We start from the raw sequence: 115,343 nt of genomic DNA on the forward strand, positions 1-115,343 counted from the left end.
AAAGATGCAGTGAAGTGCCGAGCATTCTGTTCGGATAATATGCATTATTTACCCGTAGAGGCTGTATTGGATGATGCATTTTGGGACGCATTGTGGTTACATCAACAGTTAAAAGGTTATTGCTGATTATGTTTGCTTGGATTCGCTGTTTTTTATTATTAATCATGTTCCCCATAAGTACAGGGCTGTTTGCATTTGAAATAGAACCAGTGCCGCAAATGATACAAGCTCTTGATCCTACGGTAGGAAGCTGGACATTTTCAGGTATGGTAAAAAATGAGAGCGGCGATCATTATGGCTATTTCTTTGAAATGCAGCGCCAAGGCTCAGATTTCCATACTAAAGCGGCATTAATTGATGGGCAAACAAATCAATTGGTCTTTTTTTATGAAGGCCAGGAGAAAATAGAACAATCTACATCGCTTGATTGGCATATTGGCTATTCCTTTATTCGTCACAACCCCATCAATGACAGCTGGGTTTTTGGTGTTAAAGCAGCAGATAAGAAAGGCTTTAATTTCAAGGTGGATATGTTAAAGCAAGCAAATAATGCCAATGAATCGATATTGCGTCCTGGGGTTAAACTTCAAGTGTTACAGACCAGTCAGCTCAACGGACATGTCCGTATTGATGAAAAAGAGCAATTTGTTACCGGGAATAAAGCCTGGTTTGGTAAATTAGTATTAAACGATGTGCAGAAAGACACCCATGATATCAGCACAACTTTTTGCCGCTTAAACGATGATAACGGATTTTACTCGGCAAACCTTAAAGAAAAGGATGCAACCAGTGCTGCTGTTGCAGGTTGGCTTGATCCATTAGGTAATAAAGTAAAAATGTCCCAATTTGTTGCTTTAAAGCCTTTAAAAGATGATCAGTGCATGCTTAGTATTGGTCTACCTAAATTGCACCTCACTCTAATTAATACCCTAAAGATGAACGATCCAGCACAACATACAGTTGCAGGGTTCTCTAAAGAAGGTCGAGAGGGTTTTTGTTTTGTAACACAACAATCATTTTTAAAAAACCAACCGAATGAAGTCAGTGTGAATCAAGATAAGATTACGGCGTGAGCTATTTACTCTGTAACCTGGGTGCTTTTAGCGTATTCTTGGTATGAAGAACTTCAAATCCCGGGATTCCGTCGCGCAACAACCAGGTTACATTCTGGGTATTGAAGGCTCTTGTCTTTGTAAAGTCCGTTCTTTGTCTTTATCCCATTGAGCTGGCAGCTTTTTCAATCGTTCTTTTACGTTAGGAGCCAGTTCAGGGAGAACTCTTTTTGGAAGCGGTTTTTTATCTACTTCGGGAGCATTTAATGCACCCAGCATCATTCCAGATGAGTCACGTTTTGCCAGATGAGGGTCTGATTGTTCTTCTAATTCGCGGGCATATTTAGGATCTACAATCCACATAGCATCCGATAGTGCGGGGATACACATATTCGGCTTATCATTAACCCACCAACCTAAATCACTCATGGCTGCACGTACATAATCTGCATCATCGTTTTCTTCATCAAGTGCATAGCTTAGTATCGTCATGAGTGCTTTTCCTGGATTCTTATACTCAATTGGAAGTTTCGCATTTGAATTTAAGAAACTAAACCAACCAGGGTTTAATTTTTCATGGTACTTTTGTGCAAATTGTTTACATAATAGTTCGGCACTTTGTTCTGGAGGTGCTGAGAGGTTATATTTACCCAAACCTTCCGGACTTTTGTAGTATTCAGACATCAATAAAGCATGCATCGTAGCAGTTGGATGTACGTCATCCCAAAACATGTGTCCTTCGCCTGGGGAAACACCGCCAGGTTTTATGGTAATATTGTGTGATTTTGCATATTCCAGGTAAGGTTCTCTAAGTTTATCTTGTTCGAAGTATTCAGAATATTCGGAATCTTTACCATTCGCACGAACATCTTCATAAACTTTAGTAAAGACAGTATTAATATCAAAAAGATCCATTGAACATTTAGGATTCTCTTGTTTTAATTGTTCAAATTTTTTATTTAGTTTCTTATTAAAATATTCTGAAATTCTGTGAGCTTCAGCTTCTTTATCCGTACCTTTGAAACGTGGGGTGAGGGATAAATCGGGCAAGTTACATAAAACAAAATTGGTATAGCCATTTGCCATTAATTTTTTAATGTTCTCTATAGTACTTTGAACAGCAAGATCAGCGGCTCTGTCTGTCATGTCCGAATTAGCCGTAATTAAATCATTTGCTCCAGAAAACAAGGTGACTAGTGTTTTTTTCTTTTGCTCAGTAGTAACTTCCTGTTTTTCATTATCTACCAAAAATTCTTTTATCTCCTTTGATAAGCTGGAGATAAGGAGGCGGGTAAAAAAAAGTTTTAGCGCGGTGAGCGGGGAAAATATTGAAAGTAGGGTAAATTCCCAGCTGTAATCATGGGAAGTGGCACCACCTTGACTGTAATTTGCAAAGAAACTCCGGCCGTTAAATTGAGCTGTGCGGCCATTATCGAGTGAATAATAGTCTTGAACATATTGCCTATAACTAGAATCCGATATTAATTTATCTGATATATCATCTGAAGATTCTTGTAATGAAGCCTTGGTGAGCAGCTTTTCTTTCCGCTGTTTTAGTACATCTTTTTTGTATCGATTCGCGAGGGCAGCATCAGCCAAATCTGCATTATCAAGTGCATATCGGGGTTTTTTTTCGGTTTCTGAGATATTTTCTCGCTTTGCCCTGAATAAATGGGCTATTTCTCTATCCTTTGCTTGTTTTTTCCTTTTCACTTCATTGGATTCAGCGGTTACTGCGTCCAAAGTGTATTTCTTTCGTTGGAAATGTGATTGAGAAAGAATATCATCACTGATATCTGCATTATCCAGGTTATATTTTCCAAACCGATGTTCAGAATCTTTCTTTATTTTGTCGTCATTAATAAATTTACTAATGAGCGTTGCTCGCAGCACATCGGCCCAAGTATAACCATTGGTAAAACGTTCTTTAGGAGACTGGTCTAATTTTAATATTTTGCGCCACAGTTCACTTACTACGGAACCGAGTGAAGAGAACTTTTCACCCATATTTTTACCATCAGAAAGGCTGTCGCCAAATACGACAAAGTAACTTATTTCTTTTGGAGCAGACTCAAGGGATTTAATAAATTCTTTAGAAGTCGCCATATAAAATATCAACATACTGGGCAATATTTGTTATTTTATAGATAAATTATTAAGGTTTTATTAATCAAGCAAGAATTACTGAATAGAGCGGGTTTCTAAAAATAAAAAGGAGAAAAATGAAATTATTTTGCCGCTTAAATCTCTTTTTCGGGAAGAAGTTGTGACAGTGCGCTGGCAATTATTAATGCAGCAGGAATAATTAATAGAGTCAGTTGATAATCGGCTAGGGTATGAAGATTTGTGTCGCCTTTAGAGAAATCCAGCAAATAGCCTACCAAAGGTTGCAAAAGAGGGGCTGAAGCCATTGCTAAGGTGTTGGTAAACCCTGTACAAGCAGAGAGCGACTCTGGTGGGGATAGTTCATTCGCAATAGTAAATGCAAGCATATACGCGCCGCAACAAAGCCCAATTGCAAACAAAAGTACTCCAATAAGGAAAATGGAGTGTGTGGGGATGAAAAGAACAAAAATAAATAAAATGGCAGTAGATAAACATGAAATGTGAATTAGGGGTTTGCGTTTAGGTAGATGAATGGAAAGCCAGCCGTAAATAGGACAACTTAAACCGGCTCCTAATAAAATCATGGATGTAAGTATACTGGCAGTTTCCAGAGAGCAGTTTAATTTTAATTGCAGGAAAGGTACGGCCCACATTGCAGCAAAAACAGTGATAACAGAAAACTCCAGACCCACAAATAATCCGTTAATCCATACTAATTTATTTTTTAACATAAGGAGCAAATGGTTTTTATACTGTTTAGAATTAGTAATAACGGGTTTATTACTTGGAATGAAAATTGAGCATAAAAAAGCAATTAAAAGGCCGATGATACCACTTCCTGCAAGAAAATAATGCCAGCTAATCCGAGATATCTGTGAACCCATTCCAATCATGCAGACTACCGTAACAGTAAATCCTAGAGTTTCTGTAAGCCCAATCATAAATGCATATAGCCTTAGAGGGTAATGTTGGCGCAGTACACGAGTCATACCTACAAAAGCAAAAGCAGAGCCGCCACCGATAATGAGCCGTCCAAGAAAGAGTACAAATAAGTTATATCCTGTAGAAAATAACAAACAACCTACGGCACATAATAAGGCGTTTAAGGACAATAAAGTTCGCGTATTGTATCGATCAAAAAGCAGGCCTACGGGAATTTGCATTGTGGTATACACATAATAAAAAGCGCTACTTAATAGTCCAGCAGTGAATGCAGTGAGTTGTTTTTCCTGCATTATAGCGCCAATAATAATTCCTGAAGATAATTGCAAGAAAAATTGAAATAAGAGAAAAAATACACTGACCAACCATATAGTGGTTCTTTTTGAGCTGTTTGTAGGTGTTGAGGCCAATGAATTCATTAATTCTGTTTAAGAAAAAAGGCGAAATATATAGCATCATGGAGAAAGTGTAAATTTATTTTAAAAAATGAGAGCACTTTTATGGGTGTAATTAAACTTTAGTCTGGATGCAGTGCAGTTAGCTTCGTATTTAAGTTAAAAATTAATTCCCCCGCAATGGGATAACCCACCCTATTAATACAACCAGGTTTTGATCGTATCTAAGGAAAATGAATGGTAGGTGCACCAACGCGCAATAATATTTTTATCTAATGTGGAAGATATTCCATGGACCTCATGAGTTAATTGTTTTGTAAGAAGTCCTATTGCAGCAAGGTTATGAAGGTAAAATTCGGGATCAATATATTTCATCGGTGTGGGTTCATTAAGTACAAAATTAATTGGCATTTTATGATTTAAAACCTCATCGTCACTAAAGTGAGGACCAAATTCATCATAGATTCCTAAGTTGGCGAGAATTTTTCCGCTAAACCAGGAGTGGGGATAATTGCTCATCACTGCTTTTTCTCCAGTTGCGGTCACAACCACATTTGCTTCCATTAATGCACGCTCTAACACACTGAAATCATCAGGAGCAATTGCTTTCATACCTAAGTTTTGGGCTGAATTTCGCTGGTTTTCATTCGGATCAACCACTACAACTGGAACTTTATTCTGAGTGCAGAAAAAGGCAAGCCCACGACCAATTTTTCCGAATCCAAAAATAACCCAGGAGGTTTCAGCGGGATTAATTCCTGTCAGTTGTGCCAGAGCCATATGACTGCTTTCAGCACATCCAAAAACTGTCTCGAGCTGTTTTGTCTTCGTACGATCCACACTAATCACAGGAAAATTAAGTGAAAGTTGTCGGTAAAATTGATCTCCAGAAGCAGTCAATTCAATCGCACCTATTTTAGGTTTTCCCAGGAATTGATAAAGCTGCGCACCACAATCGAAATATAGATCAAATGTTTCTCCAACAAGTTCCCCTGGATCTTCTATATATCGGATTGTGGCTTCATTCAAAGAGGATACCGCTTGGGGATGAGCACGACAGAAGTTCGTAGGATTGGTTACTGTCACATCAGCACCTGCTGCGAGTAAGCAGGTTATTTTTAATAAGGTATTTGTTACTACCGGAACATGATGAGCTACTCTTAATCCAGCCAAAGGCCGTGTAGTACTCCATTCTGCAAGTTGTTCATGCATAAAAGGAGCTTCTGTGAGGGGATATTTTTGAAAGATCTTTTTTAGTGCGTCATGCATCATCATATTTCGAGAAATAGTAAAGAAGGCTCCATCCTAGCATAATTGATCGATGTAGAATATTTTCCAAAATAAAAAATAGTTTGAGTAAGTGGCGCTTAATTCAGGTTTTTTAAGTAGGGGTAGATGCGCTACCCCGAACTTTTGCGCTTTGAACCGGACTCATAGCGCAATGAGATTTTCATTTTCCTGAGGATAATTTATGTTCATTACTGGGGTTTATGGTGCCACTAAGCCAACTTACAACCCATTGTAAAAATCCTACAAGTGGATGCTGGGTATTAAAGAAAGAATAACTCTTCATGGGTCCTTGAGATCGAGGCTTACCTAAGTGTTTTAAATAATCCAATTCCTCTTGAAACAAGATCGAAGTGGCTTGATCATCACTTCCATTGGCTTTTTGGTTGATTGACTCAATTAGAGCATCTATATGAGGTAACTCATCCTTACCAAAAGAGTTTCTAATCATCACCTTGAGGTTTTTTTTGGCTGCATTCCCATCTTGAAGTTTAAGTTTAAACATCAAATCATTTTTCAGATGAGTAGTATCATCATTAACTAAAATCGCATATTTAAGGATATCTAATTGTTGTTCGGTTTGAGCTGATTTAATTAATTCAAGATAATGCTTTGCGCGAATTTGCCCGCAATAATAATCAAAAAAATAAGAGAAATAACTTAAAGTTTGATCGCGATGTTTTAGATAATAATCCATAGCCTCAGTACATTCTCTTTTTAATTGATCTAAGTTCGACTTTTTCAAATGGGATTTCTTCACAACCGTTTTAGAAGGTAAAGATACTTCCTCCTTTTCATGCCCCCCTGAAACAGATACTGTAACTCTCATTTCTAATTCTGGTGATGCTGGTTTTGAGGGTACAGAGGGGTTATCTTTCATTTCGGGTTCGGGTAATACAGGGTTTGAGTGTAATGAAACCACGTTGGTTTGAGACGGAAAAAAATGTTGAATTGCAGGCAAAACAAAATGTTCGGGTAAGTTTGCTTGAACTAAACGTTCGCGAAGTAATTTAATTGTTTCATGGAATTCTTTAGAAACTTTTTCATTTTGTTCCAACAGCGGTTTTTGAAATTGTCGGAGAAGGCAGTGAAGTTTAAATTCCAATCGACAAACCTCTTTAAATCGAGAGTTTTCCAGCAATTGTTCTAATAGCTGATAATGGCTTTCACTTAAGTAATCCGGAGAGACATCTTTTCCAGCCATAACGATTTTTATTTGTGCTAGATGATTTACTATTTCCGGATTTTCAATGGGTTGATCCAAATCAATCTTCTGTTCGCTAATGATTTTCTGACATTCTTCAAATATTTTAGCAAGTTCTTCAAGGGCTTGATCTAATGAGATATAGTCAAAAGTATAACGATAAATGTGATTATTTAGATCGAGCTGTTTTTCCAACATCTTAAGCTCAATACGCTGTAAAGCTTCATAAATTTTTGCTTGATATGGGAATGCCAGTTCCTTGAGTAAATAAGGATTATCTCTATTAAGGAGTTGGAAAAGGCGAGGGCGGACATCAAGTTTGTCATAATAGGCCTCAAGATTTTGCAAATGAGCTAGGACGATATCTTGAGCATGATCCTGTATAACTTTTTGAAGCTCTAAGTCAACATCGGTCAATTTTTTATGTTCAATAAGATTTGCTACTGTTTCCCAGGCTTCTTGGTGCAAAGCTTCAACTAAGAGTTTACTCAGTGTGTATTTTCTTTCAAATAAGGGAAAAACTTTTTCAAAAAGGATCGGGTCTTTCAACGCATCTAAAATAACTTTATCTGGAGCATTGGGAAAGTTGCTTTGAGCATATAAAGTGTTAAATTTGTCTTCGTTTTTTTCCGCCACCGCTCTTTTTAAAATTTTTAAACACACTGTATTTTTTTGGATGGAAGGGTCTTCCAATGGACTTTTAAGAGAACTCAGTAACTGGGCCCTGGGATTATGGACGTTTGATTTTAGTACGAGTTGATAAAGTCTTCCGTAGCCTTCTTTATAAAGAGTTTCAAATAAAACTGTAGGGTTTTTATCTTCAAATATGTTCTCACCAAATAATTGCTTAAGGGCATATTCTCTTTCAGACCGCATTAGATAAAATTGTTTAGAAAGGAGTTGATTGGCTATTCTTGTTTGCTTTTTCTCACAACTAAAAAGGAACAACTCTTTATAATCTAAACCGAAATCAAGATTAGATTCTATAAAGGGTGTTAAAACAGCGTCATGACCTTTTTCTATTGCCTCTTTAAGTAATTTTACTAGCGGTTGTTTTAAAGGAGTATGTGGGGTTATTATTTTTTGCTCCAGGAATTGGGCAACTAAGCGTTTATTGTTATTGGTTAATGCAGAGGTAAAAATTTCCTCTGCTAAGACTTGATTAATAATAAATATAAAGGGTTTTAAAACAAATTCTTGCCCTTCTTTTATGGCCTTTTTGAGTAATTCAATGAGTTCTTCAGGAGTTTGAGGAGTTACTTCTTCTGTAGGGGGTTGGGAGGGTAGTCCTTCTTTAGGAGTTTTATCAACTATAGCTTTTTGTTTAAAAAATTTGGCTAATAAGCTTTCCTCGTTTTTTGCTAAAACAGAAACTTGTTCCGTTATTTCTTCATTAATTATAATTGTTTCGTTCTGGAACAGAGATTCCAGAGGTATTAAAAAGTTACATTTTGCAAGTCGAGCAATCAAATTTTGTTCTTGTTTTAATTCAGGCTTGAGTAGCAATAGTAATTTAATCCCATTTTCATTTTTGTCCTGGATCAACTCTTCTAAGAATTCCTTCAGTTCGTCGGTTTCCCATTGGACGGTTCTAAATAGTGTTTTCGCGAGAGCGGGTAGCTTATTCTTGAACAAATCCTTAATTCGCTTTTTTTGTTCTTGTGGATTTGTATTCCATGAAAAAGGCACTCGGGGAATACTGGGGATCGCTCGTTGGAGCTTGGCCAAATTTCTCGTATTTGTAGCGTTAGTATTAAGGTAATCATTAAAAAGTTCGGGTGCTTTTTCTGCGCATATTTCTATAACTGGTGCAATATTCCAATTTAAGCTGGATTCTAATATGAGTTTCTTCATTTCGGGGCTTGCAGATGCAAGACAAGTTTTGATGACGGAATAATCGTCATAATCAGAACACAGTATGAAAAGAGCTCGTATGTCCTTCGTTTTATGCAATACATTGAAATTTAAATAAGTAAGTGTATCTAGAATTGATAAGTTTGATTCTTCCAATCCTTTTTCGTAGAGAAACTCCAAGGTATCGGGTTCAATATTTGCCTTTTGGGATTGCAATTTCTCTTGCAGAAACAGACTCATATCTTTATTCCCATTCAATATGGCAATTGTGAGAGCGCTTTTAATCATTTCTACAGAAATATTAGCGTTCCATGCTCTTTTCACATGCTCATTTTTTCGTAGGAAAATAAGGGCATTGAGTAGAGTTATTGACCCAAGTGGTTTCGTTAGATCAATTAAATCATATTCTCGTTTCTCAACATGTTCCCAAAGCGTAGAATTTGATTGGGTAAGCCATGCTTGGGCATATGTTTCAAAAATGGTTTTATCATTTCGTTGCATGCATTGCGTCAGCAAGTCAGGATCTTGAATATTTACCAGGAATCCATTTCTGAGAAGTTTTTCAAGAGTTGTCACATTGATCTCTTCAATAAGCTCTTGGTTAAAAATGGAAGGGTATGATTGTGGGGTGATTTTGGCTTTTCCTATATGTTGAAATAATAAATGCAAAACATGATGTTGATTAGCAATAGCCGCATATTGAACTTGTGTTACTATCTGTTCTGGTGTCAATTTGTTTAAAAAAAGCTCTATGGTCGGAGAGTCCACCTCTTTTTTAATAAATGTTAAAAGTTGCAAATGATTATAAATCGTTTGATTTTTGGGTCTTACTGTAAGATTCAATTGATCAAGTAATTTTAACACCCTAGTGTGATCGACTTCTCTTCTCATGAGCAGGTGAAGCTGTTTTATGGGTTCATCCAGTAGTAACTGTAACTCAATTTTTAATTCTTCTTGATCTTCAAGCACAGTATAGGTCTTGAGATAGTGCTCAATCAGTTTTTCGGCTTCGTGGAGGTTTCCAACATACAGATTACATCGAATCCCTCGCAAAACAGCTTTTTTAATAACGGGGGAGACAGGTTGTTTAATGAGAAGATTATTGAATTCAGGACGGAAATATTCTTTTGTCAACTGGTCAAAACTAATTTTATCTTGTTGAAATAAGTATTCGAGGGTGGCGGTGTCATTTGCAACAGCAGCAAAGAAACTTGACTTGGCGTCGACTTGATTCGCAAAAGCAATTTTATGCAATTCATTGTGCGAAGGGTACTGTTCGGGGGCTGCTGAGGGAGGAGCAAAACCACGAATAGCTAGACCAAAAGAATCGTCTTTGTAATCAAAGCAATCTTTAATTTCCTTGATTAAGTCATCAATGGTTTCAAACTGTTTTGTTTTTCTGGTGTAATTTGGATCGTAAACAACGTATTTTCCATTTTCGACAGATAAAGTGATAGCATGGTTGTTGCTAAAAATGGAATAAGATCGGTTATTGCGAGTAATCTGTTTGAACAGTTCTTTCCATTTTGCTTCAGTTGTTACAAGTCCTAAATTTAATTCGTTTCTTAATGGCTTATTTTCAATATCTAATATTTTTTCGACGTCGGTTTGCAAAACCTCATAATAACTATATTCATCGGCACGGAATGTTTTTTCAATTTTGATTATGAAGTTGTCAATTGTGGGATTATCACCAATACAATAAGTGCTGGGTAGGTTCGCCAATTGGGTGAGCAAATCAAAAAACGGTGCAGTTTTAGTCTCTAAACTTTCTTTGGTATTTTTTGTAGCATATTTAATATATAGAGCAGCGAGTCCAGCGCAAATTCCTTTTTTATTTAAAGTAAAGTCAATATTGCCTTTTTGTTTTAGACAAAAATTTACTACATTAATAATTTTGCCTTGATTTGCCACAGTGATCCCCCTTTTTTTACGTGTTGCGATTATAATTGACGTATTAATTTAATACAATTCATATTGAATTATATTTGGTCACTTTCGAGGGAGGATTGTACTAAAAAGTAGGCAAAGTTAAGGGTATTCTTCTAAAATAACCTCTGCTGCGGGAGGCCTTAAATTATAATGGGAGCTCATACAATATCCATATGCTCCGGCATTTGCAATTAAAATGATATCTTTTTCTCGAGTTCTCGGCAGTAAACGATCATATCCCAAAGTATCCCCGGATTCGCAAATTGGGCCTACCAGATGTGAAAAACCGGATTTTTTCGAGTGCAGTTGACTTAGATTGACAATTTCATGATAAGCACCATATAAAGAAGGTCTGATTAATGAATTCATTCCCGTTTCAATGCCTATAAATTGTATTGTTCCTTTTTCTTTACATTGAGTTACTTTTGCTAAGAGAACCCCACTTTCTGCGACGAAATAGCGCCCAGGCTCCAACCAGAATTTTAAATGGGGGTATTTTGCTTTTACTTTTAATAATCGTGAATCAAGTTTTTTCAGATCTAGGGGTTTTTGTTCTGGCCTTTCTACAATTCCCAAACCACCACCTAAATTAATGAATTGGGTTTTAGGAAATTTCTCGGTGAGTAAGGAGAGCATTAAAGCAGTTTGTTCCCAAAGTTCTGGCGTAAGAATTCCGCTCCCCGAATGTGAGTGCAGGCCAATAACTTCGGTATTATACTTCTGAGTTAAAATTCTAAGTTGTTCTATGTCATTTTGATCAATGCCAAACTTTGATTCATTACCGCCAGTAACTACATGTTTGTGATGACCAGCGCCTGCGCCTGGATCGAGACGAACGATAATCTCGCGATTTTTAAATAGTTCAGGCCAGTTTGCCAAAGGGTATAAATTATCTATGGTGACATAACAGCCTAAATCCATGGCAAATTTATATTCTATCTTGGGTGCAAAATTCGGCGTGAATAAAATTCTTGTTTTATTTATATGCGGGAACAAATCGATTACTCGCTTTAACTCCTGAATGGAAACACATTCAAATCCAATTCCCTCTTGTTCCAATGTTTTTAGGATAGAGGGATGGGGATTGGCTTTGATAGCATAAAATAGAGTATCAATTGATTGTAATTTAAGTAACTGTTTAGCCCGAGAAACTTGTGTTGGGGTGTGATATACATAGCAGGGGGTGTGTTGTGCTCCAATTGCAAGCAGACGATTACGCTCGATTTCCCACCATGGGGTAGGGCGTTTAATTCGTTTTTCAGTTTTTTGAGGATGAAAAACTTTTTCAAATTGAATAATAAAACTATCCAAAATTGGATTATCTCCAAGAAAATAATCATTGGATATCATGCATAATTGTTCGAATCCTTCAAAAAATTGATCGGTTTTATTTTCGAGGGAATAATGTAGATATAAATCAACTAATCCGGCATAGGCAGCTGATTTATTCAATTTAAAATCCTTGTCGGTCTTTTGTTTGATACATAGAGTGAGCGCATCAATAATTCGGCTATTTTGGGTCATTTATGAGCTCATGATTTGATTGCATCATATGAGAGTATAATTTACTAATTGGTCTAATTCAATTCACTTTGGGTGTGCTGTAATATTGGTCAATATGATGCATTCATTTATGCTTGCAATTTTATTGAGGCTCACTTAGTCTGTATTAAAAATAATTAATAAGGAATATTGATATGGCTCAAGATAAAATAAATATGGATGATGCAGGAAAGACGGGGACTTTAATTGCTCTGGGAAATACAATATTAGCACCTTTGTATTGGGTAGATGCGAAATTGGGGTTAACTACAGCCATTATTGGGACTGGTGTATTTTTATATGGGGCACATGAAATAGGCAAGAAAAGAAGACCGATTCAAAATGGGGTAAATAACTTAAATTCTTTTTTTGGTGGGAATACAGGGGACAAAAGTACTGAAGTTGAAAATGCTTTTGCAAATATCGTTGTTGGCGGTGCGGCTATTTTTGACGAAATTATGCCCAGTGATAAAAAAAGTCATCCATAATATTTTAGCATCTAAAATAATTACTCAAGGAAGTGTAGTATGCCCCGAGATCAAGTAAGTCCTGAAAAAGTTCTAAAAACTGGAGCATTAATCAGTTTCGGAAATTTATTTATGTCACCTTTTTATACGAGATTAGGTCCCTTTGCTTCACTAACTTTAACCGCAGCTGCGTTATTTGGACTGCATGAAGTAGGCAGGAACAAACAATCGGGAAATGGCTTTTGGAGTTTTTTTTCAAATAAAACCAATCCTAGAGATTCCGATTTAGATACTACCATCAAACAGGTTATGGAGGGTGGGGCCTCGGTGTTTGATCAGATTTTTCCTCCGGGGAAAAAATGAGTGAAATTGTTCTCCAGGACTCAAGAATATACTTGAAAGATTACAAATGAGCTGGTAGAGAATGTGAGTAATGGAACTCTGGGAATCTACAAAGAAACCCCTGGGTTCGTTAAATCCTGACTATAATTATTTAACCTACTTTATGAATTTTAACTAACATGCCAATCTGAGCATTGTCGAGATAATAAACTACATTATCTTTTAAGCGTTGCTTTTGTAAAACACTGAATGATGTTTGTGGGTTATTAGGTGGTGATACCTGAAGTTCGGCATCAAAAGAATAATAATTGCTTTGCTTTATGTTTAAAGTACCTTGCATTTGCCAACCGTTATGATCCGCGAAAGGTAGGGCAACAGAACTTTGATTATTCCCAGGTTGCTTCCATGAATAATATCCCAAGACTTGATAACGGGATTTTCGAGTCAGGAGATAGTATTCATCGCGTAGGCTTGAAGATGAAGGGGATAACAAGTGATAGGGTTTTCCCGATTTTTCTGAATCTAATTTCAAGGATATTGCATTGGGGTTCGTTGGGATAAGCGGCACATCAACAGAGAATGCTTTGTTTTGATTTGGCTGAGCAAATATAATTAAATCAATTTGATAAGAAGACTTTGCTAAAGTCAGGGCTGAATAAAGCAGGCTTAGAGTTATTATTATTAATCGTTCCATGGCTTATCTATTGTTATTATTAATTGGTTTTAACCTATCGCATCACAGTCACTCTGCTTCTAGTCTAAAAAATATATGTCTTTCTCAGCAATGTTTTATAATGCGATTATAGCTGCCTCTATGGAGTTCACTCAACAACAATTTTGGGAAACTTATCTGCATAATTAATTGGTTTTTTAGCTAACTCCACAGCACTCTTCAGGGCTGTTTTAATTAATGTATCCGTTAGCTCATTACGGTTTTGAGTAGCAGTAGGGTTTCCCTCATCACAGTTTTGTCTTATGCGTCCATCCAAAGGAAGTTGCCCTAGTAATGTGGTATGGTGTGCCGCACAAAGAGCTTCAGCACCACCTGCACCAAAAATGGCTTCTTGATGCCCACATTTAGTGCAAATATGGGTGGACATGTTTTCTATAATACCCAAGACATCAATGCTTGTTTTAGCAAACATGGTAATCGCTTTTTGTGCATCAAGAGTTGCTACGTTTTGTGGAGTGGTTACTACTATCGCTGCGGTTAAAGGGATTTTTTGGACTAAAGTCAACTGGATATCACCGGTTCCTGGTGGTAAATCAATGAATAAATAATCCAGATCATCCCAAAGGGTAATATCCAGCATTTGGATAAGCGACTTAGCAAGCATAGGACCTCTCCAGATGAGTGCCTGCTCACTGTTTGTCAAATAACCAATAGACATGGTTTGGATTCCATGGGCTTTTGCCGGAAGATAATGCTCGCCGCTGAGTGCTACTGGTTCGGTTTTTCCAAGCATTAAAGGCATGCTTGGCCCATAAATATCCGCATCCAGAATACCTACCCGCGCTCCTAACCGTGCTAATGCTGTTGCCAAGTTTACAGTTACAGTAGACTTTCCTACCCCTCCTTTCCCTGAGGCGACTGCAATCGTATTCTTAACGCCGCGCAATCCTTTCCCAGCAAGTTGTGTCCTGTGCGGTTTTATTCGTTGGGTGATGTGAATGACTATATCTTGATTGGGGAATGCAGATTGTAACTCTGCGCATAATAAAGGTTTATATTGTTCTTCTAAGGAGTTACAAGGAAATCCGGCAGTTAAGTTAAGGAGCAGTTCTTTGTCGGTCATTTCGAGGCTGCACTGCAAATTCATTTCCTTACCGGTCAGATCAAGAAACGGATCTTTTATAGTACTCAGCAAATGGATTACAGTCTGTTCAGTGGTCATTGGTTGGCCTTTTAACACAAAAGATAAATAATAGCGCAGAGCAGTTTTATTTCATAGGATTAGTTTTCCAGATTAAAAAGTGACTTCAGCCGACTCATATTCCCAACTAACCCAGTGATTAGTAGAGAGGTAATAAAGACCACAATAAATAGGAAGCGACGTATGAATGCTAAGATAGGAAGCATATTCGTCTAATTGTTGTCGATGCTTCATCATGGATGCTTCATCTTCTTTTCCTGTCTTGAAATCGATAATCCAGCGTTTGCTTTGGTCCTCAAAAGTGCGGTCAATGATGCGAGTAATGGGTCTATCTTGCTGTTTTACCAATAACTCATATTCATTTTGCTCCTGGTTATGTTGACTAATAATCCAGAGTCCTATTTGATCTTCAAACATTCGAGTAATTTGCTCTTGGATACTTGCCAGAGTCTCATGTTGCATATTTTCATCGAATCCTAATTTTCGTAACTCATAGTGTACAAGGTTCCAAGGAACATCAGCTATGCTTTCTGGATGATGATCACATATCCACTGCAATAGTTGATGCGTTACGATGCCTGCTAATCGAGGGATAGTTGTTGAGAAAGTAGATGGAGTAGTTTTGAGGCTAAGACGCACATCAAAAGATTCAGATTCTTTATTTTGGTAAAAATCAAGTGGTAAACGTCCGAGTTTGGGTAAAGACCCGTTGATTTCTTCAATTAGGGACATAGTATTGTCTTCAGAAAATTCTAAATCTTTAAGAAGATATCTGAATGAAGCTTTGGAAGTACGTTCAGAGTGATCCATTAAATACAGACGTGATTTTGCCCTTGTTACGGCTACATAGAGCAATCGTTGTGCTTCATAATGACTTTTAACACCATCTAAACGACTTAAATAATCATATAAAGCACAATGTTCTTGGTGTGCCCCTTGTATTGGAGACATGAGGAGCAAATTGCCATGTTTTTGAGTTGGTAAATTAAGCCAACGTAACATAGGATTATCGCCGCGATTGGGTTGCATACCCAAACCTGGTAAAAGTACCGCATCAAACTCAAGCCCTTTGGATTTATGAATAGTCATTATTTGTAAACGAGAGGGATTCGCTTGCTGTGAGTAAAGCTTGTTTAATTCTGATAGAAATTCCTTTAGATCAGGTATACGACCATCTTGTTCATAACGATCCAGTAAGCTCCAAAATTGCTCCAAATCGTTGAGTTGAGCAGTCTTGAGAATATTATCCATATGTAATTCTTTTAAAGTTTGGATCACCCAAACTGAAAGCTTGCTTTCATATCTTTGAGTTAAAGCTTTATGCATGACGCGTATAAAAAAATCGGCACGAACCCTACCTTCTTCACTTAGTCTGGGAATTTTATTTAAATTTAATAAGGCAAAGTAAATCGATTTTCTCTTATTAAACTCAGCTATGGCATGAATGTCACTTAAAGCCAAACCGCAATAGGGACTGTGAAGTGCCGCAAGCCAGGAAAGACGATTTGCTGGCGTCAACAAAGCCTGGGTCAAGGACCACGCATCCCGTATATGACCTAGATTGGCTAACAGAGTAATATCTGTGCCTTGATAGGGAATTTGATGTTGGCGCAAGAGCTGGATGATTTCACCAAGTTGCGTTCTTGAGCGTACCAGAATCGCAATCGTTTGATCAGGAAAAGTTTGTAATTCGTTTTGAACAATTTCGATGAGTTTTTTTGCTTCTTGTTCCCGATTTTTAAATTGTAAAGAGTGAATGGTACTGCCGTGTTCATCTTGAATGACATTGACACTGGAATGAAATGAAACGGCCCCAGACTCTATATCCACTTGTTTTGGAAAAATATTGGCAAATTGATGATTGACCCAATTAACAATAGTTTGGGTCGAGCGGAAGTTGCAGCTTAATTCCAGTGATTTCAATTTAACCGGTCCAATGCCTTCTTCTTTAGCACGAAAAAATAAACCTACTTCAGCTTGCCTGAATCGATAAATCGATTGCATGGGATCTCCGACTATAAATAGAGTTTTCCCATCCTGTTCTTGCCAACCCAGGACAAGTTTTGTTAATAATTCAAATTGAGTAATTGATGTATCCTGAAACTCATCGACTAGAATGTGATGAAGCGTATGATCCAGATATAAAGCTAAATCAGTAGGATTTTCTGCATCGCCCAATGCATTCAATGCTTGCTGTGATATAGCAGTAAAATCCACTTCATTTTGCCCGCTAAACAAAACGTGTAGATGGCTTACAAGAAGGGGAAGCAACAAAAAGAGCGCTTGTAAGACCTCCCATTGTTCCAAATCATATTCAGGTTTAGGTAAATTACTTACTTGGATTAACGCCTCAAGAAAATCAGGATATTCATTGAGTTCGTTGAGTAATTCTTTGCTGGCATTTTTAAGTCTCTTGTATTCATCGGGAGCGCAAGAGGTACTAAGCAAACCTACGTGATGATCAAAGCTTTTCCGGAATTGGGCATCCCCTGTAAGTAAGAGTTTACTTAGAGCGGTTGCTATCTCTTGAGTGGTTTGTTGGAAATCATACCAATTTTTGAGTAGATATCGTGGTGAATTGGAATTATTTTCTATAATGGCCAATTCCCGGGCGCATTGCGTTAATTCTTGAGCCAAATATGAGGGCAAACTTTGGGTAAAGCGTTTTAACTCATGCTGCTCTATAAGAAGTAATGCATGTTCAAATGCTGATTTTTTCTGAGTTCGGGCTTGAAATAAAGGAACTATCCATTGATCTCTTTTAGCCAGCAATCCAGTGAATAATTCAAGCAATCGATCCTGGCGATTATCCACATGCAACAACAGAGTTTTTATAGCATTCTGATATTCCGGGGATGTCAGAGCAAACTGAATACAGCATCGACTGGCGTTTAAATAATGATGTTCCGCTTTTTCAGTAATTTGTGAATAGGAAATTTGCTTTTCTAAAAGCGGAATTGACTGATTAATGCTTTGACATAAGGAATCTATTGTAATGATTCTTAGCCGGTTAGGCTGCTGTAACAAATTCCATTCATAGGAAGCATCACGTTGAAGTGCTGCATGGGCAAAATCAAGCGTCTTTTGCTGATGCGGGCTATTTGCTTTGTTATTGCGAGCAGCCTGTTGAAGCGCCAAAACGATACGCTCACGCATTTCACTCGCAGCTTTACGGGTAAAGGTTAAGGCGACTATCTGTTCTGGTGACGTTACGGTGCTTAACAATCGTAAATAACGCTGAGTCAGAATTTCAGTTTTACCCGATCCTGCAGGGGCTTGTACGATAAATGATAAGGAAGGATCAGTAGCTTGACTTCGTTGATCACTGTCGACTAGCATTATTTTTATATCCCTGTATAAACATGATTGAAAAAACTTAGGGGGAAGGAGATTAATTTAGTCTTATGAATGCCTCTCAACCCCTGGAGAACACCTTCTCCCCATAGGGAGAAGGGAGGTTAGTCAATAACAATTTCTTGTGCAGGTGGACGCAAATTGTAATGGGAACTCATACAACGACCATAAGCTCCGGCATTAGCAATTAATAATACATCGCCTTCTTCTGTTACGGGTAATAATCGGTCATAGCCCAAGGTATCTCCAGATTCACAAATCGGGCCTACGATATGAGAAAAACCCGCTTTTTCTTCATGTAATCGACTTAGGTTTACGATTTCATGATAAGCACCGTATAACGAGGGTCGGATTAATGAGTTCATACCGGTTTCTATACCCACAAATTTTACCTTTCCTTTTTCTTTGCATTGGGTAACTTTGGCTAGGATTACACCACTTTCCGCTACAAAAAAACGACCCGGTTCAAGCCAGATTTGAATTTGAGGATAACGTGATTTAACCGCCATTAGCGAAGCATCCATACTTGAAAAATCTAATGGTTGTTGGCCGGGCTTCTCTACTATACCCAGTCCACCACCAAGATTAATGGATTTGACTAGTGGGAATTGCTCTGTCAGCGAGGCGAGCATTAAAGCGGTTTGTTGCCATAATTCTGGGGTGAGAATGCCACTACCTGAGTGTGCATGCAAACCGACTACCTGGATTTTATATTTCTTGGTTAATGTGACAACTTGATCAATATCATTTTGCGTAATGCCAAATTTTGATTCATTTCCCCCAGTTGAAACATGTTTGTGATGCCCCGCACCAGTACCTGGATCAATACGAATAATAACTTCACGATTTTTAAATATATCGGGCCAATGTTCCAATGGATATAAACTATCTATAGTAACATAACAGCCTATATTTAGAGCATATTCATATTCTGCTCTAGGCGCAAAATTAGGAGTAAACAAAATTCGTTTTCGGTCTATATTAGGAAAGAGTTCCAGTACTCTGGTTAACTCTTGAATGGAGACACATTCAAGACCGATCCCTTCTTGTTCCATTGTTTTTAAAATCGATGGATGAGGATTGGCTTTGATTGCATAAAATAAGGTGTCTATGGACTTTAAGGCCAGTAGTTGCTTCGCTCGCTCCACTTGTGTTTGACTGTGATAAACATAACAAGGCGAATTAACTGAGGCTATAGTTAATAAATGATCGCGCTCTTTTTCCCACCATGGAATAGTGCGCGCCGAAGGTTTGCCAAACTCTTCATGCCAGCTTTTTGAGTAGTAAAAAATTTGAGGGTTATTTTCTATAAGTAAGTGGTGTAGTTTTTGGCATAGTTGATTTGCTTGTGACTCATCCACCACAAATGTGAGGTTTAAGTCATTGGATGCCAGTGACATTAAGTAGACTTGTTTCGCTTCAAATACTTCTAATGCTGGGCCAAGTTGTGGCAATACAGTTCTGATATGATGACCAACGAGACTCACTGCACTACAGGGTTCAATGAGTTTTGCTCGACCAAATTGATTTAGCTCTGCAAGTAAGGCATTAATTGCAGGACGATCATGTATTTTACTATTAATATCCAGGGATAAAGTAACATTAAACTCGGAGGAGGAGAGTAAGTCTACTGAGAAGCCATGATGTTTGAAGGCTGTAAATACATCAGATAAAAATCCTACTTGTTGCCACATGTGCAAGGTATCTATAGAGATCAATAAAATACTGTTTTTAATCTGTATGGATTTTATTAAAGGGGCCGTTTCATCAATATCCTTAGTAATCAATGTTCCTGAATGTTCCGGCATTTGAGTAAATTTGACTGACATTGGAATATTGGCGCGTCGGACCGGAGGAATACAGTTTGGGTGTAATACCTTCGCTCCCATGGTGGCAATTTCCTGAGCTTCATCATAATTTAATTTTTTCAATAAACGCGCTTGAGGCAGTTGATGAGGATTGGCCGTATAAATTCCAGGAACATCAGTCCAGATTTCACATGATGCAGCTTGAAGTTTGCCTGCAAGTAATGCAGCAGATGTATCTGAACCTCCGCGACCCAATAAAACCGTCTCCCCTTGAGGATTGGCAGCAAAAAATCCTTGAGTAATAATGGCTTGAGCACCACTGTTAAGAAATTTTTCAACTAACTCGGGAGCATATTCACTTTCACAGCGAGCAGAAAGGTAATTTGCTGAGCCACCTTCAGGAAAGGGTGTACTGATTAAGAGTTCACGAGCATCATACCAAGTACAATGAATTCCTTGTTTTTCGAGAAATGCATGTCCTAAGCGGGTCATCATTAATTCACCCATACTTAGAATTTCCGCATGCGTTTTTGCAGGAGCTTGCTTTAGTAAGGCAATTCCAGTAAGCCATTGCTCCAGTTGAAGTAATTCTTTTGCTATTAATTCAGGATCAACTTCCAGCTGTTCAGCAAGATTAAGATGCCCATTACGAATATCAGTAAGAATACTCTGATGTTCATTGATTAAAGCCGCTTCAATAGCCTTTTCGAGTTTGTTAGAAATTTGGGTTAGTGCGGAGCATACAATAACAGGCTGTACTCCAGAACTCATATGTTTTTTAGTAATGGAAACAATATTATTCCAATTGTTGCGAGTTGAAACGCTGGTACCACCAAATTTAGTTACTATTTGTTGCATGATTCATTTCCGCACAAAATTAATACACATTATCATGGACAGGAGTGGGTACACAAGTTCTTATAACTTGAATTACTGATCTAATGCCAGTTTTACTCATTAATTGCCCACGATGGATTTAATTAATTCACTCTGAATTAATTTTCATTACCTGTTGAATATAAATAAGAAAAAGGTATTTTTAATGATTTGAAAACAGGGTAAACTCGTTTTTTAGCGGACGTATTTTATTCAATTTTTGAAGTATGATATCTGAGGAGTAACAGGAGTGAAAAATATGCACAAACCTTTAAGAACACTGGTTAATGCGGCTGTTCTTAGTGTTCTGGCTAGTGGTGGAGTTCATGCAGCTGGATTTTCTTTATATGGAGAAGCTACCGGTTATACAGTGGGTAACTATGCGGCTGGTTCTGCCGCAGAAGCTGCTGATGCATCAACAGGTTGGTATAATCCCGCTGGTTTAGCTTTACTTCGTGAGCAACAAGTAGTTTTTAGCGGTGTTGGCATATTTCCTACTCTTAAGCTGGATGGTACAAGTACCTTTACTACTTCTACAGGTCTTCCTCCTCCGTTCCCCTCAGCAGTTCAATATGTACAAGAGTTTGAAGGAGTAGATGGCAGTTATAATGGTTTTGTTCCTTCATTCCATTATGCGCTTCCTTTAGGTGAGCGTACTACCTTCGGTTTTAGTATGACTGCTCCATTTGGTTTGTCTACAGATTGGGCTCCTGATTCTCCTGTACGTTATTCTGCGACCTACACTGAAATTTTAACTACTAATTTTTCGCCAGAATTAGGCACTCGCTTAACAGAAAATTTTGCATTGGGAGCTGGTCTTGATTTGCAATGGTCTCGTGCTAAATTCAATCAAATGATTGGTGCACCAACTTTATTTCAAATTCTTGGAGAAAATCCTGCTACCGTTGATTCTTTAAGTTACAACAAAGCGGCTTCTTGGGGTGTTGGATTTCATGTTGGGGTGATGGGAATATTTAATGACAATCACACACGCATAGGTCTTAACTATCAATCCAGAGTAAGACATGTGTTCTATGGGCATAGTCGTTTTTCTGGAATTTTAGCCAATAATAATTTTAATCTGGTTTTCCCTGTATTGCCTCCTTCAACATCTCGAACAAATAATGATTTATTCAGTGACCCACAAGAATTTCCAGATGTACTTACTCTAAGTGCTTATCAAGATATTAATGAGCGACTCGCTTTATTGGGATCTGTTGTTTATACCGGATGGGGTGTTTTTAAAGAAATCCAATTAAATAATGTGGCTGTACCCAATATCGGACACGCACCAATTTTTCCTGTGACTCAGGCAAATATTAATAGCAATGTACCCCAAAATTACCATGATTCTTGGCGTGTTGCGCTTGGTGCAAATTATCATGTAAATCCCAAGCTAATGCTTCGTGTAGGTGGCGGTTATGATGAAACTCCAACAAATGATATCGATCGAAATGTTCGTTTACCTGACGTAGATCGTTGGGCCGTGGCTGTAGGTGCTCATTACCAATGGCGTCCAAATGTAGGTGTTGATGTGGGCTACACCCATTTGTTTGCTGGGAACAAGCCAAACGTTCATTCTGAACAGCCTCTCTCACAAACTTCTGTATATAATGTGGATGTGGATGACGGTAATTTTGGTGCAGATTTGGTTGGTGCTCAATTGACATGGATTATTGATAAAGCCCCAGCAACACCTACCAAATAACTATTTATCATCTAAATAAAAAAGCCACTTTTAAGTGGCTTTTTATTTACTGGGTACTTTTGAGTTCAATTGGAGACAAGTTTTTGTTCCTTAACCTCATTAAAATAAATAAATTATTTTTTTGTTATGGTTGCTTCGCCGAGGCCATTTACCGTAAGTGTATATCCGTTTTTAGATAAAAATTTTGGAGTGATGTCTCCAGTATCAAGATCCATATGAACCTCGCCAACCTCTATAGGATTGGATGTATTAGTGGCCATTTTAATTACTGCAGAACATTGTCTACCTGTTGTGTGTCCGTAGCAGGCCAATTTTACTAGATTCCAATAAACTCGTTGAGTTGAATTGGCGGGAGTTGGGTATGCAGAAGGTACGCCTGCTATATAAGCGTTTGATTCTTCAGTAGTATTATTATGAGTGGTCAAATAAGTTGGACTTGCAAAAGCTGTTAAAGCACTAATGCTTAAAGCTACTGCTGAAAAACCTTTAAATATTAAATTCATTATATCTTTTTCTCCGTTTAATTATAATTGATTGGTGTTGTTATCGTGTCCACTATGGCTAGGGGACAGTCAAATATTCACACCAATCGGCTGTTCTACATCTAAAACCCATCAAGAGTATATCGGAAAATAACTAAGTGTCTATCACCATCAGCTTTCATAAACACTCTCTGTGTGGGTTTTTATTGTAAGAATAAATGTCGCATGGGAGCCTTAAAGTGTTGTTTTATTTTGACTTAACATACGCGCAATATCTTTCGCAAAATAAGAAATAATAAAATCGGCACCTGCACGTTTTATTGCAGTCAAGCTTTCTATAATACCGTGTTCTTCATTGATGAGTTTGTTTTGAGCAGCTATTTTAATCATTGAATATTCGCCACTTACCTGATAAGCACAAAGGGGGACTTCAGGAAAGTTTTGTTTAAGTTTTGCGATAACATCCAAATAAAATCCAGCAGGTTTTACCATAATCATGTCGGCACCTTCATCAAGATCAAGGGCGGTTTCTCTTATTGCTTCAGCTCCATTTGCAGGATCCATCTGATAGGCCTTGCGATCACCAAATTTTGGCGCTCCTTGGGCTGCTTCTCTAAAAGGACCATATAGGCAAGAACAATATTTAGCACTGTAACTTAAAATAGGAATATGTTGATATCCTTGGGTGTCTAAAGCTTCCCGAATTGCATACACCATTCCATCAGTCATTCCGCTCGGTGCAACCCAATCAGCACCGGCTTGCGCATGACTTATGGCTTGTTTTGCAAGGAATGCTAAGGTTTTTTCAGTATCAATGCATTCTCCATCAAGCACACCACAATGACCATGGTCTGTGTACTCACAAAAGCAAAGATCGGTAATAATGAGGATGTCTTTATTTATAGCACGAATTTCTTTTATCGCTTTTTGAATAATTCCTTCGTTACTAAATGATTCACTTCCATAAGCATCTTTATGTTTAGGAATGCCAAATAGAAGTACTGCAGGAATCCCTAGGGAACTCAGCAATTCAATTTCCTTAGGGATGCACCCAAGACTCAATTGAAACTGACCAGGCATTGCATTTATTTCTTGAGGTTCATTGAGTAGTTCACTGATAAATAGAGGAGCAATAAATTGCTGCGGATGTAAGCGTGTTTCTCTAACTAGAGCTCGAGACATTGCATTACTTCTTAAACGAGTTAATCTTAATGGCATCTGATAATTGGTCATGGAATTCATCCTAATCATATAGTTCACCTCTGTGGCTTAAAGATCATAGAGCCTCAAATGGTGGATATTTTAACACAACTCGTAGCGATCTGAGTGGAGGCGCGTAAATCCGTAAACGCTGGGGGTACTTTTACGAATTCTTAACCAGCTTATTTTTAGGTTTTCGTTGTTTTATTTTCTTATTGGAAGTATATAAAAAATCAATAGCGCTACTGGTATCACTGTTGCTTATTTGAATACTAAAAAATCGATTGAGTAAGTACCTCAGTGTCAACATATTCGTATCGGTTTGTGACAGCCCGATGTTATAACTTAAATAAAGCCGCTTTGAAATAGATTTACCTACTATAAAAGAAGTCGTGTCGCTTGAAGTATTGGTGAGTTGATTGTAATTGGTATTCGTTTGTACATTAAAATCAATACCCGCAGTCTGCTTGAGTTGCTCTAAAAGTTGAAGACCGTTCGTATTACTACCCAGATTCATTGAAGAAATCGCTGCTAAAAGTAGTTGTCCTCCAGCTTTGTCTGCTTGATTTGCTGGACGACCTAAAACAAGCCAGGAAAGAATTTCTGCTTGAGGAAGCGTTGCAGGATCAGAAAATAATTGTATTTTGGGGCGAGTTAATCGCCCTGTGGCTTCTACGCCTAAAATCATGGTTTCCCCATAATTCATATTTTGTAGATTGCTACTATTAAAGTCTAAAAGTTGACTTGAACTGGAGAAGGACGTTGAGGTGGTTGTAATTTTTTTCGCAGCTCGAAGGTTAATTCCCGGGTTACTAATGGGACCACCTGTGAAAATTAATTGTCCTTGTTGTATGGCTAAATCTTGCCCATAAGCTTTATAAGTACCCTGTCTTACTGATAACTCACCATAGGCATTGATTGAGCTTTGTTGCGATTGTTTTAAATGGAGTATTCCATCCAAATAACCCTTTAATCCTTTGATATTGACTGTAACTTCTTTTCCCATCTCCAGATCAATATCCATACTGTTAAACAGGCTAAAAGAAGGGGATGATTTTTCTTTACGTTTAAAAACCACATCATCGGGCAAGGATACACTGTTATGGAAGGAGCGGGGTTTTATTTCAGCATACGGAACCAAGATAGTACCTGAAATGGATTGTATCTTTGGCGTAAAATGTAGATTGAGTTTTGGTGAAATGTCAATTTTGTATTCGCTGGTTTGCACCAGTGGAAAATCATTGCCTTCTAGTACGATATCACCTGTATATCGGGAGGTAAGAGTCCCTTTCCCAGTCAGTGATAAGTGTTTACCTGAGGATTTGATAGAGCCGGCCATTTCCCAAGAGCGTTCTTTTCCGTGCACATTCATTTCCAAAGCATTTATATTAAGTCCTAATCTAGGTAATTCAAAACTGGTATTAATCAGTTTTATTTGACTTTCGATTTTGCGTTTATTCAAAGTACCACTTACTTTTAATGAAGCAATTAATTGCCCTTTGAGTTTGTTAATTTCAGGACTAATTTTTTGTAAAAAATCCATAGAATTTATTTCCAATACTACTTCACTGTTAATTAATTGTTCCTCCTTCAGACCAGTATCCAGTGCAAATTTAGGTAATTGAAACTTCAATTTTAAATCTTTATGTTCATCAATTGTCAAAAGACCAGTTCCTTTAAGAGATTGAGGTGAGAGGAGAATCTTTAAAGAACCCCCTTTGAATTGAAAAACCGGGAGAATGTCATTACTGGGTTCACGATAAAAACCAGGGGATATTGTAAGTGATAAAACCCCCCGATCCTTAGCAGTGATCTCACCTTGTGCTGATAAATTGGTATACAAACGAGCATTTTTTGGGGAGAGATTCTGAGGACTTAGGCTGGCATCAAAAGTCCATTGCCAAGGTAATCTTCCGTGAATTTTTGCTTTTATAAGCCAATGGTCCTCAGGGGCAGTGAGTATTTGGGAGCGTATAGCAATTTGTAGATTAGGTAAGACACCCGTTGCTGTAATCGTTCCGCTTTTGCTATCGATGATTTTATCTTTCGCAGTATTCCATTGCAAACCTTGCCACTGAGCCGTTATTAACTGACTTTCTCGTAGATAATGAGGATGCCATTCGACATTCAATTGTTCAATTTTTAGAGTAAGTGATTTATTTTGATATTCGATTCCGCTCACAGTGAAGTGATTTAATAAACTTCCCTCAATTTGTTGGACTTTTATACTTCCGGGAAGATATAAGCGGCTGAATTGAATTACAGTATGGAGTCCTGACTTGGTTCCTAATAAAAATAAAGCAATACCTCCCAATAGAATAAGGAATATCAAGCTAATATAAAGTACTTTGACAAACACTTGCAGCGTTCTTACCAGAATCCGGTTCATAAGTCTGGTCCCATGCTGATCACCAATCGTGGACTGCTGCTATTTCGCTGCCAACGTTTATTAATTTCTTGAGCCAATCCTACTTTAATTGGGCCTATTGGTGAAACCCACATTAATCCACCGCCTGCATCGTAATAACTAGCTAAAGGAGAAGGATTATACACAGCTCCTGCATCATAAAATGCAACGAGGTACCAATTTTTTTTCGTTTCTTTTTGAATTTCAAATCCAGCATAACTAATTACTCTGCCTGGACCTATTGAATTAAAACTAAATGCTTTTAAATTATCTGCTCCTCCTAAAAGTAATGCAAGTGACAAGGGTTGTTCATTGATGTTATTGATGGCAGTAGCCCCTTGAATTGCATGTCCGTAGAGCCGTAAACGGATGGGTTCTATTCGCATCGCTGCTTTCATATCTACTGAAGCTTGAGCAAAATTAATCGTGGACAACAGAGCTTGGTTTGCAGCAAGCGCATTTAGGGTGATGTTATATCCTGATGGTGAAAAAAGCAGATCTTGTGTTTTGCTAAACGTTAAACTTGCTTTAGGGTAGAGTAAAAATTGTTTTGTATTTTGCTGTAACGCATAATGAAATCCCTCATATAAGGTATTTACTGATAAAGTACGTTGATAATTAGTTACACGATGCTGTTGCGCCAATGAAATAAGAAAAGAATTACTATAGCCTGCACTGTAGCTTAAATTCGAGAAATTTCCGGTTAGAGTGTATTGATCATTTACAGGATTTTTTCCTGGAACTACATACTGGGCTTGCAAGGCATTTTGTACAAAAGAACCTTGAGCCATAAGATTGAATTTATGTCCTTCTCTATTGACAGGTATTACATGCAAAGCAGCTCGGCCACGAGGCCCTGTATCGGTTCCATAACCTGCACCAAGGGTATAGGAGTACTTGGATACGGGTTCAGTATAGATTTGCACAGGAGTTGTGGGGTTTTCTGTAATTTGTGGTTTAACTAGAACGGAACTAAAGTAGCCGCTGTTTGATAAATCATTATTTAATTTGAGTATCTTATCTCCGGAATAGACCTGTCCTGGATGAAAAGGAACAAAACGATGCAGTAATTTGGGATTAATGTAGGTAGGATTAAATTGTATTTGTCCAAAATAATAAAGAGGTCCAGTGTCAAGAATGATTGTGATTTCTGCTGTATAGTTATCTTCATCGATTAAAATTTCACTTTTCTGAAATCCTGCACGCATGTAACCCTGCGTTTCTGCGCTATCTAGAAGCTTTAATTTAGTCTGTTCATATTGTTCCGTGAAAAGGGGATTTCCTTTTTTTAGTGGTACATTTTTTATTGCATCACGTAAGATTGGATTATGTGATCCTTCGCCAATGACTTCCATTTTGAGCTTTGAAATTATTATTTGGGGACCAGGATGGATGGAAATAATCAACTGCTGCGTGTTAGGTCTTTGAAGTATTGCTTCTGCTTTAAAATAGCCAAAAGGTTGCACCGCTTGGATTACTTGTTCCTTTAATTCTTCCAAACTAAATTGAGAGAGGGGTTTTAATTTTTGTAATTCACTCAATCGTTTTTCAACGTTTGCTTCTACTTTCCCAGCGACTCCATGAATTGTAATGGATGCTAGGTTATTACTTTTAGCAAATAAGGTAAAACAGGCAATGAGAAGTATCATATAAATTAATTTTTTCATGATAGTCTCAGTACTCGTTTCACCAGAAATATCCTCTTGTTCAGCGTATAAAACGCTCTTACGAATATACACTTAATCGAAATACAGAGCTAGAATAAAACTTAGCCGCATTATAATGTAGCGCTAATGCAGCGCAGCGAAACTCACGATTTCTGAAATTAAATAAAATTCTGCTCCCGTGGTTTCGATGAGTTTATGCTTTTATTACACATCCGCGGTTTCCATCTCTTTAAGTTTATAAATCAAATCGAGAGCTTCTCTTGCCGTCAATTGATCGGGATCAATTTGCCTCAACTCACGTAAAATAGGTGATTTAGGATTTACCTGGACTATTGCTTGTTCTTGCACTATTGGAGGGGTCTGATTTTGTATTTGATTTAAGTGCGTATGAGCAATTTTTAAAACCTCAGCTGGTATCCCGGCCAGCTCAGCGACTTCAAGCCCATAGCTTCGACTTGCACTTCCCGGCTCCACTCGATATAAAAAGATGATGCGGCCAGTATCTAATGAGGCTTGTAGATGGACATTCCGAATACAAGACCATTGTTGGGGAAGCTTGGTTAATTCAAAGTAGTGAGTGGAAAATAAAGTATAGGCTTTGATGGTTGTTGCCAAATAAGTGCAGGCAGCATAAGCCAACGCCATTCCATCGTACGTACTGGTGCCACGACCGATTTCGTCTATTAAAACCAAACTTTCATGGGTGGCTTGTCTTAAAATTTGTGCTGTTTCAGTCATTTCTACCATGAAAGTTGAACGTCCCGAGGCCAAATCATCACTAGCACCAATACGTGTAAAAATTCTATCAATAGGTCCTAAAGTTACTGATTTAGCAGGTACAAAACTGCCTATATGAGCCAGAAGTACAATTAACGCAGTTTGGCGCATGTATGTGGATTTACCGCCCATATTTGGACCGGTGATAAGTAAGATATTTTGCGAGGGTTTCAGGTGGAGGTCATTGGCGATAAATCGTTCTTGTAGCAAATGTTCAATGACTGGATGGCGACCAGCCTCAATGATTATTTGGGGCTCCGTCACGAGATTTGGACAACACCAATGGAGACTTTGTGCACGTTCCGCTAGAGTGGTTATCACATCCAGTTGTGCTAGAGCTTGCGCTATCTGTGTTAATTCCCTTATATTTTTCTGGATTTCTACCAGTAAATTCTCATACAACCATTTTTCGCGTGCTAAGGCTTTTACTTGTGCCGATAATACCTTTTCCTCAAATTGCTTCAATTCTGGAGTGATATAACGTTCTACATTTTTTAAAGTTTGTTTTCTATGGTAATGAGGAGGGGCTTTTTCTGATTGCATTTTGGACAGTTCAATGAAATAGCCTTGTACGTTATTGAAGCCAAATTTAAGAGAGGAAAGTCCCGTTCTTTGTTTTTCTTCCAACTCCAGTTGCATCAGTTTATCGTTGGCACGTGTGCTGAGCATCCTTAGTTCATCAAGCTCTTCATCAAAACCCGGAGCGATAACGCCGCCATCACGAATTAATACGGGTGGGTTTTCGATGATTGCGCTTTGAAGCAATTCCTGGAGTACTGGTACTGGTTTAAGATGATTTTTTAAGTGTAACGTGAGCTCGCTTTTGTTGTGTACCAATACAGCATTCAATTGGGGAAGAAGGGCTAAAGTATGACTTAAAGCTACTAAATCACGTGGTCGAGCTGATTTTAGAGCAATGCGTGAAATAATTCGTTCCACATCACAGGTTTGTCTCAATAACTCATGGATGGATGCATCGTTTTGTAAATGCATTATTTCCATGACTGCATCCTGACGGGCTTTGATCTGGTCACGATGTTTAAGTGGTCTACCTAACCAGCGTTTGAGTAAACGACTCCCCATGGAGCAGGCGGTTTTATCCAAAAGAGATAACAAGCTGTTTTCATAATTACCACTTATATTATCAAATAATTCTAGATGTTTTTGGGTTGCAGCATCGAGTTGCAAGTAATCCTTCGTATTTTCGAGGGTTATAGTAGTTAAATGAGGCAGCGCTTGTTTTTGTGTGGTGTGTAAATAAGCCAATAAAGCACCGGCAGCGACCAACGCGGTGGTATATTCATTTTCCCCAAATGCAGTAAGATCATGTACTGAAAATTGTTCGCATAAAAGTTTTTTGGCATTGTCGAAGCAAAATTCCCAACCTGGTCTTTGTTTTATGGGAAAATTTTGGCAATATTCTTCTAGAAAGGAGGATTCTTTCAAGAGGAGTTCAGCCGGTTGTAACCTCGTAAGCTCTGCGCTCAGCTGGTTAACTTCTGCGAATTCCAGTAAATGAAAACGGCCACTACTTAATTCAACCCATGCAAGACCGATTTTTTGCTTTTGGTGGTGAACAGCTAAAAGTAAATTATCCTTTTTAGCTTCCAAAAGCGCTTCATCAGTCACAGTTCCCGGAGTAATAATACGGGTAACTTTTCGTTCTACAGGTCCCTTACTCGTTGCAGGATCTCCTATTTGTTCACAAATAGCTACTGATTCCCCTTTTTTAATCAATCGAGCCAAATAGTTTTCTACAGCATGATAAGGAACACCAGCCATGGGAATGGGTTTGTCAGCAGATTGGCCACGATGGGTTAAGGTAAGATCTAATAATTGTGATGCACGTTTGGCATCATCAAAGAATAATTCATAAAAGTCACCCATACGATAGAGCAGAAGCATATCAGGATATTCTGATTTTATGCGTAAATACTGTTGCATCAACGGGGTATGGGAAGTAGTCATGAATGGTTACACTCAAGTTGAAGTTTCGGGGATTTTAACAAAATCACATAAGGTAGAGTAGACTCAATTTGAAGTGACAGATGAGAAGATGCGTTAATACGAGTTGTAGAGATAAAATGGGTGCAATTTTTACATTTATGCCATCTTAAACATCAATAAATACTCCTGGATCCAAGAACAGAATCTGGATATTATCAAATAGACTAATTTAACGATTCATCATGAACAGGCAAAGGAAATGCTATGTTAAATCCAAAGGATGTAAAGACCGTTGAAGCAGCAAGAAAAATTGTTGAGGAGCGTAATCTAACCCACGTCAAAGTTGGTTTATTTGATATCGATGGGGTAATGCTTGGAAAGTACATGAGCCGTAAAAAGTTCTTCTCGGCTCTGGATAATGGTTTTTCTTTTTGTGATGTGATCTTGGGGTGGGACTCTAAAGATAAACTTTACGATAATGGAAAATATACCGGTTGGCACACGGGTTACCCTGATACTTTAGTGCGTATTCTTCCCGAAACGTGTCGCGATCTCGTTTTTGAAGAAAATCAGTTGTTATTTATGGCTGAATTTGCTGGAGAGGCTGAAACCATATGTCCTCGAGCGTTGCTGCGTCGGGTTGTTAATAAAGCGGATTCAATGGGGTTTGCCGTCTATGCAGCATTAGAATATGAATTCTTTATGTTTGATGAAACACCTGACAGTGTGCGTTCTAAAAGTTTCCGCAATTTAAAACCTATAACACCTGATTTCTTTGGTTATTCTATGATTCGCAATACCGTTCATGCGGATTTATATCATCAAATCCTTAATATGAGTGAGATTATGGATTTCCCTATTGAGGGTTTGCATGCGGAAACAGGGCCTGGGGTGATCGAAGCAGCGATTGCTGTAGATAAGGCCATTGAAGCCGGGGATAAGGCTGCCTTGTTTAAAACGTTTATGAAGATTTTAGCGCAGCGCAACAATATGATGGCAACTTTTATGGCTAAATGGTCGCCGCATTATCCTGGTCAAAGCGGGCATATTCATCTTTCTTTACGTCATAAAGAGGAGGGAGCTAGTGCATTTTATGAACCATCTATGCCTTATAATATGAGTGAAATTCAACGGCATTTTGTCGCAGGCCAACAGAGACTCATGCCCGAGTTCTTGGCAATGGTTTCACCCACTGTGAACAGTTTCTCTCGCTTGGTTCCAGGATTCTGGGCTCCAACTGATGCAACCTGGGGTGTAGAAAATCGTACCACGGCTCTACGAGTTATACCCGGAAGTGACACATCCCAACGAGTTGAATATCGTTTGGGTTCTGCAGATTCGAATCCATATTTAGCTCTGGCTGCTGCTTTGGGCTCTGGTTTGTATGGAATTGAGCAAAAACTAGAACCCTATCCTGAAATTAAAGGGAATTCTTATACACAACAACACGAAGTTGAGCTTGCTTTACCACGAACTCTTTGGGAAGCAGCGACTCGTCTTAGAGAGTCAAAGGCCGCTCGTTCTTTATTTGGCGATTCATTTGTTGAACATTTTGCCGGTTCTCGTGAATGGGAAGAGCGCGAATTTCGTCGTCATATTACAGATTGGGAATTGGATCGTTATTTTGAAATTATTTAACCAGGGTTTGCTCGATTATGAACGACACTTTGAAAACCTATTCGCCTATAGATAATTCTCTATATGTAGAGCGTGCATTTGCCAAAGACAATGAGATTCAATTTGCTTTGGATAGCGCATTAAGTGCAAAAAAACAATGGGCAGCCACTACCTTATCCGAACGCGAGAGTTACTGTATTGCAGCAGTAGAGGCTTTGGTAGCTAAAAAGGATGAGATAGCGAAAGAAATTTGTTGGCAAATGGGGAGACCAATTCGTTATGCTGCTGGGGAAATAAATGGTTTTGAGGAGCGAGCTCGTTATATGATCGCTGCTGCACGCGATGCACTTGGGCCTATCTCATTACCTGAAAAAACGGGCTTTATTCGTTACATCAAACGTGAACCATTAGGGCTTACATTTGTTATTGCTCCTTGGAACTATCCTTACCTCACTGCCGTCAATGCCATCATCCCAGCTATAATGGCTGGAAATGTGGTCTTACTCAAACATTCAGCGCAAACACCACTTGTAGCGGAGCGATTTGATCAAGCTTTTAGAGAAGCAAATCTTCCTCGAGGAGTGTTTCAGTATTTACATCTGACTCATTCAGATACTGAAAAAATTTTGCGTGATTCGTCAATAAACAATGTCGCTTTTACCGGTTCGGTTGCGGGTGGGACAATGATTGAACGAGTAACCGCCGGGCGTTTTTTGAGCATTGGCTTGGAACTTGGAGGGAAAGATCCCGCTTATGTTCGTTGTGATGCGGATATTGATAATGCCGTAGATATACTGATGGATGGGGCCTTCTTTAACTCCGGTCAATCCTGTTGCGGTATTGAACGTATTTACGTTCACAAGAGTATTTACGAACAATTTGTTAATAAGGCAGTAGCCTTGGTTAAACAATATAAACTTGGGCGCCCCGATGATCCGGAAACAACCTTGGGACCCCTTGTTCGTCCTTCTTCTGTCGCTTTTGTGCGGGCACAGATTCACGAAGCATTGGCGCAAGGGGCTATAGCACATATTGATAGTCGAGATTTTGTGATGGATCAACCTGGAACTGCTTATATGGCGCCCCAAATTTTAACGCAAGTAAACCACAACATGCGGATAATGACAGAAGAGACTTTTGGGCCAGGGGTCGGTATCATGGCTGTTGATAATGATGAAGAAGCGATTACATTGATGAATGACAGCCAGTATGGATTAACCGCTGCTGTTTTTACTCAAGATATACCCCAAGGAGTGGCTCTTGGTGAACAACTTCATACAGGAACATTTTTTATCAACCGTTGTGATTATTTAGATCCTGCCTTAGCTTGGACTGGAATTAAAAATTCTGGGCGTGGGTGTACGCTTTCTTCTATAGGATATGACGTATTGACTAGACCCAAATCGTATCATTTAAAAACGGTTAATTTAGAAAGGAATCTATCATAATGAGTACCTCACTGACGGCTAATTGGAATTATCCTACTTCGATAAAGGTAGGAGCAGGACGTATTCGTGAACTTGTCGAAGTATGTCATACCTTAGAAATGAATGCGCCTCTCCTAGTCACCGATAGTAATTTCGCAAAATTGCCGGTGGTTGAGTCCATCTTGGCACATTGCCAAGATGCGGGGTTATTTTGTTCTTTATTTGCCGATGTTAAAGCCAATCCATCGGGAGAACATGTTATGGCCGGTGTAGATGCTTATCAAAAGGGGGACCATGATGGGATTATTGCTTTGGGTGGAGGCTCTGCGCTTGATGCCGGTAAAGCCATTGCCTTGATGGTTGGACAAGATCGTCCACTGTGGGATTTTGAAGACGTAGGAGATAATTGGCGTCGGGTGAATGCTGCAGGCGTAGCGCCCATAATCGCTGTACCCACTACAGCAGGTACTGGTTCAGAGGTGGGACGTGCTTCGGTAATTACCGATACCCAAGAGCAACGCAAAAAGATTATTTTTCATCCAAAAATGATGCCAGTTATGGTTATTTTAGATCCGGGGTTGACCGTTGCTTTACCACCGAACATTACGGCAGCAACTGGCATGGATGCACTGTCTCACTGTTTGGAAGCTTATTGTGCTCCTAGTTATCATCCGCTTGCCGAAGGAATTGCTCTGGAAGGGATTCGTCTAATAAAAGAACATTTACCCCGAGTAATGCAAAATAGTACTGATATCAATTCGCGGACTCAAATGCTCGTAGCTTCTTCCATGGGGGCAACGGCTTTTCAACGTGGGTTAGGGGCTATGCATGCACTTGCTCATCCTTTGGGAGCAATTTATGACGCACATCACGGACGATTAAATGCCATTCTCATGCCGTATGTGCTACTCGCGAATCGATCTGAAATTGAATATAAGATAAGTAGGTTAGCAACCTATTTAGAAATAGAAAGTGGGTTTGATGGATTTCTTGAGTGGATAATTCAGTTGCGACGTGAGTTAGGTATCGAGCACTGTTTAATTGAAATTGGTATTGATGAACAACAAGTGAAACGTATTGCAAAAATGGCAACAGAAGATCCTTCTGCCCAGAGCAATCCAATTCTCTTCGATACAGAACAATATGAACGCATTCTGTTGGCAGCAATCCGCGGCAATTATCCCCATCCTTCACAGACAATAATGAAGCGATTGGCAGAAGCACCTTAAGGACTGCCATGAAAATTGGAATATTGCAATGTGACCAAGTAGACTCAAGGTTAATTGCTGTACATGGAACCTATCTTGAAATGTATATCCAGCTCCTACAAGTAGAAGAACCCAATTTAAAGTTCACTGTTTTTGATGTTCGTTTTGGTGAATTACCTAGCAATATGGATGTCGTGGATGCTTATATTATTACTGGAAGTCGCCATGGCGTTAATGAGGATTTATCTTGGATTAGAGCGCTTGAAGAATTTGTTCGATGCCTTCATGCGGCAAGGAAAAAAATCATAGGGATTTGTTTTGGTCATCAACTTATTGCAAAGGCATTAGGAGGAAAGGTTATAAAAGCTCATCAAGGGTGGGGTATTGGAGTGTCCGTAAATAAAATTACGCAACTCAAGCCATGGATGTCGCCATCTCTCGGAATTTTAAATCTAATCGTTAGCCATCAGGATCAAGTGGTACTCCTTCCGGAGGGAGCAGAGGTTTTGGCAGCGAGTGACTTTTGTCCATTTTACATGGTGCAGATTCGCGACAACCTACTTACTGTACAAGGTCACCCTGAATACAGCAAAAGTTATTCCCGGGCCTTAATTGAACTTCGCAAAAATAATTTAAGCCAAGAAGTAGCTGCGCAGGGATTAAAATCGCTGCAGCAACACTGTGATGACAGGGTATTTGCTAAGTGGGTTGTTAATTTTTTGAATATCTGAATAAGATATGGCATACTTTTTTACTGAAATATCAATAGGTCATGGTTGAAGTCAAATTTATTTGCTAGAATCTAAAGGGATTTAAAAAAAATATTAAACTTATAGGGAGAAATTAAATGAATCGTATCGCTTTAATTGCTGCAACTGGTTTTTTAGCGTTAACGCTAACTGCATGTGGTGAGTCAAGTAACAAACAACCTACTGCTACCACTACTACTGAAACTACTACAACACAACAACAACCAGCTCCAGCACAACAACCTGCTGGTGGAAATCAAACTCAAAACCAGTAAAATCTTTAACCTGGGTGAAGGCTTAGGCCGTAACCCAGGAAAATTTCGACCTGTCATGAGTTCTTTTGAGAAACTTATCAAACAAATATCAGCAATTCTTAAAAAAATGAATTGGCAATTAGTTACGGCTGAATCATGTACTGGCGGGCTTATTGCAAGTTATCTCACTGAAGTTCCTGGAAGTTCAGTCTGGTTTGAGCGTGGATTTGTTACGTACAGCAATCTCGCGAAAGAAGAGTTACTTTCAGTGCCTAAGCAATTAATTGAAGAATACGGTGCGGTCAGTGAACCTGTTGCCCTGGCGATGGCGACTGGTGCATTACAACATAGTGTAGGGCATGTAGCTGTATCGGTTACGGGTATTGCTGGACCTGATGGGGGCAGCTCTGAGAAACCTGTAGGAACGGTGTGTTTTGGTTGGGTAGCTAGGGACATGAAACCCAAAATATTAAGAAAGCAATTCACTGGAAGTCGGCACGATATACGTTTGGCTGCATGCGAAGAGGCGTTATCTGGTATTCTTTCTTATATCAAAAACCGATAAATATTACGACGATAAGGTAATCTAGACAGGAATATCTTAGCCCATAGTAATTCCGATCTATGTAAATTTGATATTTACTCTAGTTAAAACCTCTAGTGCATTTATTTATTTTCCTATGGTTATGGAGGTCAAATCTTCAGCTATTGGGAGTGCTTTTTGTTCAAATTGAACTTGCATACGATCTTTAAAGGGTACATTAGCTTCCTCGGGTATCGGAAAAAATATATGTTTGGCTGCATTAGAAATATTTATTGCTAGGCGTGCTGCATATAATGAATTCGCTGCTACCTTAGAACTCAGTTCCTCGCTTTTACTTTGCATGATCTCAACCTCAAAAAAATATGTTCTGAAATTTTACCAAATGATTAACATTTGTTCAATGTCTGTCGATTTTTCAGTGGCGCGTTGGTTTTTGGCCTGAATGCATTAGTTTATTTTTACTTCATTTGAGTTTGAGGCAAAAAACTCCTTAAATAGGGTGAATCAATTGCTGCTTATTCCTATCTGTGTGATAATTTTACCCTTGCATCTAACTATCTGGAACTATTATGGAAGAAAATAAACAAAAAGCATTATCCGCAGCCCTCTCGCAAATTGAACGTCAGTTTGGCAAGGGATCAGTGATGCGTATGGGTGACAGTACTGTCTCTCGAGATATAGAGGCCATTTCAACAGGGTCTTTAGGATTAGACATTGCATTGGGAATTGGCGGTTTGCCCAAAGGACGTATCGTTGAAATTTATGGCCCAGAGTCTTCTGGTAAAACCACTTTAACATTACAAGTTATTGCCGAATGTCAAAAAATAGGAGGCACTGCCGCATTTATTGACGCAGAACACGCTTTGGACCCAAGCTATGCGCAAAAACTGGGTGTAAATGTGGATGAGCTATTGGTCTCTCAACCTGATACCGGGGAGCAAGCTTTAGAAATTACCGATATGCTGGTACGTTCCGCTGCAGTTGATGTCATTATTGTGGACTCTGTTGCTGCCTTAACCCCGAAAGCAGAAATTGAAGGAGAAATGGGAGATTCACATGTGGGTTTACAAGCTCGACTCATGTCCCAAGCGTTACGGAAATTGACTGCTAATATTAAACGTTCCAATACGCTGGTCATTTTTATTAACCAGATTCGTATGAAAATTGGCGTAATGTTTGGTAGTCCCGAAACCACCACTGGAGGTAATGCATTAAAATTCTACGCTTCTGTTCGCCTGGATATTCGTCGTATTGGATCAATTAAAAAAGGCGAGGAAATCTTGGGTAGTGAAACACGAGTTAAAGTGGTTAAGAATAAAGTGGCTCCGCCATTTAAGATGACCGAATTTGATATACTGTATAACGAAGGTATTTCTCGTGAAAGTGAAATTATCAACTTAGGTGTCCAACTCAATCTGATTGAAAAATCTGGAGCTTGGTACAGCTATAAAGGTGAGAAAATTGGCCAGGGGAAAGATAATGTTCGCTTATACTTAAAAGAGAATCCTCAAATTGCAGCAACTCTTGAACATCAAATTCGTACGGAGCTTTTAGAGAAAAAACTCCCTATGCTTGCGTCAGCTAGTGCGGAAGAATTTGAGGCCGTTGATGACTAAAGCATTTGATTGTGCTGTGCGTCTGTTGTCCAGGCGCGAGCACAGTGCCTTAGAGCTTTGTGATAAATTAAAGCAAAAAGGATATAGTGCGATAGAAGCAAAAAAAGCATTGGATGAATGCCAACGCTTGGATATACAAAGTGATCGACGCTTTGTAGAACTATGTTGTCGCTTACGAATACGTCAAGGTTATGGACCTTTAAAAATAAGCCAGGAATTGAGTAGTAAAGGGATTGATAAGGAATTAATTCATCAATTCTTACAGCAGGAAGAAGATAATTGGCTGACTTATGCTTTAGATGTATGGCAGAAAAAAACTAAAGGTCAATGTGATTTATCGTTTGATGAACTTCAAAAACATCAGCGTTTTTTGCTTTACCGTGGATTTGGTATGGATACCATTGCTCAAGTGAAAAAAGAATTAAAAAAATAAAAATGAAATCGTAGCCTAGGTGCTTGTAGCCTGGGCGATGTGTAGTGATTGTGCTGCGCATTTGCCTAGTACGACCGAAATTAAAATTAACTCAAATTGGTGTTGATTCGAAATGAAAAGTTCTGAAATTAGAGAAGCATTTTTTGATTATTTCACACAACGTGGTCATCAACTCGTGGAATCCAGCTCCTTAATTCCTGCTAATGATCCGACTTTATTGTTTACTAATGCGGGGATGGTGCAATTTAAGGATTTATTTTTGGGACTTGAAACACGCTCGTATCAGCGAGCGGTTACGGCACAGCGCTGTGTTCGTGCAGGTGGTAAACATAATGATTTGGAAAATGTAGGATATACAGCAAGACACCATACATTTTTTGAAATGTTGGGTAATTTTAGTTTCGGTGATTATTTCAAGAGAGAAGCAATAAAATTTGCTTGGGAATTTTTAACTCAAGTGCTGCATTTGCCCGAAGAGCGGTTGTGGGTAACTGTTTATAAAGAAGATCAGGAAGCAGAAGATATTTGGTTAAAAGAAATGAATGTTTCGGCTGCACGTTTCTCTCGTTGTGGTGAAAAGGATAATTTTTGGTCTATGGGGGATACAGGTCCTTGTGGTCCATGCACTGAAATTTTTTATGATCATGGCCCTGAAATTCCAGGAGGTCCTCCAGGCAGCCCGGATGAGGATGGGGATCGATATATTGAAATCTGGAACCTGGTGTTCATGCAATTTAATAGGGATAAAGATGGAAATCTGCATCCATTACCCAAACCCTCTGTGGATACAGGAATGGGACTTGAACGCCTTGCTGCAGTTGTTCAAGGCGTACATAGTAATTATGAAACGGATATATTCCAGTATTTGATTCAAGCAACAGCGAAACTTGGATCTGTTACCGATCTAAATCACACTTCTTTGAAAGTAATTGCTGACCATATTCGTTCTTGTGCATTTTTAATTGCTGATGGAGTAATCCCTGGAAATGAGGGACGAGGCTATGTGCTAAGAAGAATAATAAGAAGGGCTATAAGGCACGGGAATAAGTTAGGTTTACCGACACCATTCTTTTCACAATTAGTAGATCCTTTAATTACGGTAATGGGTGATGCATACCCGGAATTGATAAAAGCTAAAGCGCATATAGAAAAAATTCTTAGCCAAGAAGAAAATCAGTTTGCCCGCACCCTTGATCAGGGGTTACGTCTGCTGCAAGACCAGATGCATTCTCTTGGAGGGCACGAAATATCAGGGGAAATCGCATTTAAACTATATGATACCTACGGATTTCCAGTGGATTTAACTGCGGATATAGCTCGAGAACAAGGCCTCTATGTAGATATGGATGGTTTCAATCAATTGATGCAACAGCAAAGAGAGCAATCTCAAGCAGCAAGTCAGTTCAGCGTGGATTATAGCAACAATGCCCAATTGGATTATCAATCCAATTTTCATGGGTATGAGCAAAAAGAGACCGAAGCAAAAATTATTGCATTGCTTCGTGATGGAAATGAAGTCGAAGTCTTAAGCAAAGGTGCAAAAGGAGCTATAGTTTTAGATCATACACCTTTTTATGCAGAAAGTGGTGGGCAAGTAGGGGATAAGGGAATATTAACAAGTACAGGTTTACGGTTTCGTGTGGATGATACACAAAAAAAAGGTTTAGCCATAGTGCATTATGGTGAAGTTGTGGAAGGTTCTGCAACTTTAGATCAATTGGTGAGAGCTGAAATAGATAACGAGCGTAGAGAAGCAATCCGTTTAAATCATACAGCAACTCATTTATTGCATGCTGCATTAAAAACAGTAGTCGGACCACAAGTCCAACAAAAGGGATCCTTGGTTGATGCTGAACGCGCCCGTTTTGACTTTTCCCATTTTGAATCATTGACTACAGAACAAATAAAAGAAATTGAAATATTAGTTAACAATCAAATTCGAGCCAATAACGAAGTAGTTACCCGGGTTATGGATATTGAATCTGCCAAAAAAAGTGGTGCAGTCGCTCTTTTTGGAGAAAAATATACCGATGAGGTGCGTGTATTATCTATGGGTGAGTTTTCTAAAGAACTTTGTGGCGGAACCCATGCACGACGAACAGGTGATATTGGGTTGTTTAAAATTGTTGCTGAATACGGAATTGCAAGTGGGGTACGACGTATCGAAATGGTAACAGGTCGTTATGCGTTAGGCTGGGTTAATGAACAACAATCACTTTTAAGTGAGTTGGCTTCATTATTAAAAACCACCCCGAATAACTTACCGGATAAATTAGAGCAACTTATTGCCGAAAGTAAAAGTTTAGAAAAAGAAATTGCCAAACTGCAAAGTGAAAAAGCACAAAAGTCAGGGGCAGATCTGGCTAATGAAGTAGAACAAATCAATGGAATTAGTTTGCTGGTTAAACAATTGGAGGGTGTTGACAGCCAAACCATGCGAACTACCCTGGATCAATTAAAATCTAGACTTGATTCAGCTGTAATCGTTTTATTTACAGTGGATCAAAACAAAATGAATGTAATTGCCGGTGTAAGCAAGAGCATTTTAGGGAAAGCTCCCACTGCAGCTACATTGGTAAGACATCTCTGTGGAAAAGGTGGCGGTCGAGATGATATGGCTCAAGGAGGAGGAGAGGTCCCGGCTGATTTGGAGAAAAAGATAGAGGAAATTAGGGAGATGGTGCGTCATTCATAAATGGTATTTGTGTAGCCTGGATTTTCTTCTCCCGGCTACTATTTGTAGAATAATCATTGCATAAGGAAATGACATGAGATTTATAAAAGAATTCAAAGAATTTGCGATCAAAGGAAATGTAATTGATCTTTCAGTGGCTGTTGTTATCGGGGCGGCATTTGGCAAAATCATTAGTTCATTAGTTAGCGGCATTCTTATGCCATTAATTGGTTTATTATTAGGTGGAGTGAATGTCGCAAAGAAAACGTTTACTGTAGGAGATGCAATTGTAAAGTGGGGTGAGTTTTTTCAGGCAGTAATTGACTTTACTATCATTTCATTTTCAATTTTTATCGCAATTAAAGCACTTTCCTTATTAAGAAAAAAAGAAGAAAAGAAAGAAAAACTCACTAGAGAAGAAAGATTATTAATTGAAATTCGCGATCTGTTGAAAGAAAAAAATGTAAAAAACGAATAATTTTCTGTAATCTTGTCCTTCATTATCCCTGTCTCCAGTATCAAACTCCTAAGTCTTTGTAAATCTGCTATAATTTAAAACAGAAAATCATAATAAATAAGGACAGTTATGAACGAGCTCTTGAATTTAATTGCTATAATTGTTGTCTTCGGGGTGGTTTTATGGCTGATAGATATGTTTATACCTATGCCGCCTTCAATTAAAAGCTTACTGAATGTGCTAGTTCTTATTATTTTGGTTATCTATATTTTACAATTTTTTGGGCTCATAAAAACAATATTACCCATGATTAAAATTATGAAGTAAACGAGTGGTATGCGTCAAAAATTTTAGAGAATAATGCACTGGGCGTAACGTACTTGGGGAATTAAGCGGGTATCACATCTTTCCCATTTTCTTATAAAGAAAGAATGGCAATCGGGTAATAATTGCCATAATAAAGCGCCAAAAAAAAGGATAATAAAATAATCTTTTCCTAGTTCGCAGTGCGTTCCAACAGGCTTTTGCACAAGAGTTTGGTGGGGCTGCATAAAAAATTCCTGGCATGCCATAGGTTTGTTTGGTGTCAATAAAACCCAAGCGAGCAATGGTGATGTTTAAATTACTTTGAGCTGCTTGTTGCAGCCCTTGCAGATAAACTTCAATACATGCTTTACTTGCTCCATAAAGACTGTTTTTGGCGCGTCCACGACATGCAGCAACAGAACTTAAAAACAATAAATTATATTCTTTTTGCTGACGATTTAAGTAGGTGTGGATCAACAAAGTAGTAGCCAAAATATTTACTTTGATGAGGTGAGAAATTGTTTCGATATTCAAATGATCGTTATCGGTGAAGTCACTGTGTGCGATCAATAAATCGAGTTCGTGCTGATTATTTTTAAAAAACTCGACCAGATCATTAACTTGCTCGACCAAATCCAAAACAAGTACATCACAGCTCACGTGATATCGAAGTTTGATATCATTTGCAATGAGTTGGAGCTGATTTGGCTGACGTCCTACAAGAATTAATGGGTGTCCTGATTGGGCAGCAATGTGAGCCAATTTTTCCGCAATGATTGAAGTTGCACCTAGTATAACCCAAGTCCTTGGTATCATTTTTTAATTCCTAACCGTAGTGCCATGTCAGAGTTCATAGGGCATGCATGACGTTCAAGAGTTTGAGAGAATTGCTCATGTTGATCATACATCGTCTTAAACTGGTCTTCGGTTAAAAGGAAATCTTTAGCTAGATACACTCGACCATTAAGTTCACTGATTAATTGATTCATTGCATAAATTGCCTGTTTCGCGTGTAGATCATGAATAAAATCCACCGCTAAGGTAAATCCAGGTTTGCAAAAGGAAAGCAAACCTTCTCCTGATTGGGTAAACAACTTGAGTACCGCAAGAGTGGGTGTGGCTTTATGAAGCCGCATCAATTGAACTAATCGATCTAAAATTTCTGAGGCATGCTCTGTATTAAAAACTGCCTGAAATTGAACTAATCCTTTGGGACCATAAAGTCGGTTCCAATGCAGGAGTTTATCTAGTGGATTATTAAATTGCTCAAGAGCTAGTTTTTCTTGCCCTTTTTTATGATTAAAAAAATACTGATTAAATAATTTGATACCCCACGGCTTGATTAAAGAAAATGGAGTTTTAGGTACCGTGTGAATCTTTAATTTTTTATCCTTGAACGGTTCACAATAATCTGCCACAGAAAAAATAGCACGGGGAATGGGGTGAAGAAGATCAAGCCAGGCGACTTGATAATCATGATGAATACCCTCTGTTCCCATACATTCCACAAGTGTTTGCAGCGATTCAAATTGTTTATGTGTGGTTTGCACAAAACGAGGAGCCTTTTTTAGACGGAGTGCCGCCCGGGTAATAATTCCTGTAAGGCCAAATCCGGCAATGGTGGCATGAAATAAATCGCTATTTTCTTTACGGCTGCAATGAACTTTCTTACTTCCGATCAATAAATCGAATTCAATGAGATGATGTCCAAAACTACCCTCGTGATGATTATTTTTACCATGGACATCATGAGCAATTCCACCTGCGACTGTAGCATGGACAGTGCCAGGGAGAACAGGAGGAATAAAATCGGGATGCACTAAAAATAAATCTTTAAGCGGCACGCCCCCCTGGCACATTACAATGCCCGTTTCAGGGTTAAAATCGATAAAATGATTCAGACGTTCGCTATCAATAATAAAACCATCCGTATTAAAACAACTGTCGTTGTAACATAGTCCTGAACCACGTACGAGAATGTTGTTCTGATGATTATAAGAAAGGTATTCAACAAGTTGTTCTTCGCTATCTGGACGTAAGCAGAACGACTGGCTAAAGTGGGCACGGCTAAAATTGGTGAATATTTTGGTTTTGCTGTGCATTGTATGTGTTGTTTCATTATTTCCAATATTTAAGACTATAATTCATTTAGAGATATATCAAAAGGAATTATGATGATGAAAACTATTTTAATCGTTTTTGGCTTTCTCTTTTCCCTTACGCTTTATGCAGCCGATATTCCGCAAGATTATTTGGGTGCACAAAAATATGACAGGACCCAGTGTTTCCACAACGCAAGCCAAGATTGTATCAATTCACAATGTCTGAATTCAGAGGAGATTGATTGTCAGGAAAATTGTCGAAAGATGGCAAAGTCAAAATGTCAGCAAGATATTAATGAGTAGGATTTTTTTGAATGGTTTCAACCATTTGGTTTGATTGTCAAATGATTGGCGGTGATTTTATAACTGTCAAATCATGAGTCCATAATGTGGCTAACACCTCATTTTTTTCAAGTATTTGTAGATCGGGAAAAACGGACAACTCACAATGGCTATAATTATCCAGCTCATTTTATAGATGGCATATAGTTTGCATAATGGTATTCAATAAAAAATCATGTGGATTACTTGAATTCCCTTAGTGAATTCAAGTAAAAAAATTAGTATGGATTGCTTATATGGCTGATAAAAACGTTTTATCACAAGAAGAAATAGATGCATTACTAAAAACAGTGGGGGAGTCTTCTGAAGAGGAACATCTAGAATCAGAAAGTGCAGCAGGTATTAAGGAAAAATCGGATAAAAAAGCAAAAGCGAATAAAAAGGATGTCGCAAGTTCTGCATTTGAGCCTATTGAAATAAAAAAAGAGAATGATGTTAAAACACTTAATTTTACTGCTCAAGAACGTATCGTCAAAGGTAAGTTGCCTGTATTAGATAGAATTTATGATCGGGCGGTGCGCTTATTTGCATCAGATATCTACAATGTGACAGCCAAGGATTTTGAGATCAAGCAAGATTCATTACTTATTATAAAACATCGCGATTTTATGGAGAGTTTGCCCAACCCAAGTTTAATGAGTATTTTTAAATTTAAACCATTACGAGGCAAAGGGATAATTCTTTTTGATAGTACTTTTGTCTATGATCTTGTCGACTATTATTTTGGGGGCAGCTCTCAATTCTTTGCCCAAAAAGACAGAACTGATTTTACTGCCACCGAGCTGCGTGTAATGGATGTGATCACGAAAAAGCTTATTGCCAATCTGAGCCAAGCCTGGAAGCCTATTATTCAGCTTGATATCACTAAATTTAATGATGAAACAAACCCACAATTAGTCAATATAGCAGAACCTGAAGAAATGCTATTGGTGGCACGTTTTTCTATGGATTTTGGTAAGGAAGTAGGCATTTTCTATTTTATTTTGCCTTACTCCATGGTTGAGCCAATTAAAGAGCAACTAGAGCTTGGTGCTTCTCGTCCAGATGACGAAATTGATCCGAACTGGGTCAAATCACTCAAAGAAGAATTAATGGATGTTGAATTAACTGTAAGTTCGATAATGGCTGAAACAAAAAGCTCTCTCGGAGCGGTAATGTCATGGCAAGTAGGAGATTTTATACCTATGGAAATGAAAGAAATAGTTACTTTAGATATTGAAGGGACCCCAGGATTTACAGCAACTCAAGGTACTGCAAATGACAAGCGTGCTGTGAAAATAATAAAAAATATTAGTTATTAGGAGATAAGTAATGTCTCAAGAAGCAATTGAACAACCCAAACCATCGAATACTCTTCCCCAGGAAGCAGACAGTGAAAAAATGGATTTGATTTTGGATATCCCAGTCTCAGTGACCGTAGAAATCGGCCGCACTAAAATGACTATTCGTAATTTACTCCAATTAAACCAAGGAGGAATTGTAGCACTGGATCGTTTGGCAGGGGATCCGCTTGATGTCCTAGTCAATGGGACTTTAGTTGCTCATGGGGAAGTGGTTGTGGTTAATGATAAATTTGGAGTTCGATTAACCGATATCGTCAGTAAAGCAGAACGTATTAAGCGATTAAGATGATGGACTCTACACTCAATCATGGGGAACTCATCCGGGTTCTCATGGGTTTATTGTTGGTTTTATTGATCATTCTTATATTGTCTTGGGTGGTGAAGAGGTTACATGGTATGCAAATGGGCTCGGCCAAAGGATTTCAATCCGTAGCGAGTATGATTTTAGGTCCTAAGGAAAAAATTACCTTGTTAAAAGTGGGAACGCGTTATTTGTTGATTGGATCGGGTTCAGGATGTGTCACCATGCTTCATGATTTTGGTGAGCAATTACCTACAGGGTTTGAGTCCATAAATAAAGCTTCGTTTGCCGATCTCCTTAAATCAGTTAAGAAATCATAAAATGACGATGAATGTATATGTACAAAAAGGGTTATCATTTTCCAATCGAATATCGATGCCAATTCACAAATGGATTTCTGCTTGCACGGGAATAACAAGATTAATAGCAGAGGGAGATAGAGAATTTAAATCCCGAATTCCGCTGCGCTGCACCCAGACTACATTATTTCTTATTCTATTTTGTTTTTTCCCCTTGGTCTTACAGGCTGCCCCTTTATCCTTACCGGCAATGACGGTTCAACCTGGAGCAAACGGGGAACAAACTTATAGTGTTAATCTGCAAATTTTGATTTTTATGACCTTGTTAACTGTTTTGCCAGGGATGTTGATGGCAATGACGGCTTTTACAAGGATCATCATCGTATTGTCTATATTACGTCAAGCTATAGGTATGGCGCAGACTCCTACAAACCAAATCTTAATTGGTATTGCGTTATTCATGACTTATTTTGTGATGTCTCCGGTTTTTAATAAAATCAATGATACGGCAGTGCAGCCTTATCTCGCAGAGACAATGAAATTCCCTCAAGCTTTAGCCAATGCACAGGCTCCTTTGCGTGAGTTTATGTTAAATCAAACGCGTAAAAATGATTTATCTTTATTTGAAAAATTTGCACAAAAAAATCCAGCCAACCTTAACGAGGTGCCAATGAGTGTAGTGATTCCTGCATTCATTACTAGTGAATTAAAAACAGCATTCCAGATTGGCTTCATTTTGTTTTTACCCTTTTTAATTATTGATATGGTGGTGTCTAGTGTTCTAATGGCTATGGGTATGATGATGCTATCACCTTTGATTATCTCATTACCCTTCAAGATCATGCTGTTTGTTATGGTCGATGGGTGGACCCTTATTTTGGGATCGCTGGCGTCGAGTTTTGCTATGAGCTAAAAACTTTTCGCATTCAGATCATGAATCAAAGGAATTAAAAATTATAGGGAAATAATATGACTCCAGACTCTGTAGTTTCTATATTCAGTGAAGGTGTGTATTTGATGCTGTTATTGATCATGGTACTCATTCTTCCTGGTTTGATTGTTGGTGTGATCGTTTCTATGTTTCAGGCAGCAACACAAATAAATGAAACAAGCCTAAGCTTTATACCCAAATTATTTATTACTTTTTTAATGCTTGTATTTGCCGGTCCTTGGTTATTGAAGACTATGGTGAATTACACCGATTCTTTAATTACCAATATTCCTTATTTAATCGGTTAACTAAAGATGAAACTGGATTATCCAACAATAATACATATGATAAGCCAAGTGATTTGGCCAATGGGGCGCATTGGTGGATTACTGCTTACTGTGCCTGTGTTTTCGTCTATCTTGGTACCCACTCGCATTAAAATTATTTTACTTTTTGTTTTAAGTTGTGTCTGTGCGTTTATGGTTCCTAAAGAGCTTTCTTTCCTTAATTTCAATGGACTTTTCTTAGTTTATATTATCCAAGAAGTTCTGTTTGGATTGTTAATGGGCTTTGTCTTACAGCTTGTTTTTCAGGTTTTTGTTTTGGGTGGACAAATTATTGCGATGCAGGCAGGTCTCAGTTTTGCTTTGATGGTGGATCCATCAAGCCGAGCAAGTGTTCCCTTGGTAAGTCAGTTTTATTCTATGATGATGACCCTAATATTTTTGTCACTTAATGGTCATTTAACCGTTTTCGAAACCTTGTTAGATAGTTTTAGAGTAATGTCTATAGGGCAGTTATCTGTAACCCCATCGATGGTGTGGAATGTTGTGTTATTTTCGGGATGGATGTTTAAACAGGCGCTACTCATCTCAATTCCTGCATTGCTGTCTTTGCTTATTGTGAGTCTAGCATTCGGAATTATGTCGCGAGCAGCGCCTCAATTAAATATTTTTTCTTTAGGATTTCCCATTACCTTAATTATGGGAATGGTGGTGATTAAGGTAGGTTTGTCGAGTATTGCAATACAGATGGCAGATCTGATCAAAGAAGGGATGCGTTTTATGGTGGGGATGGTACCCTGATGAGTGATCAAGAGCAAACACAAGAAAAAACAGAACAACCCTCGCCCAAGCGACTGAAAGATGCCCGTAAAAAGGGGCAAGTTGCACGCTCGAGGGATTTCAATACCACAGTAACCTTACTTTTTACTGCCTTAGGATTTTTAATTTTCGGAAAACAATTAGCCATGCAATTAGCAGTCCTGATGCGAGATGCATTTGAATTTAATACGCAAGTTACGCAGACTTCTGTGGTAAGTGCGGAGCGCTTGTTTTTTTTAGCTAAAATGGGATTTTGGTCTTTAATGCCCTTATTGCTAGTTATTTTTCTCATTACTTTAGCCGCCCCTTTGCTAATGGGGGGGTGGGTTTTTAGTGCACAAGTAGTACAACCCAAATTTTCTCGACTCAATTTATTTCAAGGACTCAAACGCATGGTTTCGTTGAAAGGTTTTGTCGAGATGTCCAAATCATTCTTTAAATTTCTTTTAGTCGCAGTGGTTGCCATAGCAGTGCTTAAGATACAAATTCCTGCATTACTCCATTTAGCTCATGTCCCTATAGAGACAGCGATCGGCAGCGGTAGCTTAATCGTAGTGAAATCATTTGTATTGATTTCTGCTAGTTTGATTTTGATCGCTGTCTTTGATGTACCTTTCCAATTGTATGAACATCAAAAAAATATGAAAATGACCATGCAGGAATTGCGAGATGAATACAAAGAAATAGAAGGTAAGCCCGAAATAAAAAGCGCTATTCGTCGTGCGCAGCAAGAGATATCAAGACGACGTATGATGAATGAAATTGCTAAAGCAAATGTGGTGTTAACAAACCCTACCCATTACGCGGTAGCAATCTGTTATAAAGAAAAAAGCCATAAAGCACCAATAGTCGTAGCAAAAGGCAAAGATTTGATTGCTTTTCAAATCAACAAAATTGCAACATCACATAAAATTCCCATTATTTCAGTACCGCCTTTGGCTCGAGCGCTTTACTTTTCTACAAAATTAAATGCAGAAATACCAAGAGGACTTTATGTTGCTGTAGCTCAGGTTTTGGCTTATGTATTTCAATTGCGGGACAAGGAACGTTATGACTATAAACCTACTGTACTACAGAATGTTCCTATTCCAACAGAGTTAGTCCGTGATGCAGAGGAGGCTGATAATGAATAAGGCATTACAGTATATGCAATATTGGATGCATCAAGGTTTGGGTACACCCTTGGTCCTAATCACAATGCTTGGCATGATGATGTTACCTTTGCCTCCATTTTTATTGGATGTGTTTTTTACTTTTAATATTGCTTTGTCACTTGTAGTCTTGTTAGCCGTGATTTATAGCGAAAGACCTTTAGATTTTGCTGTATTTCCAACGGTTATTTTACTAGCAACTTTATTACGTTTGTCGCTAAATGTTGCCTCAACGCGAGTGGTTTTATTAAATGGCTATAAAGGTACTGATGCAGCTGGTCATGTAATTCAATCATTTGGTGAGGTTGTTATTGGAGGAAACTATGCTGTAGGTTTAGTTGTTTTTATGATTTTAGTAGTCATCAATTTTGTGGTGGTGACTAAAGGTGCTGGTCGGGTATCAGAAGTAAGTGCACGTTTTACTTTGGATTCTTTACCTGGAAAACAAATGGCTATCGATGCAGATTTGAATGCGGGATTAATTAATCAGGAACAAGCGGTAAAACGTCGATTGGAAGTTGCGCAGGAAGCCGATTTTTATGGTTCCATGGATGGTGCTAGTAAATTTGTCCGTGGCGATGCAATTGCCGGGATTTTAATTCTAGTTGTTAACATTATCGGCGGATTGATTATTGGAGTTTTTCAGCATGGAATGAGTGTTTCGGATGCCTTGCATAATTATATTCTACTAACTATTGGGGATGGTTTAGTTGCGCAAGTGCCTTCGCTTGTTTTATCCACTGCAGCCGCCATCATAGTGACTCGTGTTTCCAGTGCACAAAATATGGGGCATGCGGTAATTTCTCAGTTATTAGCTAACCCACGCTCATTGATTATTGCATCGGGTATCATTGGATTAATTGGTGTTATTCCTGGGATGCCTCATGTTGCATTTATTCTTCTTTCTGCAGGTTTGGCAGGAATTGCTTATCTATTTCTCAAGCAAGACAAAGCAAAACAAAAGGAGCAGCTTACCCAGGAAAATGAATCTCTTGCTGTTCCAAATTCAAATCTCTCTACGGAATTGTCTTGGGATGATGTGAATCCTGTTGATGTGATAAGTCTTGAAGTAGGATATCGCTTAATACCTTTAGTGGATCAAGCACAAGGAGGGATTTTACTTTCTCGAATTAAAGGGGTACGGAAGAAAATATCACAAGAGTTGGGTTTTTTGATTCCTTCAGTACATGTACGTGATAATTTGGATCTAAAACCTAATCATTATCGAATTAGTTTGGCGGGAGTAATAATGGGAGAAGCGGCGATTCATCTTGATCGTTGCTTGGCGATAAACCCTGGACAAATTTTTGGCGAAATAGAAGGGATAAAAACTCGTGATCCCGCTTTTGGTATGGAAGCTGTTTGGATAAATGAAAGCCAAAGAGAGCAAGCCCACACGTTAGGGTATACTGTAGTCGACTCTTCAACAGTCGTTGCTACACACTTAAGCCAAATATTGGAGCAGAATAGCCAACAATTATTAGGTTATGAAGAAACCCAACAACTTTTAGATAAACTTGCAGTGAGCTCACCCAAACTCGTGAAAGAATTAGTACCTGATGGCTTGTCCTTAGGAATGGTGAGTAAAATCTTACAAGGTTTATTAATAGAGCATATTCCTTTAACAGATATTCGCACCATAGTCGAAACTTTGGCGGAATTAGCGCCAAAATCTAAGGATACTGAGTATTTAATCAGTCAAGTACGTATTGCTTTATCTCGATTAATTACTCAAAAAATCAGTGGTGTTCATGAAGAGTTACCTATTATTACGTTAAAACCTGAGTTGGAACAATTATTGCAAAACATAATTCAGAGTAGTGGATCTGGAGGTGTAAATTTCGAGCCAGGAATGGCAGATAAAATACAACATTCACTGACTCAATTAGCAATGCAACAACAGGCAAAACAAGAGAGCTCTGTATTAGTGGTACAGCCCGGGATACGCGCAGTGTTGGCACGATTTGTGCGTAATATATCCTATGACTTTCATGTTTTGTCTTATCAGGAGATCCCTGATAATAAACAAATAAGAATAGTAGGCACAGTAGGATAAAAATGAAGAACTGTAGATGTGGAATATAATGTAATAAGCAATACAAGTTACAAACTTCTCAGTTTTCTTACAAGCAGGCTACAATTTCTAAAGAGGCATTGCGTGAATAGTGACAAATTTCTTCATAAGCAGGAGGCTTTATGAAATTAAAACGTTTTGTTGCGGCCGATACACGCAGCGCTATGAAACAAATTAAAGAGACACTTGGTGCCGATGCTGTCATTTTATCCAGCCATCATGTTGATGCAGGTGTGGAGGTTGTTGCTGCGATTGATTTTGATGAAACCATTCTATCAACTTCAGCAGCAGTAGCTTGTGCTGAACCGATCAGCCAAACACCAAAATTTCAAATGCAAACTCCGCTTGATGATATGCGTCAAGAGATTCAAACATTAAGAGGGATGCTTGAGGCACAATTAAGAGGGAATGTGGGTGTCTATGAGCCCTTGCATACTATTTTACTCCAAAAACTTTTGTATCTGGGAGTAAGTCATACAACTGCTGCGACTTGGGCATGCTCCGTGCGATCTGATTTAAACCAACAGAGAGGGTGGGAATCTGTACTAAATATTATTACGGATCAATTAAGCATTTGTGACACACGTAGAATAGAAGAGGGTGGTGTTTATGCTTTTGTTGGACCAACTGGTGTTGGGAAAACAACAACACTCGCTAAAATTGCAGCGCGATTTACTTTAAGATTTGGAGCAGATAAGTTAGGTCTAGTCACTATGGATACTTATCGAATCGCGGCACAAGAGCAACTTATGATGTATGGAAAAATCTTAGGAGTTAAGGTGTGTGTTGCTCAAGATGAGGTTTCTTTGGCCCGAGTGCTACGGCAATTAAGTGATAAGAAACTCATTTTGATAGATACAGCCGGAATGAACCCTGCAGATGAGCGAGTGGTTAAACAAATGCAAGTGTTAGGCACATATTTACAGTCTGTTTCTAAGGTTCTAGTTTTACCGGCAACAAGTCATTACCAAGTATTAATTGATGCTATTAGACGTTATGAAGCGAATCAAATTGATCAGTGTATTTTGACTAAACTGGATGAATCGTTAGCTGTGGGCGGAGCATTAAGTGCACTTATTGAATCGGGTTTGGGTGTGAGCTATTTGACACACGGACAACGTGTACCCGAAGACATTAAAATGGCAACACGCCATCAGCTCGTTGAGTTATTTGCTGAACAGGAAACACAACTGTTTCTGGCAGATAATGTTAAGAAAGCACATCAGGGTGCTGGGAGAGAATATCATGTCTAAAGTGAGACGAAATATAAGTGATCAAGCTTCGGGGCTGAGGAGTCTATCGCGTGCGAAGCCAATTAAAGTAATTGCAGTTTCTGCTGGAAAGGGTGGAGTCGGCAAGAGCAACGTTTCTGTTAACTTGGCAGTTGGATTGGCTCAACTTCATAAGAAAGTAATGTTGCTTGATGCTGATTTGGGGTTGGCAAACATCGATATCATGTTAGGGCTGCATACTAAATATAATCTATCGCATGTAATTCAGGGAATTTGCCATTTAAGTGACATTATTTTACCTGGACCTAATGGTATTAGTGTTATTCCTGCCGCTTCTGGAACAGAATTTATGACCCAACTCTCTCCACCTGAGTTAGCTGGAATTATTGATGCGTTTAATGAGCTTACTGATGATTTGGACTACATGATTATTGATACTGCGGCGGGTATATCAGACACCGTTTTAAGTTTTACCCGGTCATCGCAAGAATTAATTGTCGTTGTATGCGATGAGCCTACGTCATTAACCGATGCATATGCTTTAATTAAAGTAATGAGTAAGCGGTATGAATGGACACGATTTCATATTCTCGCCAATATGGTGAGAAATGAGCGGGACGGACGTGAATTATTTAATAAATTATTCAAAGTTTCCGAGCAATTTCTTGAGGTTCAGCTAGACTATTTAGGAGCAGTTCCTTTTGATGAACACATACACAGGGCAGTGAAAATGCAAAAACCCGTATTAATTGCTTATCCAGATTCTGCCGCTGCTTTAGCGATGAGGCAATTAGCAGACGAAGTATCTGAATGGCCACCTTGCTCTTTGTTGGGGGGTAATACCAGTTTCTTTTTAGAACGTTTAGTTGCGGGTGAATTTTAAGGAGATTAATGTGGATGCTTTGGCTGCCTATAGCAAAGTGAACCAGCAAATTCAGGAAACGCTGGTAAAAACTCATGCCTTGTTGGTGAAGCGCATAGCACATCATTTATTGGGGCGTTTGCCGCAAAGTGTACAACTGGATGACTTAATACAAGCAGGGATGCTTGGTTTACTGGAAGCAACAAGACATTATGATTCTTCCAAAGGAGCTTCATTTGAAACCTATGCGGGAATACGTATCCGAGGATATATGCTTGATGAAGTAAGACGTAATGATTGGGTTCCACGCTCAGTCTATCGTAATGCACGAATGATTTCTGAAGCAGTAAAAGCAGTTGAACATCGATTAGGAAGGGAGGCCAAAGATTCAGAAATAGCGACTGAACTCGGAATAGCCCTGAATGAATATCATGAAATGTTACAAGACTCAGTGAGCAGCCATTTGTATGGTTTTGAAGATTTGGGTGTGACTGATGATGCCCTACAGGCTGAAGATGGGCACGCCTCTACCGAACCTCATGTCAATGTATTTCATAGTGATTTAATGCGACGTTTATCTGAGGTGATTCGCGGCTTACCTCAAAAAGAACGAATGGTACTCTCTTTATATTATGAACAAGATTTAAATTTAAAAGAAATTGGTGAGGTTATTGGCGTTAGTGAGTCACGTGTCTCACAGATCCTTAGCCAAGCAACACATCGTATAAAATCAAGATTACCGGAATAAAAAAGAATGGATGCGTTAACTTTAATAGGGATGTTAGTCAGTTTTTTAGCGATTACACTAGGGCAAGTGTTGGAAGGTGGAAACATGCAAGCCCTACTCAACTTTTCTGCATTGTTAATTGTTCTGGGAGGAACAATTGGTGCGGTGATGGTGCAAACACCACTAAGTACCTTTAAACGAGCCTTTAAAATCTTGCCCTGGGTTATCACACCACCAAAACTCGATTTTGAACCCTGCCGTAATAAGATGTTTGATTTGGCACGTAAAGCCCGTCAGCTGGGTTTGCTTTCCTTGGAGGAGCATTTAGAAGTTGAAAAAAATCCACTCATCAGTAAAGGATTAGAGTTGTTGGTTATTGGCGTAGATAAATTCACCATAAGACAAGTTCTAGAGGAAGAGATAGATCGTGTGGAGACACATGATTCGCACGCAGCACAAGTTTTTGAAAGTATGGGGGGATATAGTCCAACCATAGGAATTTTGGGTGCTGTATTGGGATTGATTCAAGTGATGCGCCATTTATCGGAACCGAGCGAATTGGGATTAGGTATTGCAGTAGCGTTCGTAGCTACGATTTATGGAGTAGGAATGGCTAATTTAATTTTTCTACCTGTGGCAAATAAATTAAAAAGTTATATTGCGCGCCAGGTTCACTACGATGAAATGATTGTAGAAGGGTTAGTTGCCATCGCTTCCGGAGAAAGTCCAGGAATTTTGCTGTTAAAACTCAATAATTTTGGCCAACAGAAGAAAGATGAAACAAAGAAAAAAAAGAAATGAACAACATAACGATAATCACCGTTGGGTTGTTTCCTATGCTGATTTTATTACCTTGCTATTTGCATTCTTTGTAGTGATGTATGCTATTTCTTCTGTAAATATTTCAAAGTATCGCTCTCTTTCTGAGGGGATGAAATCAGCGTTCAATAAAAAAGATGAAGCTCGGGCACTTAAATCAACGAAGAGTATAAAAGATGGACCACAAACGACACCATTTCAAAGTCCCTTTAATGATGGACTTGATGAATTAAATCAATCACTAGCAGAATTGGAAGATGGGAATTATAAAATCAATCGACAAGAAGGTTGGGTTGAGTTGGATATTAAATCTGGGGCTTTATTTGACTCGGGCGAATCCGATTTAAAACCAGAAGCTTTTGTTAAATTGATGCGATTAGCCAGTAAAATAAAAAAATCGTCTTCTATTGTTGCCATAGAGGGATATACAGACAATATTCCTATAGAAACCCCACAGTTCCCCTCAAATTGGGAGCTTTCAGCTATGCGCGCAGCAGTTGTTGGCCGAATTCTAAACTCATTTGGGATTGCAACCCAACGCCTTTTAGTAACGGGATATGGAGAACAATATCCAGTTGCTGATAATGTTACAGAGCAAGGACGGGCTGCAAATCGTAGAGTGATTATTATCATTGCTTTGGACCGAAATGTTCCCCGCTTATTAAATCCAGCATTAAGTCATCCAGCAGCTCATCGTGTAGTTATCGGCAATAAGGATACAAAATGATTACTTTTCTTTTAAGTTTAAATGGGGTTATTTTTCTATTCGTACTGAATTACTTATTTAGCCAGCGGAAGAAATTAATTGATTTTCAAGGACGATTGGATATGCAACAAAAGCTAATTGATCAAATTAACAAAGATCATCCCATGTTAATCCATGCTGATTTGTTATTCTCAAAACAATTAAAAGAGATAAATACTCAAATGATTAGTATGGATAACCAAATTCAGGATTTGGAAAATAAAAGAGCTAATGATGGCGGGTATCGTCATGCTTTGCGTATTTTGGAAATGGGGGGTAATCGCGATGAAATTGTCGAAAGTTGTCATTTATCACTGGCAGAGGCAGATTTATTAATGAATTTGCAAGCATATCGAACAGCAATGAAGACTTCATAGCTGTTTTTTTGCCTACTTTCACGGTAAAATCCCAAACTTATTTTTACGAGTCATACTAAATCATTATGGAGCCCAGTAATGTAGCTGGATGCCGCGGAGGTATCACCACGCTTTAGTACCAGGCTACGATGGGCGATCCCTTCCCCTCACTCGGGGTGATGGCAAAAGGCCAGGGCATGCTTTGCCGCACGCAGGCTATCTTATGATAAGGTATTGATCCAATTAATATTTTTTAAAGAGACACTATGTTAGAAGTAAACCAAATTAATCTTAATCTGGTGGATCTTCTTAAGCGAATAGAAGCGCTTAGGGGGTATCTTTGACTTTGACACTAAAAGTGAGCGTTTAGAAGAAGTCGTTCGCGAGTTGGAGTCATCTAATGTTTGGGATAATCCGGAAGTTGCCCAAGCTTTAGGTCGTGAACGAACCCAACTGGAAGCAATTGTTTCAACTTTAACGCAATTAGGTCAATCCATAACTGATTTAAATGAGTTGTTTGAAATTGCACGTGAGGAAGGGGACGAACAAACCATTAATGAAATTGGTGACGAATTAGTTTCCATTGAGAAAAAAGTTGCTGATTTAGAGTTTCGTCGGATGTTCTCCGGAAAAATGGACGATTCAAATGCATACTTAGATATTCAATCAGGTTCTGGGGGTACAGAAGCTCAAGATTGGGCAGAAATGTTATTGCGGATGTATTTACGCTGGGGCGAACAACATGGATTTACTACAGAACTAATTGAGTGTTCTCCAGGAGAGGTTGCCGGTATTAAAAGTGCCACTATTTATTTTAAGGGAGAGTATGCTTTTGGCTGGCTGCGTACGGAAAGCGGTGTGCACCGGTTAGTGCGAAAATCTCCTTTTGATTCAGGTAATAGACGACATACTTCATTTGCAGCAGTATTTGTTTCACCTGAAATTGATGATGATATTGATATAGAAATTAACCCAGCTGATTTACGTATTGATACGTATCGAGCTTCCGGAGCGGGGGGCCAGCACGTTAACCGGACTGATTCTGCAGTTCGTATTACTCATGCTCCCAGTGGAATTGTAGTACAATGTCAGAATGATAGAAGCCAGCATCGTAATAAAGATCAGGCATTTAAGCAGCTGCGCGCTAAGTTATATGAACTGGAAATACAAAAGAAAAATGCAGAACAGCAGGCGTTAGAAGCCAGTAAATCAGATATAGGTTGGGGATCCCAAATTCGTTCCTACGTATTGGATCAATCCCGTATTAAAGATCTACGAACCAATGTGGAAACAAGCAATACACAAGCTGTATTAGATGGGGCGTTGGATCAATTTATTGAAGCCAGTTTAAAGGCAGGAGTAGGGCAGCATGAGTGAAGAACAAATTGAACATATAGATGAAAGCGAAGTTTATTATATTCGTAAACAAAAATTGGCTGAGTTACGTACAAAAGGTTTTAATTTTCCAAACCAATTTCGTCGTGAAAATTTAGCTCAAGAAGTCATAAAACATTATGATTCATTAGATAAAGAAACCTTAGCGCAAGAGCATGTGAAGGTAACAGTTGCCGGTCGTATCGTGTTGAGACGTATTATGGGCAAGGCCAGTTTTTTTCATATTCAAGATTTCTCCGGTCGGATCCAAGTATATATCCGCGCCAATGATCTCCCTGAGCAGTACGAGGAATTCAAGCATTGGGATTTAGGCGATATTGTTGGGGTTAAAGGTGAATTATTTAAAACCAATACAGGTGAGCTTACTGTAAACGCAGAGCATATTGAATTATTAACTAAATCATTGCGCCCCTTACCTGATAAATTTCATGGCTTAGCTGACCAAGAAGTTAAATATCGTAAACGGTATGTAGATTTAATCGCCAATGATGAAAGTCGGCTTACTTTTCTAACGAGATCGCGATTAATTCAAGCATTTAGACAGTTTATGGATCAAAACTATTATCTAGAAGTAGAAACACCCATGATGCATCCTATCCCGGGTGGAGCTTTGGCACGTCCTTTTGTGACACATCATCATACTTTAGATATGACTATGTATTTACGTATCGCTCCAGAACTTTATTTAAAACGTCTCGTGGTGGGTGGATTTGAGCGTGTTTATGAAATTAACCGTAACTTCCGTAATGAGGGTATTTCAACCCGTCATAATCCAGAGTTTACTATGGTGGAATTTTATCAAGCCTATGCAGACTATAAAGACTTGATGAATTTTACTGAAGAATTATTACGTTATCTCTGTGATACCGTGATGGAAAAACGGCAGATTGAATATCAAGGTCAAATTATTGATTTTAATAAACCATTTACACGTATGACAGTGAAAGAAGCAATTTTATATTATCATCCAGAAATTAACCCGCAACAGCTGGAAAGCATTGTTAGTTGTCGTGAGATTTTGCAGAAAAAAGGGTTTCCTTTCAAAGCAACGGATGGTTTAGGGAAGCTGCAAATCATATTGTTTGAAGAAACAGTGGAACATCAATTATTTCAGCCTACGTTTATTACGGGTTATCCGACTGAAATTTCACCTTTAGCCCGTCGTAGTGATCATGATTCGGAGGTGACTGATCGCTTTGAATTTTTTATTGCGGGTCGAGAAATTGCCAATGGATTTTCTGAGTTGAATGATGCAGAAGATCAGGCCGAGCGTTTCCGTAAGCAAGTTGAAGAAAAGGATGCCGGTGATTTAGAAGCCATGCATTTTGATAGCGATTACATTGAAGCACTGGAGTATGGATTGCCTCCTACAGCAGGAGAGGGTATAGGGATAGATCGTTTGGTCATGTTATTTACTAACTCTCAATCAATACGGGATGTTATTTTGTTCCCACATTTGCGGCAATAATAACAGCAATAAGCCAGAACTATAGCCTGACTATTGATGAGTTCATAATCTAGGTTTTGTGATTATCACAAACCACTTTATGGCTTCTTCAAGTCAGGCTATGTTTTAGGCGCTCTAATTGGGTTAAGCCCATGCAAAGGAATAATAATAATTTATCAGGTGGCTTATGTTTGTTACTCACTTCCAGAAGGCGATTACATACATTAGAGAAACTCAGGAAATAGCTTTATTTGCTACGATGGCTGATGCAAGGCTATCCGCAGCATTTAGAGCTTCTCCTTTGTTTTATATCATTTTGCCTTTTATTGGTTTTTTACTAACTGTAAGTGCCTTAATCAATGGGTATCACCTCGCAAAAGCCAGCAATCGAAATGTGGATCGGTGGTTACTTTTCGCTGTTTCAGCTGTTTGTGCTGTTTTAGCAAGTATCTCACTTTATGGGGCTGCAATATCAAAGATTTTTGATTTTAGCTTCGTAGCAGGCCCTTGGTTTTTCTTTAGTAGTTTAATGGTAGCATTGAGTCATCAGCTCATAATGTTTGGACTCAATTTATATAGGGCTTTTGAATCTCCCAAAGACAGTATTCAACGCATGCATTATATGCAGGCAGCTTTAAGTAACACGTTTGCAATGGCCTTTTTAGCTGCGGCGTTAGGTGCAGTGGTTTTTGTATTACTTTTTCCTCTGGCTCCAGCTGCAGGTACAGTGTTTTCAATTACAGCAGTTTTATTTACTGGTGTAGATTTATTGTGGCGTATGGCTCCATATTCTATAAAACAACTTATCAAAGGTTGGCTTAACCTGAGCAAACCTGATCTAACACAAGACGCAATTGTGAATAGGGAAGCAATTAATCCGCAAAATAAGGTAGAGGAACCGAAACATTACCGAATGTTTACTTCTTGTGATTACAGTGCAGTCATTCGAACAATGGATAGAGGAGTAGCTAAGCTTTATCTTGTAGAGCTGATGCAAAACAAATTGAAACTATTGGAGCAAAAATTCAACTCCGGGAATGATAAAATAAAAGATAAGATCGAATTATTAAAAATGCTATCAAAAGCAATAGAACATTCCCAAGAAATTTCTAAAAAGGATGTAAGGGCTACATATCCTTTAGCTTTTCAGAGTTTTTGGTCTGAAACCGGTGAGGTGGAACAAATATTAGATGCAATCATTGCGTTTCAGAAGAAGCAGCAAATTGAGCAGTATACTCGATTAAGCCTGGTCATGGGATAAACACATATCTGCTGTATGTAACATAGATTATAATTAGGGTATCCCAAATGAGGATGAAGAAATGTGTGACGAAAAGCATAATTTCAGTTTAAGCAAAATAGAACTTATCAGGTTAAAGTGATGGTTTGGGAAAATACCTTAAAAAGAATCAGTACTGAGACAGCGTTTAAAGCCGCTTTGCAGTGGGTAGAAAATCCTGAGAATTTGCAACTGGTTAATAACCAAATCAATTGTGTTTATCGTTTTGAGGCGGAGGGCAATAGATTCTATTTAAGAATAACTCATGAAAAAATTCGTCCTCAAAAAGAATTACTAGCTTCGATCGATTTTCAACAGCACTTGTTTCGGAATGAAGCCCCAATTTGTGAAGTACTTCCCTCAAAAAATGGAGCTTATATTGAAACTGTAATACAGGAGGAACTCCATTTTTTAACCCAAGTATGTTCTGAGGTACCGGGAACGATCATGCATTTCGGGTATCTGGATAAAAATGCATACGTTCATTGGGGGGAAGCATTGGCTCGTTTACATCGCGCTGCAGAAAGTTATAAAGCGAATGGCCATCATTTTAGAAAATGGCAGGATTTATGGAGCGAAACGGCGGGCTACCTGACTCATGAAGACTCAGCTATCCAGGATTTGTTCCAAACGATCGATGAGCACTTCAGAAATTTTACAATAAATAATGTTAATTTTGGTCTCACACATGGGGATCATCGTCCAGGGAATGTATTGTTCGACGGCAAACAAATTCATTTTATTGACTTCGATGAACCCGTTTATCATTGGTTTATAGCGGATATTGCTAAACCTTTTTTAGATTTATGCGGCACCCCTTATTCTGAATGGGCTGAAAAATTTGCATGGATGATAGAAGGATACCAGCGGATCTTACCTATAGATGCTGAGTTATTGCATGCAATTAATGATTTTAGCCAAATGAAAAGCTTGGAGATTTATCTTTGGTGTAAAAATAATTGGTATGAATCTACGGCACCAGGTGGAAAACCAAGAGAGGAGTGGCTCAATGAGCTAAGGCATATGGCATTTAAACCCTTATTTAAATTTTAAACTGAAGAATGCAATGGTAAAAAAATCAAATAAAAATAAAGTCTATGAAGCTTATGATGAAATCATTGATTGGTATGATGCACATCGCAATAAAGAGCTCATCATGGAGCAATTTTATTTGCAACAAATAAAAAAATATGCACCCCCTGGGGGACGTGTGTTGGATATTGGTTGTGGTACAGGAGAACCTATTGCAAAATTTTTAATAGAATCGGGTTTCGAATTAACCGGTGTTGATGCCAGCAAAAAAATGATAGACCGTTGTAAACATAACTTCCCACAGGGGCGATGGCTTTTAAAGGATATGAGGACAATGGAATTTGCTGAACCGTTTGATGTGGTCATTGCCTGGCATAGTTTTTTTCATTTACCACAAGCTGATCAGCGTAAGGCCTTGAATTTATTTTCTTCATTAGTCAAAACCAACGGTCTATTGCTTTTTACTACCGGTCCTGACGCTGGAGAGGTTTGGAGTGACAATGGTGGCCATGATTTATACCATGCTTCACTGGATGCTAAAGAATATGGAGCGATTTTGCATTCGAACCATTTAAAGATATTGGTCCATAAAGTGAGTGATCCAGATTGTGGCGGAGCTACGGTGTGGCTTGCCCAGAAGAATTAAAAAATAGGTAACCTGGGTGAGGGTATGCCATAACCCAGGATCTAAGAAGGTATTTCTAAAGTACAATTATCAGTTACTTAAACTGCAAGCTTTCTGTATTTGGGGATATCAAAGAAGAATTATTATTCACTAGAGGGTCAAAGAAAGCTTGGTCAGTTATTGGAAGCACAGATTGAGATTTTGATTGTTTAAGATTCTCCATTTCTTTATCGACCTCTGGATCTTGAGGTGCTAATCTCTTCGCTACATTGAGAGATGTTTCTGCTTTTCCCCAATTTTTTTCTAACCGATAACAACAGGCTATATTTAACCATGCATCCGCTTTATCCTGCTTGTCCTCAGAGAGGTCAATTAGTTTTGCAAACGGAGCTCTGGCTTTAGCATAATTACCTTGTTTAAATAAACACATACCCATTTGATTGAGTGCGGGTATATGAGTTTGGTCCAATTCAAGAGCTGCTAGGTATAATTCCTGTGCTTTTGCATATTCTTGGTTCTGATACAGATAATGGCCAAATTGTGCATAACATTCAGTAAGATTTTCTGTGATTGCACTGTGTAGTAATTGGTCATTTTCATGACAGTGAGCTAGAGCTTCAAGATAATAGTGAATTGCATGATTAAACTGTTTGTTTATCATTTCTGTTAGACTGTTCTCTTCCGATAATTTCTTCAGTAGGTCGATATATTGTTCATACCAACTTGCAATAGAATGCAAAAACATAGGATTGTCACTACATAATTCCAGAGATGATTTAAGCGCAATTTGAGCATTACGTAATAAAGTAAGACATTTTTCTAAATTGAGCTCAAGGTATTCCTGAGCTTGCTTCATATAAAGCAAACCTAAATTGTGTCGTACGGATGCGCAGGAAGGATCAATCTCTATAACATTTAAGTAACAAGTGATGGCTATCTCGTCCTCATTGTCAGCGGCATAACATTGTCCTAACAGATCAAAAGCATACGATTTATTTTGCTCGTCCTTTAAATCTTGAGTTAATTCGATAAATTTTTTTAAGAAAGATAAGGCTTCCTTTTTTTCATCGGCTAAAAAACAGGTTTTTCCTAAAAAAAAGTAGGTTTCGTGAACTTCGGGATTTTGTTCTATTGCTTGAAGTAAGAATTTTTTGGCTTGTGTAAGGTCTCCTTTATTAAAGGCTTCTACACCTTGTAAGTGGAACGAATTAAACATATTTACCCTCCTTTAGAGTTGTTAATTGTACGTCCCTATAGATCCAATCCAACTGGAGTGTAGAATATAATAAACAAATATTTTTTAATAGTAACCAAGCGGAAGCATTGATGACAATGATACAGTGCATTCCTATTTGATATGAGTAGTTGAAAAAACTTGATTGATACTTCATAGCCTATATGCAACTGATTTTCAGGTACAATGGGTTAGAGGTTTTAAGTCCAAAGGAAAAACCGCGAATGCAAACCAATCCTATTATTGAACTAAGTTCTTGGCTGACCAGAGAACGGGAAGCTGGAGCTCCTAATCCAAGCCACGCCGTGTTATCGTCTATTTCATTAAAGGGTGTCCCACATAGTCGTGTCGTGGCTATTCGTGAAATTTCAGATGAAGGTATTTTATTTTTTACACAAAAAAATACTCGCAAAGTAGACGAGTTAAAAAATAATCCTGAAGTAAGTCTGGTATTCTGGCTGGAACTTTTGCAACGAGAAGTGATAATTGAAGGAAAAAGCCTATTTTTAAACCATGCGGAGAATAAACATTATTGGGATAGTTATCCGCGATGGTCTCAAATTCGCTTTTTAAGTTATGCACCTACGTCAATGCAATTGATTGAGAATAAACAAATAATAGAAAACAAGCGCCAGAAGATAGAAGATTCGTTTTTAAATAAAGCAATCCCTCTAAGTCCTGAATATTGCGGTGTTCGGATTCAGCCGAAACGTATGGTATTTTATTCTTACCGACAAGACGAACTATCCGATGTTTGGGAGTATGTAAAGCGTAATGAATGGAATTTACAACGCTTATCCCCTTAAAACCTAGGTGAGTTGCTTAATCTGAATGAGTGACCTGCTACATTAAGTTTAAAAATTTACTAATTGTGCTAGAAGAACATTTTGAATTTTATTTGATCTGAGGGGGTATTCTCAACTAGAATTTGCCTGTTTTTTAATTTAAGGAAGAGTATTATGAAAAAACAAACTTTTGCTAGCAAATCGCAACCCTCATCTCCCCGCAATTACGAATCTCCCCCAACTCCCAGAAGCAAATCCCGACCTTCCTCGCCACGAGAGATTAATGTTCCTGATTCCCAGGGAGAAAAAAAAGTAGGTGACCCTCCCATTATTGACGAATCAAATAAAGAGAAGAATGGGCCTTCAGAGACGTCCGCGGGTAAAGGCTCAATTACCCAAGCTTTAAAATTCTTTCGAAGTGGAAAATCCACATCCTTCCCAATCTTACCCTCCGTCACTCCTCAAGCCCCTCCTTCTCATACTCCACCAGCGATACCTTTAGCGCTTAGTAGTGAAACAATAAAAATTAAGAAAAAAACGGCTAAGGTTGCAGAATCTAAAGAGGTAGAGGTGCCCGTATTAAAAAAAGTCGAAAGTCATCGAACTGTGTTTGGTGTGCTTAGCCTGGATAATTTAATTTCAGAAGAAAAGTACCCCGAGTTATATCGTCGAACGATCGCATGTACCGTTTTAGCGAAGCATTACAATGCCTATATCGAATCGTTAGCTGAGTGCCAGTGGTACACAGCCGCAAGCTTAAAGTCTATTCACACTGAAAAAGCTCAAAGACTCCTTCAACATGCGCAAGGTGAGCAGGTGAAACTAATAAAAGAGCTTTGCCAAATACTTGATAAAGCATTAACTGTGTATTTAATAGAGACAAGTGATCAGGCAGGACAAGTCGATAAACTTTGTGATTTTTTAAGAGAACGTATCGATACCGTAATGGGGCTCACACAATTTGATAATTACCCATTCGTCAAAGGTCTTTCTTATAAAGACAAACGTCATTTTTTTCCTAAAGAGATAGATTGTAATTTAATAACAATGAAGAGAATCCAAAAGAAAGAATATGAATTAAGAGCGGAAATTCAAACAGCTGCCTGGGATTTCTTGCAAACAGAACAATTTAATGAACCCCTGTCAATAATTTTACCGTTTTTGGCACATTATGTGAATGTTTATCATGGGCCAGCATACGTTAATGCCTTAGAGAAATTAGGCCACTCAATAGTACAGGTATATGATTATTTGGAGGAGCTACGAATCAAGGAGGCTACTTTTGACTCTGCTATAAAAAATAAATTTACTCCTCCTGGATTTATTAGCTTTAGTTCCTTGTTACCGAAGCATGATGAATTTCGGAGGCTTCTCATAAGTCAAATAAGTTTGATCTTAAAGCAGAAGGATTCTAAGCCCACTTGTTCTTCTTCTGAGACAGACTTTTTTATTTGCAAGGATAGTGAATTTCTATCAGCGATAAAGAATGAAATTTCTTCTTTTACAAAAGGATTTAAAAAGACCTATAAAGAGGTTCCAAAAAATCTGCCAAAATTGGCACAAAAAATTGCTGAAAAGATGTTAGAAGCGAATGCAACCTTAGAGCCTCAAGAAAACCAGGAAAAGGTTGAGTCTCGGGTTTTGGGCTGTTAACCTATTTCTTTAAAAATCTGAGGGATATTTTACTTCAGCAAGCATGGCAACTCTCTTCAAGACAGTTGCCTTGCTGAAATATAAGAATTTACAAGAAATGATGAATATTGAATTCATACCTATTCCAAAACCTCATCAGACTGTTTCTCCTGGTTTTCGGGTAAAAAGCCACCAACCTGGGCATCCCATAAGGTTTTATACAAACCACCTTGTTTGAGAAGTTCACTGTGAGTTCCATCTTCAACAATATGTCCGTTATCGAATACTAAAATACGATCCATGTGGAGAAGGGTAGACAAGCGATGGGCAATAACCAAAGTTGTCTTTTCTTGCATCAGTTGCCATAAACTATCTTGAATATTCGTTTCGGTAATGGAGTCAAGCTGCGAAGTGGCTTCATCAAGCATTAAGATCGGGGCATTTTTTAATATGGCTCTTGCAATTGCAATGCGCTGGCGCTGACCGCCGGAAAGCTTAATTCCCCGCTCTCCTACTAATGCACTGTAGCCTTCTGGCAATTTTTTAATAAACTCATGAGCATGAGCTTTTTGGGCGGCATCAATAACTTCAGCCTCGGTCGCATCAATCTTTCCATAGCGGATGTTATCCGTCAAGCTTCGATGAAAAAGCGTTGGATCTTGTGGAATCATAGCAATGGCTCGTCTTAAGCTTTCTTGGGTGACCTCTGTGATATTCTGGCCATCGATGAGAATTTGACCATCCACTACATCGTAAAGTCTTAATATCAGATTAATAAAGGTTGATTTGCCACTTCCTGAATATCCAACTAATCCAACTTTCTGACCCGCTTTGATAGTCACTGACTTATTTTGAAATAGCGAATATGTGCCATGATAATGAAACTTAACCTTAGAAAACTTTATTTCCCCCTGAGGTACAACTAATTCCAATGGGTTGATTTTATCCTTAATTTCATGAGGTATAACCAAGGATTTTAAACTTTGCTTACATTTACCCTGAGCTTGGTTAAATAGATCCACTTGGAACATGGTGTACCACATCATATGCCCCAACTCCATTGATAGTCCGATAATTAAAGCAAAATCTCCAATACTTATTAGTTTTTTGCTGTATAAATGGATTAATGTAAATCCTGCCACTCCCATCATCACTGCAATCATAGCGCCTTGAACACTTCCTAATAACATAATGAAACGTTCTTTTTTCTGAAAGGCCTCTTGGACCCGCTCAGAGTAGGTGTTCATGCGATTTATTTCATAAGTCTTTTGTGAAAAGATGCGGATATTTGATTGGTTACTTAATGCATCGACCAACTGGCCAGAAAGCTGAGACTCACTGCTTGCATGTTCATCAGACAAGAGCACTAGTCGTGTTGACATCCAAATGCTAAATGATGCAAAGGCACTGAACCAAATCAACAAAATATAAAAAAACAGGGGGTTTACATAATAAGCTGTGATAAACGAAACGATTAGTAACGAGGCTCCCCGAATGAAATCCACAGTTACTCTATGAAGTATAATTTCAAGATTATCTGCAAGTGTTGTAATTTGATCCGTAATTCGCCCTGATAAGTTATCTTGAAAAAATTGATGAGAAGAACCTAAGACATAATTAAAAGTTTGGCTAATAACTTCATTTTTGATGAGCGTTTCAAACTTGTAATTTAGATAACCGATTGTTCTCCAGGTGATATTATCAAACATGATAAAGTTCAAAACTAATAAGCCTGCTATCCAATAAAGATGGGAGGTATCAATGCTTTGCTCAGATGCTAACGCGTTGATGAAGGATTTAATCAATAGACTATTAAATGGACCCCAAAATCCGGCTAAGATGGCTATGAAGATAAATAAAACAACCATTTTACGATACGGTTTTAAAAAATGTCCTATAAAAGATCCTAAATGGTTCGGTAAATTGGTGTTGTTCATTTGCTAACTCCCACAGCATACCAACGGTCGCAGTGAACGTTTAGTATCGACTTATCTGTTTCACTACGGATAATTAGTTCAACCAAATTCATAGACATAGGTTACAAATAAAGGGTTCAAAATAGGATTTAGGAGAATAGACAAGACTTAAACATCGAAGTTGAGTTCAGTTTATAGTTTATGATTTACTCTTAAGTTTGGCAGTAAAATAAAAAGTCAAAAAAGACTATTTTCACACTGTCCTATGGATGAACGTTTTAAGATGTAGTGTTTATGACGCTCTAAACCTAATTTTTATTGGCCTTTTAAACTAAATTTACATCTTAATGTAAAACAATTGAACAGTCAATGGTGTTCATGCAAAGTTTTTGTTCCTGAGCAGTCCCATTTATATCGATGAGGGATAATACCTTAGTAACCGGGTGAAGCGATGTGACTCATTGAATTTAGCTCGAGAGTAAATTTAAAACTTCGCTTCACCCATTTCATTTTAGTTATATGGCTATACTGTGAAATGAGATTCAACTACATTTTGTTCAACTAATCGCTCATTTGCTTGCATTAAACCCTTGATACAATCTTCTGTTACTCTTTGATAATCATCAAAACTTAATTGGGTATCAAATAGTTTAAATAATTGTTCAATAATTTCTTGAATTTCTAAGCCACGAAATGAAATATTAGAGGGCTCCTCAGAAGCAAATTGCATTCTTAGATGTCCAATCAATCTTTCATGAGGAACATCAAGAAATGAACGAATAAACGGTTTCAGAATTGGAGCATAGGTTTTTGATAATAAATTTTGTTTTTCTAATGCTTCAAAATTTGATTGTGTTCCTACTCCACATATAAATAAAAGAAACTGCACTGCCACCTTAACCACTGGATTAAATTGTTTGTCTTTAAATACAGGGCTTTCTTTTTTTAATCGAACAGCTGCTAATAATAAGGAATGAGCGATTTTCTCTAAAGATTTTTCAGTTTGTTTCAGTTTTGAATAATGGTCATGTCGATCAAAATACATTTTAGACCATACCTGAAACTTATCCAGGAATGTTTTGCTGTCTTCAATATAGCGTAAGGAAGGTTGGGGAGCGCTAGGGATTATCATCTCAGGCTTTTGAGGAGTTTCCATGGGAGCTGAATTCGACGCCGCTACAATTAATGCTGCTAAACCCTCCCATTCAGGCTTGGAGTGCTCACTATTTGAACCCGGTTGTAATGGAATTTGATCTGCTGGGCTAGATTCATTCTTGTTTTCTACGGTTTGCCTCATTTTCTTTCTTAATGGTGTAACTACCGGACTTTTCTCTTGAGAAGGTTCCGAAACAGTTTCAGAAAGCTGACGTTTTGCGGTTGGATTTCGCGGTAGTTTCTCTAATAAATCCCTTGCCTGCTGGAGTCCCATTTCAATTGATGAGTAGAGGTGGTTGTTTATTGAAAGTTGAGCTTGATGAGTCCTATCTTTATATTTACTTTCTAAAATTCTTTTAAACTTAATGTATTCATCAATAATATTTGTTAGCTCTTTTCTGATTGAAGCAACATTTGACATATTATTTACTTCTTCTTTTTGAATATAAAAGAGCCGCATCTCCGCTTTAAGTAATTTAATCTTATGGAGATGAAAATTAGCTTTTAGTATGTGCTCTGAGTGTATTTCATTTAATTGAGAAGGGTGGAGCAATAAATAGGAATCAATAATTCTTTGAAAACAATGATTCGCTTTGTCTAATATAATAAGCGAGTCATTAAGGCTGGTTGCTTCTTTATTTTCATAAGCATAATGGATATAGCTGTAGGCCATAATTAATAAAGCATCATTGTTTTTCGCAAACTCAAAGGTTGTGATAGTTTTATAGAGTTTATTCAGATATTTATTGGGTATGGCTTCGAATAGTTCAATATTGTTAGCTAATAACTGAATTTGATTTGTGTCGGAAACAAAATTGTTAAAATTAGTAAGTATCTTTTTATGTATTTTTGTAAGTCTGGACATGGGTACACCTTAATATGTTTTAATGTAAAAAACAGCACGAGGCTTTTACTATTAATTTTTCGTGGCGAATTATGATTGAGAATGATTAAAAAAACACTAAAAAAATGGCATTTTTTTGAAAGAGTGTGCAATAAATGAATAAATTCAGGTTGAATTTTAAACCCAACCTGTTTCGATGGTTACATTCCTGAGTAATTGGGTCCGCCCCCTCCTTCCGGGGCATGCCAAACAATATTTTGTCGAGGGTCTTTAATATCGCACGTTTTACAGTGGATGCAGTTTTGAGCATTAATTTGCAATCTTGGGCCTTGCTCTTCCTCAATAATTTCATATACCCCTGCAGGACAATATCGGCCCTCTGGAAATGCATAAGTCTTTAAATTAATCTCTATTGCCAATTGTGGTTTTTTCAATACGAGATGGCAAGGTTGATTTTCTTCATGATAAGTATTCGATAAAAAAACAGAGGACAACCTATCAAAAGTAAGCACACCATCAGGTTTAGGATACTCTATCTTCTTTGCTTTTTTTGCTGGAAGTAAAGTCGTGTGATCGGCATGATTCGTCAGTGTCCAAGGGGAATGTCCACGGGTAATATATGTTTCAAAGGCGGCATTGATCAAGCCATGAATTAAACCATATTTAAACCCTGGTCTTATATTGCGTACCGAATAGAGTTCTTTTTCTAACCAGGATTTTTTGATTTTTTCTGAATAGCTGGTTAATTCAAATTGTACTTTACTTTCTTGTTGTAAAGCTTCGAAGCATGCTTCTGCTGCAAGCATTCCTGATTGCATTGCTGTATGTATCCCTTTAATTTTAGGGACATTAAGGAATCCTGCTGCATCACCAATTAATGCTCCTCCCGGAAAGGTGAGTTTGGGTAAAGATTGCCATCCCCCTTCATTAAGTGCGCGTGCCCCATAACTGATTCGTTCGCCTCCAGTTAAGATAGGTTGCACCAAGGGATGGGTTTTGAAACGTTGAAGCTCTGCAAATGGATTTAACCATGGATTTTTATAGTCCAAACCCACTACAAAGCCAAGGGCAATACGTTGTTTTGATAAGTGATAGATAAATGAACCACCGTAGGTTGAATAATCCATTGGCCATCCCACAGTATGAATCACTTGCCCGGGCTTATGGTGTTCTGCTTTGACCTGCCATATTTCCTTAATACCCAACCCATAGGTCTGGGGATTTGCTTTATCCCTCAGGTGGTAACGTGTCATTAGGCTTTGGCTAAGTTGTCCACGACACCCTTCAGCAAGCAGAGTTTGCTTAGCTAGTAAATGCATCCCGGGTTGATAATTGTTTGTTTTCTCTTTATTTTTATCGAGACCTACACTCCCAGTTGCAACGCCAATCACTTGATCGTGATCATTGTAAAGCGCTTGAACTGCAGCAAATCCAGGGTAAATTTCGCAACCCAGAGACTCTGCATGTTGGGCAAGAAACATGCAAAGTTCGCCCAGACTAATGATGTAATTGCCATCATTATGCATGGGCTTAGGAGTAGGGAGCTTATAGTAGTTTTTTTGAGTTAGAAAATAAAACAGATCTTCGCTTACAGGAGTATCAAGTGGTGCCTCTTGCCAGACATTAGGAAGTAATTCTTTAAGGCTTCTCGGTTCCAGCACCGCCCCGGAAAGAATATGAGCTCCAACTTGTGCCCCTTTTTCTAGTATACAAACAGATAATTCTTTTTTTGCAGCTAAAGCCAGCTGTTTCAATTTAATCGCGGCAGATAGTCCCGCCGGTCCTGCACCGACGATGATTACATCAAATTCCATGGTCTCGTGTTCCACACGCGCTCCTACTGTGATTATAAAAAGATAAAATAATCGCTTTTCTATGCGCTAATATCAAGATTTATATTTAAAATTAATGTACTTTGGAGTAGGGGGACGCGTATTGAAAATGCGGGATGGTTTATATTGCATTTTTAGGGTGTGCATAACGCGTCACCCTAGCTTAAACCATAAGTTAATGAGTATATTGATAACCATCATCACAACCATCGGTCGTTGCTGAAACTGCTGTGGCGACTGGACGGCTAAAAAGCGAAAAAATACTATGTGGAATACTGAGAAGGGCAACCAACACACCTGCTCCCGTCCCAAGAAGCATTAAACCCGTTAGGGCAAGACTGTCTGTGGCTCCCTCTAAAGCAGTGTTACGGTATTCGGCACTCATCACTATAATTGATAAAAGCGCGAGTAACATGCATCCAACGAAGTAGCAAGCAGCCACAACTGCAGTGAATGCCATAAGTGCAGTACCCAGTGAAGAGATTAAAGGGTACCAAACCGGTGCTAATAATTCTCCCGCAAACTCCTGGCCATTTTGATACGGAGTAAAAAAACCAGGACGTTCTCGATATTTACTTGATGTTCGCTCAATAATTCCTGAAAGGTAATTTTCATCTCCTGCTTCATTTTTTAAATCCAGTATTTCACAAATTTCATCCCAGCCAATTAAATTTAACATAAAATCCTCTCGGTGATTGAGTTTCGGGCAGGGTATCCAATTTATTCAATAGAGTCAAATAGTTAAAATTTATTCGTGCAGTTGCAGTTTGAATATTTTCTGTGCAATCGCATTTGACAATCTTTTGGGCAGAATGAAGAACTTAAGATAACAGAACCCAATGAAATAGGCTAAACTGATTGTAGAATATCCAAAGGGAGTTGTTCATGAAAACCGTACTCTATTTATTGCTTCTTAGTTCTTCCACGTTGATTTATGCAGATAATAACTCGTCCATGAACGTTGATGTGAATGATCCGAGTTTTGTAGTAACGTTACCTGCAAACCCAACCACCGGATTTCAATGGTCGATTGTACGCTTCGATAAAAATTTATTAACACTACGTAGTAGCAATTATGAAAGACCGAAAACCAACCTAATTGGTGCGGGTGGACAGATGCATTTTACCTTTACTCGACAGAAGGGTAAAAGCTATCCCGAAAGTACGGTTATTGTTCTTAAATACGCGCGTTCTTGGGAACCGGATACGGCTACGTTGAAAAGTATTCAAGTAAATTTTGTTAAGTCTAATGGGAATTAGATATCCTGGCGCAGCACGGTCTAGGATAATAAAAACCCGGGTTACTCTGCGCCGCACCAGCTTACTAATGTTATCCTTTTTTATATTTAAATGGTAAATATCTTGGTTCCCAAAACATATCTTCGATAAGTTTTTCTAAATCAGCATCCTTATTTTTTTGCGCAAGCCCTGAATCGATAGCGCAACGTGCAACCGCAACGGCAATTTCTTTAGCCACGGTTTGTGCATCATCTAAAGAGGGTAATAAAGGTAAATAACTTTCTTTTTTACTGGGCGCAAATTTACATAAAGCATGTGCTGCGGCCAGGATCATTTCTTTTGTTAGTTTTGTTGCGTTTACCGCGAGGACTCCCAATCCTATTCCAGGAAAAACTAATGCATTATTGCATTGGGCAATTTGTACCATGCGATTATGATATTCAACTGCAGGAAAAGCTGTACCGGTAGCAATTAGAGCTCTACCTTGACTCCAGTTTAGTATGTCTGAAGGTTTAGCTTCGCATTTTTCATCTGGGTTAGACAAAGGAAAAATAATAGGGCGCTCACAATTGACTGACATAGTTTCAACGATGTCTTGCGAGAACGCTCCTGGTTGCGCAGAACAACCAATAAGTACTGTGGGTTTTACATGTCGTACAGTATCCGTAAGAGAGGGATGTTGTTTTTCATTAATAGCCCATTTATTTATTTCTTTGGGATCCCGCGCATAGCATTTTTGTGCTTCGGTAAGCTCGGGATCAGTATTGAGCAATAAACCTTGACGATCAATTAGCCAAAATCGTTTATAGGCTTCATCTGGGCTAATGCCCTCCCGTACCATCGCATCAATAATTTGATCGCTTATACCAGTTCCTGCTGATCCAGCACCAAAAACTACAATACGCTGCTCATGAAGCTTTGAACCCGTTACATCACAGGCAGCTAATAAAGCCGCTAATGTTACAGCACCAGTACCTTGGATATCATCATTGAAGGTACACAATTGATCTTGGAATTTTTCCAAGATGCGTCGGGCATTACCTCGACCAAAATCCTCCCAGTGTAAAAAAGCATTGGGAAATTGTTTGTGTATCTCATGAACGAAAGTGGAGATAAACTCATCATATGCTGCTGGACTGATGCGAGGATGACGACAACCTAAATACATAGGGTCATTGAGGAGATCTTGGTTGTTTGTACCTACATCAAGAAATATCGGTAAGGTGCGAGTTGGTTCAATACCGCCGCATAAACAGTAGACCATCAGTTTGGCAACTGGAATATCCATCCCTCCGATCCCTTGATCACCAATACCCAAAACTCCTTCGCCATCAGTAACAACAATCACATCAATTTCTGGATTAGAACGATTTTTTAATATTTCTTCGAGTTGATTTTTATCTGAATGCGAAATATATAAGCCGCGGGGTTGGCGGTATTCATGACTGAATCGTTTTACCGCAGTTCCTACTATAGGGGTATATATTGTAGGTAACATTTCACCTAAATGACGATTGATTAATTTGTAGAATAAAATCTGATTCTTATCGTGCAAATTATTTAAATAGATATTTTGTTGTAGACGTGTTGTATAACTGGAATATTGTAAGTAAGCGCGCTTGACTTGTTCATCCAATGTTTCAACCCGATGTGGTAGCTTTCCTAATAGGCCAAACTCTTTTCTTTCTTCGTTTGTGAACGCCGTACCTTTGTTCAACTGAGGAGTGGTAAGAAGTGGTTTGCCGCAAAGAGAAGTTTCTATATATTGTTCTCCTGTTTGGGGATCACGTAGCAATTTAAAATCAAGCATGGGTCTCTCATAAGATGGCGTTAGCAGTTGTGTAATGATAATATCGGTTTTTTGTAGTTTACAATAGGTTGCTTATGAATAAATGTTTGATAGCACTATGGGTCATTTTCGGATTAACCTCTTGCTCAGCGAAAAATGAACATTATTACAAATCACATCCTAATGAATTGCAACAAGCGATCAAAGCTTGTCCTGAACGACAACCACAGGGTATGACGTGTAAAGAATTAGAAGTGCTTGCCAATCGTATGAATAAACTAGCATACCAGTTGCAACTCAGTCCCCAGGGTTTTGGGAAAAAAATTATGGCGTTACAAGAGACGATTATTAAAGAACAAGCACAATTAAAAGCTGAAAATAACAATGCAAATTTACAAGCCAATTTAAACCAAAATAAACGCGACTTAGCTGACCATTTAGCAGTGGTTAGATGGTTTGAATCACCTACGAGTTAAAAATGAAAGTACTAATAAGTAATGATGATGGGGTTTATGCACCTGGAATTAATAAACTAGCCAATGAACTATCGACTTTCGTCTCAATTGAAGTAGTTGCTCCAGATAGAAACAGAAGTGGCGCGAGTAATTCTTTAACTTTGTCACGTCCAATCAAAGTCAAAAAATTGGATAATGGCTATTATAGTGTTGAAGGAACCCCAACTGACTGTGTGCACCTAGCAGTAACTGGTTTTTTGGATACTGAGTTCGATATGGTTGTTTCTGGGATTAATGATGGGGCTAACTTAGGCGATGATATTCTTTATTCAGGCACAGTAGCTGCAGCCATGGAAGGTCGTTATCTAGGATTGCCTGCCCTGGCGATATCTATGGTAGGGGAGAATATCCAGCATTATGATACGGCAGCGACAATTGCGAAACAGTTGGTGATGAAGTTAAGTAAACATCGCTTGCCTTCCCAAACCATTTTAAATGTTAATGTTCCTAATCTGCCCTTGGACAAAATTAAAGGGATGCAAGTAACTCGTTTGGGAACGAGACATGGCGCTGAGCCTGTAGTAAAAGATCAGGATCCCAGAGGACGCCCAATCTATTGGATAGGTTTGCCTGGGGCGGAAGCTGATGCCGGACCTGGAACTGATTTTTATGCAATAAGCGAAGGGTATGTTTCAATTACCCCACTTCATTTGGATATGACGAATTACAAATTGTTCGATCAATTAGCTAACTGGCTCGATGGGATCAACATTCAATTTGCTTGAGGTAATAAATGATAGTCACATTTTGCAAAAGATTTTTATGTCTTTTCCTCATTATAACTTTAGTAGGTTGCGGAAATAATTTAGCTCCCGTTATGGAATCTAGATGGAATCCATATTGGCGCCATCAAAAAGTGTATGTCGTGAAACGGGGAGACACCCTGTTTTCTATTGCATTTCGCTATGATACTGATTATATAACTCTAGCTCGCTTGAATCGTATTAATCCCCCTTATTCTTTGAGAGTAGGGCAAGTCATTAATTTGCGAGGCATTACTCCAAGACATAGACAAATGGCCCGTCGGCCAATTCAAAAGAGAAACTATTATATTGCACCCAAAACACCAGCACGGCCTGCTGTAATTTATTCGCCCGCAAATCGATATGCTCGCTCTGCTTCAGGTTGGATTTGGCCTGTGAGCGGACGTGTTGTTGCATCATTTGTTCCTGAGCAAGGTAAGAAAGGCATAAATATTGCATGTAAAAAAGGTGAGCGAGTAATTGCTGCGGCGAGTGGTGTGGTCGCTTATGCTGGAAGTGGTTTAGCTGGTTATGGTAATTTAATTATTATTAAACATAATCAGGGATATTTAACTGCGTATGGCAATAACTCACGAATTATGGTTTCTGAAGGACAACATGTAAAAGCAGGACAAATTATTGCAATAGCGGGTGTTATAGATCGCAAGTATACAGGTGTCCATTTTGAAATCAGAAGGTCGGGTATACCCGTCAATCCTTTGAATTATCTACCAAAAGGTTGACAGATAACTTATAGTTATAGCAACAATGATATTTTTATGAAGTATAATGTAGTTATGGATTAAATATTTCAACATAACGAAACACTATAGGTGAAAAACAATGCACGAGGACGATGAGTCAATTAAAGAACCGGAACTTAAGGATGAAGATTGGTCTGAACCAGACGATGAATCGCTCTTAATAGAGGAGGACATTGATGCGCTTATTGAAAAAGGCGAAGAAGAAGTCTCCGAGTTTCCTGATTTTTCAGATGATATCGCGTTCCCTTCATTTCGGGGGAAAAATGCACAAAAAATGATGGATGCGACCCAGCTTTATTTAAGTGAAATTGGATTTTCTCCTTTGCTCAGCGCCGAAGAAGAGGTGCATTATGCAACTCTTGCTTTAAAAGGAGATGTTGCTGCTCGTAAAAAGATGATCGAATCCAATTTGCGTCTCGTAGTTAAAATTTCACGTCGCTATCTTAACCGGGGGCTACCTCTTCTTGATTTAATTGAAGAGGGAAATTTAGGCCTAATGAAATCAGTCGAGAAGTTTGATCCTAAACGTGGCTTTCGATTTTCAACTTATGCTACATGGTGGATTAGACAAACGATTGAGCGTGCTATTATGAATCAGACGCGCACAATCCGTTTACCCATACATGTGGTAAAAGAATTGAATGTATATCTTAGGGCTGCAAGACAGCTCACGCAAAAACTAGATCATGAACCCTCACCTGAAGAAATTGCAGAAATGGTAGATAAACCATTGGAAGATGTCCAAAAGCTGTTGGGTTTAAATGATAAAGTAACTTCTGTTGATACACCCATTGGCTTTGATGAAAATAAATCATTATTGGATACTATTGCTGATGAAAACAGCGTGAATCCCGCAGAGCTTCTAACTAACGAAAATTTACGCTTACATATAGAATCTTTATTGGATAAGCTGACTGAAAATCAACAACAAGTTATTGCAAGAAGATTTGGTTTAAGAGGGTTTGAAAAAGCCACGCTTGAAGATGTAGGTAAAGAAATTGATTTGACTCGAGAGCGCGTTCGTCAAATCCAAGTTGAAGCATTGAAAACATTGCGTGGCTTATTGGAAAAAATGGGATTAACGCAGGAAGATTTGTTTTAAATTCTAATGAAAAATCTCAAAGCTACTATTTTCGCCTGGTAAAAATGAAGGAACTGCTTCATTTTTACCAGGCTAATTTTTTATGTAATAACAAAAAGATAAGGAGTAGTTGTAATGAAGAAAATGATTTTATTGATTTTAGTTGTTTTAACATCAAGTGTTCGTGCAGAACAATTAACCACATTTATGGATATCGCTGATACAATCTCCCAAGGGAAAAAAATTACTTTAGTTATGAATATTCAAGAATGTAGCTCACAAAAAATGCCTGTGAGCTCTGTAATCGCCTCAGTACAACCAGCTTCTTTTCTTATTATTGATAACGATCGAATTACTACTTCAATAAAGCATTTTACTTTGGATAATCCTATTGCGCGCGGTAATCCCATCTTTGAATTTGTTAAATATAATATTAATTCAGATGGAAGCATTTCTATAAAAAATACTGTAATGGACGCTGGGAATTTTAAACAACTTGCAACGTATCAGCTTAATTGTACTTTAAATAAAGGATTTAAAGTTTTTAGTTGAGAAACAATTGCCTCGTGAAAGTTTGTTTATACTATTACCCTGGGTTAAGGGTTTGGCCTTTCACCCAGGCTAGAAAATTAGGGGTATTTAAAATTTGCTTTAAGTCCTTTCCAGCAATCAGTATAATCTTTTTGCATTTGCGGAATACGCATTGCTAGCTCAGTAACCTTCCATGCATCTCTGGTTTCAAACATAAAAGCCAAGGTATTCAAGTACAATTCAGGCTCTAATTTTTGTGCTATCGCTTGTTCATAACTTACTTGGTCGGGTCCATGGGGTGTCATGCAATTATGAATACTTACTCCGCCGGGCAAGAACCCTTCTTTTTTGGCATCGTATTCACCACGGACAAGACCCATGAGCTCATTCATATAATTTCGATGGTAGTAAGGAGGTCTAAATGTATGTTCGGCAACCATCCAGCGAGGAGGAAAAATGACAAAATCTAAATTCGCTACACCGGGTGTATCACTTTCGGAAGTTAATACGGTAAAAATGGAAGGATCCGGATGATCAAAACTAACTGTATTTATAGTATTAAACAAGCTTAGATCATAACAATAAGGGGCATAAGTACCGTGCCAGGCAACTACATTAAGAGGGGAGTGATCACATTTAGCTATCCATAATTTATTTTGATATTTACAAATAAGAGTTGCTTGTGTAATCCCTTGTTCAAACGCTGCAATGGGATATTGAAAATGCCGTGGATTAGCTAAACCATTTGCACCTATAACTCCTAACGGCGGCAGAGTAAGTGGGCTACCACTATTTTCGCATAAATATCCCTTTGTTTCGCTACCAATGACTTCCATTTTAAATTTAACACCCCGAGGGATAATAGCTATCATGCCTGGGCATATATTTAATTTTCCAAACTCAGTGTGTAGATTTACTTCCCCCAAATAAGGAACAAAAAGCATTTCTCCGTCATTATTGGCAAAATATTTATTCTGCATGGATCGAGTACAGTGATAAACGTATGCATTAACATGTGGGCTTCCGGCAAGATGAAACATGCCATCAACAAAGTCAAAATCTTCTTCATTAAATAGTTCAATTGGGGACCAACGTAAGGGATTTGGAGATTGTTCCGCATGATAGGGTTTAAACAGCTCCATTTCATAGGCTTGATAAGTACCTTGAGCCACAGAAGGTAATATGCGATATAGCCAGCTATGTAAGTTATTCTGTCTTGGACGAGTAAAGGCAGTTCCACTTAATTGTTCCGCATAAAGACCTAAGCTACAGTGTTGTGGTGAATTTTGGCTACTGGGTAAAGCGCCTGGAACTGCTTCAGTTTGATGATGATTACCAAATCCCTGCAAATACACTGTGATCTCCTTTAGTATTTATGGTTCATTGAGTAGCCTTGGTGGAGCGCAGCAGAAACCAGGGAAACATAACTCTAGCGTTAACCTAGGGTTCACGTGCTTCACCCAGGCTGCATTTATTTTCGATAGCTTAAAAACGTAATGATGGTGGCTACTATAGTCTAAAAAAGTTAAAAATGTCGAGTCCAAATGTAAGTTAAGTTATTCTTTTTAACAAAAGAGCATGTATAATTTATACAAAATTAAATATGGTTTTGAGGTAGTGTTATGGCAGGTCATAGTAAGTGGGCAAATATTAAATTCCGTAAAGGAGTTCAAGACGCAAAACGTGGAAAAATATTCACTAAGTTAATTCGTGAAATTACCGTGGCGGCTCGTATGGGGGGAGGAGAGGAGTCTTCTAATCCAAGATTAAGGGATGCAGTTAAAAAAGCGCTTGCTGCAAATATGAAGCGCGACACAATTGATAATGCCATCAAGCGCGGAGTAGGCGGACTAGAAGGCGAAACAATGATGGCTATGCGTTATGAAGGCTATGGGCCAGGAGGAGTTGCAGTCCTCGTGGATTGTTTATCTGATAATAAAAATCGAACTGTATCTGAAGTACGTCATGCTTTCACTAAGTGCGGCGGCAATTTGGGGACCGATGGTTCAGTATCTTATCTCTTTAATAATCAAGGAGAGATTCTTATGGCCCCGGGACAGTCTGAAGAACAGATTATGGAAATTGCTCTAGATGCTGGCGCCAATGATGTTTCTGTGGATGAGGGTCAGATTGAAGTAATTACTCCTGTAGAAGCGTATCATAGTGTATTGAATGCGCTAACAGAAGCAGGTCTGGATATTGAGCAATCTCATTTAACCATGCGTGCACAAACTTTAGTTTCTATCGATGATGAATCAGCAGAAAGCCTCTTAAAATTAATCGATATGTTGGAAGACTTAGATGATGTTCAAGAAGTATATAGTAATGCTGAATTCTCAACAAAACTCTTAGAATCCATGAATTAATGACTATTATTTTAGGGATAGATCCCGGATCAAGGATTACAGGCTACGGTCTGATAAAAGAATCAGACCGTAAAATCGAGTACGTCGATAGTGGTTGCATCCGTACAACTCCGGAGGGTGAACTTAGCCAAAAATTACTGCAAATATATAATGGTATTTGTCAATTAATGGATCATTATTCGCCTACTGAAGTAGCTATCGAACAAATATTTATGCATGAAAATCCAAACTCAGCTCTAAAATTAGGGCATGCACGTGGGGTTGCTATGGTTGCTGCTGCATCTCATCGTGTTAAAGTGAGTGAATATTCGGCTCGAGAAATAAAGCAAATGGTGGTCGGTTACGGAGCTGCAGAAAAAGCACAAGTAAGTCATATGGTTGTGCATTTGCTTGCCCTTAATAAGGCGCCACAGAAAGATGCTGCCGATGCATTGGCCATAGCGATTTGCCATAGTCATATGCGTCATAATTTGTCCTCAGTAATTGGACGTCGAGGATTAAGGAGAAGAAAGAGATGATTGGTTGGTTGGATGGACAAATTATTGATAAACATCAACCAGGGAAATTGGTTCTTAATGTTCATGGTGTAGGATATGATGTCGAAACCTCATTAAATACCTTTTTTCAGCTGGATAGTTTAAATGGCTCAGTCGGGTTACATATACACACTGTAGTTCGTGAAGATGCCTTGCTTTTGTATGGTTTTTTGGAGAGACAAGAGAGAGAGCTATTTAGAGCGTTAATTAAAGTAAATGGTATTGGTCCAAAACTTGCTATGTCAATTCTTTCCAGTATTACTCCGCATGAGTTTGTTCAATGCATTCAACAAGAAAATGCTTCCATTTTGATGAAGTTACCTGGCATAGGCAAAAAAACCGCGGAGCGTTTGGTAGTTGAAATGCGCGATAGCATGAAGCAATTTTCTGGATCCACTTCGGTTTCCCCAAATAAATCGATTCCTATAATGAGTGGTCAAGATGAGGCAGTGTGTGCTTTAGAAGCATTGGGTTATAAGCCTCAGGAAGCATTAAAAGCAGTGAATAAAGTCAATGATAGCTCTAAAAGTTGTGAGCAACTTATCCGAGACGCATTGCAAGTTTTAGCAGCCCGCTAACTAATTGCATGAATTGTAACGACATTTTATTCATTCCTGATGCGATACGCACCCGATTAAACCTTATTTATTTTCTTGGACAGGTATAAAGAATCTTACAATTAAGCCTGTTCCCTCTTTAGGGGTGTCAAGCATAAGTCTTCCCCCATGCAATTCAGAAATTTGCTGGACTATTGCTAAGCCAAGACCACTTCCTGGACTTTTGTTTCCTAAGACACGGAAAAAACGCTCAAACACACGTGATTGTAATTCAGCTGGAATACCTGGTCCGTTATCACAGACCTCAAGCATTATTTCATTCTTCAATTTTGCCAAACGTACGATAATTCTTCCATGCGCATTACAGTAGCGTATGGCATTATCAACAAGGTTACGAATTAATATCCCCAAGGCAGTGGAATTACCATAAACAGTTAAATTTTCTGCGTCACTTTCAAATTCAAGATCGATTTGTTTTTCTACTGCAGCTGGTGCAAGCATAGCAAGTATTTCGCGAGTTAAACGGCTTAAGTTAACCTCATCTTTCTCGTCCATGTGCGCTGCTTCTGGTACAAGTCGGCTCATTGTAAGTAACTGTTGAACGATGTGGGTACTGCGATTAACACTTGCAATAAGCTTTTGCAGTGCCTGATTTTTTTCTTCAATATCATTAGAGTGCAACGCAACCTGAGCTTGTGTTTTTAGAGCGGCAAGTGGGGTACGTAGTTCATGCGCTGCATCTGCTGCAAACCGTTTTTCTCGTTCAAATCCTTCTTTTAGCCTAAAAAACAATTTATTTAATTCATCAATTACGGGTTTAATTTCTTCTGGAACTTCGTGTAAATCAACCGGTTCAAGATGGCTGGGGGCGCGGTTAGCTACTTCCTCTGCAACCTTATCCAGACTATCTAAGCCTCGTCCAATAATAATCCATATTAATAATCCAGATAATGGGAATGTTAAAAGCATAATATAGAGGTCATCTTGAGCAATTCTATGACCTAGTTCATTACGTGTATCGTAGCGCTCAGCTAGAACGGTACGAATCCCTGCTTTATCATTGTATGTAGTGAAGACACGCCAATCTTGAGTGGAGATTTTTTTATCACTAAAGCCGTCAATTTCAGAAGTTAAAGGAATTTTAGGGGCTGAAGAGGAATGCAATAAGAGTTTTCCTCCATTGGTCCAAACCTGAAAATTAAACTTATCCAGATAATTTTCCGGGGGTTCTTCATTTAGAAATCTTTTTTGATAGTAGGTGTCAATCTTTTGAGGAATTGTTTCAAGGGCTTCTTGAATTTTCGCGAGAGGGCGTTGATGGAGATCATCACCTAGTAATGCTTGATACGAAAGTGCCGAAACGGCCATTAAACTATCCAAGTGATCTTGAATATCCTTTTGATCAAGATAATAGTTACCTATAGCAGTTAATGTGGTCGTTATAGTAATGGCCAACAATAGATTGATTAGGAGAAACTTTCTTATAGAAGATTTCACGATACAGCAATACCATCATTTTTTTCTGCCATATATCCTACACCTCTAATTGTTCGAATAAAATTGGCATTAAGTTTTTTACGTAAATTATGTATATGAACTTCCAGTGCATTACTATCTACATCTTCTTCCCAACCATATATACTTTGCATGAGCTGTTCGCGGGATAAAACCTGACCGCTGTTTTCCAGAAGCTTCTGGAGTAATGCAAATTCTCTACGTGGGACATTAACTAAAACATCATCAACGAATACCGAGTGTGCTGCGGGATCCAGAGTTATATTTCTGTATTGCAGAACGGAGTCAGCCCGACCTTGTGAGCGTCTGACCAGTGCTCTGATTCTCGCGCTAAGTTCATTGAGATCGAAAGGCTTAATTAAGTAATCATCTGCTCCACTATCCAATCCTTTCACACGATCTTCAACTGATTCTCGGGCAGTTAAAATAATAACTGGGGTCGGATTGCCATCATGACGTATACTTTGTAATAATGCGAGTCCAGATAACTTGGGTAATCCCAAATCTAGAATAATTAGCTCAAATGATTCAGATTTTAAAGCAGCTCGAGCTGCTTCACCATCTTTAAGCCAATCCACAATATAACCAAATTGGGTTAATCCGGTTTTTACCGCATCACCCAGTAATTCGTCGTCTTCTACTAGCAATAGTCTCATTCTTGCTCCTATTGTTTTTCAAGGCCAGTCTCATCCATGTGTTTTGTTAGATAAAAAGCTTGAATTAGTACAAAAAGCAGAGTAAAACCAACCCCACCAAATAACTTAAAGTTCACCCAGGCATCCGTATTAAAATTATAGGCAACGTAAATATTTACGGCTCCCATTAAAATAAAAAACAATACCCACGCTGTATTCAGTCTATACCAGATCCTTCCAGGTAGCGTTACATTGGCCTCCATCATTTTTTGGATCAATGGTTTGCTGCCAATGTAACCCGAACTAAAAAAGACTAAAGCTGAGAGCCAATAAATACCGGTTGGCTTCCACTTAATAAACCAGGGGTTATGGAAAAAGAGAGTAGCTCCTCCCAAAATCATAATTATTGCAAGGCTGATAATATGCATTTTTTCATAATGCTGGAATTTTAATCTGTAAAAAGCGACCTGACTCACAGAGGCTATCATTGCAATAGCCGTCGCAGTATAGATACCAAAAAATTTGTATACTATAAAAAATAAAACTATAGGAAAAAAATCAAATAGTAATTTCATATAATTTAATGCAATAAAATAAGTTACTTTCAGTATAACACAAGTTTTTGTGCTCACCTCCTTGCTTTATACTAGAAATGCAAAATAATTGTTAGCATAAGGACATTATGTATTGATTAAAACGATTAGTTCAGTACAAGAACAGAAATGCGATGAGAAGTCTAAATTCCTTTTGAATTTATAAATTAATTAACCCACTAATATCTTTTGTCCACTATATAAAGGCTCATTCCGGTTGAGGCCAGGGTTTAATGCCATAATACGTTCTATTTTGGTTCTATGTTGTTGAGCTATAGTGCTGAGGCTATCGCCCTTTTTTACAATGTACTGAATGGGTTGGACTACTTTTTTCCAAATTATAAGTTGTTGGCCTTTTTGCAACGATTGGTTGTTTGCTAATTTATTCCAAATTTGAATGTCTTTAGCACTGACGTTATAAGCTTTTATCAGGGTTTGATAGGTCTCATTTTCTTGAACAATGTGAATTACACGTTGATTTTGCGGCATAGCTATTTGATGCGGCACTTGTTGGACAGGAGTAGAGGGCTCTTTTCTAACTATAACAGGGGCGTTTCGAGTGCTCGGAATTAAAAGGAATTGATTGGGCGCTACATGATTGCTCCTGAGTTGATTCAATTGTTTTATTAAATTCACGGTCGTATGATAGCGAACAGCAATATTATCCAAGTTGTCACCGGGTTGTACTATGTGTTTTTCCCAGCTAACCCGTTTTTCTGCAGGTAGATTAGCTAAGTTAAAATTAAATTGATGCACTTTTTCCGCAGGGATAAGTAATTTAATGGGTTTGTTTGGATCGGTAGTCCAACGGTTAAAACCAGGATTTAATTTGATTAATTCTTTATAGCTGATCCCTGCCATTTTGGCCGCATGGTTTAAATCGATTGGACTTCCAATATTTACTTCCACGAAGTAAGGGAGGTAGGGTATCTCAGGTAGCCTCAATTTATATTGTGCTGGACTTTGAATTAGTTCAGCCAAGGCGAGAAGACGAGGCACATAAACTTGAGTTTCTCTGGGCACACTCAAATCCCAAAAACTTAAAGCGCGTCCCCCTGTAGCTTTTATGGCTCGGTCTATAGTTCCTTCACCTGCATCATAAGCTGCTATGGCCAATACCCAATTGCCATTGAAGAATTTATTAAGATATAGAAGATAGTTGAGCGCAGCATCGGTTGAGGAACTAACACTACGTCGCGCATCAAACCACCAATCTTGTTTTAATCCTAAACCTGCACCGGTTTGAGGCATTAATTGCCATAGTCCAGCGGCACCTGCAACAGAATAAGCAAACGGGTCATAAGCACTTTCAATCATAGGTAACAGGGCCAACTCTCCAGGGAGATTTCTTTTTTTCACTTCATAAATAATATGATAAAGATAGGGTTCAGATTGACGGCATACTTTAGTAAGAAAGCCCGGATGAGCTAAAAACCAACGGATTTGCTCCTGTACTTCAGGCCGCGATGTTTCATGGTTTAAGCTAAATTGGGTGCGCAACACATCCCATGAATCAGCCGCTGCAAACGCTAGAGTATCATTAGTAATACCAAAAAAAATGAGTAGGCAGAATAAAAAAACTTTTGTTTTGAAAAGCTTAAATATCAATGATAATTACCGATGAATGAATTGGTTACTGAGTTTACTAAAATAAACCTCAGGATTAAACCCTTCATTGAGAACGCAACTAATCCTTTTGATAATTATTTAGATGCATGGAACAATCGAGCCTGTTTCGCTGCAATTTTAATACCTTCTTTATTGTGTAACACTCAAGAAAAATATAATATCACCTTGCTCATTGAATAATCAGTGCTTGAATTGATAGCTCTTGTTATAACATGGCATAAATACTCAAATTTAGATTAAAATAAAAGTGATTTGTGGATGCATGATTCAGTTGTTCCTTTTCTTTACATAAAAAAACAGCCTACTTCTTTTTTTTCTGGCTCTGATAAACCAAAATATATGTGGAGTTCTTCTGAGTCTGGGGTAATAAATGATGTAAGTTTTACTTTGCTGAAAAGTGTTTTAAGCTGGTATAGAAATCCATTTACCGAAAAAATTTCTGCTCTAGTACCTAAAGATACTCAAACCATAAAAAAAAATGACAATAAGCAATTTTGGAAAAGTAGAAAAGGATATATTTCTTTAGAAACTATTGCCGAACTTGATGATATTGGAAATTGGCGGGATAAATCTTTTTTAATCAATATCCTTCTTGATGAATTTAATATTTATCTCCAAGAAGGTTTTACAATTGGTATAAATTTTCGTGAAATATTTCTTGTGCCGGAGGGTGAAGAGCCACCTTCTCACTTTCGGCCGGGTATCGATCTTTGTGTAAGAAGCCATGTCGAATACAAAGAAATGACGGGACGACTATCTTATCAACTCGGCAAGGCGATATTTTATCGCTATAAACCGTTCATTTCCTCGGATCGTACAAAAGATTCTGTAAATCAAACCATTATTGACTATTACTCCAATAATCCTTTTTGCTCAACTTGGAATAAACCTTATATTGATTACACCACCTCTCTGAAAAATTATCATTTCTTTGATTCTGCCTTTGCCTGTTTTATTGCTTACAAAATGCCTCTCTCCTATGAGTACTTATCAGCGTCTCGTCCCATCTCTAAAGTTGTTGCACTGACATATCCGGTGCAAGTTACAGAACTATTGCCTTTTTTTCAAAATAGTACAGCGTACGGTAATCAAGAACTCACCATTGTTCTTAAAGGGAGTCAATATAAAGATAAATCCATACGACAAAGTGTGTATGAAGAGATTGCTCAGTTAATAAAAGAAAGCAAGTGTACTTCAATGATACACCTCTTTTTAATAACAAAAGATGACATCGATGCGAATCTACTTGCACTTAAACCCGAATCCCAGGAAAAAAACTCACTCTATGAGTCACTTCCTCAAGATGCGGGATATTACCTCTCTTCAAGCAAACTTCTATCTTTGACCTACAGAAACATCCAATCAATAGCATTATCTTCTGAGTTGTTTGATAAAGAGCTACGAGTGTTGGATAAAGTTTATGAGGGTAGAGCCAAAAAAAAACCAGGAGCTTATATTTATGCGAAAGAAGTAAGCAATAATATACGCAAATCAAAGACAATGACTATTAGCCAACTCAAGTCAAAAGCACGATTATCAGTAACCCAACAACAATCTGTTGCGCAGACCCAAGTGGTTAATCAACAAGTACAAGAGACACATCAGCAGACCTTAAACCAGCAAACCATGCAAAATGTAGCCATTTCTACCCAAATGACTTCAAAATCTTCGTGGGATTTAAAAGTTAATTTAGATAGTTTTTGTAAAAGATTGGAAAGTTGTGCAAAAAAATATTTATCGCAAGTAACTGATGAAGAACAATTATTCAAGCAAGCCGGTTGTCTTACAGAGTTTTATCTTAAGCACCACAGCCGAAGTCAATTTTACAATCAACTTGCCAATGATAAAGGCTTCCGTTTGCAAATGGCTGCTAAATTATTTGGTACCGCATTGGTCTCTAAGCATGATTCATCCTCCTTAGTTAAGATCAAATTACCTCATTATGCCGTTGATAATATTGAAGTTGTGGTGGCTAATTCGTTAATCGCTAATATTGAATCAGTACGAGATGGACTGTTTGAAAAATATCGAGAAGTTAAGGATTACTATCTATTTGGGCAAACGATTGATAATTACACACTAGTCTCATACCGAAGCCATATAATACCCAGTCTTGCTCTGTCTCAATTGTGGAATATGCCTACCAAAAGTCAAGAGGAACACCTTGCGAGACCCTTCGTACCTTCTCTTTCATATAATATATTGCTTAGTGAAGAAGAACTGGCTTCTGTAGAGAGCGGAAAAAAACTAGAGCTCATTGAGTGTGTTGAATCCCTGCTAAAACTGTTCAAACCGCACCCACCTTGCAATCCTGAGGAGATTCGTATTCTTGAACAGCAAATGCTCGTTTTGATACGTTTTTATTGTTTAAACCGTAGTGAGGAAATTGAGCAAATAGAAGATTTTATAAAATGTTTTCCCACCCATAATGAAGACAATCTAAAAATTCTATTACATGTACTTACTTGCAGTCACAAAAAAGGACTGGACTCATTATTAAAATTGTTATCATTTTTAAACGATAGAGGGTTATTAGCTTATTTTTATAAAATTTATTTCCAGTATGCAGTTGATACTTCAGTACTCAAAGAGCTCCTTAACTCTCCCCTAAGATCTATTTTTTTAAGATTAGCGGCACGAATTCCTATAGCAAAATCAAAAGAATCGTGGCCTGATTTTGAACGATTTTGCTTGCACTTAAGTTTATTTGCAGCGCAGAATAATTTCCAACTTGATGCGAATGATTTACGTACGGTCGAAAACTTATGGCGTCGTTTATATGCAAAATTTTTAGCATATAGCGGAAATAAAGAAACAGAGGCACAAAAATTATTATCTCAGCTCACATTAAATTTAATAGATGAGCACAGCTTATGCATTGCTCCAGTAAGTAAACTCGACACATTTTGTACGGGTTTAGAATATTTACTTGACCATGCCATGTCAAAGCAGATGTTGGAAGAACAAATTGAAGAAATCAAAGGGATTTCCCTGTTACCCATGGACGCACCTTATGCCTGTGAATGGAATGGATTTCGTCTTGTATCTTCTGAAATGCAGATTTATTCCTCAGCAATCAATCCTGAAAATAAAGCTTATTCAATTTCCCCGGATGAACTCTTACAAATTATGTGCTCTCATCAACCAGGGAATGATGATCTTAAAGTAGCTGTCTTTCGATATTTGGGGACGCAAAACTTACGTGAACATCTTAGTTTTTATAGAAACCTATATCAGTCACTGACTCAAAAAGCGATAGAGCCGAACGAGAGGGATATTGCAGAACTGTTATTCAGCTTCTATGTTATTCAGTTTACTGGGAAAGGATATTATCGGGATATTGATAAAGAACAATTTACAAACCAATTAATTCTCTTTTTAAAGAACCAAAATTTATACCATTTACTTCCAACTCAGAAAGTTTATTCACTCATAGACGATTTATTTCTTTCATTAAGTCAATCAACAACCGACAAACAAAAAGGAACTATCAGCATATGGTGTCTCTGGCGAGAACAGCAAAATTTTTCTCATAAGATAACAAAACCAATTCCCGAAATTTTCCTAAGGAAATTTTCAAGAAACAACATAGGGCATTTTTTATTAACGCAAAAAGAAAATTTAATTCAGTCACTCCCTGATATAAATGATGTTGGTGAGAATGCCTGGTCACTCATCAATGTTTGGTGTGATGAATTAAATAGCTCCCCAGAATATAAAAAAATTGTTAGGCATTACCTAATGACGCTTTATCCAGAGATGGATATGGGAATTTTATTGAGGGATATTGATAAGATTGCTGTGTTTTTACATTCCATTACTTCAGTTTACCAAATGAACTCGAGAAGTTTAATTTATCTTGTCTTTGATCAATTTCTTGATAAAACCCCGAACAAAGAAGCCTTCTTTTCTCTCAGTGAACTTGTAATGAATGAGATGGCGAAACATCAGAATCCAGCGTCAAAAGATAAGTTAACCAACAGTTTCTTACTGATTCTTAGGAATAGTTCAAAACTTTACCAAGGACTCCCACAAACAAAGGATTTAATAAGTCTTCTCCTGGATACTTTTTTCAAAATGGAGATTACAGAAAGCCCTAAATTACTGTTCACTCTAATGGAAATTTTATTGCCATTAGGGATGGACGAAGCTCAGCAACTTTTTAAAAAGCTTCTTCCTATGGTTGCTAGTGAAGAAGGGAGGAAATTTCTAAAGTTTCACTCTGATTTAAATACAACTCAACTCAAAGAAATAATACTATTTGCACAAAACGTGAAATCCCCTGCACTTGCCTTGAGTGCCCTGGAATGGCTTTTTCAACAGGGTCTTTCCAAAGAATTGACTGGAATGACTTCATTATTTGAGCAAAAGGATGAGGAAGATATCCGTTGCTTATTGCTTCTTGGTCAAATCCTTTATCAGAAAAAAGATAAATCGCTACTGACTCAATTGCATAAGTTAAATAATAAACCCATACAAGTTTTAAAGAAGATTGTATGTCTTTATCAACTAAAAACTGCAAATGCAGAAGAAGTAGTCGAATTATTGAGCACATCTTCCTTAGAGGAGGGAATTGCATTATTTTTGCGTAAAAAATATCAAAACAATCTCGAGCGATACGACTACCATTCTGAAAGAGTAAGAGAACACATAGCCCAAATTAAACTAAAATCTCCGGAAAGTGATGACGATTTACCATTGAGCCATCAGGAACAAGAAGAGTTATGGCATGACTATCAATTTTTAATGTCCTTTCTGGCAAAGAAGACTATCAAAATTAATTTTCGGGGATCCAATAAAGAAGTCACTATTAATGAGTTGACTGAGAAAGAGTTTCAGCTTTTATTTAAGGAACTCCAAGAACAAATTAAAAATGGATTAAATGTCCATCGTAACCAATTACTCTTAATTGCTTTAAGCGCTGAAGCTCTTTATAGAACTACAAACAAGTTTCCTCGTCATACCCAAATATTAACTCTTCTCAAACATCTTCATCATCCAGGTAACATCATACATGAAATTAAAACTGGAGAAGGGAAGAGTATCGTTGCTGCAATGCATGCTGTTCTATTATGTGGGAATGGTCGGACGGTTGATATTGTCACCGAAAATGAGCAATTAGCTAAAAATGCTCTGGAGAAATTTGCGCCATTTTATCAGTATTTGGGAATACCTCATGGAACGAGCATTGTAGCAGCGCAAAGCACCCATTCGGAATATATCCCTAATGGGATCAACTATTCGACGGCATCTGATTTGTCTTTATTTCGTATGCGGATGGCTTTGGAGAAAAGAGCAATGCCAACCAATCCCTCTCTAATTGGGGATGAGATTGATGCAACCTTAACTTCAACAGTGCAATTTCGTTTGGCAGCACCAATAGATTTTATATCTAATGATACGAAATTTTGCCACCAAATGAATCAATTGGTCCTTGATTTTGTCAAAGAAAAGGAGATCTATTTAAATAACCCATGCAGCCAAACGGACGATATCCTTAATTTAAAAAATTATTTTATTGCCAAGAATCCTAATAAAGAATTTCTTGATTTTACCCAAAAAGTTTCTGATGAGATTTTAGGGATATTAATTGAATCAGCGATGATAGCTCAGGAGCTGGAAGAAAATGAAGATTATTATATTGTTAAAAAGAAGGATAGCAAAAATGAATACTTCTATGCCGCCCCAATTATTGCCAGCACTAAAAGACCAGCTCCCTATGTAAACTATTCTGATTATGTTCAACAGTTGTTGCATACCTTACTCAATAATAAACAACCACCACCAGCTTATCCATTCAAAATAGAACCAAATACAGAAACGATCCTTGCCACCAGTTCCAAAAATTTTTTTGACTATTATCGATTACATGAAGGCCCTATAATTGGTTTGACTGCAACCGCAGGTGCCTGTGTAGAACGTGCTGAATTTTTTGAACAGCAGGGTTTAGTAGCATACAGTTATCCTTCCTTTTATCCTGATCGGTCTACAGATTTGGGATTAATAACGGTATTTGGAAAAGAGGCACTCCTTCAAAAAACATTCGAATGGATTAAACAACACAAACAACAAAATCCCACTCAACCTATTTTGTTAATTACGCGTTCACCGCAAGCTACTGAGCAATTCAAGAATTTTATTATGTCTCAAACGGACTGGAAAATTCAGAGTTATCATGGCCTCGAAGATGCAGGAAAATCAGAAGAAAACATTATTTATACAGCTGGAAAAGATGATGTTCTCACTGCTGCAAATCAAAGCCTGGCTCGGGGTGCAGATATTGATCCTGAGCATGAGTATGGTTTATTAGCCATTAATACATGTACTGATTTAACACCGAGCGAATTGCGTCAAATTCAAGGAAGAGCAGCTCGTAATGGAAAACCTGGACAATTCATTTCGATCATTGATGCACAGAACCTAGGTTCTCCTTCTGACTCCGCCGAATCTTTGGCGGCTGCTTATAAAAGACATCAACTCGATATTAGTATATCTCAACAAAAAATGCGTGCAAAAAGTCGCTTATTGGAGGAATCTCGTTATTGTATAGTGAGTCATCTTCTCAAACTACGTGAAGCTGCTGACAAAATATTAGCATCTCAATTTGGGGAAGAGCATTCTATTGCGGATCATCAACAATTAATGCGTTCCTTGAGTTCATTGAATCGGAGAGCAGAAAAACATTATGCAAAGTTATTGGAGCAACACTCTGAAATAGATGATGAAACAGCCAATGAATTTCTTTTCACACTAATTAATGATTACCAGCAGGTCTTGGACAATTGGCTTCCAGAAGATCAATTTCGTCAGATGCAATTCGTCCAACCATCAATTCCACTTGAATCCTTGAAAATGCTTTCACTAAAGTTGCAAAAAACTTCAGTGGGGCAATTACGGAATTTTGCCGAAATTTTTCACCGCAAATGGAAATTAGATGGGCATAAACAAACCAAACAACACTTGGATAGTTTGGATGAATTAGCGGAGTTGTTTGAGCCTTATTTTAAAAAGAGATGTAGCTTTAAGTTTGCACTGGGGCATGCATTGAATCAAAAGGAGCTTCTTGAAACAGAAAAAATAAATGCTCAATTTACTGTTATTAAAAAAAGTATTGATGAAATGCTGGAGTTTGCCCAATCCATTCCTGTAATTGGTAAATTAGTTCCTGTCGTAAGTATCAGAACATATGTGGAGCAGTACCTTGATGTAACTAAAAATCAAATTCGAGAAAAAAAATGGGATGAGATAAGTCCTCCGACCATAGATATTTCTAGTATCACTAATTGGTTTCAAGGAGTAAGTCATATACTTTCCGTGAGCTCCATTTTAATTGGAGGCCCAATGTCTTTTGTTATAAAACGTTTTATCATACCCACTATATTGGGATGGATAAAAAAAGCGCTTAAACGTAGTTTTGCAAATTCAGAATCACTGGTTGCACAAATACTTATTGGTATCGATGACATAGGCAATGATTTATCGGAAGCAATTAATGCCCTCACTACTTTAGATAAAGAAAAAAATATTACAGTAGGACTCTTATTAGATAAGTTTGGCCCGTTGTTAAGAAATAAAGCACTTCTGTTGGCTTTATCAAAATATTTGCAGCTTATTGAAAAGCCGCAATACATTCCATGGTTGGAAGCTATTCCGGATGTACTGGCTATGTTTGAACGTTATCGAAACAATAAACCTGATGAGTTGCTGAAAGTTAATACTGTAATGTTGTTTTTAAAACAGGCCGCAAGTTCAAAGTTGATTTTAAAAGTACTTAAAAATAGCTCGTATCACGAAAGTTTCCAGCGATTAAGTCAGTTAGACTCAAGATTTGTAAACCAAATGAGTGCCCTTTCTTTTACTGATTTTATAAATTTAATCAGGATTGCCGCTCATCCCAATTTCTTTATATTAATGGAAAAACTCCCGGAAAAAACTACCTTTGTAGAATTGGCCCAATGGTTAGAATCCATCCCAGAGGATCTGCCCAATGAGACTCGACAAACGATTCAAGAGCTCCTGGATTACCAAAGAAATCATGAACGAATTGCTGAAGAAAATAAGCAAAATATACTAAATTTACGTAAAAAAGGTCATTTAACACTTAGTAAGTTTAAAGACGAACTTGAAAAATTGAAACCTGTGTGCAAACCAGGGGGATTAAAGCCAGAGCCAGAGGTTAAAGAATCTTCAAAACCTTTTGACATGAAGAACTTGGTCTTTCTATTGGTAGTAGCAGCATTTATAAGTTATAGCGTTTTATATTTCTCTATTCCCATTGCATTAGTAAGTTTGGCTCTTGCTGCGTGGATACTCGCTCCCACCGTTCGCAATCATTTTTCACAACAAGAAAATGAACTTGTAAAATCATCGGAAAATTCCTTATCTTCGGAAGATGTTCCTTCATTTATATTAAAGGAAGACCTTAAATCACAGTTAATAACAGGTAAAACAAATAATATTGTACGTGAAGTGAAAGAAAGCACACTCTCTGGTATTGGAGAGGCAAAATTAGGTTTTTTTAGAGGAAAAATACAAAAAAATGAAAAAGGAATAATGGAGAATAAATTACCTCCCACATTTATCGATCAAGAATTACAAGTACAGCAATTAATAGGGCATGCTTCGCTGTCATCTCGATAAACCATTCAAAGTTTATTAAAATACGTTTTTTTCTTCTCTTAAGATTCTAAATATTTCAAACGAATTTTTTGATGATGCTCCATGTGCGAGTGCATATTTATGTACTTCAGGTTCATCGGTACGTAAAAAAGGATTAATTAATAATTCGAGTTCTAATGTCGATGGAAGGGTGCAAGCTCGGGGTGAATTATGTATTTTGTTTAAGTATTGTTGAATCACCTGGTTATTAGGTTCCACTGTTTGAGCGAAGCGTAAATTTTGTTCTGTGTACTCATGGGCGCAAAATATTTTTGTGGTAGGTGGTAAGGTTTTGAAAAGATACAATGATTGATGTAATTGTTCCATTGTTCCGTCAAAAACACGGCCACAGCCCGCAGAAAAAAGGGTATCGCCACAAAATAATAATCCCTTACTTGACTCATAATAACTAATATGACTTGAGGTATGTCCCGGATTGAATAAAATTGTGAAAAAACATAGTCCGATTCGAAGGGATTGATGTTCACATAGCCTATTATTTACATTCGGAATGCGAGGATCGTTTGGACCATAAACAGCACATGAGGGATAGACTTTGAGTAATTGACTTACTCCTCCAATATGATCATGATGATGGTGAGTTAGCAGAATAGAATCCAATTGCAGTTGATGTGTATGAGCAAATTGCACTACTGGTTCTGCATCACCAGGATCGACACAATCAAATGTTCCTGCAGCTTTATCAATAATTGCCCAAATGTAATTATCGGAAAAAGCAGGAATAGGGTAGATATTCATGAATAAGCCTCAATAAGAAAAGAGGAACTACCTGAATTAAAATAAGTTTTAAGGGTATTTAAGACTGTTTTCATTTCTTCTGCTAAAGTGAAGGGTGGATTAATTATCCATAGACCACAACCCCCCATACCGTTCATTGGTGTTGAAGTCAGATTGAATTCAATACGTAACGCATTTGTGGGATTGATTTCTTTCATCCCTCTATTAAGTCTATCATTTAGTTTTTTATCGACCAATGGATACCAAAGACAAAATACACCTGTAGCAAAACGAGAATAAGCATGTTTAATTGCAAGAGGAATCTCTTTATATTCTTCTTTTATTTCAAATGAAGGATCAATAAAAATTAATCCTCTCTTTTCTGGGGGTGGAAGTAGTGCTTTCATCGCTGCGATACCGTCAGTATTGCTGAAATGTACTTTTTTATTCATGCACTTAAGCTGACTTAGAGCTTCGAACTCTCTAGGATGAAGCTCACAAAAATACATCCTGTCCTGCATGCGGAGCATGTTAATCGCGAGGAACGGTGAACCCGGATAATATCGCAATGAATGAGTAGAGTTGATTTGATTGAGCGATTGAAAATAGTTTTGAAAAACAGAGGGCAGGGATTGTCGGTCATGCCAAATTAATTGAATGCCTTGTTTGTATTCCTGAGTTTTTTCAGCTTGCTTATTCTTTAAATCATACAACCCTTTCCCGGAATGAGTTTCAAGATAAAATAGAGGTTTATCTTTACGCGTTAAGTAATCCAAAAGATGGGTTAAAACGATATGTTTGATGACATCCGCAAAATTTCCTGCATGATATCCGTGTTGATAACTGAGCATGGTGTTCCTAAAACATTTTTATAATTGTCTACTATACTCTTTTTAAGAGAGTATAAAAGAGGAAATCTATGGATCTTCACGAAGACTATGATGACCAATCATTCTCTGATTATAATTACGACGATGATATCGAATCTACAGCTCATCGAAAAAACGTTAGACGTATGCTTGAGGAGAAATTGGAGCGTAAACGTTTAAAAGAGGAATTTAAAGATGATTTCGATGAGTTGAGCGGAGATTTTGACTGGGATATTTTAGATAAGTAATTGAGCCTCTCTTAATGATGCTCAAATTAGAAACGCTTTGAAACAACATGGCGGTGTATCTTATTATCATAATGATAGTCGTCTATTGATGCATTAATGTGGCTGCTTTTAGGGTATTTTCGAGTAATGTGACTATGGTCATTGGTCCTACTCCCCCCGGTACGGGTGTTATCCACGAGACTTTGTTTACGGCATTTTTAAAATCTATATCACCTCTAATGCTGCCATCTGCGAGTCTATGGATGCCTACATCAATGATGATCTGATTTTTACTAAGCCATTCACAATCAATAACATCCATTTTTCCTGTGGCTATAATGACAATATCAGCAATGCGCACAAATTTTTCTAAATCTTGAGTGAATTTATGGGCGATAGTTACTGTCGCTCCAGCAAGGAGTAATTCTAAACTCATAGGGCGTCCGACAATATTAGACGCACCAATAATCAGAGCATGTTTCCTTTTCACTTCAATTTGGTAATGTTGTAAGAGGTGCATTATGCCAAGAGGCGTACATGGGCGTAATAATGGGTTACGCTGCGCCAGTCGGCCCAAATTATAAGGATGAAAGCCATCAACATCTTTTTCTGGTTTGATATGTTCAATAATCAAACGTTCATTTATATGCTTGGGTAAAGGCAGCTGGATGAGGATCCCATCAATTTGATCAGAGCCGTTTAATTCATCAATTAGTTTGATAAGTTCTTTCTGGGTTGTTTTTTCTGGCAGATCGTAGGAATGGGAAATTATACCTACTTCCAAACATGCTTTACGCTTATTGGCAACGTAGACAGTAGAAGCAGGATCGTTGCCAATGAGAACTACAGCAAGACCGGGGGCGCGATGATATCTTTGTACATAATCGTGCACATGGTGTTTTAGTTCCTCTCGACGAAGAGAGGCGACAACCTTTCCTTCAATCAATGATGCTGACATAGTTACCCATAAGAAAAGCAAGGTAATAAATTATGAATTAGAGGTAGGGGTAATGCAATAGATTAATGATGTCTGAAGTAATTATCCAGAATTTTAAAGATACTTACCCCGTTTTTAATTTAATATTTTAGGTTCTAGTTCAAACCTTTGTCCTTAACGTGTTGTAGAGCCAAGCAATTAGAAAGCTACTAATAAAAGTACTAATAAATACTCCGACTGCACCAAGAACGCATTGAAGTAAGGAAAGATCATAGGTCATGTATACTGTTCCCATTACCCCAGTAAAGGGTTTGCCTTTATTAAAAATTAAAATCATCAATCCCATGAAGAATGTAGAGATTCCCGATAGAGCGCCAAGAGATACTCCTAAAGCAATTGGATCTATTTTGCCGAATTTCATATAGTTACCTATTATTTTCCAAATAATTCGTACCATTATTCATTATTATGATTGTTATGTGAAGCATCTTACTTTATGCAAGAAGGATTAAAAATTGAGTATATTTTGTTCAGGAAACCCATGATTAAATTACTAAAAGTTTTGCTACAGAGCATGATTGACTCATAAGCTTGCTATCTCTATACTGAAATCCCTTTGATTTTAAGGTAAATATCGTGGAAGAACTTAGTGAATTACTTAGACCATCTTGGGGTGCAGAAAAATGGATTTTAGAAGGATGGAACAAGATTACCGCAGATGAGAAACAACTCATTAAAAATAGAATAGATGAGTTATTTTGCGATGGTTTACCTTTTGAACTTCAATCTGACAAGCTATTTTATATTTACACGTTTTCACTTTTAGCACAGCTCGAAGTATTGGCAGTTCAAATTCCCCTGAAATTTGAATCAAAAATGTCAACCGTTGAATACAGAGAGCGTATGCGTCAACAATTGCTTGACGAAATATTTCATGGCTTAGTATTCACTAAAATCGTTTACATGCTTTGTGCTCCATATGCTTCGCCACCTCCTTACAGCCCACATATTGAAATCATTTGCAACTTTATTCGAGCAGAAAGTTGCCCTAAAGTAGCAATTATGTTGCTTAACCTCATTGGTGAAGGATGGATTGAGGAAATTTTTGAAAGTTTACACCGCTATGGTGTTGCACCAAAAGTGTTCACCACAATTCTCGAAGATGAGCATCGTCATGTGTGTGAAGCAGATTTATATCGTGATATTGGCATGCCAGATGTTGAGCAAATAAAACCGAAAATTGCTTATCTGGAAGAACAATTAATCACCAATATTTTTATGCAATATAAATATATGTCTTCTGTTTGTGCTTTGTTGGGTGTTGATGGAGTGATGCATTTTAAAGAATCATTGAATAATAAACATACGCAGCAGCTAAATAAAGTCAATCTTGAACCCAGTGAAAATTGGAAAAATTTCATGGAATTTGCAGATGAACTTTTGCCCAGAGTTCGAAATTATACTGAGTCAAATCGCGAAGTTGAGATGACTCCAATTCGCAAAGCACTCATGACGCAGTGGGATAATCCTAGCGATCCAACTATGACTGGGCAGTTTAGTATCGATGTCTCATGTCTTGATTTTTTTAATAAAAAATTTGCCTCAGAGACATTAACTACTTTAATGTTGCAGGCAGTTAGTTCCTGGATGACTTTATCGGATTCTTTTAGAAATTATTTGAGTTTTAGAAAAATTTTTCAAACGAAAGAAGCTTATGTCGGTCTTGTTGTCTTGCTACCGGGATGTGGGGATCATTTAGGTACAATTGTTTTCGAAAACTGTCATAATCTTAGCTTTTATGAGTTATCTGCAAAAATTCGCGCCATAGTCGGCATGATGGTTTATTGCTATAAAAAACGTGAACAATTAGAAAAAACAAATCCACGTGTACAGCAACTTATGAAAGATATGGTTTATGAATATGCATATAACACTTATCCCTATCCTCTAGCAGGAACACCGTATATTTCGTTAAGTAATATTGGTGTTTTTGGCTACACCCAATCTATGGCACCACTTCGTAAAACTGAGTCCATGCGCTTTACTATAATGGAAGTTGATCGAAGACCTGTTTGGCAACATGACACTGAGTCATTTGTACCTAAGGATATGTTGCCTGTATCAATCAGCGCTGATCATCGTATTTTTGATGGTAATTCGACCGTACCTAAAATGGTTGAAGAAAGGTTCCAGGCTATGTTTGCTAAAATGTGCAAGGAAAAGCCTAAATCAAAACAACCATCGCATCAGCATGAACAATTAGAGTTACTTATAGATCAATTGATTGAAACTAATGTTGAAATGGGATACAAGACTTTAATGCTACTTCAAACCTGTTGGTTTGATTTTATTTCCATTGAAGACTGTTATACTGCATCCCATTATCATGGGATACAAGATTACACTCAGGAACCCACCCTTATCTAATGTAATCGAGTAAAAAGTTATATACCCAAGCAGCAATATAACTACTAACAAAAGTGTTCATAAGTACTATGCCCGCACCTAGACCCGCATTAGCCACGGAAGGAGTATATGAAAGATATATACTTCCAACCATGGCTACAAAGGGTTTACCTGTATAAAAAACAAAAGCCGCCAAACCCATAAAAAATGAAGCAAGTGCTGATAGAATACTAATAGAAATACTTAAAGCAAGTGGGTTTATTTTGCTGAATTCCATGATTTTTATCCTATTTTTAATAATAATTCATGCTATTATTAATTATTCCTTTTGAGATGGGAAGCTCAATTTTATTAGAAATTTTATAGAGATAGCCATGGACTCTTGTCTGCATTACAAGTAGAGTTATCAAATTAATAATGCATTTTAATAGAACTTTGCTTCGTGAGCCAAGTAGAATATATTAAAATGGAAAAATTCTATGTAAGATGCTCATAAGAACGCTAATTACTTGAATGGATTAGTAAAGAATGTTAATTTTTTTTAAACTAATTACCTGTCTTCAACCCCAAAGGGCATGGAGCTCTGATTGAAAAAAACGGTTTTATTCTCATCTCTATTTTCCCTTACTTTGCCAATAAGTGCGTACACTTTAGGTTTGGGTGAAATGAAAGTAGAATCAGCTTTAGACCAGCCTTTTCTGGCTGAGATTGAATTACTTGATGTACACGATGTTTCTTTGTCAGGTATCAAAGTAGGACTTGCGGATCCACAAAGCTATCGAAGTCTAGGTATTGAGCAATCTGAAATAATTGGTTCTCTCTTCTTTGATATTAGAAAAAATAAACAGGGAAAATTCGTGGTGGTGGTTCATTCAACCGACCGAATGACGGACCCTTATATGCAACTTGTGGTTGATTTGATCTGGTCTAAAGGGCAAATTAATAAAGTTTATACAGTATTGTTGGATCCACCTGGCTATAAACTAGCAAGTACCACTGCACAAAGCGGTTTAACCTATCAGAGAAAATTTACAAGTTATCATCAAAATGCAACGAGTTCGACTAAAAAATATCGTGAAGTAAGTCATGTTGGACAGAAGAAAAAAGCAGTATATGGCCCGACAGTATCTAATGAAAATGTCTGGCAAATTGCACAAAGATATAAAACTTCTGATGCTATTTTACCGCAAATTGTTCTTGCAATTGTGGGTGCAAATCCAGATGCCTTTACGGATGGAAATTTAAACGGATTAAAAACGGGAGTTCGCCTTAAAGTTCCTTCTGATAAAGATTTTCAGGAAGTTCCTGCTGACTTAGCTACAGTTGAAGTAATGGCTCATGACAAAGCATGGAACGAAAAAACATCAATTAATCATGTATTAGCTCCGCCTTATATAACAGGACAAGCCTCCAGTGCTGCCTCTGAGTACTCACAAATACCTCCGGTGCCAAAGTTTTCTGATGTTTCAACTTTGATGCCCAGTCAAACATTGTCTCGATTTACTGTGCCCAGTTCCATTCCGTCCTTGGATACTAAAAAACAAGTAAGTCCCGAGCAGAATAGAACATTGAAGGCTGAAATATCAATTACATCTGCTGCAGTAGATTCTTTGCGGGAATCTAATGCACTATTAACAGAACAACTTAGTTTATTACAAACACAAAATAAAAAATTACAAAAACAATTAGATATACGCGATCACGAGCTTCAATTAATTCGTAATCAAATTCAAACTATGATGAAAGAGCGGATAGCCATTGCAGGACAAAGCAGCTCCATGAACAATTCAGATCCATCCTATGAGTTTTGGATGTTATTCTTTTTATTGCTTGTAGCGGGAGGGGCAAGTGGTGCTGCTGCATATTTTTATTTTAAATGGCGTGATCAAGGAAAAAAAGCCAAGAGTTCAGTCACTAATACTCCACCCCTCATACCTTCTACTCCAACTCAACCAACTATTAGTGCAGATGAGCGACTCATTACGAAAGAACCCTTACAGGAATTTAAAGCTGAATCTCAATTAAAATCTGGGCCTGAGACAGAATTGAAGCCTGAGCCTAAATTGAAGCCTGAGCCTAAATTGAAGCCTGAGCCTAAATTGAAGCCTGAGCCTAAATTGAAGCCTGAGCCTAAATTAAAGCCTGAGTCTGAGTTAAAGCCTAAGTCTGAATTAAAGGCTGAGCCTGAGTTAAAGCCTAAGTCTGAATTAAAGGCTGAGCCTGAGTTAAGGCCTGAGCCTGAGTTAAAGTCTGAGCCTGAGTTAAAGCCTGAGCCTGAGTTAAAGTCTGAGTCTGAGTTACAGCCTGAGCCTGAGTTACAGCCTGAGCCTGAGTTACAGCCTGAGCCTGAGTTACAGCCTGAGTCTGAGTTACAGCCTGAGTCTGAGTTACAGCCTGAGCCTGAGTTACAGCCTGAGTCTGAGTTACAGCCTGAGTCTGAGTTACAGCCTGAGTCTGAGTTACAGCCTGAGCCTGAGTTACAGCCTGAGCTTGAGTTACAGCCTGAGCCTGAGTTACAGCCTGAGCCTGAGTTACAGCCTGAGTCTGAGTTACAGCCTGAGTCTGAGTTACAGCCTGAGCCTGAGTTACAGCCTGAGCCTGAGTTACAGCCTGAGCCTGAGTTACAATTTGAAACAGAGATAAAAACCTCGCCTAATGTAGAGAATGCTACTAAGTCTCCACTATTGGCAGCAGATGAAGAGCACTTGTTGGAAATTATACCTACGGAAAAGAAACTTGAATCATCTAAGCAAACTGATGAGGGCACAAAAAATAAACCGCAAGAGGATAATTTACTTGAGTTTGAATCGGGCTTACATCATGAACTTACATCCAAGTCGCCCGCTAAAGAAGAGAATTCCCAAGAACATGTTGATGAAGACAATGGTTTAGATTTTACTCCTTCATCCTCTGATGATGAAATTCAAACCCCGAAGAAAGAAGAGAATAATGATCTTTCGCTGTTAAAAAATAAAAAGGCTTTAGATACCCTTTTAGCACTGGCAAAAACTTATATAGGAATGGAAGATATAGAATCCGCATTGCATTCATTAAATGAAGTTATGGAGCATGGGACTAAGTCTCAAAAAGAAGAAGCACAACGCTTAATTGATGAAATCAAAGGAAAATCTTAAATTTACTGGTTGCCTAGTTGCAGACACAGCAGTAACCCGGAAATCCAGGCGACGATGCTTTATTTCTTCATTTAATAAAGTTCTTTTCTTTACCGAAAAGATAGGTGGCTGTAATTAGGACTTCATTTGTACGATAGGAACCCAGAGTTAATGATTCCCCCGTCCAAGTATTAACCCCGTTACCAGAGGCGAGTGGCCCTAAATCCTGAAAAATATACCCCACTGAAAGAAACAATTGGGGAAGGAGTTGCACATCCACCCCGGCACCTATATTGTATGCGAACTCACTTGTATTAGAGTTTCTAAATTCAGGACTAACTCTGGGGGTAACTCCTGCGAAAGCTGATTCATTATAGTTAGAAGCATTGTTAAAAGAACTACCTATTCCTCCGTTAATAAACGGTGAAAATATTCCATATCGCATTACATTTATTTTTCCCGAGGCTAATAAGAGATTGGAAGTAAAGTCGAGATTATATTTGTAATTTGTAAATTGAGGTAAAGAATACTGTGTAATTTCGCCACTAATATGTGTTGTAAAAAAATACTGCCAAAAGATGCTTAATGAATAAGAAGGGAACCAGATACTCTCATTTTGCCAACGCCGGCCAGCAGATACAGCAACAACTCCTCCATTATTATCCCTAATTGAATAACGATCAGCACTATAAGGAGCTGGAAACCCAGATCCATTATTTACTTTCGTATGGGAATTTAATTCAGGAAATTGTGCGCCGCCTCCAAGCGATATAAACCAACTACCTTGTGCATTGGAAAGGGAGTGATGTAAGGAATTTTGTATATTATCGATATTTTTAGAGAAAGAGGGGCTTTGGCAGACAAATAATAAAGTAGTAATGCCAAAGTAAAATAAATTCCTTTTCATATATAGGTCTCAATTAATGATTATAATGTTATGCAAAATTAATGGCGCCAATTAATTGCGGCATGAGAAAGTATCATAATTGAATGAATCAAATCAATAAAATAGTCGAACACACTTTGTAAAAGGGATTACAGCTGTAAATTTATATTAAGCAACATCTTTAATTAATAAAACAGAATTGAGACAAAAGAAATTACTATAATATTTAATAAACTTGTAAATCAATTATATTAAGGTATAGACAAAACATATACTGTATTATAAATTGACCCTTTTATCAGGAATATTCATGCGTATCGCCTTAGTGCTTGAGTACGATGGTAGCCAGTATCATGGCTGGCAAGCACAAACAGGCTTGCATACTGTGCAACAAGCCGTAGAACATGCTTTATCAAAGGTAGCGGATGGCCCTATTTCTGTAGTGTGTGCAGGTAGGACAGATACTGGGGTACATGCTACCAACCAAGTTATTCATTTTGACTGTGATAAAGTGCGCAGTATTCGTGCATGGATTCATGGTGTGAACTCTTTTTTGCCCAAAGATATTTGTGTTAAATGGGGAAAAGAATTAACCGAAGAATTTCATGCAAGATATTCTGCTACAGCGAGAAGGTATCGTTATGTTATTTATAATGGCGCCATTCGCCCCGCTTTATTTAGAAGTAATATAACTTGGCAATATCGGCAATTAGATCATCGCCTGATGCATCAAGCAGCCCAGGTTTTGTTAGGCGAGAATGATTTTACTTCATTCCGTTCTGTTGAATGTCAGTCGAATACGCCTATGCGAAATATCCATAAATTACAGGTTAGTCGCTCTGGTGATTTAGTGATTATAGATATTACTGCTAATGCTTTTTTACATCATATGGTACGAAATATTGCTGGTGTACTCATAGCAGTAGGGTCAGGAAAACATCCTGTATCTTGGGTAAATGAAGTACTACAAGCAAAAGACAGAAGACTAGGTGCTGAAACAGCACCTGCTTATGGATTGTATTTAGTACAAGTGACTTATCCTCAGACATTTTCTATATTGCAGAATAATCCGGGGCCTTCTTTTCTTGTGGAGAAATAATGAATTTGGCACGAATACGAGTCAAAATGTGTGGTATGACGCGTAGCCAAGATGTCGCACATGCGATTAATCTAGGGGTTGATGCTATAGGTTTGATTTTTTACCCGAAAAGTGCACGTCACATTTCAATAGATAAAGCAAAAGCTTTATTAAAAGATGTGCCTGCATTTATAGACTCTGTTGCTGTTTTGGTGAATCCTGAGCGAGATTTCGTCCATCAAATAGTAGAAGAATTACCTATTCAATTATTGCAGTTTCATGGTGATGAATCTTCTGAGTTTTGCGCTCAATTTAATAAGCCTTTTATTAAAGCCATACAGTGTAATTCAGAAGCATATATTCATCAGGCCGCACAGGATTTTGCAATGGCGAAGGCGCTATTGTTAGATACACCTTCAAAGAATGCGCGGGGTGGGACTGGATGTACGTTTGATTGGAACATTATTCCACAAAGGGTAGAAAAACCATATATATTGGCGGGTGGATTGGATGAGTTTAATGTACTCGAAGCAATTAAATCATGTCAGCCTTATGCCGTAGATCTGTGCAGTGGTATTGAGGTATCACCTGGGATTAAAGATCATAACAAAATGAGCCGATTTATGCAGAAATTGTTACATTGGTAGTATAGTAACCTGAGTGAAGCGCAGCGTAACTTGGGAAATTTGGATCGCTGATCTCGGGTTACGCTGCGCTTCACCCAGGCTATATTTTAGAAGTTAATGAAGGTAGACATGAACAAAAAAGAACTTCCTGACGAGCACGGACACTTCGGTCCTTATGGTGGTATTTTTGTAGCAGATACTTTGATGTATGCACTCAAGCAATTAGAAGAAGCTTATGCAAAATATCGGAAAGATCCCAATTTTTTAGCCGAGTTGAATGCTGAATTAAAAGATTATGTAGGACGACCCAATCCACTTTATCACGCACAACGCTTAAGTAAGGAAATTGGAGGGGCACAAATCTATTTAAAACGTGAGGATTTAAACCATACCGGAGCCCACAAGATTAATAATACAGTAGGCCAAGCCCTACTTGCTACACGTATGGGAAAAACTCGGGTAATTGCCGAAACAGGCGCCGGTCAACATGGGGTGGCTTCTGCTACAGTAGCGGCTAAATTGGGTTTGGAATGTGTGGTCTATATGGGGGCTGAGGATATAAAGCGGCAGTCATCCAATGTTTATCGCATGAAATTGTTAGGGGCGGAAGTTGTCCCAGTTACATCAGGCTCTCAAACATTAAAAGATGCATTAAATGAAGCGATGCGTGATTGGGTTAGCCATGTGGATGATACTTTTTATATTATCGGGACAGTTGCCGGGCCTCATCCTTATCCGCAGATGGTTAGAGATTTTCAATCGGTTATTGGCATTGAAGCAAAAGCTCAATTTATGGAAAAAACTGGACGTTTACCCGATGCTTTAGTTGCTTGCGTAGGGGGTGGTTCTAATGCAATCGGTTTATTTTATCCCTTCCTAAGTGACTCAACCGTTGCTATCTATGGAGTTGAAGCAGGAGGAAAAGGTTTAGAAAGTGGAGAACACTCGGCCTCGTTGATTGCCGGAAAACCAGGTGTGTTGCATGGTAACCGGACTTATTTACTCTGTGATGAATACGGTCAAATTAAAGATACTCACTCGGTCTCAGCTGGTCTTGATTATCCTGGGGTAGGTCCTGAACATGCTTATTTAAAAGATACTGGGCGTGTAATTTATGAAGCAATTAATGATGATGAGGCATTGAATGCTTTTCGTACTTTAACACGGGTTGAGGGAATTATTCCTGCTCTTGAGTCCAGTCATGCAGTGGCTTATGCAATGAAACTTGCCAAGAAGATGTCAGTGGATCAAAGTATCATCGTGAATTTATCAGGTCGCGGTGATAAGGATATGCACACTGTGGCACAAATTGATGGGATTACCGTATGAATCGAATCGACAAAACATTAATGCGCCTTAATGCTAATGATAAAAAAATGCTTAGCCCGTACATTACTGCCGGAGATCCTTATCCTGAAATCACGGTGAAACTTATGCATGAGCTAGTTAGAGCCGGGGCTGATATTTTAGAACTAGGTATTCCTTTTTCTGACCCTATGGCGGAAGGACCAGTTATTCAAAGAGCCATGGAACGAGCGCTTGCTCAGGACGTGCACTGTCAGACTGTATTGAATATGGTGAAAGAATTTCGCTTGCAGGATCAAGAGACGCCCGTTGTTATAATGGGTTATTTAAATCCTATTGAACATTTTGGTTATGAACGTTTTGCGCAACAAGCAATAGAATCCGGGGTGGATGGAACAATCCTGGTTGATTTACCCCCAGAGGAAAGTGGAGAAGTAGCTAAGATCTGGCAAAAATATGGTTTATACAGTATCTTTCTTTGTTCTCCTACGACCTCAGATGAGCGAATGTCATTAATAAACCAATTCGCCAAAGGATATTTATACTATGTGTCTTTAAAAGGTGTTACCGGTTCAGATACGTTGGATTTGTCCTCGTTACAAGCACAGTATCAACACCGAAAAGCACAAACTAAGCTTCCATTAATGGTAGGTTTTGGCATTAAAACACCGGAAATGGCTGCAGAAGTTGCAAGATTTGCAGATGGGGTTATCGTGGGTGCTGCCCTGATTACGCGAGTTTTGGAAGCTTATAACCTGAACAAAGATATGTTGGAAGCGGGAGCGGATTTAATTTACTCTATGCGGCATGCAATGGATAAGAATTAAAATAGTAACCAAAGGCTACTTTAAATTTGTTCCAGTTTATTGAGTTGTAAAAAAATGCATTATGGGGTGAGCTTGAATGAACTTCCAAGCGTACCCTAGGAATCCGGTTCCATAACCGGTATATAAGTTTAATCGAGTTATAGCTTATTTTACTGAAGCTACTTAGTAATAACAGTGACGGAAAAATCCCAATGATAGAATTAACTGAAAAACGAGCTCATTTTATAAGACAACTGATTACTGATGAACTGGCGAGTGGCAAACATAAATCTGTAGTGACTCGTTTTCCTCCTGAACCTAATGGATATTTGCACGTAGGGCATGCTAAATCGATTTGTTTGAATTTTGGTTTGGCACAAGAGTTTGGTGGGATCTGTTACCTACGTTTTGATGATACAAATCCAATTAAAGAAGAGGAAGAGTATGTCAACGCTATTATTGATGATGTACGCTGGTTAGGATTTGAATGGCATGACATGACACATTCTTCAGACTACTACCATGAGTTGTATGATTTTGCCGTGTTACTCATTAAAAAAGATTTGGCTTATGTAGATAGTTTAAGTATGGAAGAAATTCGTGCTTATCGCGGGACCTTACAAGTGCCTGGGCGGGAAAGTCCATACAGAAATCGACCCATCGAAGAAAGTTTGGATTTATTCGCACGCATGAAGGCAGGGGAGTTTCCTGATGGTGCCCATGTATTGAGAGCAAAAATTGATATGCAGTCCGGTAATCTAAATATGCGTGATCCAGTCATCTATCGCATCCGACATGCACATCATCAACGTACAGGTGACGAATGGTGTATTTATCCGATGTATGATTATGCACATCCTATTTCTGATGCTTTAGAAAAAATTACTCATTCTTTATGTACTTTAGAGTTTCAAGATCACCGACCGCTATATGATTGGTGTGTTGATAATTTGCCGTTACCTGCAAAACCAGTCCAAACGGAGTTTGCTCGGTTAAATTTATCTCACACAGTCACTTCCAAGCGAAAATTACGTGAGCTGGTTGAACAAAAGGCTGTCAATGGATGGGATGATCCAAGAATGCCTACTATACGTGGAATGCGAAAACGGGGTTATCCAGCGGCTGCAATTCGTCAGTTTTGTGAAGTCATAGGAATATCACGTAGTGATTCTGTAATTGATATGTCCATACTCGAGGAATGTGTTCGTGACGAGTTAAATAAAACAGCGAAAAGAGCTTTATGCGTTATGGACCCTATAAAAGTAGTTTTAGAAAATTATCCTGAAGATAAGGTAGAAATACTAAAACCCGCTTATAATCAGCAGGATCCCGATTCGGAGCGTCGTGATTTACCGTTTACTCGAGAGCTTTTTATTGAACGTTCAGATTTTATGGAAGAGCCGCCTAAAAAATACTTTCGTTTATCTCCCGGAGCTGAAGTTCGTTTACGTCATGCTTATGTAATTAAATGTAATGAAGTGATTTATGATGAACAGGGTAATATTATTGAATTGCGCTGTACCTATGATGAAAAAACTTTAGGAAAAAATCCAGAAGATAGGAAAGTAAAAGGCGTCATCCATTGGGTATCGTGTGCGCATGCTTACCCTGTGACCGTATTGGAATATGACCGTCTATTTAATGATCCAAACCCAGGTCGAGAGGACGATTTTTTCCAATTTTTAAACCATAATTCATTGCAAATAAAACAAGCTTATTGTGAACCCGCTTTAGCAAACCAGCAACTTGGTGAGGTGTTTCAGTTTGAGCGATTAGGATACTATGGTGTTAATGAATTAAAAGATGGACGTGTAAGCACATTTCATCGTGTCGTTGACTTGAAAGATACTTGGGGAAAACTAGGGTAAGCTAGAGGGGCAGATATGTTGCATTTATATAATTCTTTAACTAGAACAAAAGAACCATTTGTTTCCATTTCACCGGGAAAAATTGGGATCTATGTTTGTGGCATTACTGTATATGATCATTGCCATATAGGTCATGCTCGCTCTATGGTAGCTTTTGACGTTATTGTTCGTTATTTGCGGTCTCAAGGGTATGAGGTGAAGTATGTGCGTAATATTACGGACATTGATGACAAAATTATTGCCCGTGCACATGAGCGTGCAATACCAATAGATGAACTGACTGCTCAATATATTGCTGCAATGAATGAAGATACACAAGCTTTAAATATTTTAGCACCGGATGTAGAGCCTCGGGCTACAGAACATATAGACAGTATTATTCGATTAATTGAACGATTGCTTGCGAAAGGAAATGCATACCTCAGTGATAATGGTGATGTATGTTATCAAGTCGACTCATTCGCTGGCTATGGAAAATTATCCCACAAGGATTTAGAGGGATTAGTCGCTGGAGCGCGGGTGGAAATTGTGAAAGAAAAACGTTCTCCATTGGATTTTGTTTTATGGAAAAAAGCAAAACAAGGTGAGCCTAGCTGGCCATCTCCGTGGGGGGAAGGACGTCCAGGCTGGCATATTGAATGCTCTGCAATGGCTATGAGTGAACTAGGCGAGCAATTCGACATTCATGGAGGAGGATTGGATTTACAATTTCCTCATCATGAAAACGAGATCGCTCAGAGTGAAGCAGCTACTGAAAAACAATTTGCAAATTACTGGTTGCATGTAGGAATGTTGCAAGTTAATAATGAAAAAATGTCAAAATCATTGGGTAATTTTTTCACTATAGCTGATGTTTTGGCCCAACATCATCCTGAAGTTGTGCGTTATTTTCTTCTAAGCAGTCATTATCGTAGTTCATTGAATTACTCTGAAGAAAACTTGGGGAATGCAAAAAAAGCACTAACTCGTTTGTATCAAACCATAAAAGACATCCATGATATTGCTGACGGTGAATTAGATAATCATTGGATTAATGAATTTAACCAGGCAATGAATGATGACTTTAATACCCCCGTTGCATTATCTGTTTTGTTTCAACTTAGTCATGAAGTAAATAAGAATAACTCAGCTGTTTTAGGGGCCACATTGAAGTATTTAGCTGGGATCATGGGGCTATTACAGGCCGATCCTGCTTCGTTTTTACAGTCTGGATTTGCTGAAGAGGATAGGGTAGAAATAGAGCAATTAATTGCTGAGCGGCTTCAAGCACGTGCTGATCGGAACTGGGAACGTGCTGACCAGATAAGAGCAGACTTACTACATCGTGGCATTGAGCTAGAGGATGGGGTTAACGGAACCACTTGGCGTCGAGTCGAATAGGTTTAGAGTTCAAAATAGAGAAACCGGGGATTATGAAATAGAACTCCCAGGTTTCGCTTCACGATAGTTCATCAAAATTATAAAGTTCCAACGGATGGGAACCTCTTTCCAATTGCTATTTTGAATTAACTCTTGATTACTTTATAATCACCCCGATTGTTTTTAATGACTTTTTTTGGAACTTATTTTTGTATAGTGTACCTGTGAAATTTTTAATTTGTTTAATATTATTTTGTTCTGCTGTAAGTTATGCAGAAATTGCTGATTCGATCTTAGATAATTATCAAACCAATTTAGATAAATTGCCTATAGTAAGACAAGAACACTTTTCCATCCGAATGTACCGCATAACAGGCGACAAAAAGCATTTGAATTCTGTTGTCGATTATGTGTATTTTTTAAGCAACAAATATCAATATCTATTTTCAGGTCTTGACCAACCGGAGCTCACTCTCCAAAAATCAAAGAATTTATTATTAGATGCTAACGAAAAGCTTGCACATAAGCATAAGCTACGGATCAAAAAGATATCAGAATATGGTGATTTGTTTTTTTATCTTTATTTATTAGAGACAACTAATAAGATTTTTTCATACCATTTGGAAAATTCTTCGTTATTCCCACAAACAAATACAGTTATAGACATTTTAAAAACTCAAGTCCCTCGCTTGGAGGAGTTTATCGTTAATGAGGAAAATATTAGAATTTATGGGGCTCAATTAGTTAATTATGTTTATTATTTATATGATTTAAATATTGTTGATTTAAGAAAATCCTATACCAAACTTTTCCAGCAAACTTTTCCAGACTCTATGGATAGTCAACTATCTGAATGGGAATATGAAGCAAAACTTTATGGAATGACGCATTTCATAACGGCGGCGAGTCATTATTATCAAAACTTTGTTAACGACGATTCCTTTTTCTGGATTAGCGATTATTTTGAGCGTAATATGGAACAAATAATGGAGCGGGCTGAAAATGATGTTATTGCTGAAGTAGGGGTTTGTTTATTGTTATTAAATAAAAAAGGCTCTCCAGGGATTAAAAAAATAAGGGAGCATTTAGAAACAGTGTATAACCCGCAACATCAGATGATTCCTGCCCGCACTAATTCAGTAGATTTTATATTTGGTGAACATCGAAATATTCTTACAGTGATGCTTTTTAAATGGCCCGAAAGATTAATGGACGGTCCATTTTTTTCAGAGGAATTAACATTAATTCCTAATATTTTTACTGGAGCAAGTTAGAGTTAGCTTCTCTTTAGCTTTAAACATGTGAGCGGAAACCAGGTCATTGATTTCAAATTTTAACTCAATTTGGTCGGGGATACGATCTGGGCTCCACTGATCTAGGGAAAGACAGTGAAAGATTTTACTAAAGAAGATATATGTACTATGTACCATATTTTTTTAGGACGTGAACCGGAAAATATGGAAGTATTGGATTATCATTATGCCTTGCATCATTCCTTAATTGAAATGTTGAATTCATTTTGGCACTGTGGTGAGTTCCAAAAAAGAATAGAATCAATAAAAAAGTCAGTTGTTAAGAAAAGTCAAAAAACGGATAGTCTTACCTACCATATCACTGCTACCGGAAATTATTTTTTGCCAACCGATGCACATGAAGATATTATTGCGAATGCCATCATTGCTGGAACCATTTTTGATAAGCCTATTTATGACGTGGCAAAGTCTTATATTAAACCAGGGACTACCGTATTAGATATAGGTTCTAACTTTGGTCAAATGGCAGTTTTGTTTTCTAAATTAGTAGGTGATGAAGGTGTCATACATGCGTTTGAAGCAGATGATTTCGTTCATGCTTTATTGGTTAAAAATATATCAGCAAATGCCCAAAATATAATAAGTCATTTTTGTGCAGTCCATAATCGTAGTGATGAGATTCTATTTTTTCCTGTACAAGATTTTGAGCGATTCTCTACCTACGGTTCTTATGGAATAGATTATGTCCATGGGAAAGGTCGACCAGTTAAATCCCTAGTGATTGATGATCTTGAGTTTGAAAAACCAGTTAGCTTTATAAAAATCGATATTCAAGGAGGAGATTTATTTGCAATGCAAGGGGCGGTAAAAACAATAGCGCAACATAAAATGCCAATTGTTTTTGAGTATGAATATTTATTTGAGGAGGAATTAAATTTAAGCTTTCAGGAATATGTGGATTTTGTGAAAACTATAAACTATCAATTCAAAAGAGTAATTAATGGACAAAATTTTCTAATTGTTCCGAAGGATTAAGCGATTTGAAGATAGGTCCCAAAATTGTTTTAGATTCCCTCTTTACTCTGATTAAATATAAAGCCTCTACGAGGGTGAAGTTTCTTTGTACGCATTAGGTAAATGAAAACCAATACAAAAAGCATTAAAAGAGCCATACACCCCATAAGATAAAAACAATCATCAAGTGCCAAAGCAATAGACTTACGGGTAAGGTATTCATTTAACTGAGCGAAAGCATGCTTTCCTGAAATATGGAATAGTTTTGCTTGTTGTAAAAAATTTTGAGTTTCATGGGAAAATGGAGTCAGACTGCTTCCTAATCGAAGATGAAAAAAAACTTCGCGTCTATGCCATAAAATAAGAAATAAAGAGACTCCTAGCCCACTTCCAAGCAAACGTGAAATATGAAACAAGCAAAGGCATTCAGCGAACTTTGTTTCATGACAAGTGGCTACTGATAAATGAAAGAGGGGAGATAAAAATAATGCTAGGCCTATACCTGCTAAACCTCGTGAAAATGCAATGCGATTAAAATCTATATCCACATTAAAGTAGGCAGTATAAAAACAGGATAAGGCAAAGAACAGTAAAGCAATGAATAAAGGATAAAATGGCTCATATTTTCTTTTATTGATAAGTACTGGAATCCATCCACAAAATGCCATTGTTCCTATGATCAGCGCGATCCAATCAGGAGTATAATTAACATAAAGTTTTAACCACAAAGACAATAAGATAACCATTCCAAAATAGAGTCCGAAAAATAGGGCGATATAAATCATTGCAAAGCAAAAATAAAAATTTTTAAGTAATTTTAAATCAATGACAGGATGCTGAGCTGACCAGCTGCGTAAAATAAAGAATACAAGACTGATTACACCGAAAATCAATAAAAAAGTAATTAAAGAAGAGCGAAACCAATCTAACTCTTGGCCAGTAGTTAAAGCGGTTCCAATAAACACCATGCTGATGCAATAGTAAAAATATCCAATTTTATCAAAATATATCTTTTTTACAGGCTCATGATATCTTCTATATCCAAAACCAACATACAAAATTAAAAAAATACATAAAGGTATGTTTGAGAAAAAAAGGAATCGCCAATGGTAGTTGTACGCAATCCAGGCACCATATGAAGCGCCGATTACAGGGATTATTGAAAGACACATTAAAACCAAGGAGACAATATAGACTTTATCTTTATTAGGGGAGAGCAAAGGGATAAGCGTACATGCGATCAGAAGAAACATCGGTCCTGAAGCAAACCCTTCTAAAAATCTGAATAAGATAAACGTAAAGAAATCCTCCGCTGTAGCACATCCCCATGAACAAAATGCAGTAAGACTGAAACAGACAACAAAAAGCTGAATAGGACTTAAGCATGTTACGGCGGGTTTTCCTAAAGGTACTCCTAGAAGATTTCCAATGCAGAAAAAACTGACTGTATACGAAGTCATATAAGAACTGCCACCCAGATCACTCACAATATATAAACCTGCCATTATGGGTAAAGTAAGATTAAAGATTACTGCGGCAAGTGATAAAAGTAAGATATAGAGAATCATTATTTTTTCATCTCTTTTAGGTTGATTTTATTTATGATGAGGGGGGATTTTGCATAGTGCCTAAGATT

At 38.0% G+C, this 115,343-nt stretch carries 95 protein-coding genes and 1 pseudogene (2 of these 96 only partly in view); 60 read left to right on the forward strand and 36 right to left on the reverse strand.

The features are described from left to right. A protein-coding gene (gene lpxK, locus HBNCFIEN_RS06420; RefSeq protein WP_182393236.1) for a tetraacyldisaccharide 4'-kinase crosses the window boundary here: on the forward strand, positions 1-126 show its final stretch. It extends 906 nt beyond the left edge of the window; only the last 126 of its 1,032 coding nucleotides appear in the window; its start codon lies beyond the left edge, outside the window; the stop codon is at positions 124-126. Positions 127-128: 2 nt separating this feature from the next. Beyond that, entirely contained in the window at positions 129-1,073 is a 945-nt protein-coding gene (locus tag HBNCFIEN_RS06425; RefSeq protein ID WP_182393237.1) for a hypothetical protein, read from the forward strand. Between the two features lie 87 nt (positions 1,074-1,160). Here the strand turns inward: HBNCFIEN_RS06425 and HBNCFIEN_RS06430 are convergent, their stop codons facing one another. The 5 genes and pseudogenes from HBNCFIEN_RS06430 to lysA form a co-directional block, all read right to left on the reverse strand. Then, positions 1,161-3,158, reverse strand: a complete 1,998-nt coding sequence (locus HBNCFIEN_RS06430) for an SGNH/GDSL hydrolase family protein (RefSeq protein WP_182393238.1) — start codon at positions 3,156-3,158, stop codon at positions 1,161-1,163. Positions 3,159-3,292: 134 nt separating this feature from the next. Beyond that, positions 3,293-4,519, reverse strand: coding sequence for an MFS transporter (locus tag HBNCFIEN_RS06435; protein ID WP_182393239.1), 1,227 nt, complete (start codon positions 4,517-4,519; stop codon positions 3,293-3,295). A 174-nt stretch (positions 4,520-4,693) separates the two neighbouring features. Continuing rightward, the gene (locus tag HBNCFIEN_RS06440; RefSeq protein WP_182393630.1) at positions 4,694-5,764 is read right to left on the reverse strand and encodes an NAD-binding protein; all 1,071 of its coding nucleotides are present in this window, start codon (positions 5,762-5,764) and stop codon (positions 4,694-4,696) included. Positions 5,765-5,945: 181 nt separating this feature from the next. Then, the gene (locus tag HBNCFIEN_RS06445) at positions 5,946-10,754 is read right to left on the reverse strand and encodes a hypothetical protein (protein WP_182393240.1); all 4,809 of its coding nucleotides are present in this window, start codon (positions 10,752-10,754) and stop codon (positions 5,946-5,948) included. A 117-nt stretch (positions 10,755-10,871) separates the two neighbouring features. Continuing rightward, a pseudogene (gene lysA, locus HBNCFIEN_RS06450) lies at positions 10,872-12,017 on the reverse strand (diaminopimelate decarboxylase); the annotation flags it as partial. 452 nt (positions 12,018-12,469) lie between these two features. Between lysA and HBNCFIEN_RS06455 the strand changes: the two are divergent. Continuing rightward, positions 12,470-12,802 (forward strand): hypothetical protein, encoded by a 333-nt coding sequence (locus tag HBNCFIEN_RS06455; protein WP_182393242.1) that lies wholly within the window; start codon positions 12,470-12,472, stop codon positions 12,800-12,802. A 39-nt stretch (positions 12,803-12,841) separates the two neighbouring features. Further along, a complete protein-coding gene (locus HBNCFIEN_RS06460; RefSeq protein ID WP_182393243.1) occupies positions 12,842-13,144 on the forward strand; it encodes a hypothetical protein in 303 nt (100 codons plus the stop codon). A gap of 130 nt (positions 13,145-13,274) precedes the next feature. On the opposite strand, the gene HBNCFIEN_RS06465 is transcribed toward HBNCFIEN_RS06460, so the two are convergent. The 4 genes from HBNCFIEN_RS06465 to HBNCFIEN_RS06480 form a co-directional block, all read right to left on the reverse strand. Further along, entirely contained in the window at positions 13,275-13,817 is a 543-nt protein-coding gene (locus HBNCFIEN_RS06465) for a CsiV family protein (RefSeq protein ID WP_182393244.1), read from the reverse strand. Positions 13,818-13,944: 127 nt separating this feature from the next. Continuing rightward, entirely contained in the window at positions 13,945-15,018 is a 1,074-nt protein-coding gene (gene apbC / locus HBNCFIEN_RS06470) for an iron-sulfur cluster carrier protein ApbC (protein ID WP_182393245.1), read from the reverse strand. Positions 15,019-15,090: 72 nt separating this feature from the next. Further along, the gene (locus HBNCFIEN_RS06475; RefSeq protein ID WP_182393246.1) at positions 15,091-18,336 is read right to left on the reverse strand and encodes an exodeoxyribonuclease V subunit beta; all 3,246 of its coding nucleotides are present in this window, start codon (positions 18,334-18,336) and stop codon (positions 15,091-15,093) included. A gap of 119 nt (positions 18,337-18,455) precedes the next feature. After that, the gene (locus HBNCFIEN_RS06480; protein WP_182393247.1) at positions 18,456-21,017 is read right to left on the reverse strand and encodes a bifunctional aspartate kinase/diaminopimelate decarboxylase; all 2,562 of its coding nucleotides are present in this window, start codon (positions 21,015-21,017) and stop codon (positions 18,456-18,458) included. 268 nt (positions 21,018-21,285) lie between these two features. Here HBNCFIEN_RS06480 and HBNCFIEN_RS06485 point away from each other — a divergent pair, with 268 nt between their 5' ends. Further along, the gene (locus HBNCFIEN_RS06485; RefSeq protein ID WP_182393248.1) at positions 21,286-22,743 is read left to right on the forward strand and encodes an OmpP1/FadL family transporter; all 1,458 of its coding nucleotides are present in this window, start codon (positions 21,286-21,288) and stop codon (positions 22,741-22,743) included. A gap of 113 nt (positions 22,744-22,856) precedes the next feature. Here the strand turns inward: HBNCFIEN_RS06485 and HBNCFIEN_RS06490 are convergent, their stop codons facing one another. The 5 genes from HBNCFIEN_RS06490 to mutS all read right to left on the reverse strand — a co-directional run bounded on the left by HBNCFIEN_RS06490 (position 22,857) and on the right by mutS (position 31,244). Then, on the reverse strand, positions 22,857-23,246 hold the full coding sequence (locus HBNCFIEN_RS06490; RefSeq protein ID WP_182393249.1) for a hypothetical protein: 390 nt from the start codon (positions 23,244-23,246) through the stop codon (positions 22,857-22,859). A 213-nt stretch (positions 23,247-23,459) separates the two neighbouring features. Next, on the reverse strand, positions 23,460-24,458 hold the full coding sequence (gene hemB / locus HBNCFIEN_RS06495) for a porphobilinogen synthase (RefSeq protein ID WP_182393631.1): 999 nt from the start codon (positions 24,456-24,458) through the stop codon (positions 23,460-23,462). A gap of 130 nt (positions 24,459-24,588) precedes the next feature. Next, a complete protein-coding gene (locus HBNCFIEN_RS06500; RefSeq protein WP_182393250.1) occupies positions 24,589-26,814 on the reverse strand; it encodes a translocation/assembly module TamB domain-containing protein in 2,226 nt (741 codons plus the stop codon). Next, positions 26,811-28,499, reverse strand: coding sequence for an autotransporter assembly complex family protein (locus tag HBNCFIEN_RS06505; RefSeq protein WP_182393251.1), 1,689 nt, complete (start codon positions 28,497-28,499; stop codon positions 26,811-26,813). Before HBNCFIEN_RS06505 ends, HBNCFIEN_RS06500 begins: the two co-directional genes overlap by 4 nt. 204 nt (positions 28,500-28,703) lie before the next feature. Then, a complete protein-coding gene (gene mutS / locus HBNCFIEN_RS06510) occupies positions 28,704-31,244 on the reverse strand; it encodes a DNA mismatch repair protein MutS (protein WP_182393252.1) in 2,541 nt (846 codons plus the stop codon). Positions 31,245-31,487: 243 nt separating this feature from the next. On the opposite strand from mutS, the gene HBNCFIEN_RS06515 reads away from it, so the two are divergent. From HBNCFIEN_RS06515 to HBNCFIEN_RS06540, 6 genes are all read left to right on the forward strand, one after another. Next, positions 31,488-32,861 (forward strand): glutamine synthetase family protein, encoded by a 1,374-nt coding sequence (locus HBNCFIEN_RS06515; protein ID WP_182393253.1) that lies wholly within the window; start codon positions 31,488-31,490, stop codon positions 32,859-32,861. Positions 32,862-32,878: 17 nt separating this feature from the next. Next, on the forward strand, positions 32,879-34,288 hold the full coding sequence (locus HBNCFIEN_RS06520) for an aldehyde dehydrogenase family protein (protein WP_182393254.1): 1,410 nt from the start codon (positions 32,879-32,881) through the stop codon (positions 34,286-34,288). Then, positions 34,288-35,496 carry an iron-containing alcohol dehydrogenase gene (locus tag HBNCFIEN_RS06525; protein ID WP_370530111.1) on the forward strand — a complete coding sequence of 403 codons (1,209 nt, stop codon included), beginning with the start codon at positions 34,288-34,290 and terminating at the stop codon, positions 35,494-35,496. Before HBNCFIEN_RS06520 ends, HBNCFIEN_RS06525 begins: the two co-directional genes overlap by 1 nt. An 8-nt stretch (positions 35,497-35,504) precedes the next feature. Further along, positions 35,505-36,206 (forward strand): GMP synthase, encoded by a 702-nt coding sequence (locus tag HBNCFIEN_RS06530; protein ID WP_182393255.1) that lies wholly within the window; start codon positions 35,505-35,507, stop codon positions 36,204-36,206. A 116-nt stretch (positions 36,207-36,322) separates the two neighbouring features. Next, positions 36,323-36,499: a hypothetical protein gene (locus HBNCFIEN_RS06535; protein WP_182393256.1), complete on the forward strand. Its 177-nt coding sequence runs from the start codon at positions 36,323-36,325 to the stop codon at positions 36,497-36,499. Positions 36,500-36,554: 55 nt separating this feature from the next. Then, positions 36,555-37,043 carry a CinA family protein gene (locus HBNCFIEN_RS06540; protein ID WP_182393257.1) on the forward strand — a complete coding sequence of 163 codons (489 nt, stop codon included), beginning with the start codon at positions 36,555-36,557 and terminating at the stop codon, positions 37,041-37,043. Positions 37,044-37,148: 105 nt separating this feature from the next. Here HBNCFIEN_RS06540 and HBNCFIEN_RS06545 read toward each other — a convergent pair whose 3' ends face one another. Next, complete coding sequence (locus HBNCFIEN_RS06545; protein WP_182393258.1) at positions 37,149-37,364, reverse strand: hypothetical protein; 216 nt, start codon at positions 37,362-37,364, stop codon at positions 37,149-37,151. 227 nt (positions 37,365-37,591) lie between these two features. On the opposite strand from HBNCFIEN_RS06545, the gene recA reads away from it, so the two are divergent. From recA to HBNCFIEN_RS17695, 5 genes are all read left to right on the forward strand, one after another. Then, positions 37,592-38,638, forward strand: coding sequence for a recombinase RecA (gene recA, locus HBNCFIEN_RS06550; protein WP_182393259.1), 1,047 nt, complete (start codon positions 37,592-37,594; stop codon positions 38,636-38,638). Next, entirely contained in the window at positions 38,631-39,071 is a 441-nt protein-coding gene (gene recX, locus HBNCFIEN_RS06555) for a recombination regulator RecX (RefSeq protein WP_182393260.1), read from the forward strand. The genes recA and recX overlap by 8 nt, the downstream gene beginning before the upstream one ends. A 112-nt stretch (positions 39,072-39,183) precedes the next feature. Next, positions 39,184-41,766: an alanine--tRNA ligase gene (gene alaS, locus HBNCFIEN_RS06560; protein ID WP_182393261.1), complete on the forward strand. Its 2,583-nt coding sequence runs from the start codon at positions 39,184-39,186 to the stop codon at positions 41,764-41,766. Between the two features lie 73 nt (positions 41,767-41,839). After that, positions 41,840-42,223: a large conductance mechanosensitive channel protein MscL gene (mscL, locus tag HBNCFIEN_RS06565; RefSeq protein WP_182393262.1), complete on the forward strand. Its 384-nt coding sequence runs from the start codon at positions 41,840-41,842 to the stop codon at positions 42,221-42,223. Between the two features lie 108 nt (positions 42,224-42,331). After that, a complete protein-coding gene (locus HBNCFIEN_RS17695) occupies positions 42,332-42,529 on the forward strand; it encodes a Thivi_2564 family membrane protein (RefSeq protein WP_255464381.1) in 198 nt (65 codons plus the stop codon). 72 nt (positions 42,530-42,601) lie between these two features. On the opposite strand, the gene HBNCFIEN_RS06570 is transcribed toward HBNCFIEN_RS17695, so the two are convergent. Then, positions 42,602-43,324 carry an SDR family NAD(P)-dependent oxidoreductase gene (locus HBNCFIEN_RS06570; protein WP_182393263.1) on the reverse strand — a complete coding sequence of 241 codons (723 nt, stop codon included), beginning with the start codon at positions 43,322-43,324 and terminating at the stop codon, positions 42,602-42,604. After that, positions 43,321-44,610, reverse strand: coding sequence for an FAD-binding oxidoreductase (locus HBNCFIEN_RS06575; protein WP_182393264.1), 1,290 nt, complete (start codon positions 44,608-44,610; stop codon positions 43,321-43,323). The genes HBNCFIEN_RS06570 and HBNCFIEN_RS06575 overlap by 4 nt, the downstream gene beginning before the upstream one ends. A gap of 69 nt (positions 44,611-44,679) precedes the next feature. Between HBNCFIEN_RS06575 and HBNCFIEN_RS06580 the strand changes: the two genes are divergently transcribed. The 20 genes from HBNCFIEN_RS06580 (at position 44,680) to HBNCFIEN_RS06675 (ending at position 62,694) form a co-directional block, all read left to right on the forward strand. Next, positions 44,680-44,913, forward strand: coding sequence for a hypothetical protein (locus HBNCFIEN_RS06580; RefSeq protein WP_255464382.1), 234 nt, complete (start codon positions 44,680-44,682; stop codon positions 44,911-44,913). 275 nt (positions 44,914-45,188) lie between these two features. Continuing rightward, entirely contained in the window at positions 45,189-46,253 is a 1,065-nt protein-coding gene (gene fliM / locus HBNCFIEN_RS06585) for a flagellar motor switch protein FliM (protein ID WP_182393265.1), read from the forward strand. Positions 46,254-46,263: 10 nt separating this feature from the next. Continuing rightward, positions 46,264-46,584: a flagellar motor switch protein FliN gene (gene fliN / locus HBNCFIEN_RS06590; RefSeq protein WP_076547449.1), complete on the forward strand. Its 321-nt coding sequence runs from the start codon at positions 46,264-46,266 to the stop codon at positions 46,582-46,584. Then, the gene (gene fliO / locus HBNCFIEN_RS06595) at positions 46,584-46,916 is read left to right on the forward strand and encodes a flagellar biosynthetic protein FliO (protein ID WP_182393634.1); all 333 of its coding nucleotides are present in this window, start codon (positions 46,584-46,586) and stop codon (positions 46,914-46,916) included. Before fliN ends, fliO begins: the two co-directional genes overlap by 1 nt. A gap of 1 nt (position 46,917) precedes the next feature. Further along, positions 46,918-47,808, forward strand: a complete 891-nt coding sequence (gene fliP / locus HBNCFIEN_RS06600; protein ID WP_255464384.1) for a flagellar type III secretion system pore protein FliP — start codon at positions 46,918-46,920, stop codon at positions 47,806-47,808. A gap of 56 nt (positions 47,809-47,864) precedes the next feature. After that, complete coding sequence (fliQ, locus tag HBNCFIEN_RS06605; RefSeq protein WP_182393266.1) at positions 47,865-48,134, forward strand: flagellar biosynthesis protein FliQ; 270 nt, start codon at positions 47,865-47,867, stop codon at positions 48,132-48,134. A 6-nt stretch (positions 48,135-48,140) separates the two neighbouring features. Next, a complete protein-coding gene (gene fliR / locus HBNCFIEN_RS06610) occupies positions 48,141-48,911 on the forward strand; it encodes a flagellar biosynthetic protein FliR (protein WP_182393267.1) in 771 nt (256 codons plus the stop codon). Then, positions 48,911-50,062: a flagellar biosynthesis protein FlhB gene (gene flhB, locus HBNCFIEN_RS06615; RefSeq protein WP_182393268.1), complete on the forward strand. Its 1,152-nt coding sequence runs from the start codon at positions 48,911-48,913 to the stop codon at positions 50,060-50,062. Before fliR ends, flhB begins: the two co-directional genes overlap by 1 nt. After that, complete coding sequence (gene flhA / locus HBNCFIEN_RS06620; protein WP_182393269.1) at positions 50,055-52,136, forward strand: flagellar biosynthesis protein FlhA; 2,082 nt, start codon at positions 50,055-50,057, stop codon at positions 52,134-52,136. Before flhB ends, flhA begins: the two co-directional genes overlap by 8 nt. 140 nt (positions 52,137-52,276) lie before the next feature. Continuing rightward, positions 52,277-53,407, forward strand: coding sequence for a flagellar biosynthesis protein FlhF (gene flhF, locus HBNCFIEN_RS06625; RefSeq protein WP_182393270.1), 1,131 nt, complete (start codon positions 52,277-52,279; stop codon positions 53,405-53,407). Next, positions 53,400-54,269 carry a MinD/ParA family protein gene (locus HBNCFIEN_RS06630; RefSeq protein ID WP_182393271.1) on the forward strand — a complete coding sequence of 290 codons (870 nt, stop codon included), beginning with the start codon at positions 53,400-53,402 and terminating at the stop codon, positions 54,267-54,269. Before flhF ends, HBNCFIEN_RS06630 begins: the two co-directional genes overlap by 8 nt. A 4-nt stretch (positions 54,270-54,273) precedes the next feature. Beyond that, positions 54,274-54,996, forward strand: coding sequence for an RNA polymerase sigma factor FliA (locus HBNCFIEN_RS06635; protein WP_370530120.1), 723 nt, complete (start codon positions 54,274-54,276; stop codon positions 54,994-54,996). Between the two features lie 6 nt (positions 54,997-55,002). Continuing rightward, positions 55,003-55,776, forward strand: coding sequence for a flagellar motor protein (locus tag HBNCFIEN_RS06640; RefSeq protein ID WP_182393273.1), 774 nt, complete (start codon positions 55,003-55,005; stop codon positions 55,774-55,776). Beyond that, complete coding sequence (locus HBNCFIEN_RS06645; protein ID WP_182393274.1) at positions 55,751-56,521, forward strand: flagellar motor protein MotB; 771 nt, start codon at positions 55,751-55,753, stop codon at positions 56,519-56,521. Before HBNCFIEN_RS06640 ends, HBNCFIEN_RS06645 begins: the two co-directional genes overlap by 26 nt. Next, positions 56,518-56,916, forward strand: a complete 399-nt coding sequence (locus tag HBNCFIEN_RS06650) for a DUF2802 domain-containing protein (protein ID WP_182393275.1) — start codon at positions 56,518-56,520, stop codon at positions 56,914-56,916. The genes HBNCFIEN_RS06645 and HBNCFIEN_RS06650 overlap by 4 nt, the downstream gene beginning before the upstream one ends. Positions 56,917-57,161: 245 nt before the next feature. After that, positions 57,162-58,272, forward strand: a protein-coding gene (gene prfB, locus HBNCFIEN_RS06655) for a peptide chain release factor 2 (RefSeq protein WP_182393276.1) whose coding sequence is annotated in 2 segments (ribosomal slippage) — positions 57,162-57,236 and positions 57,238-58,272 — 1,110 coding nt in all. Because the reading frame shifts where the segments join, the coding sequence is not laid out codon by codon here. Further along, entirely contained in the window at positions 58,265-59,758 is a 1,494-nt protein-coding gene (gene lysS, locus HBNCFIEN_RS06660) for a lysine--tRNA ligase (RefSeq protein ID WP_182393277.1), read from the forward strand. Before prfB ends, lysS begins: the two co-directional genes overlap by 8 nt. 166 nt (positions 59,759-59,924) lie before the next feature. Then, positions 59,925-60,998: a hypothetical protein gene (locus HBNCFIEN_RS06665; RefSeq protein ID WP_182393278.1), complete on the forward strand. Its 1,074-nt coding sequence runs from the start codon at positions 59,925-59,927 to the stop codon at positions 60,996-60,998. A 120-nt stretch (positions 60,999-61,118) separates the two neighbouring features. Then, complete coding sequence (locus HBNCFIEN_RS06670; protein WP_182393279.1) at positions 61,119-62,069, forward strand: phosphotransferase enzyme family protein; 951 nt, start codon at positions 61,119-61,121, stop codon at positions 62,067-62,069. 13 nt (positions 62,070-62,082) lie between these two features. Continuing rightward, positions 62,083-62,694 (forward strand): trans-aconitate 2-methyltransferase, encoded by a 612-nt coding sequence (locus HBNCFIEN_RS06675; RefSeq protein WP_182393280.1) that lies wholly within the window; start codon positions 62,083-62,085, stop codon positions 62,692-62,694. A gap of 73 nt (positions 62,695-62,767) precedes the next feature. On the opposite strand, the gene HBNCFIEN_RS06680 is transcribed toward HBNCFIEN_RS06675, so the two are convergent. Further along, on the reverse strand, positions 62,768-63,889 hold the full coding sequence (locus HBNCFIEN_RS06680) for a lipopolysaccharide assembly protein LapB (protein WP_182393281.1): 1,122 nt from the start codon (positions 63,887-63,889) through the stop codon (positions 62,768-62,770). A 242-nt stretch (positions 63,890-64,131) separates the two neighbouring features. On the opposite strand from HBNCFIEN_RS06680, the gene HBNCFIEN_RS06685 reads away from it, so the two are divergent. Continuing rightward, positions 64,132-64,713 carry a pyridoxal 5'-phosphate synthase gene (locus tag HBNCFIEN_RS06685; protein ID WP_182393282.1) on the forward strand — a complete coding sequence of 194 codons (582 nt, stop codon included), beginning with the start codon at positions 64,132-64,134 and terminating at the stop codon, positions 64,711-64,713. A 153-nt stretch (positions 64,714-64,866) separates the two neighbouring features. Then, positions 64,867-66,345 (forward strand): hypothetical protein, encoded by a 1,479-nt coding sequence (locus HBNCFIEN_RS06690; protein WP_182393283.1) that lies wholly within the window; start codon positions 64,867-64,869, stop codon positions 66,343-66,345. 119 nt (positions 66,346-66,464) lie between these two features. On the opposite strand, the gene HBNCFIEN_RS06695 is transcribed toward HBNCFIEN_RS06690, so the two are convergent. The 4 genes from HBNCFIEN_RS06695 to HBNCFIEN_RS06710 all read right to left on the reverse strand — a co-directional run bounded on the left by HBNCFIEN_RS06695 (position 66,465) and on the right by HBNCFIEN_RS06710 (position 72,750). Next, entirely contained in the window at positions 66,465-68,261 is a 1,797-nt protein-coding gene (locus HBNCFIEN_RS06695) for an ABC transporter ATP-binding protein (protein WP_182393284.1), read from the reverse strand. A gap of 502 nt (positions 68,262-68,763) precedes the next feature. Continuing rightward, positions 68,764-70,260, reverse strand: a complete 1,497-nt coding sequence (locus HBNCFIEN_RS06700; RefSeq protein ID WP_182393285.1) for a hypothetical protein — start codon at positions 70,258-70,260, stop codon at positions 68,764-68,766. A gap of 179 nt (positions 70,261-70,439) precedes the next feature. Then, complete coding sequence (locus tag HBNCFIEN_RS06705; protein ID WP_182393286.1) at positions 70,440-72,068, reverse strand: electron transfer flavoprotein-ubiquinone oxidoreductase; 1,629 nt, start codon at positions 72,066-72,068, stop codon at positions 70,440-70,442. A gap of 178 nt (positions 72,069-72,246) precedes the next feature. Further along, entirely contained in the window at positions 72,247-72,750 is a 504-nt protein-coding gene (locus HBNCFIEN_RS06710) for a hypothetical protein (RefSeq protein ID WP_182393287.1), read from the reverse strand. A 206-nt stretch (positions 72,751-72,956) separates the two neighbouring features. Here HBNCFIEN_RS06710 and HBNCFIEN_RS06715 point away from each other — a divergent pair, with 206 nt between their 5' ends. Then, complete coding sequence (locus HBNCFIEN_RS06715; RefSeq protein WP_182393288.1) at positions 72,957-73,331, forward strand: protease inhibitor I42 family protein; 375 nt, start codon at positions 72,957-72,959, stop codon at positions 73,329-73,331. A 70-nt stretch (positions 73,332-73,401) separates the two neighbouring features. Here the strand turns inward: HBNCFIEN_RS06715 and HBNCFIEN_RS06720 are convergent, their stop codons facing one another. After that, entirely contained in the window at positions 73,402-75,120 is a 1,719-nt protein-coding gene (locus HBNCFIEN_RS06720; protein ID WP_182393289.1) for an NAD-dependent malic enzyme, read from the reverse strand. 74 nt (positions 75,121-75,194) lie between these two features. Between HBNCFIEN_RS06720 and HBNCFIEN_RS06725 the strand changes: the two genes are divergently transcribed. From HBNCFIEN_RS06725 to HBNCFIEN_RS06745, 5 genes are all read left to right on the forward strand, one after another. After that, positions 75,195-75,575 carry a hypothetical protein gene (locus tag HBNCFIEN_RS06725; RefSeq protein WP_182393290.1) on the forward strand — a complete coding sequence of 127 codons (381 nt, stop codon included), beginning with the start codon at positions 75,195-75,197 and terminating at the stop codon, positions 75,573-75,575. 2 nt (positions 75,576-75,577) lie between these two features. After that, positions 75,578-76,339, forward strand: a complete 762-nt coding sequence (gene surE, locus HBNCFIEN_RS06730) for a 5'/3'-nucleotidase SurE (RefSeq protein ID WP_182393291.1) — start codon at positions 75,578-75,580, stop codon at positions 76,337-76,339. An 8-nt stretch (positions 76,340-76,347) separates the two neighbouring features. Continuing rightward, positions 76,348-77,100, forward strand: coding sequence for a peptidoglycan DD-metalloendopeptidase family protein (locus HBNCFIEN_RS06735; protein WP_182393292.1), 753 nt, complete (start codon positions 76,348-76,350; stop codon positions 77,098-77,100). A 100-nt stretch (positions 77,101-77,200) separates the two neighbouring features. Further along, a complete protein-coding gene (rpoS, locus tag HBNCFIEN_RS06740; RefSeq protein WP_182393293.1) occupies positions 77,201-78,223 on the forward strand; it encodes an RNA polymerase sigma factor RpoS in 1,023 nt (340 codons plus the stop codon). 114 nt (positions 78,224-78,337) lie between these two features. Continuing rightward, a complete protein-coding gene (locus tag HBNCFIEN_RS06745; protein WP_182393294.1) occupies positions 78,338-78,754 on the forward strand; it encodes a VirK family protein in 417 nt (138 codons plus the stop codon). A 77-nt stretch (positions 78,755-78,831) separates the two neighbouring features. Here HBNCFIEN_RS06745 and hmgA read toward each other — a convergent pair whose 3' ends face one another. After that, positions 78,832-80,088 carry a homogentisate 1,2-dioxygenase gene (gene hmgA, locus HBNCFIEN_RS06750; protein ID WP_182393295.1) on the reverse strand — a complete coding sequence of 419 codons (1,257 nt, stop codon included), beginning with the start codon at positions 80,086-80,088 and terminating at the stop codon, positions 78,832-78,834. A 267-nt stretch (positions 80,089-80,355) separates the two neighbouring features. Here hmgA and HBNCFIEN_RS06755 point away from each other — a divergent pair, with 267 nt between their 5' ends. From HBNCFIEN_RS06755 to ruvA, 3 genes are read left to right on the forward strand one after another with little or no spacing between them, the layout of a single operon-like run. Beyond that, positions 80,356-81,099: a YebC/PmpR family DNA-binding transcriptional regulator gene (locus HBNCFIEN_RS06755; protein ID WP_182393296.1), complete on the forward strand. Its 744-nt coding sequence runs from the start codon at positions 80,356-80,358 to the stop codon at positions 81,097-81,099. Further along, positions 81,099-81,617 (forward strand): crossover junction endodeoxyribonuclease RuvC, encoded by a 519-nt coding sequence (ruvC, locus tag HBNCFIEN_RS06760; protein ID WP_182393297.1) that lies wholly within the window; start codon positions 81,099-81,101, stop codon positions 81,615-81,617. Before HBNCFIEN_RS06755 ends, ruvC begins: the two co-directional genes overlap by 1 nt. Next, positions 81,614-82,213, forward strand: a complete 600-nt coding sequence (gene ruvA / locus HBNCFIEN_RS06765; protein ID WP_182393298.1) for a Holliday junction branch migration protein RuvA — start codon at positions 81,614-81,616, stop codon at positions 82,211-82,213. Before ruvC ends, ruvA begins: the two co-directional genes overlap by 4 nt. Before the next feature lie 63 nt (positions 82,214-82,276). On the opposite strand, the gene HBNCFIEN_RS06770 is transcribed toward ruvA, so the two are convergent. The 4 genes from HBNCFIEN_RS06770 to HBNCFIEN_RS06785 all read right to left on the reverse strand — a co-directional run bounded on the left by HBNCFIEN_RS06770 (position 82,277) and on the right by HBNCFIEN_RS06785 (position 86,540). Further along, the gene (locus HBNCFIEN_RS06770) at positions 82,277-83,689 is read right to left on the reverse strand and encodes an ATP-binding protein (RefSeq protein WP_182393299.1); all 1,413 of its coding nucleotides are present in this window, start codon (positions 83,687-83,689) and stop codon (positions 82,277-82,279) included. Then, positions 83,686-84,363, reverse strand: a complete 678-nt coding sequence (locus HBNCFIEN_RS06775) for a response regulator (RefSeq protein WP_182393300.1) — start codon at positions 84,361-84,363, stop codon at positions 83,686-83,688. Before HBNCFIEN_RS06775 ends, HBNCFIEN_RS06770 begins: the two co-directional genes overlap by 4 nt. Positions 84,364-84,371: 8 nt before the next feature. Next, positions 84,372-84,917, reverse strand: coding sequence for a septation protein A (locus tag HBNCFIEN_RS06780; RefSeq protein ID WP_182393636.1), 546 nt, complete (start codon positions 84,915-84,917; stop codon positions 84,372-84,374). Between the two features lie 189 nt (positions 84,918-85,106). Further along, a complete protein-coding gene (locus HBNCFIEN_RS06785) occupies positions 85,107-86,540 on the reverse strand; it encodes a LysM peptidoglycan-binding domain-containing protein (RefSeq protein ID WP_370530121.1) in 1,434 nt (477 codons plus the stop codon). 15 nt (positions 86,541-86,555) lie between these two features. Here HBNCFIEN_RS06785 and HBNCFIEN_RS06790 point away from each other — a divergent pair, with 15 nt between their 5' ends. Beyond that, positions 86,556-86,744, forward strand: coding sequence for a hypothetical protein (locus tag HBNCFIEN_RS06790; protein ID WP_182393302.1), 189 nt, complete (start codon positions 86,556-86,558; stop codon positions 86,742-86,744). 78 nt (positions 86,745-86,822) lie between these two features. After that, complete coding sequence (locus tag HBNCFIEN_RS06795) at positions 86,823-95,204, forward strand: preprotein translocase subunit SecA (protein WP_182393303.1); 8,382 nt, start codon at positions 86,823-86,825, stop codon at positions 95,202-95,204. A gap of 15 nt (positions 95,205-95,219) precedes the next feature. On the opposite strand, the gene gloB is transcribed toward HBNCFIEN_RS06795, so the two are convergent. Continuing rightward, on the reverse strand, positions 95,220-95,981 hold the full coding sequence (gloB, locus tag HBNCFIEN_RS06800; RefSeq protein ID WP_182393304.1) for a hydroxyacylglutathione hydrolase: 762 nt from the start codon (positions 95,979-95,981) through the stop codon (positions 95,220-95,222). Next, positions 95,978-96,811, reverse strand: a complete 834-nt coding sequence (locus HBNCFIEN_RS06805; RefSeq protein ID WP_182393305.1) for a 23S rRNA (adenine(2030)-N(6))-methyltransferase RlmJ — start codon at positions 96,809-96,811, stop codon at positions 95,978-95,980. Before HBNCFIEN_RS06805 ends, gloB begins: the two co-directional genes overlap by 4 nt. A 68-nt stretch (positions 96,812-96,879) precedes the next feature. Here HBNCFIEN_RS06805 and HBNCFIEN_RS06810 point away from each other — a divergent pair, with 68 nt between their 5' ends. Continuing rightward, complete coding sequence (locus HBNCFIEN_RS06810; RefSeq protein ID WP_182393306.1) at positions 96,880-97,077, forward strand: PA3496 family putative envelope integrity protein; 198 nt, start codon at positions 96,880-96,882, stop codon at positions 97,075-97,077. Between the two features lie 82 nt (positions 97,078-97,159). Here HBNCFIEN_RS06810 and folD read toward each other — a convergent pair whose 3' ends face one another. Both folD and HBNCFIEN_RS06820 read right to left on the reverse strand, forming a co-directional pair. Next, positions 97,160-98,014: a bifunctional methylenetetrahydrofolate dehydrogenase/methenyltetrahydrofolate cyclohydrolase FolD gene (gene folD / locus HBNCFIEN_RS06815; protein WP_182393307.1), complete on the reverse strand. Its 855-nt coding sequence runs from the start codon at positions 98,012-98,014 to the stop codon at positions 97,160-97,162. Between the two features lie 139 nt (positions 98,015-98,153). Further along, a complete protein-coding gene (locus HBNCFIEN_RS06820) occupies positions 98,154-98,414 on the reverse strand; it encodes a hypothetical protein (RefSeq protein ID WP_182393308.1) in 261 nt (86 codons plus the stop codon). A gap of 215 nt (positions 98,415-98,629) precedes the next feature. On the opposite strand from HBNCFIEN_RS06820, the gene HBNCFIEN_RS06825 reads away from it, so the two are divergent. After that, a complete protein-coding gene (locus HBNCFIEN_RS06825) occupies positions 98,630-100,420 on the forward strand; it encodes a 2-oxo acid dehydrogenase subunit E2 (protein ID WP_182393309.1) in 1,791 nt (596 codons plus the stop codon). Here HBNCFIEN_RS06825 and HBNCFIEN_RS06830 read toward each other — a convergent pair. After that, positions 100,413-100,676 carry a hypothetical protein gene (locus HBNCFIEN_RS06830; RefSeq protein WP_182393310.1) on the reverse strand — a complete coding sequence of 88 codons (264 nt, stop codon included), beginning with the start codon at positions 100,674-100,676 and terminating at the stop codon, positions 100,413-100,415. The genes HBNCFIEN_RS06825 and HBNCFIEN_RS06830 overlap by 8 nt on opposite strands. A gap of 310 nt (positions 100,677-100,986) precedes the next feature. Between HBNCFIEN_RS06830 and HBNCFIEN_RS06835 the strand changes: the two genes are divergently transcribed. Beyond that, positions 100,987-103,533 carry a FimV/HubP family polar landmark protein gene (locus HBNCFIEN_RS06835; protein ID WP_182393311.1) on the forward strand — a complete coding sequence of 849 codons (2,547 nt, stop codon included), beginning with the start codon at positions 100,987-100,989 and terminating at the stop codon, positions 103,531-103,533. A 67-nt stretch (positions 103,534-103,600) separates the two neighbouring features. On the opposite strand, the gene HBNCFIEN_RS06840 is transcribed toward HBNCFIEN_RS06835, so the two are convergent. Then, positions 103,601-104,419 (reverse strand): outer membrane protein, encoded by an 819-nt coding sequence (locus HBNCFIEN_RS06840; protein ID WP_182393312.1) that lies wholly within the window; start codon positions 104,417-104,419, stop codon positions 103,601-103,603. Positions 104,420-104,708: 289 nt separating this feature from the next. Between HBNCFIEN_RS06840 and truA the strand changes: the two genes are divergently transcribed. The 8 genes from truA (at position 104,709) to HBNCFIEN_RS06880 (ending at position 113,728) form a co-directional block, all read left to right on the forward strand. Beyond that, positions 104,709-105,497, forward strand: a complete 789-nt coding sequence (gene truA, locus HBNCFIEN_RS06845; protein WP_182393313.1) for a tRNA pseudouridine(38-40) synthase TruA — start codon at positions 104,709-104,711, stop codon at positions 105,495-105,497. After that, positions 105,497-106,123 carry a phosphoribosylanthranilate isomerase gene (locus HBNCFIEN_RS06850; protein ID WP_182393314.1) on the forward strand — a complete coding sequence of 209 codons (627 nt, stop codon included), beginning with the start codon at positions 105,497-105,499 and terminating at the stop codon, positions 106,121-106,123. The genes truA and HBNCFIEN_RS06850 overlap by 1 nt, the downstream gene beginning before the upstream one ends. Positions 106,124-106,231: 108 nt before the next feature. After that, positions 106,232-107,431, forward strand: a complete 1,200-nt coding sequence (trpB, locus tag HBNCFIEN_RS06855) for a tryptophan synthase subunit beta (RefSeq protein WP_182393315.1) — start codon at positions 106,232-106,234, stop codon at positions 107,429-107,431. After that, on the forward strand, positions 107,428-108,234 hold the full coding sequence (gene trpA / locus HBNCFIEN_RS06860; protein ID WP_182393316.1) for a tryptophan synthase subunit alpha: 807 nt from the start codon (positions 107,428-107,430) through the stop codon (positions 108,232-108,234). Before trpB ends, trpA begins: the two co-directional genes overlap by 4 nt. A 191-nt stretch (positions 108,235-108,425) precedes the next feature. Continuing rightward, positions 108,426-110,081 (forward strand): glutamine--tRNA ligase/YqeY domain fusion protein, encoded by a 1,656-nt coding sequence (locus HBNCFIEN_RS06865; protein WP_182393317.1) that lies wholly within the window; start codon positions 108,426-108,428, stop codon positions 110,079-110,081. A gap of 15 nt (positions 110,082-110,096) precedes the next feature. Next, positions 110,097-111,461, forward strand: a complete 1,365-nt coding sequence (cysS, locus tag HBNCFIEN_RS06870; protein WP_182393318.1) for a cysteine--tRNA ligase — start codon at positions 110,097-110,099, stop codon at positions 111,459-111,461. A gap of 203 nt (positions 111,462-111,664) precedes the next feature. Then, positions 111,665-112,714, forward strand: coding sequence for a DUF3541 domain-containing protein (locus HBNCFIEN_RS06875; protein WP_182393319.1), 1,050 nt, complete (start codon positions 111,665-111,667; stop codon positions 112,712-112,714). Between the two features lie 114 nt (positions 112,715-112,828). Then, complete coding sequence (locus HBNCFIEN_RS06880) at positions 112,829-113,728, forward strand: FkbM family methyltransferase (protein ID WP_182393320.1); 900 nt, start codon at positions 112,829-112,831, stop codon at positions 113,726-113,728. A gap of 29 nt (positions 113,729-113,757) precedes the next feature. Here HBNCFIEN_RS06880 and HBNCFIEN_RS06885 read toward each other — a convergent pair whose 3' ends face one another. Together HBNCFIEN_RS06885 and HBNCFIEN_RS06890 are read right to left on the reverse strand one after the other, a co-directional pair. After that, positions 113,758-115,275 carry an MFS transporter gene (locus tag HBNCFIEN_RS06885; protein WP_182393321.1) on the reverse strand — a complete coding sequence of 506 codons (1,518 nt, stop codon included), beginning with the start codon at positions 115,273-115,275 and terminating at the stop codon, positions 113,758-113,760. Continuing rightward, positions 115,275-115,343: the final stretch of an efflux RND transporter periplasmic adaptor subunit gene (locus HBNCFIEN_RS06890; RefSeq protein ID WP_182393322.1), read on the reverse strand. The gene runs 1,122 nt beyond the window's last position; only the last 69 of its 1,191 coding nucleotides appear in the window; its start codon lies off the right edge, out of view; its stop codon occupies positions 115,275-115,277. Before HBNCFIEN_RS06890 ends, HBNCFIEN_RS06885 begins: the two co-directional genes overlap by 1 nt.

The sequence above is a fragment of the Legionella sp. PC997 genome (assembly GCF_014109825.1).
Taxonomy (GTDB): Bacteria; Pseudomonadota; Gammaproteobacteria; order Legionellales; family Legionellaceae; genus Legionella.

Bases quoted from the DNA above. Each gene is read 5' to 3' on its own strand.
- fliR (WP_182393267.1), top strand. From the start codon at position 48,141: ATGAAACTGGATTATCCAACAATAATACATATGATAAGCCAAGTGATT.
- HBNCFIEN_RS06715 (WP_182393288.1), top strand. From the start codon at position 72,957: ATGAAAACCGTACTCTATTTATTGCTTCTTAGTTCTTCCACGTTGATT.
- surE (WP_182393291.1), top strand. From the start codon at position 75,578: ATGAAAGTACTAATAAGTAATGATGATGGGGTTTATGCACCTGGAATT.
- HBNCFIEN_RS06680 (WP_182393281.1), bottom strand. From the start codon at position 63,889: ATGTTTAATTCGTTCCACTTACAAGGTGTAGAAGCCTTTAATAAAGGA.
- HBNCFIEN_RS06435 (WP_182393239.1), bottom strand. From the start codon at position 4,519: ATGAATTCATTGGCCTCAACACCTACAAACAGCTCAAAAAGAACCACT.
- trpB (WP_182393315.1), top strand. From the start codon at position 106,232: ATGAACAAAAAAGAACTTCCTGACGAGCACGGACACTTCGGTCCTTAT.
- alaS (WP_182393261.1), top strand. From the start codon at position 39,184: ATGAAAAGTTCTGAAATTAGAGAAGCATTTTTTGATTATTTCACACAA.
- HBNCFIEN_RS06725 (WP_182393290.1), top strand. From the start codon at position 75,195: ATGAATAAATGTTTGATAGCACTATGGGTCATTTTCGGATTAACCTCT.
- HBNCFIEN_RS06885 (WP_182393321.1), bottom strand. From the start codon at position 115,275: ATGATTCTCTATATCTTACTTTTATCACTTGCCGCAGTAATCTTTAAT.
- HBNCFIEN_RS06670 (WP_182393279.1), top strand. From the start codon at position 61,119: ATGGTTTGGGAAAATACCTTAAAAAGAATCAGTACTGAGACAGCGTTT.
- HBNCFIEN_RS06650 (WP_182393275.1), top strand. From the start codon at position 56,518: ATGATTACTTTTCTTTTAAGTTTAAATGGGGTTATTTTTCTATTCGTA.
- HBNCFIEN_RS06630 (WP_182393271.1), top strand. From the start codon at position 53,400: ATGTCTAAAGTGAGACGAAATATAAGTGATCAAGCTTCGGGGCTGAGG.
- HBNCFIEN_RS06455 (WP_182393242.1), top strand. From the start codon at position 12,470: ATGGCTCAAGATAAAATAAATATGGATGATGCAGGAAAGACGGGGACT.
- flhF (WP_182393270.1), top strand. From the start codon at position 52,277: ATGAAATTAAAACGTTTTGTTGCGGCCGATACACGCAGCGCTATGAAA.
- HBNCFIEN_RS06820 (WP_182393308.1), bottom strand. From the start codon at position 98,414: ATGAAATTCGGCAAAATAGATCCAATTGCTTTAGGAGTATCTCTTGGC.
- HBNCFIEN_RS06710 (WP_182393287.1), bottom strand. From the start codon at position 72,750: ATGTTAAATTTAATTGGCTGGGATGAAATTTGTGAAATACTGGATTTA.
- fliN (WP_076547449.1), top strand. From the start codon at position 46,264: ATGTCTCAAGAAGCAATTGAACAACCCAAACCATCGAATACTCTTCCC.
- HBNCFIEN_RS06645 (WP_182393274.1), top strand. From the start codon at position 55,751: ATGAAACAAAGAAAAAAAAGAAATGAACAACATAACGATAATCACCGT.
- HBNCFIEN_RS06805 (WP_182393305.1), bottom strand. From the start codon at position 96,811: ATGCTCAGTTATCAACACGGATATCATGCAGGAAATTTTGCGGATGTC.
- HBNCFIEN_RS06430 (WP_182393238.1), bottom strand. From the start codon at position 3,158: ATGGCGACTTCTAAAGAATTTATTAAATCCCTTGAGTCTGCTCCAAAA.
- HBNCFIEN_RS06500 (WP_182393250.1), bottom strand. From the start codon at position 26,814: ATGAACCGGATTCTGGTAAGAACGCTGCAAGTGTTTGTCAAAGTACTT.
- ruvA (WP_182393298.1), top strand. From the start codon at position 81,614: ATGATTGGTTGGTTGGATGGACAAATTATTGATAAACATCAACCAGGG.
- mutS (WP_182393252.1), bottom strand. From the start codon at position 31,244: ATGACTACTTCCCATACCCCGTTGATGCAACAGTATTTACGCATAAAA.
- HBNCFIEN_RS06515 (WP_182393253.1), top strand. From the start codon at position 31,488: ATGTTAAATCCAAAGGATGTAAAGACCGTTGAAGCAGCAAGAAAAATT.
- truA (WP_182393313.1), top strand. From the start codon at position 104,709: ATGCGTATCGCCTTAGTGCTTGAGTACGATGGTAGCCAGTATCATGGC.
- HBNCFIEN_RS06735 (WP_182393292.1), top strand. From the start codon at position 76,348: ATGATAGTCACATTTTGCAAAAGATTTTTATGTCTTTTCCTCATTATA.
- ruvC (WP_182393297.1), top strand. From the start codon at position 81,099: ATGACTATTATTTTAGGGATAGATCCCGGATCAAGGATTACAGGCTAC.
- HBNCFIEN_RS06530 (WP_182393255.1), top strand. From the start codon at position 35,505: ATGAAAATTGGAATATTGCAATGTGACCAAGTAGACTCAAGGTTAATT.
- folD (WP_182393307.1), bottom strand. From the start codon at position 98,014: ATGTCAGCATCATTGATTGAAGGAAAGGTTGTCGCCTCTCTTCGTCGA.
- fliM (WP_182393265.1), top strand. From the start codon at position 45,189: ATGGCTGATAAAAACGTTTTATCACAAGAAGAAATAGATGCATTACTA.
- trpA (WP_182393316.1), top strand. From the start codon at position 107,428: ATGAATCGAATCGACAAAACATTAATGCGCCTTAATGCTAATGATAAA.
- HBNCFIEN_RS06745 (WP_182393294.1), top strand. From the start codon at position 78,338: ATGAAGAAAATGATTTTATTGATTTTAGTTGTTTTAACATCAAGTGTT.
- mscL (WP_182393262.1), top strand. From the start codon at position 41,840: ATGAGATTTATAAAAGAATTCAAAGAATTTGCGATCAAAGGAAATGTA.
- recA (WP_182393259.1), top strand. From the start codon at position 37,592: ATGGAAGAAAATAAACAAAAAGCATTATCCGCAGCCCTCTCGCAAATT.
- HBNCFIEN_RS06775 (WP_182393300.1), bottom strand. From the start codon at position 84,363: ATGAGACTATTGCTAGTAGAAGACGACGAATTACTGGGTGATGCGGTA.
- HBNCFIEN_RS17695 (WP_255464381.1), top strand. From the start codon at position 42,332: ATGAACGAGCTCTTGAATTTAATTGCTATAATTGTTGTCTTCGGGGTG.
- fliP (WP_255464384.1), top strand. From the start codon at position 46,918: ATGACGATGAATGTATATGTACAAAAAGGGTTATCATTTTCCAATCGA.
- lysS (WP_182393277.1), top strand. From the start codon at position 58,265: ATGAGTGAAGAACAAATTGAACATATAGATGAAAGCGAAGTTTATTAT.
- cysS (WP_182393318.1), top strand. From the start codon at position 110,097: ATGTTGCATTTATATAATTCTTTAACTAGAACAAAAGAACCATTTGTT.
- fliO (WP_182393634.1), top strand. From the start codon at position 46,584: ATGGACTCTACACTCAATCATGGGGAACTCATCCGGGTTCTCATGGGT.
- HBNCFIEN_RS06505 (WP_182393251.1), bottom strand. From the start codon at position 28,499: ATGAAAAAATTAATTTATATGATACTTCTCATTGCCTGTTTTACCTTA.
- HBNCFIEN_RS06830 (WP_182393310.1), bottom strand. From the start codon at position 100,676: ATGGAATTCAGCAAAATAAACCCACTTGCTTTAAGTATTTCTATTAGT.
- HBNCFIEN_RS06690 (WP_182393283.1), top strand. From the start codon at position 64,867: ATGAAAAAACAAACTTTTGCTAGCAAATCGCAACCCTCATCTCCCCGC.
- HBNCFIEN_RS06795 (WP_182393303.1), top strand. From the start codon at position 86,823: ATGCATGATTCAGTTGTTCCTTTTCTTTACATAAAAAAACAGCCTACT.
- hemB (WP_182393631.1), bottom strand. From the start codon at position 24,458: ATGACCAATTATCAGATGCCATTAAGATTAACTCGTTTAAGAAGTAAT.
- HBNCFIEN_RS06675 (WP_182393280.1), top strand. From the start codon at position 62,083: ATGGTAAAAAAATCAAATAAAAATAAAGTCTATGAAGCTTATGATGAA.
- gloB (WP_182393304.1), bottom strand. From the start codon at position 95,981: ATGAATATCTACCCTATTCCTGCTTTTTCCGATAATTACATTTGGGCA.
- HBNCFIEN_RS06840 (WP_182393312.1), bottom strand. From the start codon at position 104,419: ATGAAAAGGAATTTATTTTACTTTGGCATTACTACTTTATTATTTGTC.
- recX (WP_182393260.1), top strand. From the start codon at position 38,631: ATGACTAAAGCATTTGATTGTGCTGTGCGTCTGTTGTCCAGGCGCGAG.
- HBNCFIEN_RS06425 (WP_182393237.1), top strand. From the start codon at position 129: ATGTTTGCTTGGATTCGCTGTTTTTTATTATTAATCATGTTCCCCATA.
- flhB (WP_182393268.1), top strand. From the start codon at position 48,911: ATGAGTGATCAAGAGCAAACACAAGAAAAAACAGAACAACCCTCGCCC.
- rpoS (WP_182393293.1), top strand. From the start codon at position 77,201: ATGCACGAGGACGATGAGTCAATTAAAGAACCGGAACTTAAGGATGAA.
- HBNCFIEN_RS06540 (WP_182393257.1), top strand. From the start codon at position 36,555: ATGAGTTCTTTTGAGAAACTTATCAAACAAATATCAGCAATTCTTAAA.
- HBNCFIEN_RS06720 (WP_182393289.1), bottom strand. From the start codon at position 75,120: ATGCTTGATTTTAAATTGCTACGTGATCCCCAAACAGGAGAACAATAT.
- HBNCFIEN_RS06695 (WP_182393284.1), bottom strand. From the start codon at position 68,261: ATGAACAACACCAATTTACCGAACCATTTAGGATCTTTTATAGGACAT.
- HBNCFIEN_RS06865 (WP_182393317.1), top strand. From the start codon at position 108,426: ATGATAGAATTAACTGAAAAACGAGCTCATTTTATAAGACAACTGATT.
- HBNCFIEN_RS06850 (WP_182393314.1), top strand. From the start codon at position 105,497: ATGAATTTGGCACGAATACGAGTCAAAATGTGTGGTATGACGCGTAGC.
- HBNCFIEN_RS06545 (WP_182393258.1), bottom strand. From the start codon at position 37,364: ATGCAAAGTAAAAGCGAGGAACTGAGTTCTAAGGTAGCAGCGAATTCA.
- HBNCFIEN_RS06580 (WP_255464382.1), top strand. From the start codon at position 44,680: ATGATGATGAAAACTATTTTAATCGTTTTTGGCTTTCTCTTTTCCCTT.
- apbC (WP_182393245.1), bottom strand. From the start codon at position 15,018: ATGACCACTGAACAGACTGTAATCCATTTGCTGAGTACTATAAAAGAT.
- HBNCFIEN_RS06700 (WP_182393285.1), bottom strand. From the start codon at position 70,260: ATGTCCAGACTTACAAAAATACATAAAAAGATACTTACTAATTTTAAC.
- HBNCFIEN_RS06755 (WP_182393296.1), top strand. From the start codon at position 80,356: ATGGCAGGTCATAGTAAGTGGGCAAATATTAAATTCCGTAAAGGAGTT.
- HBNCFIEN_RS06810 (WP_182393306.1), top strand. From the start codon at position 96,880: ATGGATCTTCACGAAGACTATGATGACCAATCATTCTCTGATTATAAT.
- HBNCFIEN_RS06665 (WP_182393278.1), top strand. From the start codon at position 59,925: ATGTTTGTTACTCACTTCCAGAAGGCGATTACATACATTAGAGAAACT.
- HBNCFIEN_RS06520 (WP_182393254.1), top strand. From the start codon at position 32,879: ATGAACGACACTTTGAAAACCTATTCGCCTATAGATAATTCTCTATAT.
- HBNCFIEN_RS06535 (WP_182393256.1), top strand. From the start codon at position 36,323: ATGAATCGTATCGCTTTAATTGCTGCAACTGGTTTTTTAGCGTTAACG.
- HBNCFIEN_RS06465 (WP_182393244.1), bottom strand. From the start codon at position 13,817: ATGGAACGATTAATAATAATAACTCTAAGCCTGCTTTATTCAGCCCTG.
- HBNCFIEN_RS06640 (WP_182393273.1), top strand. From the start codon at position 55,003: ATGGATGCGTTAACTTTAATAGGGATGTTAGTCAGTTTTTTAGCGATT.
- HBNCFIEN_RS06475 (WP_182393246.1), bottom strand. From the start codon at position 18,336: ATGCTAGTCGACAGTGATCAACGAAGTCAAGCTACTGATCCTTCCTTA.
- HBNCFIEN_RS06490 (WP_182393249.1), bottom strand. From the start codon at position 23,246: ATGAATTTAATATTTAAAGGTTTTTCAGCAGTAGCTTTAAGCATTAGT.
- flhA (WP_182393269.1), top strand. From the start codon at position 50,055: ATGAATAAGGCATTACAGTATATGCAATATTGGATGCATCAAGGTTTG.
- HBNCFIEN_RS06685 (WP_182393282.1), top strand. From the start codon at position 64,132: ATGCAAACCAATCCTATTATTGAACTAAGTTCTTGGCTGACCAGAGAA.
- HBNCFIEN_RS06525 (WP_370530111.1), top strand. From the start codon at position 34,288: ATGAGTACCTCACTGACGGCTAATTGGAATTATCCTACTTCGATAAAG.
- HBNCFIEN_RS06570 (WP_182393263.1), bottom strand. From the start codon at position 43,324: ATGATACCAAGGACTTGGGTTATACTAGGTGCAACTTCAATCATTGCG.
- fliQ (WP_182393266.1), top strand. From the start codon at position 47,865: ATGACTCCAGACTCTGTAGTTTCTATATTCAGTGAAGGTGTGTATTTG.
- HBNCFIEN_RS06480 (WP_182393247.1), bottom strand. From the start codon at position 21,017: ATGCAACAAATAGTAACTAAATTTGGTGGTACCAGCGTTTCAACTCGC.
- HBNCFIEN_RS06790 (WP_182393302.1), top strand. From the start codon at position 86,556: ATGAATGAATTGGTTACTGAGTTTACTAAAATAAACCTCAGGATTAAA.
- HBNCFIEN_RS06780 (WP_182393636.1), bottom strand. From the start codon at position 84,917: ATGAAATTACTATTTGATTTTTTTCCTATAGTTTTATTTTTTATAGTA.
- HBNCFIEN_RS06575 (WP_182393264.1), bottom strand. From the start codon at position 44,610: ATGCACAGCAAAACCAAAATATTCACCAATTTTAGCCGTGCCCACTTT.
- HBNCFIEN_RS06460 (WP_182393243.1), top strand. From the start codon at position 12,842: ATGCCCCGAGATCAAGTAAGTCCTGAAAAAGTTCTAAAAACTGGAGCA.
- HBNCFIEN_RS06440 (WP_182393630.1), bottom strand. From the start codon at position 5,764: ATGCATGACGCACTAAAAAAGATCTTTCAAAAATATCCCCTCACAGAA.